The organism is Pseudomonas sp. AK181 (genome assembly GCF_051122975.1).
Lineage (GTDB): Bacteria > Pseudomonadota > Gammaproteobacteria > Pseudomonadales > Pseudomonadaceae > Aquipseudomonas > Aquipseudomonas lactis.
Map to the genome: position 1 here is coordinate 4,745,324 of NZ_CP146348.1, position 112,141 is coordinate 4,857,464.

108 protein-coding genes, 6 tRNA genes, 2 rRNA genes, 5 pseudogenes and 1 riboswitch (2 of these 122 cut by a window edge) are annotated in these 112,141 nt (G+C 57.6%); of the genes and pseudogenes, 52 read left to right on the forward strand and 69 right to left on the reverse strand.

Annotation, left to right across the window (positions count from 1 at the left end):
* The 4 genes from V8689_RS21650 to V8689_RS21665 all read right to left on the reverse strand — a co-directional run.
* Positions 1-692, reverse strand: a 23S ribosomal RNA gene (locus tag V8689_RS21650); it reaches 2,200 nt to the left of the window's first position.
* Positions 693-939: 247 nt separating this feature from the next.
* A tRNA-Ala gene (locus tag V8689_RS21655) sits at positions 940-1,015 on the reverse strand.
* A 30-nt stretch (positions 1,016-1,045) separates the two neighbouring features.
* Positions 1,046-1,122: transfer RNA gene (locus V8689_RS21660), tRNA-Ile, on the reverse strand.
* Between the two features lie 82 nt (positions 1,123-1,204).
* Positions 1,205-2,741: ribosomal RNA gene (locus V8689_RS21665) — 16S ribosomal RNA — on the reverse strand.
* Together the 16S and 23S rRNA genes with 2 tRNA genes alongside form the textbook arrangement of a ribosomal RNA operon.
* Before the next feature lie 736 nt (positions 2,742-3,477).
* Between V8689_RS21665 and V8689_RS21670 the strand changes: the two genes are divergently transcribed.
* Positions 3,478-4,689, forward strand: coding sequence for a phage integrase (locus V8689_RS21670; RefSeq protein WP_434520617.1), 1,212 nt, complete (start codon positions 3,478-3,480; stop codon positions 4,687-4,689).
* On the opposite strand, the gene V8689_RS21675 is transcribed toward V8689_RS21670, so the two are convergent.
* On the reverse strand, positions 4,686-5,318 hold the full coding sequence (locus V8689_RS21675; protein WP_434520618.1) for a hypothetical protein: 633 nt from the start codon (positions 5,316-5,318) through the stop codon (positions 4,686-4,688). The two genes, V8689_RS21670 and V8689_RS21675, sit on opposite strands and share 4 nt — an antisense overlap.
* 28 nt (positions 5,319-5,346) lie before the next feature.
* On the opposite strand from V8689_RS21675, the gene V8689_RS21680 reads away from it, so the two are divergent.
* The 3 genes from V8689_RS21680 to V8689_RS21690 all read left to right on the forward strand — a co-directional run bounded on the left by V8689_RS21680 (position 5,347) and on the right by V8689_RS21690 (position 6,373).
* On the forward strand, positions 5,347-5,550 hold the full coding sequence (locus tag V8689_RS21680; RefSeq protein WP_043050372.1) for a helix-turn-helix domain-containing protein: 204 nt from the start codon (positions 5,347-5,349) through the stop codon (positions 5,548-5,550).
* Between the two features lie 157 nt (positions 5,551-5,707).
* The gene (locus V8689_RS21685; RefSeq protein WP_231501131.1) at positions 5,708-5,905 is read left to right on the forward strand and encodes a helix-turn-helix domain-containing protein; all 198 of its coding nucleotides are present in this window, start codon (positions 5,708-5,710) and stop codon (positions 5,903-5,905) included.
* Between the two features lie 63 nt (positions 5,906-5,968).
* On the forward strand, positions 5,969-6,373 hold the full coding sequence (locus V8689_RS21690; RefSeq protein ID WP_248092430.1) for a hypothetical protein: 405 nt from the start codon (positions 5,969-5,971) through the stop codon (positions 6,371-6,373).
* A gap of 468 nt (positions 6,374-6,841) precedes the next feature.
* Here V8689_RS21690 and V8689_RS21695 read toward each other — a convergent pair whose 3' ends face one another.
* The 5 genes from V8689_RS21695 to V8689_RS21715 all read right to left on the reverse strand — a co-directional run bounded on the left by V8689_RS21695 (position 6,842) and on the right by V8689_RS21715 (position 8,483).
* Entirely contained in the window at positions 6,842-7,306 is a 465-nt protein-coding gene (locus V8689_RS21695) for a hypothetical protein (RefSeq protein WP_434520619.1), read from the reverse strand.
* Positions 7,303-7,566, reverse strand: a complete 264-nt coding sequence (locus tag V8689_RS21700; RefSeq protein WP_416362756.1) for a hypothetical protein — start codon at positions 7,564-7,566, stop codon at positions 7,303-7,305. Before V8689_RS21700 ends, V8689_RS21695 begins: the two co-directional genes overlap by 4 nt.
* Positions 7,563-7,748, reverse strand: coding sequence for a hypothetical protein (locus V8689_RS21705; RefSeq protein WP_434520620.1), 186 nt, complete (start codon positions 7,746-7,748; stop codon positions 7,563-7,565). The genes V8689_RS21700 and V8689_RS21705 overlap by 4 nt, the downstream gene beginning before the upstream one ends.
* Positions 7,749-7,869: 121 nt before the next feature.
* Entirely contained in the window at positions 7,870-8,313 is a 444-nt protein-coding gene (locus V8689_RS21710) for a Rha family transcriptional regulator (protein WP_434520621.1), read from the reverse strand.
* Complete coding sequence (locus V8689_RS21715; protein ID WP_434520622.1) at positions 8,313-8,483, reverse strand: hypothetical protein; 171 nt, start codon at positions 8,481-8,483, stop codon at positions 8,313-8,315. The genes V8689_RS21710 and V8689_RS21715 overlap by 1 nt, the downstream gene beginning before the upstream one ends.
* Positions 8,484-8,771: 288 nt before the next feature.
* Here V8689_RS21715 and V8689_RS21720 point away from each other — a divergent pair, with 288 nt between their 5' ends.
* The 8 genes from V8689_RS21720 (at position 8,772) to V8689_RS21755 (ending at position 15,224) form a co-directional block, all read left to right on the forward strand.
* Entirely contained in the window at positions 8,772-9,434 is a 663-nt protein-coding gene (locus V8689_RS21720) for a DUF4145 domain-containing protein (protein ID WP_434520623.1), read from the forward strand.
* Positions 9,435-9,477: 43 nt separating this feature from the next.
* Entirely contained in the window at positions 9,478-11,253 is a 1,776-nt protein-coding gene (locus V8689_RS21725) for an anti-phage dCTP deaminase (RefSeq protein WP_434520624.1), read from the forward strand.
* Between the two features lie 1,073 nt (positions 11,254-12,326).
* Positions 12,327-12,743: a DUF5681 domain-containing protein gene (locus V8689_RS21730; protein WP_017138405.1), complete on the forward strand. Its 417-nt coding sequence runs from the start codon at positions 12,327-12,329 to the stop codon at positions 12,741-12,743.
* Positions 12,740-13,171: a hypothetical protein gene (locus V8689_RS21735; RefSeq protein WP_434520625.1), complete on the forward strand. Its 432-nt coding sequence runs from the start codon at positions 12,740-12,742 to the stop codon at positions 13,169-13,171. Before V8689_RS21730 ends, V8689_RS21735 begins: the two co-directional genes overlap by 4 nt.
* Positions 13,158-13,376, forward strand: coding sequence for a hypothetical protein (locus V8689_RS21740; protein ID WP_322214304.1), 219 nt, complete (start codon positions 13,158-13,160; stop codon positions 13,374-13,376). The genes V8689_RS21735 and V8689_RS21740 overlap by 14 nt, the downstream gene beginning before the upstream one ends.
* Positions 13,373-14,206 carry a hypothetical protein gene (locus tag V8689_RS21745; RefSeq protein WP_084379470.1) on the forward strand — a complete coding sequence of 278 codons (834 nt, stop codon included), beginning with the start codon at positions 13,373-13,375 and terminating at the stop codon, positions 14,204-14,206. Before V8689_RS21740 ends, V8689_RS21745 begins: the two co-directional genes overlap by 4 nt.
* A gap of 68 nt (positions 14,207-14,274) precedes the next feature.
* A complete protein-coding gene (locus V8689_RS21750) occupies positions 14,275-14,619 on the forward strand; it encodes a hypothetical protein (RefSeq protein WP_084379471.1) in 345 nt (114 codons plus the stop codon).
* 8 nt (positions 14,620-14,627) lie between these two features.
* The gene (locus V8689_RS21755; RefSeq protein ID WP_434520626.1) at positions 14,628-15,224 is read left to right on the forward strand and encodes a tail assembly protein; all 597 of its coding nucleotides are present in this window, start codon (positions 14,628-14,630) and stop codon (positions 15,222-15,224) included.
* 39 nt (positions 15,225-15,263) lie between these two features.
* On the opposite strand, the gene V8689_RS21760 is transcribed toward V8689_RS21755, so the two are convergent.
* On the reverse strand, positions 15,264-16,697 hold the full coding sequence (locus V8689_RS21760; RefSeq protein ID WP_434520627.1) for a hypothetical protein: 1,434 nt from the start codon (positions 16,695-16,697) through the stop codon (positions 15,264-15,266).
* A gap of 218 nt (positions 16,698-16,915) precedes the next feature.
* Between V8689_RS21760 and V8689_RS21765 the strand changes: the two genes are divergently transcribed.
* A complete protein-coding gene (locus V8689_RS21765; RefSeq protein WP_434520628.1) occupies positions 16,916-17,533 on the forward strand; it encodes a recombinase family protein in 618 nt (205 codons plus the stop codon).
* Here the strand turns inward: V8689_RS21765 and V8689_RS21770 are convergent.
* Positions 17,511-18,332 carry a hypothetical protein gene (locus V8689_RS21770; protein WP_434520629.1) on the reverse strand — a complete coding sequence of 274 codons (822 nt, stop codon included), beginning with the start codon at positions 18,330-18,332 and terminating at the stop codon, positions 17,511-17,513. The two genes, V8689_RS21765 and V8689_RS21770, sit on opposite strands and share 23 nt — an antisense overlap.
* 137 nt (positions 18,333-18,469) lie before the next feature.
* Positions 18,470-18,546 (reverse strand) — tRNA-Arg (locus V8689_RS21775).
* Positions 18,547-18,868: 322 nt separating this feature from the next.
* On the opposite strand from V8689_RS21775, the gene V8689_RS21780 reads away from it, so the two are divergent.
* The 3 genes from V8689_RS21780 to V8689_RS21790 all read left to right on the forward strand — a co-directional run bounded on the left by V8689_RS21780 (position 18,869) and on the right by V8689_RS21790 (position 20,009).
* Positions 18,869-19,096 (forward strand): hypothetical protein, encoded by a 228-nt coding sequence (locus V8689_RS21780; RefSeq protein WP_056787798.1) that lies wholly within the window; start codon positions 18,869-18,871, stop codon positions 19,094-19,096.
* An 11-nt stretch (positions 19,097-19,107) separates the two neighbouring features.
* Positions 19,108-19,287 carry a PA3371 family protein gene (locus V8689_RS21785; RefSeq protein WP_081089417.1) on the forward strand — a complete coding sequence of 60 codons (180 nt, stop codon included), beginning with the start codon at positions 19,108-19,110 and terminating at the stop codon, positions 19,285-19,287.
* A 395-nt stretch (positions 19,288-19,682) separates the two neighbouring features.
* Positions 19,683-20,009, forward strand: coding sequence for an Arc family DNA-binding protein (locus tag V8689_RS21790; protein WP_003193592.1), 327 nt, complete (start codon positions 19,683-19,685; stop codon positions 20,007-20,009).
* Between the two features lie 101 nt (positions 20,010-20,110).
* On the opposite strand, the gene mgtE is transcribed toward V8689_RS21790, so the two are convergent.
* From mgtE to ltaE, 8 genes are all read right to left on the reverse strand, one after another.
* On the reverse strand, positions 20,111-21,553 hold the full coding sequence (gene mgtE, locus V8689_RS21795; RefSeq protein ID WP_003193593.1) for a magnesium transporter: 1,443 nt from the start codon (positions 21,551-21,553) through the stop codon (positions 20,111-20,113).
* Between the two features lie 349 nt (positions 21,554-21,902).
* Positions 21,903-21,979 (reverse strand) — tRNA-Arg (locus V8689_RS21800).
* Between the two features lie 72 nt (positions 21,980-22,051).
* A tRNA-Arg gene (locus V8689_RS21805) sits at positions 22,052-22,128 on the reverse strand.
* 108 nt (positions 22,129-22,236) lie between these two features.
* Positions 22,237-22,327: transfer RNA gene (locus V8689_RS21810), tRNA-Ser, on the reverse strand.
* Between the two features lie 62 nt (positions 22,328-22,389).
* A complete protein-coding gene (csrA, locus tag V8689_RS21815; RefSeq protein WP_003175645.1) occupies positions 22,390-22,578 on the reverse strand; it encodes a carbon storage regulator CsrA in 189 nt (62 codons plus the stop codon).
* A 174-nt stretch (positions 22,579-22,752) separates the two neighbouring features.
* A complete protein-coding gene (locus tag V8689_RS21820; RefSeq protein ID WP_003193595.1) occupies positions 22,753-23,994 on the reverse strand; it encodes an aspartate kinase in 1,242 nt (413 codons plus the stop codon).
* Positions 23,995-24,088: 94 nt separating this feature from the next.
* A complete protein-coding gene (gene alaS / locus V8689_RS21825) occupies positions 24,089-26,707 on the reverse strand; it encodes an alanine--tRNA ligase (RefSeq protein WP_056787739.1) in 2,619 nt (872 codons plus the stop codon).
* A 146-nt stretch (positions 26,708-26,853) separates the two neighbouring features.
* Entirely contained in the window at positions 26,854-27,858 is a 1,005-nt protein-coding gene (gene ltaE / locus V8689_RS21830) for a low-specificity L-threonine aldolase (RefSeq protein WP_056787737.1), read from the reverse strand.
* Between the two features lie 190 nt (positions 27,859-28,048).
* A riboswitch (FMN riboswitch) is annotated at positions 28,049-28,218 on the forward strand.
* Positions 28,219-28,315: 97 nt separating this feature from the next.
* Here ltaE and V8689_RS21835 point away from each other — a divergent pair.
* Positions 28,316-28,825: a 6,7-dimethyl-8-ribityllumazine synthase gene (locus tag V8689_RS21835; RefSeq protein WP_003193604.1), complete on the forward strand. Its 510-nt coding sequence runs from the start codon at positions 28,316-28,318 to the stop codon at positions 28,823-28,825.
* Positions 28,826-28,965: 140 nt separating this feature from the next.
* Here V8689_RS21835 and astE read toward each other — a convergent pair whose 3' ends face one another.
* The 7 genes from astE to V8689_RS21870 all read right to left on the reverse strand — a co-directional run bounded on the left by astE (position 28,966) and on the right by V8689_RS21870 (position 36,794).
* Positions 28,966-29,970 carry a succinylglutamate desuccinylase gene (gene astE / locus V8689_RS21840; protein WP_044267671.1) on the reverse strand — a complete coding sequence of 335 codons (1,005 nt, stop codon included), beginning with the start codon at positions 29,968-29,970 and terminating at the stop codon, positions 28,966-28,968.
* An 11-nt stretch (positions 29,971-29,981) separates the two neighbouring features.
* Positions 29,982-30,269 (reverse strand): hypothetical protein, encoded by a 288-nt coding sequence (locus V8689_RS21845; RefSeq protein ID WP_003175651.1) that lies wholly within the window; start codon positions 30,267-30,269, stop codon positions 29,982-29,984.
* A gap of 26 nt (positions 30,270-30,295) precedes the next feature.
* Entirely contained in the window at positions 30,296-31,642 is a 1,347-nt protein-coding gene (gene astB, locus V8689_RS21850; protein ID WP_056787733.1) for an N-succinylarginine dihydrolase, read from the reverse strand.
* Between the two features lie 156 nt (positions 31,643-31,798).
* The gene (astD, locus tag V8689_RS21855; RefSeq protein ID WP_162259484.1) at positions 31,799-33,268 is read right to left on the reverse strand and encodes a succinylglutamate-semialdehyde dehydrogenase; all 1,470 of its coding nucleotides are present in this window, start codon (positions 33,266-33,268) and stop codon (positions 31,799-31,801) included.
* Complete coding sequence (gene astA / locus V8689_RS21860) at positions 33,265-34,290, reverse strand: arginine N-succinyltransferase (RefSeq protein WP_003193612.1); 1,026 nt, start codon at positions 34,288-34,290, stop codon at positions 33,265-33,267. The genes astD and astA overlap by 4 nt, the downstream gene beginning before the upstream one ends.
* Before the next feature lie 51 nt (positions 34,291-34,341).
* Entirely contained in the window at positions 34,342-35,361 is a 1,020-nt protein-coding gene (aruF, locus tag V8689_RS21865) for an arginine/ornithine succinyltransferase subunit alpha (RefSeq protein ID WP_003175655.1), read from the reverse strand.
* A 212-nt stretch (positions 35,362-35,573) separates the two neighbouring features.
* Entirely contained in the window at positions 35,574-36,794 is a 1,221-nt protein-coding gene (locus tag V8689_RS21870) for an aspartate aminotransferase family protein (protein ID WP_056787727.1), read from the reverse strand.
* Between the two features lie 301 nt (positions 36,795-37,095).
* Here V8689_RS21870 and V8689_RS21875 point away from each other — a divergent pair, with 301 nt between their 5' ends.
* Positions 37,096-42,135, forward strand: coding sequence for a leucine-rich repeat domain-containing protein (locus V8689_RS21875; protein WP_223816952.1), 5,040 nt, complete (start codon positions 37,096-37,098; stop codon positions 42,133-42,135).
* A 7-nt stretch (positions 42,136-42,142) separates the two neighbouring features.
* Here V8689_RS21875 and argR read toward each other — a convergent pair whose 3' ends face one another.
* From argR to acs, 7 genes are all read right to left on the reverse strand, one after another.
* Positions 42,143-43,123 carry a transcriptional regulator ArgR gene (argR, locus tag V8689_RS21880; protein ID WP_014719597.1) on the reverse strand — a complete coding sequence of 327 codons (981 nt, stop codon included), beginning with the start codon at positions 43,121-43,123 and terminating at the stop codon, positions 42,143-42,145.
* A 218-nt stretch (positions 43,124-43,341) separates the two neighbouring features.
* Positions 43,342-44,106: an ABC transporter ATP-binding protein gene (locus tag V8689_RS21885; protein ID WP_003193620.1), complete on the reverse strand. Its 765-nt coding sequence runs from the start codon at positions 44,104-44,106 to the stop codon at positions 43,342-43,344.
* A 27-nt stretch (positions 44,107-44,133) separates the two neighbouring features.
* Positions 44,134-45,246 carry a succinylglutamate desuccinylase/aspartoacylase family protein gene (locus V8689_RS21890; protein ID WP_056787722.1) on the reverse strand — a complete coding sequence of 371 codons (1,113 nt, stop codon included), beginning with the start codon at positions 45,244-45,246 and terminating at the stop codon, positions 44,134-44,136.
* A gap of 1 nt (position 45,247) precedes the next feature.
* Positions 45,248-45,946, reverse strand: coding sequence for an ABC transporter permease (locus V8689_RS21895; RefSeq protein ID WP_005790641.1), 699 nt, complete (start codon positions 45,944-45,946; stop codon positions 45,248-45,250).
* On the reverse strand, positions 45,943-46,632 hold the full coding sequence (locus tag V8689_RS21900) for an ABC transporter permease (protein WP_003193627.1): 690 nt from the start codon (positions 46,630-46,632) through the stop codon (positions 45,943-45,945). The genes V8689_RS21895 and V8689_RS21900 overlap by 4 nt, the downstream gene beginning before the upstream one ends.
* A 91-nt stretch (positions 46,633-46,723) precedes the next feature.
* Positions 46,724-47,509: an ABC transporter substrate-binding protein gene (locus tag V8689_RS21905; RefSeq protein ID WP_034128472.1), complete on the reverse strand. Its 786-nt coding sequence runs from the start codon at positions 47,507-47,509 to the stop codon at positions 46,724-46,726.
* 696 nt (positions 47,510-48,205) lie between these two features.
* On the reverse strand, positions 48,206-50,161 hold the full coding sequence (acs, locus tag V8689_RS21910) for an acetate--CoA ligase (RefSeq protein ID WP_005790645.1): 1,956 nt from the start codon (positions 50,159-50,161) through the stop codon (positions 48,206-48,208).
* Positions 50,162-50,558: 397 nt separating this feature from the next.
* Between acs and V8689_RS21915 the strand changes: the two genes are divergently transcribed.
* The 6 genes and pseudogenes from V8689_RS21915 to V8689_RS21940 all read left to right on the forward strand — a co-directional run bounded on the left by V8689_RS21915 (position 50,559) and on the right by V8689_RS21940 (position 56,857).
* Positions 50,559-50,828: a DUF2790 domain-containing protein gene (locus V8689_RS21915; protein ID WP_003193635.1), complete on the forward strand. Its 270-nt coding sequence runs from the start codon at positions 50,559-50,561 to the stop codon at positions 50,826-50,828.
* Between the two features lie 100 nt (positions 50,829-50,928).
* Positions 50,929-51,120: pseudogene (locus tag V8689_RS21920) on the forward strand (helix-turn-helix domain-containing protein); the annotation flags it as partial.
* Positions 51,121-51,327: 207 nt separating this feature from the next.
* Positions 51,328-51,717 carry a hypothetical protein gene (locus tag V8689_RS21925; protein WP_056787717.1) on the forward strand — a complete coding sequence of 130 codons (390 nt, stop codon included), beginning with the start codon at positions 51,328-51,330 and terminating at the stop codon, positions 51,715-51,717.
* Between the two features lie 499 nt (positions 51,718-52,216).
* Entirely contained in the window at positions 52,217-53,467 is a 1,251-nt protein-coding gene (locus V8689_RS21930) for a ribonucleotide-diphosphate reductase subunit beta (RefSeq protein WP_314693640.1), read from the forward strand.
* A 138-nt stretch (positions 53,468-53,605) separates the two neighbouring features.
* Complete coding sequence (locus V8689_RS21935; RefSeq protein ID WP_056787714.1) at positions 53,606-55,804, forward strand: sensor histidine kinase; 2,199 nt, start codon at positions 53,606-53,608, stop codon at positions 55,802-55,804.
* 21 nt (positions 55,805-55,825) lie between these two features.
* Positions 55,826-56,857: a response regulator gene (locus V8689_RS21940; RefSeq protein ID WP_434520630.1), complete on the forward strand. Its 1,032-nt coding sequence runs from the start codon at positions 55,826-55,828 to the stop codon at positions 56,855-56,857.
* 26 nt (positions 56,858-56,883) lie between these two features.
* On the opposite strand, the gene V8689_RS21945 is transcribed toward V8689_RS21940, so the two are convergent.
* Positions 56,884-57,927, reverse strand: a complete 1,044-nt coding sequence (locus V8689_RS21945) for a DNA cytosine methyltransferase (RefSeq protein ID WP_230962035.1) — start codon at positions 57,925-57,927, stop codon at positions 56,884-56,886.
* Between the two features lie 12 nt (positions 57,928-57,939).
* Here V8689_RS21945 and V8689_RS21950 point away from each other — a divergent pair, with 12 nt between their 5' ends.
* The 3 genes from V8689_RS21950 (at position 57,940) to V8689_RS21960 (ending at position 60,460) form a co-directional block, all read left to right on the forward strand.
* Positions 57,940-59,127 carry a restriction endonuclease gene (locus tag V8689_RS21950; RefSeq protein ID WP_056787712.1) on the forward strand — a complete coding sequence of 396 codons (1,188 nt, stop codon included), beginning with the start codon at positions 57,940-57,942 and terminating at the stop codon, positions 59,125-59,127.
* Positions 59,128-59,577 carry a very short patch repair endonuclease gene (locus tag V8689_RS21955; RefSeq protein WP_056787709.1) on the forward strand — a complete coding sequence of 150 codons (450 nt, stop codon included), beginning with the start codon at positions 59,128-59,130 and terminating at the stop codon, positions 59,575-59,577.
* A 358-nt stretch (positions 59,578-59,935) separates the two neighbouring features.
* The gene (locus tag V8689_RS21960) at positions 59,936-60,460 is read left to right on the forward strand and encodes a BRO-N domain-containing protein (protein ID WP_081089423.1); all 525 of its coding nucleotides are present in this window, start codon (positions 59,936-59,938) and stop codon (positions 60,458-60,460) included.
* Positions 60,461-60,504: 44 nt separating this feature from the next.
* On the opposite strand, the gene V8689_RS21965 is transcribed toward V8689_RS21960, so the two are convergent.
* The 3 genes and pseudogenes from V8689_RS21965 to V8689_RS21975 all read right to left on the reverse strand — a co-directional run bounded on the left by V8689_RS21965 (position 60,505) and on the right by V8689_RS21975 (position 62,016).
* Entirely contained in the window at positions 60,505-60,825 is a 321-nt protein-coding gene (locus V8689_RS21965; RefSeq protein ID WP_056791622.1) for a hypothetical protein, read from the reverse strand.
* Positions 60,822-61,535, reverse strand: coding sequence for a DUF4225 domain-containing protein (locus tag V8689_RS21970; protein ID WP_056791620.1), 714 nt, complete (start codon positions 61,533-61,535; stop codon positions 60,822-60,824). Before V8689_RS21970 ends, V8689_RS21965 begins: the two co-directional genes overlap by 4 nt.
* Positions 61,532-62,016: pseudogene (locus V8689_RS21975) on the reverse strand (Hcp family type VI secretion system effector). Before V8689_RS21975 ends, V8689_RS21970 begins: the two are co-directional and overlap by 4 nt.
* A gap of 379 nt (positions 62,017-62,395) precedes the next feature.
* On the opposite strand from V8689_RS21975, the gene V8689_RS21980 reads away from it, so the two are divergent.
* On the forward strand, positions 62,396-63,040 hold the full coding sequence (locus tag V8689_RS21980; protein ID WP_060766097.1) for an HAD-IB family hydrolase: 645 nt from the start codon (positions 62,396-62,398) through the stop codon (positions 63,038-63,040).
* A gap of 92 nt (positions 63,041-63,132) precedes the next feature.
* On the opposite strand, the pseudogene V8689_RS21985 reads toward V8689_RS21980, so the two are convergent.
* Positions 63,133-63,462 (reverse strand): annotated as a pseudogene (locus V8689_RS21985) (LysR substrate-binding domain-containing protein); the annotation flags it as partial.
* A 7-nt stretch (positions 63,463-63,469) separates the two neighbouring features.
* Between V8689_RS21985 and V8689_RS21990 the strand changes: the two are divergent.
* The 3 genes and pseudogenes from V8689_RS21990 to V8689_RS22000 form a co-directional block, all read left to right on the forward strand.
* Positions 63,470-64,555: pseudogene (locus tag V8689_RS21990) on the forward strand (MFS transporter); the annotation flags it as partial.
* A 54-nt stretch (positions 64,556-64,609) separates the two neighbouring features.
* Positions 64,610-65,560, forward strand: a complete 951-nt coding sequence (locus V8689_RS21995) for a hypothetical protein (RefSeq protein ID WP_056791612.1) — start codon at positions 64,610-64,612, stop codon at positions 65,558-65,560.
* 89 nt (positions 65,561-65,649) lie between these two features.
* Positions 65,650-66,006, forward strand: coding sequence for a helix-turn-helix domain-containing protein (locus tag V8689_RS22000; RefSeq protein WP_056791609.1), 357 nt, complete (start codon positions 65,650-65,652; stop codon positions 66,004-66,006).
* Positions 66,007-66,013: 7 nt separating this feature from the next.
* Here the strand turns inward: V8689_RS22000 and V8689_RS22005 are convergent, their stop codons facing one another.
* From V8689_RS22005 to V8689_RS22015, 3 genes are all read right to left on the reverse strand, one after another.
* A complete protein-coding gene (locus V8689_RS22005; protein WP_056791655.1) occupies positions 66,014-67,459 on the reverse strand; it encodes an amidase family protein in 1,446 nt (481 codons plus the stop codon).
* Positions 67,460-67,693: 234 nt separating this feature from the next.
* Positions 67,694-68,356: a hypothetical protein gene (locus tag V8689_RS22010; protein WP_223816916.1), complete on the reverse strand. Its 663-nt coding sequence runs from the start codon at positions 68,354-68,356 to the stop codon at positions 67,694-67,696.
* 140 nt (positions 68,357-68,496) lie between these two features.
* Positions 68,497-69,555: an MBL fold metallo-hydrolase gene (locus V8689_RS22015; protein ID WP_056791602.1), complete on the reverse strand. Its 1,059-nt coding sequence runs from the start codon at positions 69,553-69,555 to the stop codon at positions 68,497-68,499.
* Between the two features lie 122 nt (positions 69,556-69,677).
* Here V8689_RS22015 and V8689_RS22020 point away from each other — a divergent pair, with 122 nt between their 5' ends.
* From V8689_RS22020 to V8689_RS22030, 3 genes are all read left to right on the forward strand, one after another.
* A complete protein-coding gene (locus tag V8689_RS22020) occupies positions 69,678-70,307 on the forward strand; it encodes a TetR/AcrR family transcriptional regulator (RefSeq protein ID WP_056791598.1) in 630 nt (209 codons plus the stop codon).
* A 186-nt stretch (positions 70,308-70,493) separates the two neighbouring features.
* Complete coding sequence (locus V8689_RS22025; protein WP_056791595.1) at positions 70,494-71,552, forward strand: diguanylate cyclase; 1,059 nt, start codon at positions 70,494-70,496, stop codon at positions 71,550-71,552.
* 263 nt (positions 71,553-71,815) lie between these two features.
* A complete protein-coding gene (locus tag V8689_RS22030; RefSeq protein WP_056791652.1) occupies positions 71,816-73,135 on the forward strand; it encodes a methyl-accepting chemotaxis protein in 1,320 nt (439 codons plus the stop codon).
* Between the two features lie 25 nt (positions 73,136-73,160).
* On the opposite strand, the gene V8689_RS22035 is transcribed toward V8689_RS22030, so the two are convergent.
* On the reverse strand, positions 73,161-74,045 hold the full coding sequence (locus V8689_RS22035; RefSeq protein WP_056791592.1) for a LysR family transcriptional regulator: 885 nt from the start codon (positions 74,043-74,045) through the stop codon (positions 73,161-73,163).
* 80 nt (positions 74,046-74,125) lie between these two features.
* Between V8689_RS22035 and V8689_RS22040 the strand changes: the two genes are divergently transcribed.
* Together V8689_RS22040 and V8689_RS22045 are read left to right on the forward strand one after the other, a co-directional pair.
* Positions 74,126-74,833, forward strand: coding sequence for a CTP synthase C-terminal region-related (seleno)protein (locus V8689_RS22040; protein ID WP_056791588.1), 708 nt, complete (start codon positions 74,126-74,128; stop codon positions 74,831-74,833).
* On the forward strand, positions 74,830-75,150 hold the full coding sequence (locus V8689_RS22045) for an antibiotic biosynthesis monooxygenase family protein (RefSeq protein WP_056791585.1): 321 nt from the start codon (positions 74,830-74,832) through the stop codon (positions 75,148-75,150). Before V8689_RS22040 ends, V8689_RS22045 begins: the two co-directional genes overlap by 4 nt.
* A 556-nt stretch (positions 75,151-75,706) precedes the next feature.
* Here V8689_RS22045 and V8689_RS22050 read toward each other — a convergent pair.
* Positions 75,707-76,030, reverse strand: a complete 324-nt coding sequence (locus V8689_RS22050) for a DUF2025 family protein (RefSeq protein ID WP_032895610.1) — start codon at positions 76,028-76,030, stop codon at positions 75,707-75,709.
* A gap of 232 nt (positions 76,031-76,262) precedes the next feature.
* Here V8689_RS22050 and V8689_RS22055 point away from each other — a divergent pair, with 232 nt between their 5' ends.
* From V8689_RS22055 to V8689_RS22065, 3 genes are all read left to right on the forward strand, one after another.
* Positions 76,263-77,390 carry a glycerophosphodiester phosphodiesterase family protein gene (locus V8689_RS22055; RefSeq protein ID WP_056791580.1) on the forward strand — a complete coding sequence of 376 codons (1,128 nt, stop codon included), beginning with the start codon at positions 76,263-76,265 and terminating at the stop codon, positions 77,388-77,390.
* Between the two features lie 94 nt (positions 77,391-77,484).
* Entirely contained in the window at positions 77,485-77,793 is a 309-nt protein-coding gene (locus tag V8689_RS22060; protein WP_056791577.1) for a PepSY domain-containing protein, read from the forward strand.
* A 146-nt stretch (positions 77,794-77,939) separates the two neighbouring features.
* Complete coding sequence (locus V8689_RS22065; RefSeq protein WP_056791574.1) at positions 77,940-78,962, forward strand: transporter; 1,023 nt, start codon at positions 77,940-77,942, stop codon at positions 78,960-78,962.
* Positions 78,963-79,049: 87 nt separating this feature from the next.
* Here the strand turns inward: V8689_RS22065 and V8689_RS22070 are convergent, their stop codons facing one another.
* Genes V8689_RS22070 through V8689_RS22085 form a run of 4 tightly spaced genes read right to left on the reverse strand, consistent with a single transcriptional unit; the run spans position 79,050 to position 82,156 of the window.
* On the reverse strand, positions 79,050-79,382 hold the full coding sequence (locus V8689_RS22070; RefSeq protein WP_056791571.1) for a hypothetical protein: 333 nt from the start codon (positions 79,380-79,382) through the stop codon (positions 79,050-79,052).
* A gap of 55 nt (positions 79,383-79,437) precedes the next feature.
* Positions 79,438-80,466: a biotin-dependent carboxyltransferase family protein gene (locus V8689_RS22075; protein WP_056791568.1), complete on the reverse strand. Its 1,029-nt coding sequence runs from the start codon at positions 80,464-80,466 to the stop codon at positions 79,438-79,440.
* Positions 80,463-81,341, reverse strand: a complete 879-nt coding sequence (locus V8689_RS22080) for a 5-oxoprolinase subunit B family protein (RefSeq protein ID WP_056791564.1) — start codon at positions 81,339-81,341, stop codon at positions 80,463-80,465. Before V8689_RS22080 ends, V8689_RS22075 begins: the two co-directional genes overlap by 4 nt.
* 56 nt (positions 81,342-81,397) lie before the next feature.
* Positions 81,398-82,156, reverse strand: a complete 759-nt coding sequence (locus V8689_RS22085; protein ID WP_056791561.1) for a 5-oxoprolinase subunit PxpA — start codon at positions 82,154-82,156, stop codon at positions 81,398-81,400.
* A 232-nt stretch (positions 82,157-82,388) separates the two neighbouring features.
* Between V8689_RS22085 and V8689_RS22090 the strand changes: the two genes are divergently transcribed.
* A complete protein-coding gene (locus V8689_RS22090) occupies positions 82,389-83,306 on the forward strand; it encodes a LysR family transcriptional regulator (protein ID WP_056791556.1) in 918 nt (305 codons plus the stop codon).
* Here V8689_RS22090 and V8689_RS22095 read toward each other — a convergent pair.
* Positions 83,303-84,199, reverse strand: coding sequence for a LysR family transcriptional regulator (locus V8689_RS22095; RefSeq protein WP_056791553.1), 897 nt, complete (start codon positions 84,197-84,199; stop codon positions 83,303-83,305). The two genes, V8689_RS22090 and V8689_RS22095, sit on opposite strands and share 4 nt — an antisense overlap.
* A gap of 104 nt (positions 84,200-84,303) precedes the next feature.
* Here V8689_RS22095 and V8689_RS22100 point away from each other — a divergent pair, with 104 nt between their 5' ends.
* Complete coding sequence (locus V8689_RS22100) at positions 84,304-85,062, forward strand: SDR family NAD(P)-dependent oxidoreductase (RefSeq protein WP_056791551.1); 759 nt, start codon at positions 84,304-84,306, stop codon at positions 85,060-85,062.
* Positions 85,063-85,170: 108 nt separating this feature from the next.
* Here V8689_RS22100 and V8689_RS22105 read toward each other — a convergent pair whose 3' ends face one another.
* Positions 85,171-85,608: a multidrug/biocide efflux PACE transporter gene (locus V8689_RS22105; protein WP_056791546.1), complete on the reverse strand. Its 438-nt coding sequence runs from the start codon at positions 85,606-85,608 to the stop codon at positions 85,171-85,173.
* A gap of 88 nt (positions 85,609-85,696) precedes the next feature.
* On the opposite strand from V8689_RS22105, the gene V8689_RS22110 reads away from it, so the two are divergent.
* Entirely contained in the window at positions 85,697-86,551 is an 855-nt protein-coding gene (locus tag V8689_RS22110; protein WP_056791543.1) for a LysR family transcriptional regulator, read from the forward strand.
* A 112-nt stretch (positions 86,552-86,663) separates the two neighbouring features.
* Here the strand turns inward: V8689_RS22110 and V8689_RS22115 are convergent, their stop codons facing one another.
* The 4 genes from V8689_RS22115 to V8689_RS22130 are packed head-to-tail and all read right to left on the reverse strand — an operon-like array spanning position 86,664 to position 89,201.
* Entirely contained in the window at positions 86,664-87,887 is a 1,224-nt protein-coding gene (locus V8689_RS22115; protein ID WP_056791540.1) for an RNA polymerase sigma factor, read from the reverse strand.
* The gene (locus tag V8689_RS22120; protein WP_056791537.1) at positions 87,884-88,360 is read right to left on the reverse strand and encodes an SRPBCC family protein; all 477 of its coding nucleotides are present in this window, start codon (positions 88,358-88,360) and stop codon (positions 87,884-87,886) included. Before V8689_RS22120 ends, V8689_RS22115 begins: the two co-directional genes overlap by 4 nt.
* A 25-nt stretch (positions 88,361-88,385) precedes the next feature.
* Positions 88,386-88,739, reverse strand: a complete 354-nt coding sequence (locus V8689_RS22125; RefSeq protein ID WP_056791533.1) for a YciI family protein — start codon at positions 88,737-88,739, stop codon at positions 88,386-88,388.
* Positions 88,740-88,781: 42 nt separating this feature from the next.
* A complete protein-coding gene (locus V8689_RS22130) occupies positions 88,782-89,201 on the reverse strand; it encodes a YybH family protein (protein ID WP_056791531.1) in 420 nt (139 codons plus the stop codon).
* Positions 89,202-89,346: 145 nt separating this feature from the next.
* On the opposite strand from V8689_RS22130, the gene V8689_RS22135 reads away from it, so the two are divergent.
* Entirely contained in the window at positions 89,347-89,838 is a 492-nt protein-coding gene (locus tag V8689_RS22135; protein WP_056791527.1) for a GNAT family N-acetyltransferase, read from the forward strand.
* A gap of 66 nt (positions 89,839-89,904) precedes the next feature.
* Here the strand turns inward: V8689_RS22135 and V8689_RS22140 are convergent, their stop codons facing one another.
* Positions 89,905-90,387: a GyrI-like domain-containing protein gene (locus tag V8689_RS22140; RefSeq protein WP_056791524.1), complete on the reverse strand. Its 483-nt coding sequence runs from the start codon at positions 90,385-90,387 to the stop codon at positions 89,905-89,907.
* Between the two features lie 195 nt (positions 90,388-90,582).
* Here V8689_RS22140 and alaC point away from each other — a divergent pair, with 195 nt between their 5' ends.
* Complete coding sequence (gene alaC, locus V8689_RS22145) at positions 90,583-91,794, forward strand: alanine transaminase (RefSeq protein ID WP_032895593.1); 1,212 nt, start codon at positions 90,583-90,585, stop codon at positions 91,792-91,794.
* A 135-nt stretch (positions 91,795-91,929) separates the two neighbouring features.
* On the opposite strand, the gene V8689_RS22150 is transcribed toward alaC, so the two are convergent.
* Together V8689_RS22150 and V8689_RS22155 are read right to left on the reverse strand one after the other, a co-directional pair.
* Positions 91,930-93,282 carry a GntP family permease gene (locus V8689_RS22150; protein ID WP_032895592.1) on the reverse strand — a complete coding sequence of 451 codons (1,353 nt, stop codon included), beginning with the start codon at positions 93,280-93,282 and terminating at the stop codon, positions 91,930-91,932.
* Positions 93,283-93,366: 84 nt separating this feature from the next.
* Positions 93,367-93,900, reverse strand: a complete 534-nt coding sequence (locus V8689_RS22155) for a gluconokinase (protein WP_056791521.1) — start codon at positions 93,898-93,900, stop codon at positions 93,367-93,369.
* Positions 93,901-94,112: 212 nt separating this feature from the next.
* On the opposite strand from V8689_RS22155, the gene V8689_RS22160 reads away from it, so the two are divergent.
* The 5 genes from V8689_RS22160 to V8689_RS22180 all read left to right on the forward strand — a co-directional run bounded on the left by V8689_RS22160 (position 94,113) and on the right by V8689_RS22180 (position 99,238).
* Positions 94,113-95,144 (forward strand): LacI family DNA-binding transcriptional regulator, encoded by a 1,032-nt coding sequence (locus V8689_RS22160; RefSeq protein WP_161793224.1) that lies wholly within the window; start codon positions 94,113-94,115, stop codon positions 95,142-95,144.
* Between the two features lie 520 nt (positions 95,145-95,664).
* Positions 95,665-95,898, forward strand: a complete 234-nt coding sequence (locus tag V8689_RS22165; RefSeq protein ID WP_032895589.1) for a DUF6124 family protein — start codon at positions 95,665-95,667, stop codon at positions 95,896-95,898.
* A gap of 618 nt (positions 95,899-96,516) precedes the next feature.
* Complete coding sequence (locus V8689_RS22170) at positions 96,517-97,149, forward strand: glutathione S-transferase family protein (protein WP_056791515.1); 633 nt, start codon at positions 96,517-96,519, stop codon at positions 97,147-97,149.
* Positions 97,150-97,237: 88 nt separating this feature from the next.
* On the forward strand, positions 97,238-98,644 hold the full coding sequence (locus V8689_RS22175; protein WP_056791512.1) for an MFS transporter: 1,407 nt from the start codon (positions 97,238-97,240) through the stop codon (positions 98,642-98,644).
* Positions 98,645-98,776: 132 nt separating this feature from the next.
* The gene (locus V8689_RS22180; protein ID WP_056791509.1) at positions 98,777-99,238 is read left to right on the forward strand and encodes a hypothetical protein; all 462 of its coding nucleotides are present in this window, start codon (positions 98,777-98,779) and stop codon (positions 99,236-99,238) included.
* A gap of 146 nt (positions 99,239-99,384) precedes the next feature.
* Here V8689_RS22180 and V8689_RS22185 read toward each other — a convergent pair whose 3' ends face one another.
* The 6 genes and pseudogenes from V8689_RS22185 to V8689_RS22210 all read right to left on the reverse strand — a co-directional run bounded on the left by V8689_RS22185 (position 99,385) and on the right by V8689_RS22210 (position 104,311).
* Positions 99,385-99,810, reverse strand: coding sequence for a methyl-accepting chemotaxis protein (locus V8689_RS22185; RefSeq protein WP_371321886.1), 426 nt, complete (start codon positions 99,808-99,810; stop codon positions 99,385-99,387).
* Between the two features lie 168 nt (positions 99,811-99,978).
* Positions 99,979-100,704: pseudogene (locus tag V8689_RS22190) on the reverse strand (PAS domain-containing protein); the annotation flags it as partial.
* A 185-nt stretch (positions 100,705-100,889) separates the two neighbouring features.
* Positions 100,890-101,840 carry an aliphatic sulfonate ABC transporter substrate-binding protein gene (locus V8689_RS22195; protein ID WP_056791503.1) on the reverse strand — a complete coding sequence of 317 codons (951 nt, stop codon included), beginning with the start codon at positions 101,838-101,840 and terminating at the stop codon, positions 100,890-100,892.
* Positions 101,841-101,950: 110 nt separating this feature from the next.
* Positions 101,951-102,472 (reverse strand): sigma-70 family RNA polymerase sigma factor, encoded by a 522-nt coding sequence (locus V8689_RS22200; RefSeq protein ID WP_056791500.1) that lies wholly within the window; start codon positions 102,470-102,472, stop codon positions 101,951-101,953.
* Positions 102,473-102,580: 108 nt separating this feature from the next.
* The gene (locus tag V8689_RS22205; RefSeq protein WP_056791496.1) at positions 102,581-103,372 is read right to left on the reverse strand and encodes a phosphate/phosphite/phosphonate ABC transporter substrate-binding protein; all 792 of its coding nucleotides are present in this window, start codon (positions 103,370-103,372) and stop codon (positions 102,581-102,583) included.
* Between the two features lie 9 nt (positions 103,373-103,381).
* A complete protein-coding gene (locus V8689_RS22210) occupies positions 103,382-104,311 on the reverse strand; it encodes a fatty acid desaturase (RefSeq protein WP_056791493.1) in 930 nt (309 codons plus the stop codon).
* A gap of 302 nt (positions 104,312-104,613) precedes the next feature.
* Here V8689_RS22210 and V8689_RS22215 point away from each other — a divergent pair, with 302 nt between their 5' ends.
* Positions 104,614-105,042, forward strand: coding sequence for a GNAT family N-acetyltransferase (locus V8689_RS22215; protein WP_056791489.1), 429 nt, complete (start codon positions 104,614-104,616; stop codon positions 105,040-105,042).
* Between the two features lie 121 nt (positions 105,043-105,163).
* Here V8689_RS22215 and def read toward each other — a convergent pair whose 3' ends face one another.
* The 3 genes from def to V8689_RS22230 form a co-directional block, all read right to left on the reverse strand.
* A complete protein-coding gene (gene def / locus V8689_RS22220; RefSeq protein ID WP_056791487.1) occupies positions 105,164-105,703 on the reverse strand; it encodes a peptide deformylase in 540 nt (179 codons plus the stop codon).
* Positions 105,700-106,653, reverse strand: a complete 954-nt coding sequence (locus tag V8689_RS22225; RefSeq protein WP_032895581.1) for a YihY/virulence factor BrkB family protein — start codon at positions 106,651-106,653, stop codon at positions 105,700-105,702. The genes def and V8689_RS22225 overlap by 4 nt, the downstream gene beginning before the upstream one ends.
* 180 nt (positions 106,654-106,833) lie before the next feature.
* Positions 106,834-107,019 carry a CsbD family protein gene (locus V8689_RS22230; RefSeq protein WP_003193737.1) on the reverse strand — a complete coding sequence of 62 codons (186 nt, stop codon included), beginning with the start codon at positions 107,017-107,019 and terminating at the stop codon, positions 106,834-106,836.
* Between the two features lie 201 nt (positions 107,020-107,220).
* Between V8689_RS22230 and V8689_RS22235 the strand changes: the two genes are divergently transcribed.
* A complete protein-coding gene (locus V8689_RS22235) occupies positions 107,221-107,598 on the forward strand; it encodes a hypothetical protein (RefSeq protein WP_003193739.1) in 378 nt (125 codons plus the stop codon).
* Between the two features lie 187 nt (positions 107,599-107,785).
* Here V8689_RS22235 and fadD1 read toward each other — a convergent pair whose 3' ends face one another.
* Both fadD1 and fadD2 read right to left on the reverse strand, forming a co-directional pair.
* Entirely contained in the window at positions 107,786-109,477 is a 1,692-nt protein-coding gene (gene fadD1, locus V8689_RS22240) for a long-chain-fatty-acid--CoA ligase FadD1 (RefSeq protein ID WP_032895580.1), read from the reverse strand.
* A gap of 322 nt (positions 109,478-109,799) precedes the next feature.
* Positions 109,800-111,488, reverse strand: a complete 1,689-nt coding sequence (fadD2, locus tag V8689_RS22245; protein ID WP_003193743.1) for a long-chain-fatty-acid--CoA ligase FadD2 — start codon at positions 111,486-111,488, stop codon at positions 109,800-109,802.
* A gap of 219 nt (positions 111,489-111,707) precedes the next feature.
* Here fadD2 and V8689_RS22250 point away from each other — a divergent pair, with 219 nt between their 5' ends.
* A protein-coding gene (locus tag V8689_RS22250; RefSeq protein WP_056791484.1) for an alpha/beta hydrolase crosses the window boundary here: on the forward strand, positions 111,708-112,141 show its 5' portion. The gene runs 511 nt beyond the window's last position; the window shows 434 of its 945 coding nt (coding positions 1-434); the start codon lies at positions 111,708-111,710; the stop codon falls past the right edge of the window.

Below are 112,141 nucleotides of genomic sequence, written 5' to 3' on the forward strand. Positions count from 1 at the left end.
CCTGCCCATGGATAGATCGCCCGGTTTCGGGTCTATTCCCAGCGACTAGACGCCCTATTAAGACTCGCTTTCGCTACGCCTCCCCTATTCGGTTAAGCTCGCCACTGAAAATAAGTCGCTGACCCATTATACAAAAGGTACGCAGTCACCCAACAAAGTGGGCTCCCACTGCTTGTACGCATACGGTTTCAGGATCTATTTCACTCCCCTCTCCGGGGTTCTTTTCGCCTTTCCCTCACGGTACTAGTTCACTATCGGTCAGTCAGTAGTATTTAGCCTTGGAGGATGGTCCCCCCATATTCAGACAAAGTTTCTCGTGCTCCGTCCTACTCGATTTCATGACTAAGAGATTTTCGCGTACAGGGCTATCACCCACTATGGCCGCACTTTCCAGAGCGTTCCGCTAATCTCAAAGCCACTTAAGGGCTAGTCCCCGTTCGCTCGCCACTACTAAGGGAATCTCGGTTGATTTCTTTTCCTCAGGGTACTTAGATGTTTCAGTTCCCCTGGTTCGCTTCTTGCACCTATGTATTCAGTACAAGATAACCATCTTATGATGGCTGGGTTCCCCCATTCAGACATCTCCGGATCAAAGTCTGTTTGCCGACTCCCCGAAGCTTTTCGCAGGCTACCACGTCTTTCATCGCCTCTGACTGCCAAGGCATCCACCGTATGCGCTTCTTCACTTGACCATATAACCCCAAGCAATCTGGTTATACTGTGAAGACGACATTCGCCGAAAATTCGAATTTCTCAGTTAAGAGAACTCACAAATTTTACCTTAGCCTGATCCGTTACCAGTGAAAGTAACGTTCAGTCTATCTTTCTATCACATACCCAAATTTTTAAAGAACGAACTAGTCAAAGACTAGAAATCAACATTCACCATCACAACGATGGAATGCTCATTTCTAAGCTTTATACAAACAGAAGCAGTAGTGGTGGAGCCAAACGGGATCGAACCGTTGACCTCCTGCGTGCAAGGCAGGCGCTCTCCCAGCTGAGCTATGGCCCCGTATTTCTACAGGCGTTTCCCACACAAAATTGGTGGGTCTGGGCAGATTCGAACTGCCGACCTCACCCTTATCAGGGGTGCGCTCTAACCAACTGAGCTACAGACCCAATTTCGGGCTGCTTCTTTTCGTCTTCTTCAATGAATCAAGCAATTCGTGTGGGAACTTATGGAGCAGCTGATGTCGTCGATTAAGGAGGTGATCCAGCCGCAGGTTCCCCTACGGCTACCTTGTTACGACTTCACCCCAGTCATGAATCACACCGTGGTAACCGTCCTCCCGAAGGTTAGACTAGCTACTTCTGGTGCAACCCACTCCCATGGTGTGACGGGCGGTGTGTACAAGGCCCGGGAACGTATTCACCGCGACATTCTGATTTGCGATTACTAGCGATTCCGACTTCACGCAGTCGAGTTGCAGACTGCGATCCGGACTACGATCGGTTTTATGGGATTAGCTCCACCTCGCGGCTTGGCAACCCTCTGTACCGACCATTGTAGCACGTGTGTAGCCCAGGCCGTAAGGGCCATGATGACTTGACGTCATCCCCACCTTCCTCCGGTTTGTCACCGGCAGTCTCCTTAGAGTGCCCACCATTACGTGCTGGTAACTAAGGACAAGGGTTGCGCTCGTTACGGGACTTAACCCAACATCTCACGACACGAGCTGACGACAGCCATGCAGCACCTGTCTCAATGTTCCCGAAGGCACCAATCTATCTCTAGAAAGTTCATTGGATGTCAAGGCCTGGTAAGGTTCTTCGCGTTGCTTCGAATTAAACCACATGCTCCACCGCTTGTGCGGGCCCCCGTCAATTCATTTGAGTTTTAACCTTGCGGCCGTACTCCCCAGGCGGTCAACTTAATGCGTTAGCTGCGCCACTAAAAGCTCAAGGCTTCCAACGGCTAGTTGACATCGTTTACGGCGTGGACTACCAGGGTATCTAATCCTGTTTGCTCCCCACGCTTTCGCACCTCAGTGTCAGTATTAGTCCAGGTGGTCGCCTTCGCCACTGGTGTTCCTTCCTATATCTACGCATTTCACCGCTACACAGGAAATTCCACCACCCTCTACCATACTCTAGTCAGTCAGTTTTGAATGCAGTTCCCAGGTTGAGCCCGGGGATTTCACATCCAACTTAACAAACCACCTACGCGCGCTTTACGCCCAGTAATTCCGATTAACGCTTGCACCCTCTGTATTACCGCGGCTGCTGGCACAGAGTTAGCCGGTGCTTATTCTGTCGGTAACGTCAAAATTGCAGAGTATTAATCTACAACCCTTCCTCCCAACTTAAAGTGCTTTACAATCCGAAGACCTTCTTCACACACGCGGCATGGCTGGATCAGGCTTTCGCCCATTGTCCAATATTCCCCACTGCTGCCTCCCGTAGGAGTCTGGACCGTGTCTCAGTTCCAGTGTGACTGATCATCCTCTCAGACCAGTTACGGATCGTCGCCTTGGTGAGCCATTACCTCACCAACTAGCTAATCCGACCTAGGCTCATCTGATAGCGCAAGGCCCGAAGGTCCCCTGCTTTCTCCCGTAGGACGTATGCGGTATTAGCGTCCGTTTCCGAACGTTATCCCCCACTACCAGGCAGATTCCTAGGCATTACTCACCCGTCCGCCGCTCTCAAGAGAAGCAAGCTTCTCTCTACCGCTCGACTTGCATGTGTTAGGCCTGCCGCCAGCGTTCAATCTGAGCCATGATCAAACTCTTCAGTTCAAACATCTTTGGGTTTTTAAGAAACCCTAAACTTGGCTCAGCAATCGTTGGTTACATCTTTGATTTCTCGCGGAGTAACTTGTGATGCTGATAATCTTGTTGACTATCAGTCTGACTCCACAAGCACCCACACGAATTGCTTGATTCAGTTGTTAAAGAGCGGTTGGTTAAGATCTTTCGTCTCAACCGAGGCGCGCATTCTACAGCAGCCTCATTTGCTGTCAAGTGGTTATTTTCAGAAGTTTTCGAAGAATTCTTCAACAACTTCAACCACTTGCGCTTGCGATCTCTCGTAAGCGGGAGGCGAATTCTACAGGGATCGCCATGGACGTCAACCCCTTATCTTAAAAAAAGCGAAACACTTACTCGCCTCTAAAAATCAGGGTGCCCCACCGCCTCTTCTATATAGAAGGAGCGCGCAACCTAGGGACGTGCATTATCCCCACCCACACAAATGCATCTGGATCTCAACCGAAAGAAGCGTGGCTGGATCCCGCACAAGCGAGGAACGAGGATGACTGTTGTTGAGACCGGCGAATACCAGGAGGGGAAAGCTTTACGGAGATGGTGTCCCAGGGCCGGTTCGAACGGCCAACCTTCCCCTTAGGAGGGTCAATTTCGACCCAACAGGCACAGCCACAAGGCCAGTATTACTGGGCCTTTTAGTCCCATTGAGTACGTGAACATCGAGCGGTATAGTGCGTTTTGCTGCCACCCTGCTGTCACGGACGAACCCTTGAAATCCAAAATCACTCAGAAGCTAATTGGCAGCCTAGCCGCCGAGGCGAAAGCATACCGTGTGCATGACACAGTGCAACCCGGCTTCTTCATTCGCGTGCTGCCCAGCGGTCACAAGTCCTACATGGTCACTTGGGGCCGAAACAAGAACGCCACCCTCGGGCGTGTCGGCGTGCTTACTCTTGACCAAGCCCGAACCGAGGCCGCCCAGTACTTAGCCGATGCGCACGCCCATGGCGAGCCCCTGGCCATCGCCCAGGGCCGCAAGGGGTCAGCCCTGCCCTCTCTGCGCGACTTCATCGACGACACCTATATGCCGTGGTTCAAGGCTCATCACAAAGGCCACGAGAAGACGCAGCACACCCTCAGTAATAACTTCGACCCAATCATGGCCCAGCGCCTGGACGCGATCACCGGACGAGACCTGGAGCAGATCCGCACAGGATGGATGCAGGCCGGCAACAAGCCCTCCACAGTCAACCGGAAAATGGGCTCTATCAGCGGAGTATTCAGCCGGGCGGTCGAGTGGGATTACATCGATGAGCACCCTATGGCCAAACTGAAACAGCTCAAAGTCGATTCAAAGGGGGTGATTCGCTACCTGGCTGCCGACGAGACCAAGCGTCTACGCGCTGCCCTGGACGCTCGACAGGATGAAATGAGGGCCGATCGCGAGAGTGCAAACGCCTGGCGGACGGATCGCCACAGAGAGCCGATGCCCAGCCTGCTGGAACTGGCCTTCACCGATCACCTGAAGCCAATGGTGTTGGTATCGTTGAATACAGGCATGAGACGCGGAGAGCTATTTGACTTGAAATGGTCAGCGGTGAGCTTCGACACCAAGACAATCACAGTCGCCGGGGCCACCACCAAGACAAGCGATACGCGCCACATCCCGATGAACAAGGAGACTATAGCTGTGCTGGAAGCCTGGAAGAAGCAGGCGAGCAAGTCGCCGTATGTCTTCCCAGGTCAGGGCGGCGGTCGCTTTGAGGACGTCAAAAGCGCCTGGCTCAAGTTGCTTGAGCGGGCACAAATCGACGGATTCCGCTGGCACGATATGCGGCACGACTTCGCGTCACGGCTGGTGATGGCTGGCGTGCCCCTGAACACGGTCAGGGACCTGCTGGGGCACGCCGATATCAAAATGACGCTTCGCTACGCGCATTTGGCACCGGGCACGAAGGCTGCAGCAGTCGAACTAATTTAGAATGGCGGCTCGAACGGAACGATAGTTCGACTATCCTTGTGCTCGTCTACGTGTTCGAGAAGATAAGTCCACCAAATACGCACGCTTGAGCGGTCAATGCGGCCAATCCCCTCTATTTCCCAAAAGGTTTCCATAACGGTTGCGTCTGTAGCCAAGAAAACTTTAGATGCCTTGATGGTTTCCCAGATTCGCTGCTCTTCGTAAGTGAGCAGCGTAGGCAGGTGATAGCACATATTGATAAATCGTTCGCTTTCATCGGTTGACCATACTTCCGTGATGGCACTGGAAAGCGACCAATTGTTTGTCTCATTTTTGTAGAAAAAAGGCGCATCCAAATCGAAGGCAATTTCCTCAATTGCCGCTTCAACAACTCCCGTAATGGACTGGCGACGAATACGCGAGATCATCTCGATCATCATCTTAACCTTCGGGTCAAGACGTAACGTCAAGGTCTCTGTCTTGCGTGCACCCTGGCTGGGCTTGTTCTTCGCCATCTCTTCCACACCTATCAATTTACGCTTAAATCGAATCCTACCTTTTGCGTCCAGCGAAGTCCATGCGTTCACAATGATCCAGTGATTGCAGTTGACGTACAGCAAATACAGCAATAGGATTTCATTGTCGCCCATCATTCTCGATGAGCGTTTGGAGATATCTATGGAACAAGCACAGCAACAAATGGCGCCACTGTCGCTGAGTGTCGAAGAATCTGCCCGAATTCTGGGCATCTCGCGGTCGGCCACCTACGAGCTAATTGCTCAAGGCGAAATTAAGACTTTCAAAATCGGCCGCCGGCGCCTGGCGCTCGCGTCCGAGCTGAAGGCTTTCATCGAACGCGCAGCGAAGGTCGGCGCACGGTGAAGTACGAAAAGAATGAGGAGTGGGGGTTGCGCAAGGTTGCGCGGGAGATTGCTAAGGCGGTGTTGGAGCACCGCCTTAGCGAAAACACACTGGGTAGCACCAACGTGAAGGGCAAACTATGACACGCCATTCTTCAACTGAGCAAGACCGCAAGATGATGGAGGCTCTGCGAAATGGGCCGGTATCGACCATCGAAGCCGCCAAGGACCTGGACATCGTCCAGCCGCCAAATACCATTCGCCGACTTAGGAAAAAGGGTCACGAAATCCGGACCTACTGGACGCACCAGTCCACTGAGCCTGGCCGCCCCCCTCACCGCGTCGCCAAGTACATCCTCATGCGCGAAGCGTCGTAATCCAGAGAAGCAGGGGTGTCCTCAGTTTTGAGGATACCTCCGCGCCTGCCTGTGAGCCGCTGAATGGCCAGAAAGACTAAATACAAGGTCGACTTCGGCGGTGGTCGAGTGCTTGCCTTGCCCTATCGACTGCTGATCAGTGACGCCTTCGACAATCTGTCGACAAAAGCCGTGACCGTGCTGATCAAGCTGGCCAGGAACTACAACGGCCGCAACAACGGCGATCTGTCGTGCACAGCCTCAATGATGGCCAAGGGGAAGCCTATGGACGCCAAGACGCTGGCGTCTGCTCTGGCCGAGCTCATGGACGCCGGTTTGATCATCCGCACCAGGGAAAACCGTAAGGGTGGCAGGGAACAGGGAATGGCCCGTTGCGCTCTGTACGCGATCACCTGGGCAGCGATAGACGACTGCCCTGGCAAGGATCTGGAAATAGGCCCAGGCCCGCCACGCTTCAAGTTCGTGTAATTCGAGTTTTTCGGTGGGAATTTTTCCGTCGAGTAGTGGGATTTTTTCCCAGTCATCGACCTGTAACTGTCCCGTTGCGTCCCGTTAGTTTTCTTGAGTGGTGGGGTACTGGGATTTTTTCCCACTACCTTTCAATAAAACCGGGGCCTCCAGCGGTGTAGCTGGAAGGAAAATATCCCACCCTTATTAAATTACCACCACCAGGGGTTAATAAGATGGGAGCACAGACGTACCAACAGGCCCGATGCACCCATGGGTATGCAGGGAAATGTAAGCGTATCGGAGGCTTTACTTTCCTTGTTATTGACTGGTTGCCTTGGACAAAGATCGGAATGTGCAGACCGTGTGCCGAGGAAGTGAGGAAGGACCTTATCTACCTCGCTGAGAAGGCGCCCACCGCCAACAAATGAAAAAGGGCACCACCCTGTGACGGGGTAGTGCCCTCGATACCGCGAAAGTTTCGTTGTTTCAGGCTTGGTCCAAAGGAATGGGCCTGTAGTGCTGATCGCCGCCCAGGTCGCCCGAGCCGAACAGGGCCTGATTGACGGCCTTCCGGCTCCCCAGCATCTGGTCGTGTTCATCATGCGTGCCGATGCCCGCCGCTACCCACTCCGGCAGCTCCTTGCGGCGTCGCATCTCGCTCAAGTGCGTCCACCACCGAGTAGCGTGTGTGCGCTCGACAGAAATCGCCCGGGCCGCCACTTCGTTCGCATCATCCATCTCGTTTTCCATGCACCCGCACCACTGATAAATTTTCGTGGACCAGTCATTCGACTCGAGGGTGCCGAGTTGCGCGAAAGCGTTGCCGGTACTGTCTTCGGGGAAGTGCTGGAGCATCAGCGTGAAGATCGCGTGCATGTTGTCGAGCGCTGCCTGCGCTTCGTACAGGTCACTAATGGCGGTCTCGGCGATTGCCTTGTAGGAGCGGCTCATTGATCACCCCCGGCGCCCAGTGCAGCACACCCGACCAGCGCGGCGGCGATTTGCTCGCGGTTGCAGTCGGCGGTATTGGCTCCGTCAGCGGCTAGGTTCCACGCAACGTCTACCAGGTTGCGGACGTGTTGACTGGTGCCCTTGTCTGCCAGAGCGGCATAGAGAACCGCCTCAACCTTGCGCAGGGCGATCTGGGCGCTTTCGAGATCCTCAAGCGCATCATGGGCGACTTCTTGGATGGTGCGGGCCTGGGCGCTCATACGATACCCCCTAAGCAGATCCCACGCGAAGGGGCGGCGCCTGGCAGAACCTTGAAGCTGATGTCGCCCAGGATCTTCAAAGGGGCCAGCTCGGTGAGCTTGATGTTGGCCGGCAGCGCCATGGTGGCGATGATCTGGCCGCGCGCATCCAGAATTTGGATGGTATTCTGTTTGAATTGCATGACGATTACCTTTGAAGTTGCGTCGTGTGATAGCCAGGCCGCTGTTGACGCAGCGGCTTGGCACCTCTTTAAGATGGCCCAAATCTGGACCATCGACCTGGTTGGCGGAATAAATCGCCGGTTATACCTCTATCCGTATAAACCTGCAGCCCAACTCTTTCTCAATCACGGCCTGCCTGATGGCGTCTTGCTCCGTTCTGTAACGATGATCGGGACCATCTATCTCGTAGGCCACCAGATTCGCCTCGTCATAACCATCGATGCGGTAGCGCCCGACACGGAACTGGCGGGTGATGGTCACTCCAAGTAGCTGCTCTATCGTGGTCAGCGCAACACTCTCTTGGAGAGTTAGGGGTATGCGAGCCAGTCCCCCATACCGGTCCATAAGAAGTTGCGCGGCCTGATCGTCTAGAAGCTTTTCAAACTGAGGCCTATTCCTCGCATCGACGTATGTCCGCGTCTCATGCTTGAAGTCGCGAACGGTTTTCTCAAGTTTGCGGATGTCGGCCAGTACGTTTTTGTGTGACTTGCCGAAGCTCTCAGCGATCTGGCGTGACGTAATCATCAATCTTTCCTTTTCTCCTTGACTTCAAGCCCGGCCAGTACAAGCGCCCGTAGTGCTGCAGTCCTGTTTACCTCAACTCCGGTCTCCATCTGGATGCGTGCCGCGTAGGCATCGACGCGGGCAAGTACATCCTCAGAAAGCCTAAGCGTGGTGATCGGTGTTTTTGCCATCGGTGCCTTCCCCTCTGTGTGTGATGCTAGTGTATGCTCACAGCATACACACAGCAAGAGGAGGGATGCAAAATAATTGCAGCCCCCAAATCTGGGGTGAGTGCACGGCCGAGATAACACGGGTTTGCGTGGCCTCTACTGAAATCCCGGTAGTTTTGCGAGGGCGTCGTAAAAGGGTTCCGTTCCCACAATCAACACCAGCTAGGAAATTCAGTGCTATTGCTAATACACAGGAAGGCAAGCGAGTATCGATGCAGAAAAATCGCCAAAACGGAAAGGGAATTGAACATGACGAGGCTTTTGGAAAAACGGTTCGGCGAACTTGAGGTGCAACTCGAAGCTATCGAGGCAACCAAGCGGATGGAGCAAGGCGCTCTGAGCGGATCCCCATACCCGCACATTAACGCCGACCTAATTCTCAACTGGACTGTCAAAGCGAAGTCGCTTTTATCAAATGCGTGTGGCGAAAAATCGTATCATTTGTCCGCTTTCGTCGAAGCAGAGAAGCCGCGCCCCTACTCAAACAATTTCGAAACGCTTCAGCGCGTTAAGGCCGTCTTTCTGGCAGCCAAAGAAGATTATGAAGGTGGCTACCTCAACAGCGTTCGTAACCTGGTGCAGGCAGAAGTGTTCACCAGCGAACTGGAGCAAGCCGAAGAGCTGCTCAAATCTGGGTATGCAACAGCTGCAGCGGTCATTGCAGGAGTTGTGCTTGAGACGACCCTGCGCGATCTGTGTTCAGCCCATGATCTAGAGCAGGCCAGCCTCAATAAAATGAACGATGACCTGGCTAAGGCCGGCGCATACAATGCCAGTCAGAAAAAGCGAATCACCGCATTGGCTGCCATCCGCAACAGTGCCGCCCATGGTAAGCCAGAGGAGTTCACGGCCGCGGATGTGAGGGGCATGATTGATGACGTGGAGCGCTTTCTCACTACAACGCTTCAGTGATCAATACTCCCCCAACACCTACTCCTGAAGGAACAGAGACTAAATGAAATTAATATTTCCAGAAAGCTTTGATGACCTTAAAGCCAAATTGACAAATGTGGGTGGTGAATGGGACGAAACACAACCAGGAAAAAAGGTGCTTCGTTTGGATGGCGGAGTGATGAACTGGTTTGAAAGCACTGGCACTGTTCAGTTCCAAGGAAAGCTAGACAAGAAGGAAATTCTAGAGCGCCTTGTTACTGGCGCGTTAGCTCCAGAAAAAGATCTTCCTCCAGCCATTGAATCTCCTCCAGCAGCCATCATTGAACCTAAACCTGACCCTTCGGATGACGTAGCATCTCAGCATCTAAAAGGAGTGTTCACGGAGTCCGAAATAATAATAGGTATTGTTAGTGCAGTGGGCACAGAATCAAGCCGTGTAATAAGCCCCCTAAAGGATAGAATTTCGCAATTTGGTTATCATGTTGAAGAGATAAAGATCTCATCTTTACTCACACCTCCCAGCACAAACACGTCAGGAACATCTGAATACTCCCGTATAAAAGGTTTAATGGGTGTTGGCGACAAGCTTAGGGAAACCACAAAAAACAATGCAATTCTGTCATACGGGGCAGCCAAGAGCATAAGAGAGAAACGAGACCCGCGAAACACCAAAAGAGCTTACATTATAAACTCCTTGAAACACCCAGAAGAAGTTGACTTACTACGAAAAGTCTACGGCCAAGGATTCTACCTATTCGGCATTCACTCTGACCCCAAAAGGCGGCTTCATTACCTCATCAACGACAAAGGCTTGACTCAATCAGAAGCGGTTGAACTCACAAAAATTGACGAAGATGAAAACATCACTCATGGGCAAAGAACAAGAGACACTTACCATCTAGCTGATTTTTTTATAAACCTAGGAAAAAATGATGACCAGGTTAAGAATACACTCCAACGCTTCCTAGAGTTGATACTTTCACACCCCTATAAAAATCCGACATTTGATGAGTTCGCTATGTTTATGGCGTTCTCTAGCTCGGTTCGTTCGGGCGATCTATCCCGACAGGTGGGAGCGGTCATAACCAAGGATCGCCAGATAATTGCAACAGGCGCCAATGACTCTCCTAAGTTTGGTGGAGGACTTTATTGGGCTGAGACCGATGAAAATAGCGGTACCGTATCCGATACACCTCAAGGCAAAGATTACACCCGAGGGGAAGATTCCAACAAATCGGAACAGACAGAAATAATAAATGAGATCCTGTCTGAAATAGGCCACCTTAAAAACGACCAAGAAGTATCAGATAACTCTTACAAAGAAATACAATTTATTCTTGAGAAGAGCCGAATCAGAGACCTTACCGAGTTCGGCAGGGTGGTTCACGCGGAAATGGAGGCACTTCTTTCTTGCAGTAGATCTGACATAAGCAGCGCCGCGTCCGATTTATATTGCACAACATTCCCTTGCCACAATTGCGCCAAGCACATTATCGCAGCTGGGGTAAAACGCGTCATATATGTAGAGCCATACCCGAAAAGCAAAGCACTCGAGTTTCATTCAGATTCAGTGGAATTGAATACAACACTTGAGGCATCTAAGACTTCACTCAATGTTATATTCGAGCCATTTACGGGCGTGGGCGCAAGAAGATTCCTTGATTTCTTCTCTATGAATCTTGGCTCTGGAAGCAAACTAAAAAGAAAAAACAAGGATGGAACAGTTATCGACTGGGACAAAAGCAAAGCAAAAACCCGAGTTCCATTACTCCCAATATCATATTTAGATGTCGAAGCCAAAGCTGCTGTTTTTTTTAAATCAGAGACAAGCTCTTAGAAATGCATCCACTCCGCTTTGGAGAGGCCTCTCTCCAAAGCGAAACCCTCTTGCAAATGACTTAAAACACCTAAAAATTTCGTCAACCAAAATCATCTCACCGTCCCATTTACTACGGAAAGATCCTCACCAGTCACAATGCAGGGAGCTCCGATAACTCAATCCGGATGACCAGACTAATTTGCAACTCTGCGGTGAAGGACTTTTACCTGAAGCTTCCAAACGGCTTCTGTCGAGACAAGGGCATCACCAACGATTCTGAAGGCCGTATTGTGATGTTCTTCGGGACAATCACCAGGAGCGGCATTGGCTTAGCAGCGACAAACCTTGCCTGGGGCGAAATTGCGTTGGTGCCCAAGAAGTACAACGAACTACTCATGCCTGAGTAAACCCCGTTAGCGCAGCCTGACAGCAGGCCGGAACAGGCACGCGACACGGTGATCCACCAATGGTGGAAGATGCGTCCAAAGCTGGACGCATCAAATCCGCGCCACGTTTTCACATCTCGCAAAACGTGGCGCGGAACCTGGCATACCAAAATGGGAGGCCAGGTTGTTGTCCGGAAATCGGACTTCAAAGCAGCCACTTCCCCGCTACTCACTCCCACCTTTTACGACCTCCTCGTAAAACCCACCCTCCTCCGACGCGCTCCAGTAATTACGCGATGCCAGGCTGAGGGTTATCAACTGAGCTGAAAACTCAGCCCTGTATCACTTAGCCTACCTCCGACTTACTGCAACGAAAATCCCCTTCTCGATTCGCTGCAAACCAACTATTTCAGTCCCATTTAATCCGGTTGCGTGTATCACCTAGAGTGCACCTAAAAAGCACTGGATAAATGATCAGATCATGCCTAATGTGAGTTTTTGAGCCACTCAAAACCCATTCGAGGCAGCACCTATGAACACAGCTAAGCCCGCCCGAGGACGCCAGCACAAACCTACTCGCTCCGAAGTTGCTGCCGCCTGGGGCCGCCTTCGCGAAGCCGCAGCAGACGGAAGCGTTCAAGCATCCGCCCTGCTGATAGCGCTCGCTGAAAACAAACCGGTCATCGCTATGGAATCGCCCACCGCATGACTGATCGCGATAAAGCCGGCAAATGGAAGCCGGGGCAGTCAGGTAATCCCGGTGGTCGCTCTGGCCAAACGCAGGAGCTGCGCGCCCGGCTCGCAGAAGGTGCGGACGCCGTGACAAAAAAGGTTCTGACAGCAGCCAAGAAGGGCGATATGCAGGCTTGCCGACTGATCCTTGAACGCCTGGTGCCGCCAATCAAGCCAACTGCCGAGACAGTGTGCTTCGAGCTCGACGATACCGACCTACCCAGCGCAGCCAAATCAATCCTCCGCGCAGTTGCCGCCGGCGAGCTACCGCCCGACCAGGGCAAAGCATTAATCGAAGGGCTGGGCGCTGTTGCCCGGGTTATCGAAGTTGCAGAGCTACAGAAGGCCGTCGAAGAACTCCGCGAACAGATGGAGGGAATGCGGCAATGAGCATTAAGTGGATGCGGGCCGAGCTCAAGCGAATTGCAGAGAAGATCGGCACCGAAGACGAAGAGACAGTGCTCGTTATGTTGACGGTGGTGGACTGCAGGGTTGACGCGGTTGAGGAGGAGATGGACTACCCCAAGACAGTGGGCCATTCGTTCAACTATCCCGTCTTGGGCGTACAGACGGTGATGCACTTCCCACTGTGCACCATTAACAGCAATGACGCGGCCAATCTGGCAGAGGCGTTCATTCTCCACGTCCGCGCAATTGAAAGCCTCCGCCGTCCCGCTCCGGTAGGTGTGATGGATATGCGGCCATTCCCAAGTCCTGGTGCCTGGATCTTCCCGCCACTGGCTGCTGGGCAAGACATCAAAGATCACGTCGCAAAACAGTATCAACTGATCATCGAGGCCCGCCATGAACATACGTAGCCAGGTGGCCAAGTTGCGCCAGCAATCCGGTCTCACCCAGTTCAATCGCGACGTGCGAGAGATCAGCGCCCTTATGGACGAGTTGCACGTCGCAGCAACCGGCGGCGGCCCCCAAGAGAGCGTGTCCCTATTCGAGATCCTGAGCGAAGCCTCAGACCAACAAACGGCCGAACCAAGGCCAGACAATCAAAAGGTAACCCAATGAAAATCGGCAAACGATCCGTCCTCAAAGTTGGCTTGGCCAACCTCCACTACTCCGAATACGAGCACTCCCAGGTAGAGGCAAGAACCTTCAATATTCAGCGCCCCGATGGCACCAAAGGAACCTGGCAGGCCGGTGGCTTGCTGAAGTCCGTTCGCCATTTGCAGGGATTGTCGCTGGAGGCGTTCAAGGACCTCGGAGAAGAAATTCTCTCGATTCGCGAGAACAAGGACCTCAACGCCGCTGCCATTGAGCGCAAGGGCAAAGAGCAGATTGATGGAATCATCCCCGCTCTGATGCCGGCGATGGAGAAGGCGGCAAAAGATATGCTCACGCTGGCCCAAACAGTGGCCAGCGGGTTTGCAGCGGTCACGCCTCGCGCTAGCTCGGACGTTGTTGGTTTCCTGGCTGATCAGGAGCTGCGAGCCATCGTGCGAGGCCTCAAACCGGAGGAGCGTCAGCGGCTAGTAGCTGAAGCGCGCGCTGGTAGTCACCCCGACGTTGTAGAGGCCGTGCTCAGGGCAAACCCAATGCTCTCCGGGCTATCGCCAGAGGCGGCTGACAGCCTTTCGCGCGCAGGCATTGCCGCGTCGCGCGCCGAAGACATTGAAGGGCTCAAGCAGATGCTAGCAATCTACGATGACGTGCTGGCCACGGCCTCCAATGCCGGTGTCGCACTGAGTGGCATGGTTGCCAATTCGAATGGGTACACCGGCCGGTTTGAGAAGTGGAGATCGGGCTGCGAAGGCTCCGAAGCGCTTCGCGAATGGCTGGCGAAAATGCCCACTCGCACCACCGCAAAAGCGTCTCCTGATCAATCCGAAGCGGCCTAACTGCCCCTCCGTGCGCTACGCAAGTATTGGTAGCGCCGATCAACGGCAGACTCTGTGAGTGTGAAGACATGACCTTTCAAGAGCGTTTTACCGAAGCGTGCAAAACGCAGAAATTCAAACCCTACGAACTGATCCAGGGGCCGGACGCCGGCTACACGGTGTGGGAGGTCCAGCACGTCAGTGGTGGCCAACAAGTGACAGTCGACGGCCCCTTCTTCACTGAGGAAGAGGCCAGGGTTTCCGCCGACCTGCTGAGGGGGACATTCCGAGGCGCCCGGGCCAGCGATGCGATCTACAACCGGGTGTGGAACTACGATCCGCGCCAGGAGCAATTGACCATCGATCAGGCGCATATGTCGCGCGCTGTGCTCGCCATTCGCCTTGGGCTTCCAGCCCCGTCCACCAAACCATAGGAGGCCCCATGGCCGCTACAGCAATTGAATACGCCCCACTCACCACCATCAAGCTGTGCGGGCAGCTACGGCAGTTCGGTAAGTCCTACCAGTTCTCCGTCCGCACGCCGGCCGAGGCCATCAAAGCACTGTCAGTGCAGATCCCAGGGTTTGAACGGTTTCTGTCTAACGCAAAGTCTCGCGGGCTTGTGTTCGCGGTCTTTCGAGGCAAGAAAAATATCGGTGAGGGTGAGCTTGGATTTCAAGGCAAAGGCGACATCATCATTGCCCCTGTGATCGTAGGCAGCAAACGCTCTGGAGTTCTGCAAACCGTCATCGGCGCAGTGCTGATCGCAGCCTCATTCTTCACGTTCTGGGCGCCTCCAGTATCAGCCGGTCTATTTGCGTCTGGCGTGGGTATGGTCGCCGGCGGCGTAATCCAAATGCTCAGTCCCCAGGCCGGCGGCCTCAAGACCAGCGCGGCACCTGAGAACACCCCGGGGTATGCCTTCGGCAGCGCCAAGAACACCACGGCTTCCGGCAACCCGGTGCCGCTCTGCTACGGCAAGCGGCGGGTAGGCGGGGCAATCATCAGCGCCGCGATTTATGCAGAAGACAAAACGTAAACTTGATATACCAACCCATAGCGACTGAGCGCTTACTTCTCACGTTTCCTTAAAGCGCGCAAGAAGTCGCTTAGAGTATTCTACATCTAAACCAGCGGTCTCAGCTTTTAGCTTCCTAACCAGTTCATTAACTTGATCTTCGTCACAAGCCTCCATATTTTTGTATAACTCAATTGTTCGGAGAACGGCATCCTCAGTTCTGCGCTCTTCCTCTTGACGAAACTCCTCAAGAATTAGAGCGCTTCGTTGATGGCCCGCTCTACGAGAAGCGGCCGAAATCTGTTTTGAGAGCAGTTCAACCTCCGTTCTTTCAATCCCTGCCACACAGTCAAAATATTCCGTAGCACCGAAATTAACAATCCTCACTTGAGGCGCAAGATGAAGTAAAAAAGACGGAATATCTCTTAGGCTAGGATTTACAATCTCTACAGACCGATCCGACGAAAACTCCAACCACTCCTTCAGCACCTCATTAACGTGATGATCGCCGAATCCGTATCCTATGCACACTAACTTACTAATAAAATTTATGTTTGCTTTGAAATGTTTGAGCATTGACTTAGGTAAAACTTGTGTAGCGTGCTCATGAAACTTACGAGCGCCGGAAAGTAAGCTTCGACGTAGGAACTGCATTTCCCCATCCGAATCAGCATAAGCGATTTCATTCAAAGCCTTTACTTTCCCACCAGGCATTCCGGGCGCCAGGTACACAAGCTCTTCATTCGCAGCCCTTAAAACTGACACTACGGCCTCCGGTGTTTCTCCATCAGGCAACAGCTTCATTAAATCATGGCCTTCATTAAACGTGAAGACGTCAAGAGCCCCATGAAGCTTCAGTAAATATATTCCTTTTTTTGCAGGGTTTGGAAAGTTCATCGCACCATGATCGAGTGTCTTTTGATCAATGGTTTCTACAGCTATATGACCAACAACATTCCCCGCCATATCTCTACGAGGCAGCTTAATATCGCTGGCAAAAAGACCAGAAAACAATGGAATGGAAAATTTTTGTGCGACCATTTCAATGATAGAATCGTGATTTAGAGAAAAAACCCACAGAGGTTCGTTTTCTTCATACAGGCGGACAATACCTTTGTACCACTCCAAGTGCCTTACAATAAATTCAGCACCATGTATGTGCCTAAAGTAAAGTTTGTAATAAATGATCTCGACAAGCCAAGTATATAGCCTGTGATACTCTGAAGCTTTAGATGACAGTCTTCTGGCTTGCACATCCAAATAACCTAGCACGCTTTCGTAGTGCAGATCTTCCCTTGCCAATACAGATAGAAAATCCTCTATGACCTCATCCGAGTGTCCCTCACCCTGCTGCCTCCAACCGACATTGAAAAGCTTCAACTTTTCAGCGGTTAACCAATTCTTTAGTTCAGATGTGAGCTCCCAAACGAGAGGCATACTGACGTCATAGGAAGCACCGGCCCCAAGAAACAATCCTGTTAAGCTGCGATCCATAACTCCTCCCTTGGTACCCCTGGTCATAGCCACCTCCCCCAGAGTAGGGATAGGGCATATGTAGTATCCCGAATTGTGGCCCAGGTGCCGAGCATCGTTTTTGCGTATGCCTATCCAGATACAGGCTTATTTTGCTTTTTCCGGGCATCCCGCTTGATAAGTAACACCCAAAGTGCAACAGTATTAGTAGAACGCCCTAACTGATACAGGCACCCTTAATGTTCATCCGCGCATACCTCCGAGCCTCCACTGAAGAACAAGACGCCGGCCGTGCCCGGGTTTCGCTCGAGCAGTTCGCCAGCGACCATAACAAGGTCATCGCCAGCGTCTACATGGAGAATGCCAGCGGCGCCACCGCCGACCGGCCAGAGTTGTTGCGCCTGCTGAAAGATGCGCGCAAGGGCGACGTCCTGCTGGTGGAATCGATAGACCGTCTCTCCCGCTTGCCGGTGGAGGACTGGCAAAAGCTCAAGGCTGCGATCGACTCCAAGGGGCTGCGCATCGTCGCGCTCGACCTTCCGACCAGCCACCAGGGAATGCAGGACACCAAGGGCGACGAGTTCACCGGCCGGATGCTCGGTGCAATCAACTCAATGCTCGTGGAAATGATGGCAGCTATCGCCCGCAAGGATTACGAGCAGCGCCGCGACCGGCAGGCCCAGGGCATCGAGAAGGCCAAGGCCGCCGGCAAGTATCAGGGGCGCCCGGTGGACGCCGATCTGCACAGGCGCGTGACCGAGCTGCTCGGTGCCGGCCTGGGCATTCGCGCGACCGCCAGGCACGCCAACTGCTCCACCACCACCGTGCTACGAATCAAAGATTTGGCGCGGCTTTAGATGCTGCAGTGAGCGCTGACTCGGCGTGTTTCAACGCTGCCTCACCAAACTCGCGTCCGCTTAGCAATTGATCAAGGGCCTTAAATAGTTCCCTATCAAACTGACCCCTTAGCCATTGAAGGCGTGAGTGTCTGAGCGCCCTAAACTCCTGCAATAAAGGGTCACCCAGCAGAGCGGCGACCATTCGCTGTATGTTTTCGTCCTCGTACCAAATGAGCTTTTCAGGATCATTTTTACCCTCTCTGAAGAGGTAAATTATGCGCGCCAGCATTCCGTGGAAGGTAGCGAATTGCGCCCATATGACCTCGCCCAAAAAAGGCCGATGATCCCGCACTTTAGCGAAGAATTTGGTGATGATTCCAAATTCAACCGCACGAAGCTCTGACCCTAGCGGGCCGCTGTAAGCTCCGAGTAGCTCAGATCTCGTTAGCACATCTGAAGTCACTATTGGCGCCGGCATCAGCGCCTGCCCCTCCAATACCGCAAGCCATAGAGCGTCCACCGCTTGTATTTTCCGACCAATCACTGCCTTTTGGACTTCGGAAAAGGAAGCTGAGGATATACGAAGCTTATCAGCTTGCCTGTCGACCTCAGACTTCAGCTCGGCAAGATTGGAATCACCTTCACGCTTCAATTCTGCCTTGAGAATCTCCAGCCGCTCGTCATATTCATGCTTGATGCTGGCTCTCAGCCGTTCTCCTATCCATGTCCGCAGCAGCCAACCAAGAACAGCAAGTAAAGCGGCGCTCACGCCCGCTGTGGCAAGGACGTTCAATGCGAAATTCGTCAGCGTATCCATACCTTTCCCTGATATCAGTTACAAAAAAACCCCATCAGGAAACCTGAACGGGGTTAATTATCCAAGGCCTTGCTGCCACCCTGCTGTCACGGGAGAATCAAGCATTCCTCAGAAAAGGCTGAAAGCCTTTAAATGTATGGTGTCCCAGGGCCGGTTCGAACGGCCAACCTTCCCCTTAGGAGGGGGATGCTCTATCCAATTGAGCTACTGGGACAAATGCCACGCTTACCCTGAAGGGCTAGCGACAGACGGCGTGCATCTTAACGGCCGAGGCTGGTTTTGTCATGTCGTCCGTTGGCATTTCGACTGTAGGCCAATCCTTGCGCGTACGCTCATAGCCTCATCCAGCATGCCAAGACTTTCACCGCCATCGTGCAAATTGCACTGCGCCAATATGCCATCATTGCAAACTGCAACCCAGCGCCCTAAAAAAACAAACTTAACTCGTTGTTTTTATTGGAATAATAGATTGGCACGACATCTGCAAAGTCATAAGCACAAAACCAATCGTTCCAGGCACCGTGGAGACTATGATGATGAACAGCGCCCTTCTACTAGCACTGAACGCTGTGGCACTGGCTACGGTGGTGACGTTTCATTTTCAGCCGACCAATACTGAAGACGGCGCGCAAATCAGCCAAGCCATTCCCCACCATCTGCAACAGCGCCCTCAGTTGGCACTGATGACTGCAAACCCCCAGTCTCCCATCCGCCTGACCCAAGATACACAATCAGCGCCAGCGGCTGAGCATTGGGTTTTCTGAGAACACTATTCATGTCGAAATCTGCTTGGTTGTTTCTGTGCCTGACGCTCCTATCTGTTGCGCTAGGCCTGGGAGCTACATCACAACAAACTCAAACCATAGCCTTCGTCGCCAGCGCCGTGCTGGGCAGCCTACTGGTACTGACGCTCATCAAGGGTCGCCGAATCAAATTCGATCCGCTCCTGCGCTAACCCCCCTTCCCCATCTCCCTCCCCTACCTTATGTCGCCTGACACTCGTAAATAGGCGAACAGCTACTAACCTTAAGCTTGAGGGCAAAAGGCCATATCGCTATAGAACGGGCGCCCCTCAACCCAGATGCCGTGCAGGCTTGGACGAAGATTGACGAGCTTCGCTGCAGTCTCAGGATTTTTTCTAACCAGTCCGCAAAAACGCAAATCAGTACTGGCATAAAGCCTGTAGGCGGTTCAATATTTGTCACAGAATTGACGCCAATGAAATGTCAAATCTGAGGCATGATGCGGCCTCTTTGCAATTCGGGTTGAACTTTGGTCGTGAGCCTTGTCTTAACACTCATCTTGCGGCCAATTCCAGAAACCGCTCCCCTGAACTAACCGGTTAAATATATGCGCCCATTGAAACAGGCAATTTATTCCAGCCGTACGGCTGACAAATTCGTCGTACGTCTGCCAGACGGAATGCGGGAACGCATTGCCGAGGTGGCTCGCAATCATCACCGCAGCATGAACTCCGAAATCATCGCACGCCTGGAACAAAGCCTTATTCAGGAAGGTGCCTTGGGTGAAGAGTTGAGCATGCGCCTGGACAGCCCCGAGCTGTCACTGCACGAACGCGAACTGCTGCAGCGTTTTCGTCAGCTTTCCCACCGCCAGCAAAATGCTCTCGTCTCGCTTATCGCGCATGACGTGGAGGCGGCCGCAGAAGCCAATTGATTGACACCTGAAAGCCGAAGCCAGCCATGTGCTGGCTTTTTTTTGCCTGGAGTTTGGGAATAAGAAGCAAAGCGAGGGCAGGTTTGCCCCCGCTGGAAGGGTCAGAGCAGAAAGATCGTTGCCAGGCCCAGGAAGATGAAGAAACCACCACTGTCAGTCATGGCCGTGATCATCACACTGGCACCCATGGCGGGATCGCGACCTAGACGCGCCAAGGTCATCGGGATCAATACCCCCATCAAGGCCGCCAGCAACAGGTTAAGGGTCATGGCCGCAGTCATTACCACGCCCAGGGACCAACTGCCGTAGAGCAAGTAAGCCACCACGCCAATCACACCGCCCCACACCAATCCGTTTATGAGGCCTACCGCCAGCTCCTTGCGCAGCAACCGTGAGGAATTGGCGGTACTGACCTGGTCCAGCGCCATGGCGCGCACGATCATGGTGATGGTCTGGTTCCCGGAGTTACCGCCAATGCCCGCCACAATCGGCATCAACGCCGCCAAGGCCACCAGTTTCTCGATGGAGCCTTCAAACAACCCGATCACGCGAGATGCGATAAACGCGGTAATCAGATTGATAGCCAGCCAGGCCCAGCGGTTATGCAGTGAACGCCAGACCGACGCGAAAATATCTTCCTCTTCACGCAAACCTGCCATGTTGAGGACTTCGGTTTCACTTTCCTCACGAATCAAGTCGACAATTTCATCGATGGTCAGACGACCGATCAACTTGCCGTTCTTATCCACCACCGGAGCCGAGATCAAGTCGTAACGCTCGAATGCCTGGGCCGCGTCGTAGGCATCTTCGTCCGGATGGAAGCTCACGGTATCGCTGGCCATCAGGTCAGCAACTTTCTTCTCCGGATCATTGACCAGCAGGCGCTTGATCGGCAAAACGCCCTTGAGGATCCCCTCATAGTCGACCACAAACAGTTTGTCGGTGTGGCCGGGCAATTCTTTGAGACGGCGAAGGTAACGCAACACCACTTCCAAGCTGACGTCTTCGCGGATGGTGACCATCTCGAAGTCCATCAGTGCGCCGACCTGGTCCTCGTCGTACGACAGCGCGGAACGCACACGCTCACGCTGCTGCGTATCGAGCGCCTCCATCAGCTCATGGACAACATCACGGGGCAGCTCAGGGGCCAGGTCAGCCAGTTCGTCCGCGTCCATCTCCTTGGCGGCAGCCAGGAGCTCGTGGTCATCCATGTCGGCGATGAGCGTCTCACGCACCGAGTCCGACACTTCCAGCAGGATGTCACCGTCGCGATCAGCCTTGACTAACTGCCACAGGGTCAGTCGGTCATCCAGCGGCAAAGCTTCAAGAATATAGGCGACGTCGGCGGAGTGCAGGTCATCGAGCTTGCGTTGCAACTCGACGAGGTTTTGCCGGTGAACCAGGTTTTCGACGCGGTCGTGGTTCGGACCTTCCTGGCGGTGCGTGAGGTCTTCGACCACGCGCTGGCGCTGCAGCAGCTCGATAACTTGAGCCAGACGATCCTGCAGGCTTTCTTGTGTTTTCTTTACTTCTACTTCGGTCATAGGCGAACTCCACTCCCAGCAGCGGGGCACGCCGGAAGGATCAATCAGTCAATTCATGATTGGTAAAACGGGGTACTGAGTAACTACTGGGTAAGTCCATGGAGGTATTCCACAAGCCCCGGCGGGGCTGACGGGCGCATGATACACCGCCCGGACGTTTTAAACGTTAAAAAACTGGAAAGAACAAGCGCTTGCACGCCAAAGCTCAGTATTGGCTGCATCTATGAACTGCGACGACGCAGGCGCGGGGGAAAACACATGAGGAGGGGAGAAAAAGGAGAACGCCAGATAAAACCTACACAAACCCCAGACGGCAAAAAGCCCGCACTAGGCGGGCTTTTTGTTTGTATGGTGCACTCGACAGGATTCGAACCTGTGACCGCTCGGTTCGTAGCCGAGTACTCTATCCAGCTGAGCTACGAGTGCAGATTGTGTTTTTAGACCAGATCACAACTGGTTGAAGCCAAGCTACCTGCATCGCTGCAACTAACTCTTAAATGGTGCACTCGACAGGATTCGAACCTGTGACCGCTCGGTTCGTAGCCGAGTACTCTATCCAGCTGAGCTACGAGTGCATTTGTTGCCGCGCATTATAGGCCGTTCAATCTCTATGTAAAGCTATTTTTTCGAGTATTTTCAACAACTTACCGAAAAAACCAGATTGCAACGTACTAAGCAAATAATGGCGGAGAACGGGGGATTCGAACCCCCGACACCCTTTTGAGGTGTACTCCCTTAGCAGGGGAGCGCCTTCGGCCACTCGGCCAGCTCTCCGCAACACGGGGCGTATATTAACCACGTTCCTCCCCGTTTGCAAACATAAAAAACGATAAAAATTAAAGGCTTGGTTCTTCGTCCTTCTCTTTCTTGATCCGCAGGTAGATTTCCTCGCGGTGGACCGCCACCTCTTTCGGAGCATTAACCCCAATACGTACTTGATTGCCTTTGACGCCGAGCACGGTCACGGTGATTTCGCCATCACCGATAATCAGGCTTTCTGCGCAACGACGAGTCAGAATCAGCATACCTTTCACCTCACGCATTTCAGTTCAGGAACAACAGTCTGCAAAAAAAAAGCATTCAACCTACAACCAAAAGGTCGTAGCCCTACTCGCTAAGTATTGTCGAGCCCATGCAAAAGACCATGTACCCCACAAAAAAATGAAAGGCGCGGTAAACCGCGCCTTCCTGGCAACGCATCACTCGCCCTGTCGGGCCGGAGCATCCAGCTCAAAAGCGGTATGCAGCGCGCGTACAGCCAGTTCCAGGTACTTCTCTTCGAGCACTACCGAGACTTTGATTTCCGAGGTGGAAATCATCTGGATGTTGATACCTTCCTTGGCAAGGGCCCCAAACATACGGCTGGCAACGCCAGCATGGGAACGCATGCCCACCCCTACGATCGACACCTTGGCAATCTTGGTATCGCCGACCACTTCGCGGGCGCCAATCTCGCTCGCCGTGTTCTGCAGGATTTTCAATGCGGCATCGTATTCGTTGCGGTGCACAGTGAAGGTGAAATCGGTGGTGTTATCGTGCGAAACGTTCTGCACGATCATGTCGACTTCAACATTCGCATCGCTGACAGGGCCCAGAATCTTGAAAGCCACGCCCGGGGTGTCTGGCACGCCACGGATCGTCAGCTTGGCTTCATCGCGATTGAAAGCGATGCCGGAAATGATCGGCTGTTCCATGGATTCCTCTTCATCAATAGTAATGAGGGTGCCCGGACCCTCCTTGAAGCTGTGCAATACGCGCAGCGGAACGTTGTACTTGCCGGCGAACTCCACCGCGCGAATCTGCAACACCTTGGAACCAAGGCTGGCCATTTCCAGCATTTCTTCAAAGGTGATCTTGTCCAGGCGCTGGGCCACTGGCACCACGCGTGGGTCAGTGGTGTAGACGCCATCCACATCGGTATAGATCTGGCATTCGTCAGCCTTGAGCGCTGCTGCCAGGGCCACACCGGTGGTGTCCGAACCGCCACGACCGAGCGTGGTGATGTTGCCGTGTTCATCCACGCCCTGGAAACCCGCTACAACTACCACGCGCCCTGCTTTCAGATCAGTACGAATTTTCTGATCATCAATTTGCAGGATCCGCGCCTTGGTATGTGCGCTGTCTGTAAGAATGCGCACCTGGCTACCCGTGTAGGACACCGCTGGCACGCCACGCTTGTTCAGCGCCATGGCCAACAGCGCAATGGTCACCTGCTCGCCCGTGGAGACGATCACATCCAGCTCACGCGGCAGCGGCTGTTGATCACCACTGATGGCCTTGGCCAGATCGATCAGGCGATTGGTCTCGCCACTCATGGCCGACAGCACCACTACCAGGTCATCACCGGCATCGCGGAACTTCTTAACCTTGTCGGCGACCTGCTCGATTCTTTCGACAGAACCGACCGAGGTGCCTCCAAATTTCTGTACGATCAAAGCCATTTCCAAGCCGCCTCAGCCCGTAAAGGGGCGCCTAATATCAATCCACCTGCACTGAACAAGCCCGTGACTAGACCACGGGCCAATTAACAGTGCCTTAAATACCTGCCTCGACAAATGGCACGGTCAAGGCCAGCGCCGCGTCCAGGGCTGCGGCATCGACACCACCGCCTTGCGCCATGTCCGGACGACCACCGCCCTTGCCGCCCACTGTCGCAGCGGCCTGCTTCATCAAATCACCGGCTTTGAGTTGGCCAGTCAGGTCCTTGGTTACACCAGCAACCAGAACGACCTTATCCTCATGGACACTGCCGAGCAGGATCACTGCGCGGCCGAGCTTGTTCTTCAACTGATCGACCAAGGCCAACAGCGCCTTGCCATCCTGGCCGTCCAGGCGCGCCGCCAGGACTTTTACGTCCTTGACGTCAACCGCCGCTGCCGACAGGTCATCACCCGCAGCGCTGGCCGCCTTGGCCTGCAACTGCTCCAGCTGTTTCTCCAGCGCACGGTTGCGCTCCAGCACGGCGGACAACTTGTCGATCAGGTTGTCGCGGCTGCCCTTGACCAGGCCGGCCGCTTCCTTGAGTTGTTCTTCGGCTGCATTGAGGTAAGCCAGGGCCGCAGCACCGGTCACCGCTTCAATACGACGCACACCCGAGGCCACACCGCCTTCGCTGATGATCTTCAGCAGGCCGATATCGCCGGTGCGGTTGGCGTGGATGCCACCACACAGCTCTACCGAAAAGCTGCCGCCCATGCTCAGTACCCGCACTTCGTCGCCGTACTTCTCGCCAAACAGCGCCATGGCGCCTTTGTTCCTGGCGGTCTCGATATCGGTTTCTTCGGTTTCAACCGGGGTGTTCTTGCGAATCTCGGCGTTGACGATGTCTTCCAGGGCCTTGATCTGCTCAGGCTTGATCGCTTCAAAGTGGCTGAAGTCAAAACGCAGGCGCTGGCTGTCCACCAACGAACCTTTTTGCTGCACGTGCTCGCCCAGTACCTGGCGCAGCGCGGCATGCAGCAAGTGAGTGGCCGAGTGATTCAACGCAGTGGCATGCCGCACGTCGGCATCGACCTGGGTGTCTACCGGCGCGCCCACGGTCAAGTTGCCCAGCACCAGCACACCGTGATGCAGGAACGCGCCGCCGGTCTTGGTGGTGTCGCGCACGTCAAAACGACCGGATGTCGAGCTCAGGAAACCGCAATCGCCAATCTGGCCACCCGACTCGGCATAGAACGGCGTCTGGTCCAGCACCACAACCGCCTCTTCACCTTCGCTCAACACGTCGACCGACTTGCCTTCTTTATAGATAGCGACGATCTTGGCCGAGCCCGCAGTGGACTTGTAGCCGGTGAACTCGGTCGGTACGTCAACCTTGACCAGGGTGTTGTAGTCCAGGCCAAAGGAGCTGGCCGAACGTGCACGCACGCGCTGTGCTTCCATTTCACGCTCAAAACCTTCTTCGTCGACGGTCAGCTCGCGCTCGCGGGCGATGTCGGCAGTCAGGTCCATCGGGAAACCATAGGTGTCGTACAGCTTGAACACCACATCACCCGGCACCACGGAGCCTTTGAGCTCAGCCAGGTCCTGTTCGAGAATCTTCAGGCCGTGCTCCAGGGTCTTGGAGAACTGCTCTTCTTCAGCCTTGAGCACCCGCTCGATGTTGCTTTGCTGTTGCTTGAGTTCCGGGAAGGCATCGCCCATCTCGGCAACCAGTGCGGCCACGATCTTGTAGAAGAAGCTGCCGGTAGCGCCCAGCTTGTTACCGTGACGGCAGGCGCGACGGATGATGCGACGCAGCACATAGCCACGACCTTCGTTGGACGGCAGCACGCCATCGGCGATCAGGAAACCGCAGGAGCGGATGTGGTCCGACACCACCTTGAGCGAAGACTGGCCTTCATTGGCGCAACCAATGGCCGCCGCCGAAGCGCTCAGCAGATTGGTGAACAGGTCGATCTCGTAGTTGGAGTGAACGTGCTGCATCACCGCACTGATCCGCTCCAAGCCCATGCCGGTGTCCACCGACGGTGCCGGCAGCGGATGCAACACGCCGTCGGCGGTGCGGTTGAACTGCATGAACACGTTGTTCCAGATTTCGATGTAACGGTCGCCGTCTTCTTCTGGCGAGCCTGGCGGGCCACCCCAAATATCGTCGCCGTGATCGTAGAAAATCTCGGTGCACGGGCCGCACGGGCCGGTATCGCCCATGGTCCAGAAGTTATCGGACGCGTAAGGCGCACCTTTGTTGTCGCCGATACGGATCATGCGCTCGGCAGGCACACCGATTTGCTGGGTCCAGATGTCATACGCTTCGTCGTCCGTCGCGTACACGGTGACCCAGAGTTTTTCCTTGGGCAGCTTCAGCACGCCGGTGAGGAAGGTCCAGGCGAAGGTGATCGCGTCTTTCTTGAAATAGTCGCCGAAGCTGAAGTTACCCAGCATCTCGAAAAAGGTGTGGTGACGGGCGGTATAGCCGACGTTTTCCAGGTCGCTGTTCTTGCCGCCGGCGCGTACGCACTTCTGGCTGCTGGTGGCGCGGGTGTAGGCGCGCTTTTCCTGGCCCAGGAAGCAGTCCTTGAACTGGTTCATCCCCGCGTTAGTGAACAGCAGGGTTGGGTCATTGCCTGGGATCAAGGAGCTGGAGGCTACACGGGTGTGACCTTGCTCTTCGAAGAAGCGAAGGAAGGCTTCACGGATTTCTGCGCTTTTCATTAGGTTCTTCCACGGAGGCTGCGGCCAAAGGCCAGTGCGCAACATCATCAGACGGAGCGACGGCAAAGGGCCGCATTATATCGGCCCTTTGCCGGTGGTACAGCGTGTTTATGTGATAGAAACAGTCAATTAGACGGCCTGCACTGTCATTTCTGCGAAAACGCGACGAATGTCTGCACCACTTGCTCGATCTGCGCCCGGCTCACATCCAGATGGGTGACCATGCGCAGGCGCGGCGCGGCGCTCAACTTGACCCCACGCTCGGCAGCAAAAGCCTTCAGCGCCTGCGCCTGATCGCCTACCTGCACATACACCATATTGGTCTGCACCGGCTCGACGCTGTAGCCGGCCTTGCGTAACTCATCGCCCAGCCATTGGGCGTTGGCATGGTCGTCAGCCAGGCGCTGCACCTGATGATCCAGCGCATACAGCCCCGCTGCCGCCAGGGAGCCGGCCTGGCGCATGCCGCCGCCGACCATCTTGCGCAAGCGCCGAGCCTTGGCGATCAGCGCCGCCGAGCCACACAGCACCGAGCCGACCGGCGCGCCGAGGCCCTTGGACAGGCACACCGACACCGAATCGAAATGCTGGGCGATTTCTCGCGCATCCACGCCCAGCTTGACTGCCGCGTTGTAGAGGCGTGCGCCATCCAGGTGCAGGGCCAGGCCATGCTCGTGGGTAAATTCACGGGCCTTGGCCAGGTAATCCAGCGGCAGCACTTTGCCCTGCATGGTGTTTTCCAGCGCCAGCAGGCGTGTGCGGGCGAAGTGGAAGTCGTCGGGCTTGATGGCTTCAAGCACCTGGTTCAGATCAAGGGAGCCATCGGCTTGGACTTCCAAGGGCTGCGGCTGGATCGACCCCAGCACCGCCGCGCCGCCGCCTTCGTATTTGTAGGTGTGGGCCTGCTGGCCGACGATGTATTCCTCGCCGCGTTCACAGTGAGCCATCAACGCCAGCAGGTTGCTCATGGTGCCGGTGGGTACGAACAGCGCCGCGGCAAAGCCCAGGCGCTGGGCCAGTTCGGCCTCCAGGCGATTGACGCTGGGGTCTTCGCCGTAAACATCATCGCCACTGACGGCGCTGGCCATCGCGTCGAGCATGCCGGGGGTGGGTTGGGTCACGGTGTCGCTGCGCAGGTCGATCACGGTCATCAAGGGGGCCTCTAACGGAGTGGATAAGTCCTTTTGTGTGTGATTACTGCGGGCAACGCCGCGGAATATCAAGCCCCGATTGCATTCATTCGAATACCAACCAAACAAACCGATATAAGTTATCGAGACGGCAACCGTGCAGTTTTTGAAAAACCATGTTAAAAACTCTGCGCCGCCAGGGTTCTGGCGGCAACGTTCTCAGGGCGGGGTGCAATTCCCCACCGGCGGTAATTGCACGCAATGTGCATAGCCCGCGAGCGCTTGGCGCCTCGAACTGCTCAGGCAGGACGGCGACAAGGTCAGCAGACCCGGTGTGATCCCGGGGCCGACGGTCATAGTCCGGATGAAGAGAGAACGGGATTGGCACCTAAGGGCCGCGCGCCTGTTTGCGCATGCGTACCCTTAAATCCCATTCGATTCATAACGCCCTGTTTTTTTCTTAAACAGGAGTCAGAACATGCAACCCACCGCAATCGACAGCAAAAGCAAAAACCATCACGGCGAGCGCGTCGCGTTTATCCAGGCCTGCTGGCACAAGGATATTGTCGACCAATCGCGCAAAGGCTTCCTCGCCGAAATGATCGCCCAGGGTTATCAGGAATCGGACATCGACTTCTTCGAAGTCGGCGGCGCCTTTGAAATGCCCCTGCACGCCAAGCTGCTGGCCAAGACCGGCCGTTACGCCGGTATCGTCGCTGCCGCGCTGGTGGTGGACGGTGGCATCTACCGCCACGAATTCGTCGCGCAATCAGTGGTCAGCGGCCTGATGCAGGTGCAGCTGGAAACTGAAGTGCCGGTGTTCTCGGTGTCCCTGACGCCGCATCACTTCCATGCCGGCAGCGAGCACACCACGTTCTTCTACGAGCACTTCGTGCACAAGGGCCAGGAAGCGGCGCGCACCTGCGCCGATACGCTGCACAAGGTGCGCGCGATCCGTCGTAGCGAGCCGCGTGCGGTAGCGGTCTAAGCAAGACCTACTGATGGTTCCCACGCTCTGCGTGGGAAGCATCTTGTGACGCTCTGCGTCACGTTTGTGGACGCGTAGCGTCCAGGGCTGCATTCCCACGCAGAGCGTGGGAACGATCAACGATCAATCTGCCTCGGCTCTCAGGCCAGGCCGGCATCCGTGGTGGGCACGATCAATATCCCGGCGCGCAAGCCGTTCTTCACCTTAGGGTTGGGGAAGATGATGCGGGCGCCCTCCTCCTCGATCACCCAGCGGGTCTTGGCCACGTCTTCGGCCAGCAGGTAGCCCTTTTCCAATTCCGAAAAGTTTTCCACATCTGCGGGCAGGTGCATGAGGAAGGCGTCGCTGTGCTTGATCACTTCTCGCGCAACGGCGAAGAGTTGCAGGCCGTCGAGGCTATCGGTCTCAGGCTCGTTGCCCTCAATGATCTGCTTCAAGCGCGCTTCCAGGCGCGACACGTCCACACCGTCGTTCTGCCCGAACGGCCGCGCCTTGCCCAACTCCAGGGTGAACGCCTCGGCGCCGAGTTGCTCGTAGGTAAACGCGGTGAAGGTAATCGAGGTCTTGTTCTGCAACAGCACCGCCTGCATGCCAGCAGCGTTCAGGCGCTCCAGCTCACGGCGCGAGTGCTGTCGGTCTTCCTTCCACGGGTACAACGCGAACTGCTCGATTTTCGAACCACGAATCGCGGTATGCAGGTCGTAATGCAGGCGCGAGCGGCCAGGCTGGCTGAAAAAGCTGCGGGCCAATTGCTCAAGCTCGGCGGCGCGCATGGCTTCGGGGCCGATGTTTTGTTCATGACGGCCGTTGAACAGCCGGTTGACGTCCAGTTCGAGGTAACGCTCACCGCGGCGCATGGCCTCGGTATTCCCGAACAGGAACAGAATACGGGTGCGGGGTTTGATCTCCCCGCGGGCAATGCCATGCAACAGGCGGTCGAGCAGTTCGATCGGCGCGGTTTCGTTGCCATGGATGCCGGACGACAACAGCAGGTCGCTGCCGTTGTCCAAAGCTTCAGGAGGACGCACTTCAAGCGCGCCTTCGCTGAGCCAGCGCATCTGCACGCCGTCGACAGTCAGTTGAATTTTTTGCGCCGGTTCACGACCGGCGAGGGTCAGTTCAAGCAGTTTGCCGAGGGCGAGCATAAGCAGCTTCCTTAGTGGTTGCAGCCTGGGCCGTGGACGTGATCGTCGTCGTCACCTTCAACGTCGGCCGGTTCCATTTCCAGTTGCAGGCTCATCAGGTTGGTGGCCAATGGGCGCATCAACAGGTTGGCGTACTCGGCGTCGCCTTCTTCTACGTCCACGCCAATCAGCAGTTGGCCGCGGCCATCGTGCTGGATCCAGATCTCCTTGCCCTGCCAGACCACGGCGACGCGGGTGCAGGAGGTTTCCAGCTGGGTGCCGTCAGTGTCTTCAAGGATGAGTTTCAGGGTGTCGGTCATAAATAAAATATCTCAGCCGTGTGGCATTAATTGATCTGGAAAGGATAAACCGAGCCCAGTTTAAGGATTTGCGTCAGTTCATCCAGTGCCGTCCGGCACTCAAGCAGTAACTGCGGGTCAGCCAGGTCGGTTTCGCGCAGGCTGTCACGGTAGTGCTTGCCCACCCATTGGGTCAGGGTTTCGTACAACGGCGCGGTCATGATAACCCCTGGGTTCACGGCCGCCAGCTCGGTTTCGTTCAACGCCACACGCAGGCGCAGGCACGCCGGCCCACCGCCATTCTGCATGCTTTGCTTGAGGTCGAAGACCTTGACCTCGCGAATCAGCCCGCCGGAAGCGGTCAGGCCTTGCAGGTACTGCCACACGCGCTCATTGGCGCGGCACTCTTCCGGCACGATCAGCAGCATCGAGCCGTCAGGACGAGTCAGCAACTGGCTGTTGAACAGGTAGGAACGCACCGCGTCCTCGACACTGACCAACGCGCGAGGCACACACACCGACTGGAAGTTGCCGCCCAACTTGCCCAACTTGCCGTGCAGCTCGGCAAGCATCTGTTCGGTATTGAGGAACGCATCCTCGTGATAGAACAGCACTTCGCCGTTGCCCACTGCGATCACATCGTTGTGGAACACACCCGCGTCGATCACCGCCGGGTTCTGCTGGGCGTAGACGACACCGTGCTCCTTCAAGCCATGCAGGCGCGCAACGGCCTGGGAGGCTTCGAGGGTCTGGCGCGCCGGGTACTTCTGCGGGGCCGGGTAACGGGGGTCGAAAGCACTGCGGCCGAACACGAAAAACTCGACGCCCGCCTCACCGTATTCACGGCAGAAACGCGTGTGGTTGGCCGCGCCTTCATCGCCAAACTGTGCCACGGCCGGCAAGGCGGCGTGGTGAGCGAAGTGCTTGCCATCGGCGAACATCGCCCCCAGCACGCGGCTGGTGGTGGGGTGTTCGATGCTGCGGTGGTATTTGCAATTGAGGTTGGCGGCAGTGAAATGCACGCGGCCGTCTGCGGTGTCGGCGCTTGGGCTGACGGTGGCGGCGTTGGCTACCCACATGCTGGAAGCCGAGCAGCTCGCTACCAGCAACGGCATGGCCTGCCTGGCAGCCTGCTCAATCACCTGGGCGTCGGTGCCGCTGAAACCCAAGCTGCGCAAGGCGGTCACATCCGGGCGTTCCTGGGGCGCCAACACACCTTGCACAAAGCCCATGTCCATCAAGGCTTTCATTTTCTGCAGGCCCTGCAACGCCGCTTCCTTCGGGTTGGAAGACTGCTGGCTGTTGCTTTGGGACGCGACGTTGCCGAAGGACAAACCGCCGTAGTTATGGGTCGGCCCCACTAGACCGTCAAAATTGACTTCACAGGATTTCATCGGCGAGGCTCCACGAACATCTGTTTTTATAGGCATCAAATCACTTGAATACACCACAGATCCATTGTGGGAGCGGGCTTGCTCGCGAAAGCGGTGGTTCAGTCACTTCAAATGTTGAATGAAACACCGCATTCGCGAGCAAGCCCGCTCCCACATTTAGATCAGCGTTATACCTGGCGTGAGCGTTGCCGGGACTATCAGGCTTGGCGTTTCCAACGACGCCACCGGGTACGCGCAATAATCCGCCGCGTAATAGGCGCTGGCGCGATGATTGCCCGACGCCCCGACACCACCGAACGGCGCGGTACTGGCGGCGCCGGTCAACTGTTTGTTCCAGTTGACGATACCGGCGCGGCTTTCCAGCCAGAACTGCTGGTAACGCGCTTCGGAATCCGACAACAGGCCAGCGGCCAGACCGTATTGGGTGTTGTTGGCCTCAGCGATGGCACCGGCAAAATCCGCGTAGCGGATCACCTGCAGCAGCGGGCCAAACAGCTCTTCGTCTTCACGTTCCATCACAGCGGTCACGTCGATGATGCCAGGGGTCAGCAACGCGGCCTGAGCCTGAGGCTGGGTCATCTCCAGCAGCGCCACGGCGCCATTGGCCAACATCAGTTCCTGGGCTTGCATCAGCGCTTTGGCCGCAGCAAGGGAGATCACCGAGCCCATGAACGGCGCCGGTTGCTGGTCGAAAGCACCTACTTCAATGCTCGCACTCACCGCCACCAGGCGCGCCAGCAAGGCATCGCCCCAGGCACCTTCAGGCACCAGCAAGCGGCGAGCACAAGTGCAACGCTGGCCTGCCGAGATAAACGCTGACTGGATGATGGTGTACACCGCCGCATCCACGTCGGCGACTTCGTCCACGACCAGCGGGTTATTACCGCCCATTTCCAGGGCCAGGATCTTGTCCGGGCGCCCTGAAAATTGCTGGTGCAAGTGGTTGCCGGTGCGGCTGGAACCGGTGAAGAACAGGCCGTCGATGCCTGGGTTGGCCGCCAGGGCGATGCCGGTTTCCCGCGCGCCTTGCAGCAGGTTCAGCACGCCCGCCGGCAAACCGGCTTCGATCCAGCACTGTACGGTCAGCTCGGCGACCTTGGGGGTCAGCTCGCTCGGCTTGAACAGCACGGTATTACCCGCCAGCAACGCCGGAACGATGTGCCCATTGGGCAAGTGCCCAGGGAAATTGTAAGGGCCGAACACCGCCACCACACCGTGGGGTTTGTGGCGCAACACAGCGGTGGCGTCGCCCAGGGGGCCGCTCTTCTCGCCGGTACGTTCGCGGTAGCTTTGCACCGAGATCGCGATCTTATTGGCCATGCTGGTGACTTCAGTGGCCGACTCCCACAGGGGCTTGCCGGTTTCTTCGCCAATGCAGCGGGCGATTTCATCGGCACGGCTTTTAAGCGCGGCGGCGAAGGTTTCCAGCACGCTGATGCGTTCTTCTAGCGGGCGCTTGGCCCACGCCGGGAATGCCTGGCGCGCAGCCTGCACGGCGGATTCGACCTGTTCGGCGCTGGCGCCATTGCCGGCCCACAGCACTTGCTGGGTCACCGGGTTGCGCGATTCAAACAGTTCACCCTGGCCGGCCAGCCAGCTACCTGCGATATACAGCGAATTCATTATTTCGACTCCCGAGCAGCAGACAACGCAACAGCACGCACTTGATCACCCACCACCAATTGCAGGCGCTTGGCGGTCTGCGGATCGACCACCAGAGTGCCTGCCGCCAGTCGGGCCGGAGCGGCGGTGATACGGCACTCCTCGCGCTTGCGGTTATGAATCAGGAACGGCGTGGCGTCGTCCCCCGGTGTGCCGATGGCCAACACCAGTGACTGGCTGTCGCGCACCGCACGGATCTTGCTGGTTTCACATTCCACCGCAGGGCCTGCGTCGAAAATATCCACATAGCCCTGGTAGCTGAAGCCTTCACTCTTGAGCATGCTCAGGGCCGGCTCGGTGTCCGGGTGGACCTTGCCGATCACATTGCGTGCGTCTTCGGAGAGAAAGCAGCTATACAGCGGAAACTTGGGCATCAGCTCAGCGATAAACGCCTTGTTGCCCACGCCCGTGAGGTAGTCGGCCTGGCTGAACTCCATCTTGAAGAAGTGCCGGCCCAGGCTTTCCCAGAACGGCGAACGCCCGGCGTCGTTGGACACACCGCGCATCTCGGCAATGATCTTGTTGCCGAACAGTTGCGGGAACTCGGCGATAAACAACATGCGCGCCTTGGCCAACATGCGACCGTTAAGGCCGTTGCGGTAATCGGCGTGGAGGAACAACGAGCACAATTCGGAATTACCAGTGAGGTCGTTAGCCAGGAACAGCGTCGGAATCTCACGGTAGATATTCAGTTCCTGGGAAGCGCTGACGGTCAGCCCAACCCGGAAGTTGTACCACGGCTCGCGCAGGCCAACGGCGCCAGCGATGGCGGAGATTCCCACCACGCGGCCTTCGTCGTTTTCCAGCACGAACAGGTAGTCGGCATCGCCGCGCCCGGCTTCGCCGCGAAAGGTTTTTTCCGCCCAGCCAACCCGGTGGGTCAGGCGCTCTTCGTTGGCCGGCAAGGTGGTGAGGCCGGTGCCGGTGCTGCGCGCCAGATCAATCAAGGCCGGTAAATCGCTGCTGCGTACGGGACGAACGATCATGCTATCTCCTCGAACGGGCCGCTGTTGTCAGCCACCCGCGAAACTCTGTTTTTATACCGCAACCAAACGCACGCTCGCGCCTTCGCCAACGCCCAGGGCTTCGGCGGCCGCCAGGTCCAGGGTCACTGGCTTGCCGGGCGCGTAGTCCAGCTCCAGCATCACCGCACGGTAATCCTGCAACTGCGCGTTGCTCACCAGGTACTGACGACCGACGCCCTTGACCATCTCGCCGATCTTCACCGGCACCACGCGGCTCTGGGCAATCGAGCGAATGCCCGACACCCGTGCGTGCAGCGTCGGGCCACCGTCGAAGATGTCGATGTAATGGTCAGTCTCAAAGCCTTCACGCATCAGGATGTCGAAGGTGATTTGCGCACGCGGGTGCACCTGGCCCATGGCCTCTTGCGCTTCGTCCGGCAACAGCGGCACGTAGATCGGATAGTGCGGCATCAGCTCAGCGAGGAAGGTACGGCTTTTCAGCCCACACAGGCGCTCGGCAGCGGCGTAGTTGAGGTCGAAAAAGTTGCGACCGATGGCATCCCAGAACGGCGAGTCACCGTTCTCGTCGCTGTAGCCGACAATCTCGGTCACCACCGAGTCGGCAAAGCGCTCGGGATGGCTGGCAACAAACAGCAGGCGGCCACGGGAATTGAGTTCGGACCACGGCGAACCGACCAGCTCAGGCACCACATAGAAGCTGGTGAGCAGGCTGTTGCCGGTAAGGTCGTGGCACTGGGAAAGCACGTGGATCTTGTTGTGGATCTTCAGCTCGCGGGAGGCGTGCACGAAGGTTTCGTTACGAAAGCTATAGAACGGCTCGGAGTAACCGGCCGAGGCGACGATGGCCGAGCAGCCGGCGAGCTTGCCGGTCTCGGTGTCTTCCAGCACGAAGAAGTAGCTCTCTTCGCCGTTGAAACTCACCTCGGCGGCGAAGGACGCTTCACTGGCCGCGATCTTGTCGCTCAGGCGTTCCACATCATCCGGCAAGGAGGTGACACCAATCGGGCTGTCCGCAGCCAGACGCTGTACCTCGCCCAGATCAGCCATTTGCGCGGGGCGCATCACCAGCATGGTGTCACTCCTTAACTCGAAAACTCACAGAGGAAAAAATACCGGACACGGGCCCCGGATACACATCGGTCTCAATGTGTAAGCAGATCCATGTGGGAGCTGGCTTGCCTGCGATACAGACAACTCGGTCTATCAACGGCACCGAGGTGATGCTATCGCAGGCAAGCCAGCTCCCACATTTGTTCAGGTCCGGCCAATAAAATGTGTCGCTATCAGGCTTGCGTCAACGTCTTCACAGCACGCTCAAAACGATCCAGGCCTTCATTGATGTCCGCCTCTTCCACCACCAGGCTCGGCGCAAAACGCACCACGTCGGGGCCGGCTTGCAGGATCATCAAGTTCTCTTTTTCGGCCGCGTTGAACACGTCCTTGGCCTTGCCTTTGAAGGCATCACTGAGTACGCAACCGATCAACAAGCCCATGCCACGCACTTGGGTGAAGATGCCGTACTGCTTGCCGATCTGCTCCAGGCGCGCCTTGAACTGGTCGTGCTTGGCATTCACACCCGCCAACACTTCTGGGGTGTTGATCACGTCGATCACCGCTTCCGCTACCGCGCACGCCAGCGGGTTGCCGCCGTAGGTGGTGCCGTGGGTGCCGACCACCAAGTGCTTGGCCAGGTCTTCACGGGTGAGCATCGCCGCAATCGGGAAGCCGCCGCCCAGGCTCTTGGCGCTGGTGAGGATGTCGGGCGTCACGCCGTAATGCTGGTAGGCAAACAGGTGGCCGGTGCGGCCCATGCCGGTTTGCACTTCGTCAAATACCAGCAGTGCGTCGTGAGCGTCGCACAGCTCGCGAGCGCCTTGCAGGTAAGCCAGCTCGGCCGGCAGTACACCGCCTTCGCCCTGGATCGGTTCCAGCACCACGGCGCAGGTCTTATCGGTCACCGCCGCTTTCAGCGCAGCCAGGTCGTTATAAGGAACGTGGGTGATGCCGGTGATTTTAGGCCCGAAACCATCGGAGTACTTCGACTGGCCACCGACGTTGACGGTGAACAGGGTACGGCCGTGGAAGCTGTTCAGCGCGGCGATGATCTCGTACTTCTCGCTGCCAAAACGGTCGAACGCCACGCGACGGGCCAGCTTGAAGGCGGCCTCGTTGGCTTCGGCGCCGGAGTTGCAGAAGAACACGCGCTCGGCAAAGGTGGCATCGATCAGCTTGTGGGCCAGGCGCAAGGCCGGCTCGTTGGTGAACACGTTCGAGACATGCCACAGCGTGTTGGCCTGTTCGGTCAGTGCACCGACCAGCGCCGGGTGCGCATGGCCCAATACGTTGACCGCGATGCCGCCGGCAAAGTCGATCAGCTCGCGACCGGCCTGGTCCCAAACGCGCGAACCTGCGCCACGTACGGGGATAAAGGCAGCAGGTGCGTAGTTGGGCACCATCACTTGGTCGAAATCGGCACGTTGCACCGGGGCTTGCTCAACGGACATCGGAGTCTCCTGAAGAGGAACGCCTGCCTGGAACTGGCGGGCGATGCAGGGATTGTAAGGACAGTTTTCAGCGCCACCTTGTCGCCAAGCGACAACTTCTTATAGCGCCAACCCCGGTTTTACGCGGGTTTACGGCAATGCGACATATTGCGTCGCAATGGCGCAGTGTAAACGCTGCGTTCGGTGAGAGGCAGAGGCACGGCCCGCTGATTTTCGCCTGATGCCTTAACTATCTGCTGCCCGTGAACCCATCAAGCTTGCTGTGATGACAGTGACTCACCCCCACTGAAGGATCAGCCCCGTGCCCACGACAATCAGCCAACGCCTCGCAGTCGCCGCCACCCAAGTGCCTGCTGGGTTTCACACACGCCTGCCGGCCTGGCTGGCAAACGCCTCGGATGACAAGCGCCAAGCGTTGAAAACTGCGCCACTGGATGTCGCCGACTGGCAGGCCGACGCCAGCCGCCAGCAACACGCGCCTCTCAAGCAGGCGATGGAGCAGAGTTGGACCGCGCAAAGCAAAGTAGACGCGGCACTGGCCGACCTCAAGACACCCCAGGCCTTCGCCGCACCGCTTTTGCAACAGGCGCTCAAGACCCGCTGGGGCGTGGACATCGATGTCAGCACCACCCATCTGCGCCTGTATGCGCCCCTGACGATCCCACTGTTCCCCATAGAAACCGGCGGCGTCAAAGCCTGGACCGTGTCGCTGGTGGACGCCGCGCTGCACAACTTTGATGCAGCAGAAAGCAAGAAAGCTGCCTACACCGCAGACTCCAGCTTCATCACCCAACCCTCTGCCACCGGGCAATTCGACACCTTGCCCTCAGTAAATAGCAAAGTCCGCATCCAGGCCTTCATCCGGCTCTGCCGTGAACTGGACATCGGCACGCAATACCAGGCCTACCTCAAGACATTTTTCGGTTTCCAGGACGCCACCCGCAAGAGCGCGCTGCGCAGTACCGTCATCGACAGCCTGAAGGCTGAGGCACAAGCCGCCGTGCACCTGGCGCGCCTGAAAAAGGACGGCAGCGAAGCCGTACTGCGCACGCTCCAGGCCCAGCTCAAAGGCATCAGCGGCCTGACACTGGAAGGCAAGACCCTGCTCAGCCACGACCTGAGCCTGATGGACGCGCCGCTGGCCGGCATTGTGCTGTTCGCCGCCGACCTGGAACTGCATCACAGCGCAGTGCCCGTGGTGGCGTACATCCCCGGCGATCCGCAGGCACCGCTCAAGTATTACCGCGACGGCATCGCATTCATTCAAGACCTGACCCGCAAATTGCGCGACGCCGATTACCAGGCGTTCTTCAGCCGCTTTATCAGCCACGAACACCGCGCCTACTTCTTTGCCAACCTGAATAACCGCTTGTCCCAGATAACCTGGCACGCCCCCATCCCCGGCGACCCCAGGCCGACCTGGCGCGCTGAACCGGTGGCCAACCCCAAGCTGCAATTGCACGCGACCAAAATCACGGGCGATCTGTACGAGCACCTCTACGAAAGCAAACTCAACAGGCTGCTCAATGACGCGCGCAATATTGCCGTGTCCACCGCCGACGCCGACAGCAAGGCACGCTGGCAACGTTGGGACGTCGTGGCAAAAATCGGCAAAACCCTGCTCGAAATCGTCGCCTTTATCGCCACGCCGTTCATTCCCCCCCTGGGCTTGCTGATGCTTGGCTACACCGCCTATCAACTGCTCGACGACGTGTTCGAAGGCATCGTCGACTGGGCCGAAGGCCTCAAGCGCCAGGCGTTCGGGCACCTGATGTCGATCCTGGAGCAAATGGTGCAATTGGGTATGTTCGCGGTCGGCGCACCGATTGCCGAAGGGCTGCTACGCCAGGCACTGCCTCGGGAGGTCTGGGCGTTTTTCGAGCGCCTGCACCCGGTCACCTCGCACGACGGCAAAACGCGCCTGTGGAACCCGGACCTGAGCCCCTACGCCCACGACCTTCAGTTGCCCGCCGCTTCACGCCCCAAGGCCGATGGATTGCATGCCTACGGGGACAAACAGATCCTGCCCCTCGATGGGCAACACTTCGCCGTCAAGCAACAAGCGGACAACACCGTGCTGGTGCACCCAAGCCACATGCATGCCTACCAACCGCCCATTATCGGTAATGGCAAGGGTGCCTGGTTGACCCCACTGGATCGCCCGCTGACCTGGGACCGCAGCACCTTGCTGCGCCGCCTCGGCCCGCCCGCCGAGAGCCTCAGCGAAACCGGCCTGGAACAGGCACAGCGCATCAGCAGCACCGACGAGGGCGCCCTGCGCAAACTCTACATGGACCGCCAGCCGCCCCCGCCGTTACTGGCCGACAGCCTCAAGCGCATTCACATCGACCAGCAACTGCAAGACTTCATCGACCAGATGAACAGCGACGACCCGCAGGTTTATCAAAAAGCCGACACGCAGACCCAACTCTGGCTGCTCAGCCAGACCGGCCTGTGGCCCGAAACCAAGACCCTGCGCTTTCTAAACGCCAAAGGCGAAACGGTATGGGAACACCCAGGCCGGGAAAATGCGGCAGTGGCGCAAATCCATGAAGCGCAGATGAACAACGGCGACCTGCTCAAGACCCTGCTGGAAACCCTCGACGAGCCAGAACGCAAGACTTTGCTGGAAGAAGACTTCGGCACCCCCACCACTCAATTGCATGTGCGCGCCGCCAAGCTGCGCAAACAGCTGGCACGCAAAGCCGAGGATAAACGCGCTTCGATGTTCGACTCACGCTATCGAGGCCTGGAGCTGACCACCGATGCGCGTGTTCAGAAGGTCATCGACAGCACGCCCGGCCTGCCGGTCAGCGCGGCCGAAGAAGTGCTGCGCGGTGCCAGCGGCCAGGATCTGCTCGACATCGACCAGGGCACACTGCCTTCGCACCTGGTCGAACGTGCACGCTGGGCAGCCCATCAGGTCAGAATCAGCCGGGCGTATGAAGGCTTGTACATGAGCGCGCTGGAGAGCGGCGACACCCATCGACTCGCCCTGCACTCCCTGGAAAAACTGCCGGGCTGGTCGCCCCAGGTGCGCCTGGAAGTCCGCGATTTCAAGCGCACCGGCCAGCTACACGACGCCATCGGCCCTGCCCAGGCGCCCATCCGACGCCTGTTGGTGCGCACCATCGACGGCGGCTACATTCCCGAAGACAGCAAGGGCACCCTGCTTGGCGAAACCGACTTCTACACCGCCGTGCTCCAGGCGCTGCCCGATGCGCAGCGCGACGCGCTGAATATGCACATCGGCCAAGGCCCGCACCTGCGAGAAACCCTGCGCCAACATGCGCTGGCACGTGACGAGCTTGGCCCTCTGCTGGCCGAAGTACCGCTGCTCAAACCCTCCTACGACCCCACCCTGATGCGCCTGCCCGGCGGCATGGAAGGTTACGACGCCAGCCCATCCACTGCCGGTAGCAGCAACGACGCTGTCTCGCTCGAGGCGCGGCTGCACGAGTTGTACCCGCAACTGAGCCCAAACGAGCTGACCGCCGTACTCGCTGCCATGCACAACGACCCCGGTACGCCATTGGGTACCCTTCAATTTTTGAAGAACGAGTTCTCGCAGTTGGACGCCAGCCTCAGAGCCTGGCAGCAGAACGTGCCACAAACCCTTGTGGGCACTGACCTACCCCTGAGCCGCTGGCGAATTGCTTCTGAACAGCAGAATCGTCGGCTCTGGGCGCAACGGCTGATCAGCGCCTGGCGCCACGACACACCCCGGGACGCCGCGTTTGATAACGGGCATCTGTTGCAACTCAACCAGCCCATTTACGGCGAACTGCCGACACTGGAGGCCAGCTTCGGGCACATCACCAGCCTGGAGTTGCTGGGCTACCTGACCACCCGTGGCACGCCGGCCTTCCTGGGGCACTTTCCCGGGCTACGCCGGCTGGCTATCAGCGACATCGCCCTCAGAACACTGCCCGAGGAGGTCAGCGCATTAACTCGCCTCAATGCACTGGTATTGCGCAATTGCGAACTCAACCTCACCACCCCAAGCCGTACAGCCCTGGCCAACCTGGCCGAGCTGCACACCCTGGACCTGTCCAACAACCCGCTGGCGCTGGCGCCCAATCTGGAAAACATGGCCAACCTGCGTACGCTCAACCTTGCGCGCTGCGGGATTTCCGTCTTCCCCTCCGGCCTGCTCAATCGGCCTCGGCTGGTCAGCGCCAATCTCAGCAACAACCTCCTGCGCAGACTGCCCGACGCCCTGTTTTCCCTGCCCGCCGACGCCGCCAGGGCCTTCGACCTTTCCGGCAACCCACTCTCACGCACGACGCTTGAACGGATAAAAACCTACTGCCAGAACACCGGGCAACACTTTGGCGCCGACGCCAACCCAGCCGAGGTGCGCCTGGTCCAAGCGCTTTACCCGACCTACAGTACCTACGAGGCCAATCAATTTATCTTCAGGTTGCCAGGTGGGCTGGACGATTCAATGGCGATACTGGTGCGCCTAAAGGCCGACTACGAACGCCTGCAGGCCGACCTGCAAGAATGGGTGGCGGATGTGCCCGCGCGCTACCCGTTCACGGACCTGCCCATGGATGAACAGGTTCGCGCACAGCAGCAGCTCATGCGCGGGGAAATAAGAGGCCTGCTGGAGCAAGTCTGGCGACGTGAGACCGACCTGGACTTCAGTCATGACACGCTGGCCCAAACCCATCAAATGGTCCTGACGTTGCCACTGTTGGGCGACCTGCCGAAACTGAATGTGGATTTCAAGCACGTTTCCAAGCTGGAACTGAGAGCGCAAGAAACCACCTCGATACCCGAAGGCTTTCTGGAACGCTTCCCCAACCTGGAGAGCCTGCTGATTGACCGCTATGCCCTGAAAGACATTCCCGCTGCCGTGTTCAAGCTGCCCAAGCTCAATACACTCAGCCTGACGCAATGCCAACTGCGGCTGACCCCCGAAAGTGTCGCAGCGTTGAGCGACCTGCACGACCTGAACTACCTGGACCTGAGCGATAACCCACTGGGGCTGACCCCCGATGTCAGCAACATGTCCGGCCTGGCGACCTTGATGATGGAAAACGCCGGGCTTACTGAAGTGCCGCGCGGCGCGTTCAACCTGACATCGCTCACCCAACTGAACCTGAGCGATAACCGTATCACCGAGTTGCCCACCGACCTGATTGAAGTGGACCCGGACGCAGCGGCAGGTTTTGATCTGAGCGACAACCCCTTCTCACCCGAGGCGCTTGCCATCCTGCGTCGCTATTACAACCGCACGGCGGTGGATTTCGACGTGGCGCAAGCCAGGCAACCGGCGCCAGACGACTCTGGCTCAAGCTCCCCGACTTCATCCGAAACAGACAACGAACCCTGAGCGCCGCTCAACCGCGCTCGGAGGGTACCGACGACAACTCGAACGGGCTGCTGCTGCGGCGCTGGTTACGATCTTCGCGAGGGGTGGCGCCGAAGAAATTGCGGTAGGCGCTGGAGAAGTGCGGCCCCGAGGAGAAGCCGCACGACAGGCCGATCTGGATGATCGACTTGCTGGTTTGCATCAACATCTGGCGCGCCTTGTTCAGGCGCAATTCCAGGTAGTACTGGCTGGGGACGCGGTTGAGGTATTGCTTGAAGATCCGTTCAAGCTGTCGTCGTGACACGCACACGTGCTGGGCGATTTCGTCGGTGGTCAGCGGTTCTTCGATATTGGCCTCCATCAACAAAACCGCCTGGGTCAGCTTCGGATGGCTGGAACCCAGGCGATTTTGCAATGGAATACGCTGGCGCTCGCCGCCTTCGCGGATGCGCTCCACTACCAACTCTTCGGACACCGCACCGGCCAGTTCGGCACCGTGGTCACGGGCCAATACCGCCAGCAACAGGTCGAGTACCGACATGCCGCCGCAGGCGGTAAGGCGATCGCGGTCCCAGTCAAATAGATGGCTGGTGGCGATGACCTTGGGGAACCGCTCAGCGAAATCGTCCTGCCAGCGCCAGTGCACGGCGGCGCGGTAGCCATCGAGCAGACCCAGCTGGGCCAGTGGGTACACACCCGCCGACAAGCCGCCGATTACACACCCCGCCCGAACAAGCTGCTTGAGCGCCGAACTCAGTGGCGAAGCGATGACCGTCGGCGGTTCGTCAGCCAACAGGAACAGCTTCTGAAAGCCCTCCAGCTTACCGGCCCACGGCTCACCCGGCAGTTGCCAGGCACCTTCGACGGCGGGCTCGGCGAGCAAAAACGACAGCTCGTAGATCACATCCGGATGCACCCGCTGGGCAACGCGCAAGGCCTCCTCAGCCAGCGCAAGCGTAAGGGCTTTTGTGCTGGGCCAAATCAGGAAACCAATTTTGTGGGCGGTCATGGAGTGCTATCCAAAGCGAAAACAGTGAAAGAAGCTGTGGGCCAATGCTAGCCCGTAAACCAACACAAATCTCAAAAACAATGAAGACCTGCTTCCCTGTAGGAGCGAGCTTGCTCGCGAAAAACCTGAGAACGACACGGGGTATCAAGCTTGGCGCGTTATCGTTGACGACCTTCGCGAGCAAGCTCGCTCCTACAGGGGGTGGGTGGCAGTCTTGATTATTTCAAGCTGCCAGAGAGGAACTGCTGCAAACGCTCCGACTGCGGGTTCACCAGCACTTCCCGAGGGTTGCCACGCTCTTCAACCACGCCCTTGTGCAAAAACACCAACTGGTTCGAGACTTCACGGGCAAAGCCCATTTCGTGGGTCACCACCACCATGGTGCGGCCTTCCTGGGCCAGGTCCTGCATCACCTTGAGCACTTCGCCTACCAGCTCAGGGTCGAGTGCCGAGGTCGGTTCGTCGAACAGCATCACCTCTGGCTCCATCGCCAGGGCGCGGGCAATCGCCACGCGCTGCTGCTCACCGCCGGACATATGGCCGGGGAACGCATCCTTACGATGGCCCACGCCGACCTTGGCCAGATAGTGCTCGGCCTTTTCACGGGCTTCTTTCTTCGATACGCCCAGCACGTGCACCGGCGCTTCCATCACGTTTTCAAGCGCGGTCATGTGCGACCACAGGTTGAAATGCTGAAACACCATGGACAGGCGCGAACGCATGCGCTGCAACTGCTTGGGGTCGGCGGCCTTCATGGCGCCGTCTTTGTTGGCGACCAGTTTGAGCTCTTCGTTATTGAGCAGAATCTTGCCGGCGTGGGGTTGCTCGAGCAGGTTGATGCAGCGCAAAAAGGTACTTTTGCCCGAACCACTGGAGCCGATGATGCTGATCACATCACCGGCGGCGGCGGCCAGGGACACGCCTTTGAGCACTTCATGACTGCCATAGCGTTTATGCAGGTCTTGGACTTCAAGCTTGTACATGCGGTCGGTTCTCACAAAAACAGGTGGTCAGTCGTTGAGCAAGCGCCCGCAGCGCAGCGCTTCGCGCCCCGCCACCTTGGCCAGCCAGAAACCCGCTTGGGCATAACGTAGCCGTTCAACGGCAAACAACACCCCCGAGGTGCCCGCGCAAATGGTGCTTACACGGTCGGTGAGGGGGTCAATCACTTCAAAAATCTCGTCGCCGGTTTCTACCCAGTCGCCAGCTTTACGCAGGTAACTGATCACCCCGGCGTGGGGCGCGAACAACAACTCGGTGCCTTCGAATGGCACGCCTTCGCACGGCTCAAACTGCGGCGCCGGCCATTGGCCTTTGATCAGGCCCTGCTCGGCGAGAAAGGCCAGGATGCCTTCGGCGTGAAAGATCGCTTCATCACGGCCGGTATCAGCCTGGCCGCCCAGTTCCAAGGTCGTCGCCAGGCACGCCAGCGGAATCTGCGCATCCGGGAATGTGCGTGACAAACGCAGCCACGGCAGCGAACAGGCCTCATCAAACGAACTGCCACCGGAGTCTTCCGCCAGCAGGCCGACCTTCACATTCAAATGTGCCGACAACGAACGCCACTGAGGCCAATGCTGGGGCAGCGCGTACATATGCAGCGCGGCTTCAGCGTCGCAATGCAGGTCGAGCACCACATCGGCGGTGCAGGCGTGGCTCAGCAGGATGCGTTGCATACCTTGCAGCTGGCTGCTCGGTTCGGGCAAGGCATTGAGCGCATCGCTCATGGCCTGGCGGATCAGGCGCACATTGGCGTGCGGGTCGTCCCCCAGCTTGCCTTGCAGCAACTCGGCCACCGGCTCGCTCAGTTCGACAAAATCGCGGTTGAAATTCTTGCCGCTGCCGACTTCGAAACGCCCCTGGTGGCTGCCCTGCAACAACTGGCCGAGGCCCATCGGGTTGGCGACCGGCACCAACTCGATCACGCCATTGAGCGCGCCTTGCTGTTCCAGCGCCACAAGGCGTTTTTTCAGTTCCCAGGCGGCACGCATGCCAGGCAATTCATCGGCGTGCAGGCTGGCCTGGATGTAGGCCTTGCGCTCGCCACTGCCGAAGCGAAACACGCTCAGCTGGCGCTCGCAGCCCAGGTGCCCCCAGGGCAGCAGATGATCGATACGTTCCATATCAGTGCTTCCGTGGAGCCAGGTAGCTCAGCCAGCGGCGCTCGGCCAACTTGAACAGGCGCACCAGGATGAAGGTCAGGCACAGGTAGAACACGCCGGCGGTGATATAGGCTTCGAACGGCAGGTAGTACTGAGCGTTGACGGTACGCGCGGCACCGGTGATGTCGATCAGCGTGACGATGGAGGCCAGGCTGGTGGTCTGCAGCATCATGATCACTTCGTTGCTGTACTGCGGCAGCGCACGGCGCAGTGCCGACGGCAACAGGATGCGGCGGTACAGCTTGTAGCGCGACATGCCCATGGCCTTGGCCGCTTCGATCTCACCGTTAGGCGTGGCCTTGAGGCTGCCGGCGATGATTTCGGCGGTGTAGGCGCTGGTGTTGATGGCAAACGCCAGGCACGCACAGAACGTGGCACTGGACAGCAACGGCCACAGGAAGCTCTCGCGCACCACTTCGAACTGCGCCAGGCCGTAGTAGATCAAAAACAACTGCACCAGCATCGGCGTGCCGCGAATCACATAGGTATAGAGCCAGGCCACGCCGTTGACGACAGGCTGCTTGGACACCCGCATCAAGCCCAGGGGCAAGGCGGCGAGCAGGCCGAAGAACAGCGAGATGGCGAGCAGTTTCAGGGTGGTCAGCAAGCCGCCAAGGTACAGCGGCATGGCCTCCCAGATGACGTTGTAGTCGAAGATCATAGATCAGCCGCCCTTACGCCTACCGAGTAGCGCTTCTCAAGGTAACGCAAGGCCAGCAACGACACGCTGGTGATCACCAGGTACATCGCCGCCACTGCGAGGAAGAAGGTAAAAGGCTCGCGGGTGGCGTCTGCCGCCTGCTTGGCCTTGAACATCATGTCTTGCAGACCTACCACCGAAATCAGCGCGGTGGCCTTGGTCAATACCAGCCAGTTGTTGGTAAAACCAGGGATCGCCAGCCGAATCATCTGCGGCACCATCACCCGGAAAAACACCTGGAAACTGCTCATGCCATACGCCAGGCCGGCTTCGGCCTGGCCTTTGGGAATGGCCATGAAGGCGCCACGGAAGGTTTCCGAGAGGTAGGCGCCAAAGATGAAACCCAGGGTGCCGATACCGGCGGCCAAGGGGTTCAAGTCGATATAGTCGTCAAAGCCCAGCAAGGGCGCGACGCGGTTGAGCAGGTCCTGGCCGCCGTAGAAAATCAGCAGGATCAGCACCAGGTCGGGGATCCCGCGGATCACCGTGGAGTACAGGTCGCCCAGCCAAGCCAGCCAGCGTACCGGCGACAGGCGTAGCGCGACCCCGATCAGACCCAGAACGATGGCCAAGGCCATGGACGACAAGGCGAGCTGAAGCGTCAACCAAGCGCCATCGAGGATAACGGCCCCGTAGCCTTTCAACATGATTCAGGTCCTCGAAAAGGGGGATGAAAAAATGGCGCAAACTTCAGGATGACTGTTGCTTGCGCCATTTCGGACAGACAGCTGCGATGAATTACTTGGCGTCAGCGCCGTAAATATCGAAGTCGAAGTACTTGTCCTGGATTTTCTTGTATTCGCCGTTGGCACGGATGGCAGCGATGGCCGCGTTGATGCGCTCAAGGTTTTCCTTGTCGCCTTTGCGTACTGCGATGCCGATACCGTCGCCGAAGTATTTGGCTTCGGTGAACGATGGGCCTACAAACGCGTAGCCTTTGCCGGCGTCGGTTTTCAGGAAACCGTCTTGCAGCAGGGTGGCGTCAGCCACGGTACCGTCGAGACGACCGGCAGCCACGTCCAGGTAGATTTCGTTCTGGGTGCTGTAACCCTTGATATCCGCACCTTTTGGCGCCAGGACTTCACGGGCGAAACGATCGTGGATCGAACCGCGCTGCACACCGATCTTCTTGCCTTTGAGTTCATCCAGGCTGTCGCTGACGGTGGTGCCTTCCTTCATCACCAGGCGCGCTGGGGACAGGTAGTAGCGGGTGGTGAAGTCCACGGATTTCTTGCGGTCTTCCGTGATGGACATGGACGACAGGATCGCGTCGATCTTGCGCACTTTCAGCGCCGGGATCAGGCCATCGAATTCCTGCTCGACCCAGGTGCACTTGACGTCCATCTGCTTGCACAGGGCGTTGCCGATGTCGTAGTCAAAACCGACGATGCTGCCATCCGGCGCCTTCGAGGCAAACGGAGGGTAAGCCGCTTCGATACCAATTTTCAGCGGCTTGCCTTCGGCGAAAGCCTGCATGGACAGCACGGACAGCGCCAGGGCGCCCAACAGCACGAGTTTCTTCATCTTGGGACTCCATCGGTATAGGGCAAAAACAGCAGTATGAGCCATGGCCCACGATGCGGCGAAGGTGTAACCGAATAGCGGTGCTGCGTCCTGCGCGGGCGACACCTGCGACGACGAGCGAGTGATCGGCATTCTAACGACAGGCCGGAAGCCGATATTTCCTCAATGCGACAACAATTTACAGAAGCACTGAGAAAGCGGTTCCAGCTCATTGACAGCCTCTGAATTTTATGCAGAGACAAAAGATATTAAACCTGATGATGCTGCAAATTGCGGGCCTATTATTCGCAAACCCTTCTAGCACGGCAAGTCTGGCGTTTAATCTTATTTTTCAGGGTGTCTAGAACGCGGTTTTTCGGGGCGCAGGCGTGGTCCATTGCCCCAGGTTTGTGCGGGCGGTTACACATTTGAGCGGGCCGGTAACATTCAGAAACGTCCTACGATGAAAACCGATATTTATTGGTTTGGTGGATATGCAGGTGTGTCAGACCGCCATCCATACCCCCTTATGAAATGCGATCTGAACTGTGGGAGCTGGCTTGCCTGCGATAGCGGTGTGCCAGCCAGCCAACCTTTGCCTGACACGACCTCATCGCAGGCAAGCCAGCTCCCACACTGAACCTCGGTGTTTCATGAGTACCAAAAAAAGCCCCACCCAGCTTGCACCGAATGGGGCCCTTGTCCCACCTACCCCGCTTACGCGACGTTCATGGTCTTGTGCGTTTCAATCAAATGCGCCACCACGCTCGGATCTGCCAGGGTAGAGATATCCCCCAACCCATCGTATTCAGCCGTGGCGATCTTGCGCAAAATGCGCCGCATGATTTTCCCCGAGCGCGTTTTCGGCAACCCTGGCGCCCACTGGATGACATCCGGCGAAGCAATCGGCCCGATTTCCTTGCGCACCCAGTTCTTCAGCTCCAGGCGCAGCGCTTCATTGGGCTCCTCACCATTTTTCAGGGTGACGTACACATAAATGCCCTGCCCCTTGATGTCATGGGGCACGCCCACCACCGCTGCCTCGGCGACTTTAGGGTGAGCAACCATGGCGCTCTCGATCTCGGCGGTGCCCATGCGGTGGCCGGACACGTTCAGCACGTCATCCACACGGCCAGTGATCCACCAGTAACCGTCCTCATCGCGACGTGCGCCGTCACCGGTGAAGTACATGCCGCGGAAGGTCTTGAAGTAGGTGTCGACAAAACGGTCATGGTCGCCGTACAGGGTACGCGCCTGGCCTGGCCAGGAATCCAGAATCACCAGGTTGCCCTCGGCGGCGCCTTCGATGATGTTGCCCAGGTTGTCCACCAGCGCCGGCACCACACCGAAGAACGGCCGTGCCGCCGAACCCGGCTTCAGCGCATGGGCGCCTGGCAGCGGGCTCATCAGCGTGGCGCCGGTTTCGGTCTGCCACCAGGTGTCGACGATCGGGCAACGGGATTGGCCGACGTTCTTGTAGTACCAGTCCCAGGCTTCCGGGTTGATCGGCTCGCCCACCGAACCCAGCAGGCGCAGGCTGCTGCCGTCGGCGCCTTCGCAGGCCGCGGTACCGGAAGCCATCATGGCGCGGATCGCGGTCGGTGCGGTGTAGAGGATGTTGACCTTGTGCTTGTCGACGATCTTCGCCACGCGGGTGATGTCCGGGTAGTTCGGCACGCCTTCGAACAGCAGCGTGGTCGCGCCATTGGCCAGCGGGCCGTAGACGATGTAGGTGTGGCCGGTGACCCAGCCAACGTCGGCGGTGCACCAGTAGATTTCGCCCGGGCGATAGTCGAATACGCGCTCGTGGGTCAGGGCCGCATAGAGCAAGTAGCCACCGGTGGTGTGCTGCACGCCCTTAGGCTTGCCGGTGGAACCAGAGGTATAAAGGATGAACAGTGCTTCTTCGGCGCCCATCTCTTTTGGCGCGCAGACAGTGCCCGCCACTTTCATCAGGTCTTCGTACCAGATGTCGCGATGCTGGTTCCACTTGATCGCGCCATTGGTGCGCTTGCACACGATCACCTTCTGGATGCTGCTGGTTTCCGGGTTGGTCAGCGCGTCGTCGACGTTAGCTTTCAGCGGAATCTTCTTACCGGCACGGATGCCTTCGTCAGCGGTAATCACCACTTTCGACTTACAGTCGATGATGCGACCGGCCAGGGCTTCCGGGGAGAAACCGCCAAACACCACCGAATGGATCGCGCCAATGCGGGTACAGGCCAGCATGGCGACCACGGCTTCGGGGATCATCGGCATATAGATAGTCACCACGTCGCCGCGATGCACATCCTGGCCGCGCAGGGCGTTGGCGAACTTGCAGACTTCTTCATGCAACTCGCGGTAGGTGATGTTGCGGCTCTCGGCAGGGTCATCGCCCTCCCAGATGATTGCGATCTGGTCGCCGCGCTCGGCGAGGTGACGGTCCAGGCAATTGTAGGAAACGTTCAGGGTGCCATCGGCAAACCATTTGATGTCCACATGGTGGTCGTCGAAAGAGGTCTGCTTGACCGCGGTGAAAGGCTTGACCCAGTCAAGGCGCTTGGCTTGCTCACGCCAGAAGCCATCGGGGTTGACCACCGACTGCTGGTACATGGCCTTGTAGGTCGCCTCGTCGGTCAGCGTGTTGGCTGCTACTTCGGGGCGAACGGGGTACAGGGAAGCCGCACTCATCTTTCTTACCTCGGTGACATAGTTGTTGTTGTATGGCCCCTGTTGTAGCCGGGGTGGGCCTATAGAACCATTCGACGATGGTAGTAACAAGACCCTACAAATTGCCCTGCTATGCCGTTTCACCGCTCTGGCCCGCGTGCTGCGGCGCTTGGCAGGTTTCTGAAAAAATCTTGATCGAGGGATTGTTACAAAAACCGCCAAAAGTGTTTATCAAAACCACGGGTATATGAATATAACCGAGACGCCTAAAATCAACTCCGCCAACAAGGCACTCTGATTAACAACGCAACAGCCCCCACGAAGGCAACGTTAATCCGAACTTCCCAACTTTTAAGTGACACACGCGGCCTCACAAGGGCCCCGTGCCCCCTTTCGCCCTGAAGAAGGTAATGAAGCAATGAAAGCGTTATTAGTGATGGCCCTGAGCAGCCTGTGCGCCACTGCCGCCCTGGCTGACGAAGCCCCGACTGAACTGGCCGGCCAGAACGCCCCGATCGTTGAGGACTACACCTACAGCACACACTTGGATGTGGCCAAAGTCTTGTCCATGAGCAGCATTCCAGAAGTCTGCGAAGTTGTACCGGCGAAGATGGAATATGAAGATTCTCAAGGCCAGCGCCATATTCTTAACTATCAAGTGATGGGCAATGGTTGCTCTAACGGCTAACAACTTCTGAAGTTGGATTCTTAATTGCCGCAAGAAATCGTTCTTGCGGCCAAGAACCCGCCTCCTCGCTTGACTCGAATGATACGATCATCGCGCCCCCCCCGAATACGAACTGACCCTGACCCTCAACAGCCGCGGGCATCGCTATATCAGCAACGATGTGGCGCGCTATGACGATGGCGACCTGGTGCTGCTCGGCCCAAATGTGCCCCATAGCTGGTCTTCCGCCGAGCGCATCGACCCGGCCCAACCGCACGTCGCGTTGGTTGTCTGGTTCTCGCAAGCCTGGGCGGCCGAACCATTGCTCCTTTGCGCCTATACGTTTTCGCTTTTTAAAAAAAAATTGTAATTCCAATTCTATACTTAAAACCTGTCAATACTGACAGTTACCTCAGACTTGATTGAGTGCTTGAATGTGATTTCGAATTTGTCATACCTGAAGCGTCAAGAAGGTGTGGCAAGAGCAACCATTACACACAACGTTTGAGGAGCACCACCTATGAAATTTATAAACAAAGCCCCCCGCGATCTCGCTCAAGCGACAGGAACCGGGAGTGCGACAATCAACTTCCAACAAATCGGTGGAGAAGTTGACCAACTAGCCGCTTATTTGTCTTTTTTGCCCAAGGCGTCAAGCTACGACAGCTACATTCAAATTAACATCTCGCGCGACAAATTCAACCAAGGCCTCATCTCCTTACCCTCGTCCGATGTAGACACCTATATCAAGCTGGGCGCCTCTGGTTGGAGCGCCGATGCCGGTCATATTGAATGCCGATGGAACGAAGAGTTACGTCATATCACAGGCTCCTTTAACCTAATCAACTCGGACACCCAAGAAGAAATATCCGCAGGTGTTTTTGATGTGACCTTCCCGACTCAAAAGTGACTCGCTATCGCGGGGGCAGTAAAAGCGATAGGCCAACGCGCCTGCCCCCGCGCCTAATTAAGCCTGAACAACGTTAACGGGTATCACGAGCGTCGATAGATCGGGAAAGCCTCTGCACGTCAGCTAAAATTCCTCCAAGCGCCTCCACCCGTAAACCGGTGCTTTGGCTGGATAAACCTACATTTTGGCCCTCCCGTTCGGCCATCCCCCCCAACACAAACCCAATTTTTTCCCTATAATGCGCGGGTAAATCGGGCCTGCAATATCCCTTTACACAGGGATGAAGAGCCAGACCTTGAGCCTGCGCTGCAGCAAGCACGCATCGCTGCGCCCCTCAAGCCTCATGCAGCACCCGCAACCTGATTCCGTTTATTTGCCTGCGCGAGCTGTTGCAACAAACGATTCCTTAAGATCCACCGCGGCCCAAGGGCCGTGTGAACACCCAACCATCCGGTTTCACACGGGCACCTTTGAGCCCTCACGCAGGAGACGACACGTCATGCTGAGCTGGGACGAATTCGACAAAGAAGAAGAAGGCGAAGTAGCCACCAAAGGCGCCAACGCCGGCCACGCCGCCGAAGCCAACATGGACCGCCTCGACGGTGCCGGCGCTGCTGCCGCCGTGGAAGCCCGCGCCGTCACCGCCAACGACTCCGCCGCCATCGTCCGCGCCAAGGCCGCCCTGGACAAACTCGACGTCGCCGAAGGCCTCGCCGAGCTGGAAGGCGCCTCTGCCCGCGTCGCCGTTGACGAAAAGCGCATGATCAACTGCCGCGCCGACCTCAACCAGCTTGTGCCCTTCAAGTACGATTGGGCCTGGCAGAAGTACCTCGACGGCTGCGCCAACCACTGGATGCCGCAAGAGGTCAACATGACCGCCGACATCGCCCTGTGGAAAAACCCCGAAGGCCTGACCGACGACGAGCGCCGCATCGTCATGCGCAACCTGGGCTTCTTCTCCACAGCCGACTCCCTGGTGGCCAACAACCTGGTGCTGGCCGTATACCGCCTGATCACCAACCCAGAGTGCCGCCAGTACATCCTGCGCCAAGCCTTCGAAGAAGCGATCCACACCCACGCCTACCAGTACTGCATCGAATCGCTGGCCATGGATGAAGGCGAGATCTTCAACATGTACCACGAGATTCCATCGGTCGCTAAAAAAGCCGCCTGGGGCCTGAAATACACCCGCTCGATCTCCGATCCGAAGTTCGAAACCGGCACCGTCGACACCGACAAAGAACTGCTGCGCAACCTGGTCGCCTACTACTGCGTGCTGGAAGGCATCTTCTTCTACTGCGGCTTCACCCAGATCCTGTCCATGGGCCGCCGCAACAAAATGACCGGCGTGGCCGAGCAGTTCCAGTACATCCTGCGCGATGAGTCGATGCACCTGAACTTCGGTATCGACGTGATCAACCAGATCAAAATCGAAAACCCACACCTGTGGGATGCCGAGATGAAAGAAGAAGCGACCCAGATGATTCTGCAGGGTACGCAGCTGGAGATCGAATACGCTCGCGACACCATGCCTCGTGGGGTGTTGGGCATGAATGCGGCGATGATGGAAGACTATTTGAAATTCATCGCTAACCGTCGTTTGACGCAGATTGGCCTTAAAGAAGAATACCCTGGCACCACCAACCCGTTCCCGTGGATGAGTGAAATCATGGACTTGAAGAAAGAGAAGAATTTCTTTGAGACTCGGGTGATTGAGTACCAGACTGGCGGCGCGTTGAGCTGGGATTGATGATGACCTAATGCCATGATATAAGTGCTTACCTATAAAATTAGGGGCAACTAAAAACCCTGCTTGTCAGGGTTTTTTTTCGCCTAAGCACATTCAAATACAACTCAGACTGAGCTAACACTTTGAAAGGAAATTAAGGTGCTTTCATATAAGTTTAAACCAAGAGCTAGATTAATCAGAACTATTGGAGACAAGCTAGTAAGCGGTCCGGTAGCGGCGATAGTTGAATTAGTAAAGAACGCCCATGACGCAGACTCCGAAAATTCCGTAATACAATTGAAGTCTAGCGGGAGACTCCCTCTCGAAGTCATTGAAATTTCCGACCGAGGAGAGGGCATGATATTTGAAACAGTCATAAACTCTTGGATGGAGCCAGCGACCGAAAGCAAAGTCAACCGAACTTTTTCAAATAATGGTAGAAGACTTCTTGGATCGAAAGGCATAGGTCGTTTTGCTGCTTCACGACTGGGTGAGCTGATGACCCTATCCACATCAGCAATTAGCATAGATAAAAAACACGTAGAGATTACAACGCTTAGAATTGACTGGAAGAAATTTGATGGGGAGCGCTACCTTGATCAAGTCCCCATTCAGATCAAACGTAGCATTAGAGATCTCGACTATCCAACAGGCACTTGCATCAGGATAAGGGAGCTTCGCGACAAGTGGGTTTCCAATGAGATACTAGAGCTATATAGAGAGCTCCGAAGATTAATCTCACCTATTCAAAAAAACACAACCAATCCTGCCAATGAAAACGCTAACAACCTATTAAGCTTTGACATTTTTCTAGACTTATGCAGCCTCGATAAAAAACTACTTCCCACCTCAATTTTTAACGAATCGGAGAATGGACCTTTAAAAATCTTACCCGCCCCAATTCTTGACAGTGCAGATTATGAAGTTACGGGAAGATTTGATAAATTCGGAAAGTTCACCGGAGAAATGAAATTCAACGCTTTAGGGGAGCCATTCTCTGAACCTATTGAAGACTTTTTCTCTCTTGAGGATGAGGAAGGTTTAGCCGCATGTGGAGAATTAGAAATACGCTTACTCATTTTTGACAGAGAGGCAGCTTCTATAGACGCCCTTATCTCTCGAGCAGGTCTCGAAGGATATGGCAAAAGAGCAGCTCGTCAAATATTGGATGATATGGCGGGCGTTGGAATTTACCGTGACAACTTTAGAATTAGACCATATGGGGACAAAGATCAAGACTGGTTGGGCCTAAGCAGACGCCGAGTTGACAATCCTTCAATAAGGCTAAGCCCAAACCAAATTGCTGGTTTCATATCAATTGCAGAAGAAGAAGATAGCGGCTTAATTGAACGCAGTAGCCGAGAGGGATTGGAAGCTAACGGCAGCTATAAACGCCTTCAACAACTAATAACCAGTTTACTCGGCAGCAGCGTCGAACCAATGAGACGTAAAGTGCGTGAGGGTACAGGAAAGGGCAAACGAAAACCACGACATGATTCATTCATCGAGGCCGCAGAGTTTACGTGGAAGGAGAAAATCCTTTCTGAGATCCCCGCGTCAAAACGGGATGATGCTCGAGTAATAATCGAATCTGCACAAGAGGAGCTTAAGAGGCGCATCATAGAACAAATTGAGCACGAGCGCTTTTTGGAGGCTCGAGCTACTCTCGGGAAAATCATTGCAGAAGTTCTACATGAATTAAGAAGCCCTTTAAAATCGATAAGTGGCCTATTGAGGCACCTGTCATTCGACTGGAAAAAGATAGCCACACCTACAACTGAAGAACCTGAATTAAAAGCCAAGTATTCCACTCGAATTATAGAAAACACAAAACAAGCTAAACGGATGGAAAAACTACTCCTCCAACTGGACCCTCTTGCGACGAAGCGGTCTGGACCAATGACTGTTCACGATGCATATGACGCCATTATTTCCTCTATTGAAGTTCTAAAATTCAAAGCCACAGAAAGCGGAATTAATCTTATCTTTGAGGCAGAAAAGGGATATAACTATATTGGTCATGGTGACGAACTACAAACCTCAATTATAAATTTAATTGACAACTCGCTCTTCTGGCTGACGAAAAGCAAATCCATATCACCGATAGTTAAAATATCATTATACCGAAACGGTCAAAATATAATTATCAGAGCAGAGGACAACGGACCTGGAATAAAAGACAGCTATAAACAATCAATTTTTGAGGCGGGCTTCACCACTAAGGTATCTGAAGGACAAGGGCTTGGCTTAGCCATCTCTAAAGAGTCGCTAGCCAGAATTGGTGGAACCATAGAATTAAAAAATACGGAATCCGGCTGCACATTCGAAATAACAATCAAGGAAGTAAAAAATGTCTAAATTGGAAGTTTTTTATTATTTGTGGAAGATGAAGAACAACTCAGAGAAAATCTAAAAAAAGAAGCAGAGATGTTCAACGAGGCAGATAAAAACATCCACATTGTCCCTACTGTCGTTTCATCAATTGCAGAAGCAAAAGAAGCACTTAGAACATTACGTTTTGACCTTATCGTAACAGATTTAAAAATAGAACCCGGAACTCCGGAAAAAGATGCAGTTACTATCGGAAACGAATTCATTAGGGACTTAAAGAAAATATCACCCTGCCCAATTGCAATTTTAACCGGAAAGCCATCAGATGTTGATGCTGCGTCGCTGGATCCTAGCTCAATGGCTAACTTCATTAAGGACTCTGACGCTGAGGCCAAAATATTCACCTGGATGAAATCCAAACTACCTCTCATAGAACTAATGCGCAGCTCCTACTCGCTATTGAATACAGAGCTTGCCCCCTTATTTCATGGTGGAGTTGCGAGTCGAATCTGTTCAGAAAATTCGGTTATCCCCCCAGACTCTGCTTTAAGAATCATCCTGGAAAATGTTGCCGATAGTATTTTGACAGTAAACAGCACAACAAAATGCCACCCACAGGAAAGCTATATATTTCCAGTAATTAGAGATAGAGTGATGACTGGAGATCTTTTAGGCCATACCGGCGAAACCTGGGTAGTTTTGACACCAGCATGCGACATAGTACGATGCAGTAATGATTATAAAATACTACTCGCCAAGTGTCGTGGGAACGATCGGTACGAAAAATATCTGGAAAAAGCAAAAAATGCAGACTTTGGACCGCTCACATCACTCATAAACCAAGGAAATAGCCCAAAGAATCATTTCCTTCCACCACTTAACAAGGGCGCAGCGCCTTATATGGTAGACTTCGAAGACTTATTGACAGTCCGCTATTCAGATTTGGACCCGAGAGCAATTGTCGCCGCTGTATCGCCAAAATTCCTACCAAACCTGATCCACAGATTTGCAGCATATTTGGGAAGACCAGGAGCGCCCGACATAGACGCTCAGCACTGTCTAAATCATTCTCAGCAATAACGAAAAAGCTCCGACTGGAGCTTTTTTCATGCTGCTGTATGTATTTTCTTACTTAGTACGAGTGAGGCAACAATCGCTTCCATTACTGGAGAGCAAACTGCATTCCCCATAAGTTTAACTTTTTCTCTTCTTGTAACATCGGGAAATTTATAAGTTTCAGGAAACCCCATGGCCCTACGTAACTCAACAGGCTGGAGCATACGCATCATATGCCCTTCCGAAGTAGGTTGAACGTATGCAAACCGATCAACAGTAGTAATTGTTCTAAGAGGCGCGTCCATCCGCTGCCATCCCCCGCCGCCATCCGAACCGTAATAAACAATCAAAAATGACTTATCACTTCCTAGCTCAGATATAGCACGCTCAGCACGGGCCAAAGTCTCTTTAGCTCGATTGGGCTTCCGTAACGGCGACATTTTATGAGTGCCGGGAGCATCTAATATATCCCATACATTTTTATAATAACTACGCAGCGGGGTCACAACACTAGGCATTTCTAGTAGATCTGCAATCATAAAAAGCCGCCGCCTACGTTGAGCGACACCGAAACCGGAAGCATCAATTACTTGCTCACGAACGTTATACTTCAATCTGAGTAGCTCATCCATTAATTCGTTGTACCTACCCCACGGTTTCATATGCACCACGTTTTCTAGTGTAATCCAGCGTGGTTGCATAGCCTCTGCGTATCTAATCACTTGAAATGCGGTATCTTTACTTTCATCGGATCGCGGCTTGCTGCCCCTTGCACATGTGTGATGTGTACACTCCGGCGACGAAATAAGCAGATCTATCGGACCTGTTTTTTCCATAACTTTTTCTGGCGTAAGAATACGCAAATCTTCTTTAAAAACATGAGATTCAGGAAAATTCAGTTTGAAAGATTCTACAGCTGGCGCCCATAGATCTACCCCCCCCACAATCTTAGCTCCGCCATCTCGAGCCCCTAGGCTGCTGCCTCCTGCCCCGCAGAACATGTCGAACGTACGAATCTGATCCATTTCACAGCCTTTAATTTTATCTTCTAGCCAGGTTACCAGGTTCCCGGCACCATTCAACCTTAATGGCATAAGGACACCACCATGAGCGAGAACCTGGTTTACACAGTTGACGAGCTATCAAGCTCAAATCTGGTGATCGATGCGCGCTACTCAGGTAGCCGAAACGGCAATTCGAGTGACGACCCTCTGACGAAGCTTCTTAGCCTCAGCAATCAAGGCGGCTTTCGAATCAGAGGAAAGCGCAACGACCCGCGTCTCATCGCACTGCTGTCGAGCATGGAGGATCTTGACTGGCCCGATGAACTGGACCTCTCCACAGGCGTGTTTACCTATTATGGCGATAACAAGAAGCCGGGGCGTAAATTGGACGAAACCAACCGGTATGGCAACAATCTTTTAGAGCTAATTTTCGAACGGCAACACTCCGGCTTACGGGCGGATATTCCACCAATTTTCGTCTTCACCAAGGCAGGTATCTATCGCGACATGATTTTCAGGGGGCTGGCAGTGCCCGGCAGAATTGGAAGTACTCACAATGATGATTTGGTAGCTGTCTGGCACGCGAGCAACGGTCAGCGATTTCAGAATTACAGAGCCACCTTCACCATTCTCGACCTTCCAGAGATACCCAGGGCGTGGCTTACGGATATTATTTCGGGTGTACGAGCGAACGAAAGCGAGAATGCTCCGGCTGGATGGCTTAAATGGGTGAAAACGGGCCAATACACCCCTCTGATCGCCAAACGCTCACAACCTATCAGATCAAAGAAAGACCAGCTCCCGACCCTAAAAGATGATGTCAAGACGTTGGCCATCCTACATAAACACTTCGAGTCAGACCCTTACGCATTCGAGGAGTGTGCAGCCCACTTGGTTAGGGTGTGCTTGCCTGACACTGTAGAGCTTGACCTGACACGTCGATATCGAGACGGTGGGCGGGATGGTATTGGCAGACTTCGGATCGGGAGACCTGATACGTCAGTGCTTGTAGACTTTGCAATTGAAGCCAAGTGTTACGGTACGAATAGTTCTGTAGGTGTCAGGGAGGTTTCAAGACTGATCTCTCGCCTTCGGCACCGTCAATTTGGCGTAATCGTCACGACATCATGGCTGCATGATCAAGCCTATAAGGAAATCGTAGAAGACGGTCACCCGGTAATGATTCTTGCCGGAAAAGACCTTGTGGAGCTTCTGAGAGAAACAGGCCTACAGGACAGTGCCGCTGTACTGACGTGGTTGAAAACAAGTTTTCCATTAGGTGAAACCTAAATGAGTGCCGACGTAGTCACCCCAGAGCAGCGGTCTAGGAACATGTCCAAAATCAAGGGCAAAAACACGAAGCCCGAAATGATTGTTCGCTCGGCGTGCCATGAGCTGGGGCTTCGCTATCGTCTGCACCGGAAGGACCTACCGGGAACACCAGACTTGGTATTTCCGAAGTACCGATTATGTTTGTTCGTTCACGGCTGCTTCTGGCATAGACACCCAGGATGTAAATACGCGTACACGCCTAAAAGCAGGTTAGATTTTTGGCTACCTAAGCTCGCAAAAAACGTCGAAAGAGACATCAATGCTCAGCGAGCACTTGAAGTATCAGGCTGGCGCGTATCGATTATCTGGGAGTGCCAGACGAAAAACACAGACACTTTGCGGACTGAAATCCAAAAAATGATTAACCCTGAAGTCGGTGGTCAGCACATCGCAACTGAAATGGAATGACGATTCTGAGAGCTTGACGACCTCCACCCGCCCACCTACCCTCTCAACTCGGCGCCTAAGAAACGCCTCAACCAGAGCGGTCCTCCGCACCCGACAGCCATGCGGCTTTTTTTCGCCAGCGGTTTCTCTACGCCTGTGAAAAAATCCCCGTTATGTCGGGAGTGGGCGAATACAAGACCCGAAAGGGGAATATGTCCGGCCCGTCTCTGGTGGGTTTCTTAGCTCCCGACACCCATAACGCCTGCCCTAAGAAAGCAACCAGAGGTAACGGAAATGCCTGGATACTTTGCATCCCCTGCGAAGGACGTTCGCAGCACCTGCACCATTTCTAAAACACGCCCCGGCCCGGAGGTGTGTCATGCATGAACCTACCATCTTCACTCGCCACAACCTGCATCTGCACGCACTGCTCCTTGAAAATCAGCCTTGGTTCTGTGCCCGCGATCTTGGGCGCCTGACTGGTCTCTACCTGGACGAGCGCAAGGTTAGCAAGCTCGATGAAGATCAAAGACAAAAGCTGGAAATTCGCTATCACGGGCAGCCTGAAAACACGCTGATGATCAGCGAATCCGGTGTGTATGCGTTGCTGGTGTATCACTACGCGCCTGGGCATCGCCTACTGCGGGAGTGGTTGACCCATCAGGTCGTACCGACTTTACGAGATGGGCAACAATCAAGATCCAACGACCGCCCAATGCTGAGCTTGCTGGATTGGCCAGAGATGTCGCTTAGCCTTCTGCATTGGCAGGATGAAGGCTGGATTCGATTGCGGGATATGCCCTATCTGTTGCTCAACAGGACTCGTCGCAGGGCACCGCCGACCAGAAGCTGGCTGCGCAGGGTAGCGGAATATTTCCGGTCTTCAGGTCATTCGGCGGGCTGAACTTTTGTGTTTGGTTCGCCCGAGCTAAGCTCGGACGAACCATCTCATCGGTCTTCCTCTTTTTCTCGCTCGACACCATCGCCTGCCTTCCATTTCACCGGAAGTGCAAATCCGTGAGCCAATATGCCAAAAAAGGCAATCCACTCAATGATTGGATATTGAACAATAAAATCAGTCCTAATCCCAAAAAACGGAAACTCACCATACTTAATCACCTCGATGTAGGACACGACAAAAAAACCGTTAAATATCACACATAAAAATAACTTTATGGTATTAAGATCTTCCCCCGAAAGCTTAGCCCTTAAGGCATACGCACCGACCACGCCAAAAACCACAAATACCAAAGCATAGAACACAATCAATCTACCACCCCCTTATACACCTGCTTCCCTGTCTCATAATCGATATACATCTCAACACCTAATGGAAACTTCCCCATTTTTTTGTAAGCCCTTTCTTTATCTGATCGTATATATCTGAACAACCGCCAAGCATCCGGCTTCAATACAAGTCTACGCAGACTGTAAAAAGACATAATCATATCTGTGCCACCGTAGACTAAGTCACCTTCACTTTCGCTATACCCTAGGGACTCTGCAGTGCCGCGATATCCCTCTCTGACCGGCCCAACTGTATCGGAATGCCCCTCGATCAGATTCCTACCATTTTCGTACATGTTATTAGCGCCGTGTGCCATGATCGGAATGCCCGCCAGCAAACACAGCGTACCGACTGAGGCGTAGCAAATTCCCGCTCCCGTCGCAAACTGGAGCGCGCCCGCGATAACCCCAATGCCTTTCCTCCCCACCTCCAGAGATTGGTTTATGAGGCTTTCTTGTTCTTGCTTTATTTCTCTCAATCCCTGATCAATAGTTTTCCTGCCTTCCTCAACATCCCTAACAATACTCCGCGCGTAATAAGCTACCTCCCGATTGAACTGTAACCGCACAACCCCATCATTAATGTTCCGAGCACTTATGGTGCAAGCTTGGTTAGTCAGATACGCCGCAGCCTGACTAACCACCCAGAGGTCTTGAAAGGTAGGTTTCCGTTCTTCATCTTTTGTGGTCACCGGCCTGTCTCCCAAGTACTGAAGCCACTTGTCCCCGCCTGATGGTGAGTCCAGATTATTTCGCGATATTTGAGCGCGACATGCTCTTGTGCCTCGGCATCAATATGCAAAACAGAATGGGGACGTCGACGGTGAGGTCGGTGATGATGCAGCCGCGAATATCGACGCTGTAGTATTTTTCTTGCCTGCCCGATGGGGAGATACGGTAAAAATTAATCACACAGTTGAGCTCTTCTCTATTGGAAAGCGCTACTGCCAGTAAGGGAGACGATTTGTCGATGTTTTTGGTGATTGCAATAGGCCCATGACTCGAAGCCCAGATATTGCCTCTATTGGCCATGTTGTGTTGAAAGGACAGCACCATTATCTCGTCGCGATGCCCGTCTTGCCACTTGTTGCCTATAGAGTCCTGAGTTGAGCAGTTTGCGGAAATGAGACCTTGGGATTTGCCGTTGATGGTCATGTAGCCGTGGTTTGCCATGGGGTTAACGCCTTGTTGTTTTTGGCATTTACCATACGAAAAATTGCAAATAGGAAATATCGGAAAGTTCGCTTTAAGTGGTACGAGCGGCATGTAGGAAATCTTACCCACACTCCGATCAGTCAGCCAAAACACTTGTAAGAACTAACTGCACTCGCTCTTGAGTGAGCGTGCCGGAACCTCAGAAGCCCCACTCCTGGCTCAGGGGTAGTAAACTCGTATCGCCATAAACGCATGGCCCGTCGCACGCACACAGAAGAGCGCAGAGGCTGACCCGCAGCGACCAGGCTGAACCGTCAACCTGAACCCCGACAGGCAAGCGCCAGTCACAACGCTATGAAACCGCCCTACCTGATAAGGACCACCCGTGAACCCAGACATGCTCGAAGCCGGCCCCGCAGACGCCAAAGTACTTTCCGTCTTTGACTTCGACGGCACCCTCACCCACCACGACAGTTTCGTGCCCTTCCTCAAGTTTGCCTTTGGCACCGGTGAGTTTTATGGCCGGATGGTCAAGCTGGCGGTGCCGGGGCTGCGGTTTTTGGTGCGGCAGATCAGCCGGGATGAGTTGAAGGCGCAGTTGATTCGCACCTTCATGACCGGGGTGGAGAAGGCTTGGGTTGAGCAGCAAGCGCAGGAATATTGCCAGGCGCGCTGGAGCAAGTTGATGCGCCCGAGCGGTTTGCAGTCGGTGGCGGATGAGGTGAAGTCCGGGGCGGTGGTGACGCTGTGTTCAGCGTCGCCGGCGTTGGTGTTGCAGCCGTTTGCCGACCGGCTTGGCATTCGTTTGATCGGCACTGAGCTTGAGGTGGTGGATGGGGTGCTGACCGGCAAGCTCACCGGGAATAATTGCCGTTGTGAGAACAAGGTACTGCGGCTTGAGGCGGTGTATGGAGACCTGGGGGATTATCGGCTCAGGGCCTGGGGCGATACTCGTGGAGATCGGGAGTTGCTGGCGGCGGCGCAGGATGCGCATTTTCGGCATTTCCATTCGAAGAAGAAGCGCGCCAAGTTGCAGCGGTGATGCGGGTGGGTGGGGTCAGCAGGTGGACCGAGGCGATCCCTTCGCTGCCTCGCTGGGGCTCGACAGCTCCCACATTGGAGCTTTGTTGAGGCTTAGGCCGGCGTCTTCAGGTCTACACCCAGCGCTGTGGCGAAGGCTTTTACCATCGGGCTTCTCGGCGCGTTGTGGCGCAGGATCAGGTTGAACGCGGTGCTCAGGTGAATCTGCTCCGGGCACAGTGCGCGCAGGCGTCCTTCCCTTACCAGTGGCGCGGCGTAGTGTTCTGGCAGAAAGCCCAGGAAGCGGCCGGTGAGGATCAGGATGGCGACGACTTCCACTTGTGAGGCCGAGGCGGACTGGCTGTCGTGGTTGACGAAGTCGGCCTTGTCGCGATGGATCGCATACCGATGGTTCACCACTTCATATTGACGAAGGGCATCGGGGTGTTGTCTGGCCCTCTGGCTGAGCACACGCCTGGGCCTCAACCAGCAGGACATCGGCCTGCTGATGGGGATCGCGGTGTTCATCGCCACGCTCCTGGGGTTGTACGGCGGCTACATCATCGACCGCCTGGAAAAGCGCAAGCTGCTGATCCTGGCCATGCTCTCCAGCTCCATCGGTTTTTTGTTGCTGACCTTTGCCAGCAACCTCTACCTCACCACCCTGACCCTGGTCATCACTGAAGCCGCGTCGGCGTTGTTCCTGATCGGCTCCAAGGCGATCATCAGCGAGAACCTGCCGGTGGGTGAGCGCGCCAAAGTGTTTTCACTGCGCTACACCCTGACCAATGTGGGCTATGCGACCGGCCCGATGTTGGGCGTATTGATTGCCGGCCAACTGCCGTGGGCGCCGTTCCTGATTGCCAGTGCCATTGCCTTTGGCAGCCTGTTCCTGATGATCGGTATTGCGCCGACTCAACGGGACGACAGTCATAAACCCCAGAGTTTTCTCAGCACCCTGCGCACCTTGCGCAACGACCGCACGTTGATCCTGTTCACCAGCGGCAGCCTGTTGAGCACCATCGTCCACGGGCGTTACACCCTGTATCTGTCGCAGTTTTTGCTAGTGGCCTACACACCCGACCAGGCACTGAAAATTCTGTCGGCGGTGCTGGCCTGTAACGCGATCACCGTGATTTTGATGCAGTACCAAATCGGTCGATTCCTCAAGCGCGAGCAACTGCGCCATTGGATCGTGCTGGGCACCTTATTGTTTATTGCCGGGCTGGTCGGCTTCAGCCAGGCGAACAGTCTGCTGAGCTGGTGCCTGGCGATGTTCGTGTTCACCTTGGGCGAGATGATCATTTACCCCTCGGAATTTCTGTTTATCGACACCATTGCGCCGGATGCACTACGGGGCAGTTACTACGGTGCCCAGAACCTGGCCGCGTTTGGCGGGGCCATGAGTCCGGTGATTTGTGGCTACCTGCTGATCAACGCGGCACCCACCAGCATGTTCTTTGCCCTGGCCGCACTTACTGCCATAGGCGGCACGCTGTGTTTCTTGAGCGGGCGACGCGTGGCAGGTTCTTGCTGATATTTATGCAATATCCGGCTATTAATAGCCAAACCTCTGACGGACCCGAGCCCCATGAAATTCGACACGGCCTACAGCCTGAGTCTCGACGACAAGGTGTCGATCTATGACGTGCGAGACCTGAATTTCGACGAAACCACCGTCTTCGATTCCGACAAGGACAGCTTCCTGTGCCCCAACGACGCCTGCCGCTCGGCCTTCGATAGCACCAATGCGTTGAGCACTTTCAACGCCAAGAACGTCAACTACCAGCGCACGCCGCACTTCAAGAACAAACCCGGCACGCGGCATATCGATGGCTGCCGCTATGCCGGCAGCCATAAATCGGCGACGGGTGAAAGTGATGACGAACGTGAGGAAAATTTCCCATCGGAGTTTGTGCTGACGCGGCGACTGTACGCGCCTAAAACGCCGTTAGTCGGCAACGACTCAAGCGCCCTGCAGGAACCGACAAAAGTGCCTGCAAACCGCGCTACGACATCCTCCGGCAGTAATGACACAACCCCGGACAAAACCAGCGTGTTCGCACACCCGGTGGAGTGCTACGTGTCCAACATCGATGACAAGGACAAGCTCAAGGCCATGCCCTTGAAGATCGGTGAGCACACGGCGACCTACTGGGCATTCTTCAAGAAGATCGAATACCTGCAAGACAACCAGGGTTTGATTTACTGGGGCAAGATCAAGGCTATCAAGGACTACACCAGCAGCTTTCGCATCGACTTCGAGAAGAAGGTGTGGCTCGACAAAAAGCCTTATTCGGTGAACGTCTATCTGAGCAAAAAGCTCATCGAAAACTACCGCAAGCGCACGGCATTCCTGGAGCAGATCAAGGCGGCGGCCAGCAGTGAACGGCCGCTGTATTGCTTTTTCTATGGGGTCACACCGCAGCTTATGCAGGTGCCCAGTAAGAAAAACCCCGAGCAAACGTTCGGGGTATTCAGCGCCAGGATCGAGAACCTGGACCACCTGATTATGCGCGAGGCGCCAGGGCTGGAATCATAAGCGGTGCAACGCCAGTGGATGAGCGGTATAAACAACTGTACAAAAACACAGTATAGTTGCACCTCCCCTGTCGAACCTGGAGAAACCCCATGTCCTCTCTGGCAATGAGTTCTTTCGTAGAACAACAGATCGTCCTGCATCAATTCACCGCCAAACACTGCGCGCAGGCGCGCGTCATGCTCGGCTGGAGCCGCGAAGAGCTGGCTCGCCAGGCTGGCGTGGCGGTGCAAGCAATTGAGCAATTGGAAGGCCACGGCGACGTGGACGATGAAACCCGTTTGATCCTGGCGTTTCGCCTGGAGGCCGAAGGGCTGGTGTTTTTCCCGGGGTTCGCACCGGGGTGGGGAATGAGTGCGCGCCGGTTTGATACCCCGGCGGCGCAACCTTCGGTGCAAGGCCTCATTTCTCAATTGATGGGTTCAACAGTGGCAACCAGCAGAGGCTGACTCAAATTCAGCCGTTGGTGGCCTCAACCGTTTTATCTGGACTGGCTGGTGTTTGCGTAGAAGGAATACCCGGGAGAAAAGCCGGTTTTTGGATGGCTTTCGAGGCTTGTTCATAACCATAGGCGACTGCCAGCAAAGTGGCTTCACTGTTACTGGAGCCATACAAGTAAAGTGCCGTGGGCATGCCTTCCTCGTCCATGCCTGACGGAACGGATATACCTGGGTACCCGGCCGCCGCACTGTAAAAATAGTTATGGGACAGAAAGTTCGACACCATGGCGTCGAGCTTGTGCTCCTTCATGGGGTCATCAATGGTTTTCTGAAATGCAGGAAGGATGGTTTTCCACAACGCCTCGCGTTTTTCCGGGGTGGTCTCCAGGTCATTGATCATTTCCAACAGTTTCTGGTCTGGCTCACCCGCTTTGTGCGTGCGTTTGATAAAAGCAATCAGCTCAGAAAGTGATTTGACCGGCAAGCCCTCCCGCCCGGCCAGATAGTCGTCCAGTTGCTGCTTGACCTCGGAGAAAAGCGCTTCGTTATATTCTTCAAAAGCTTCATCGGACACGCTATCTTCCAGCTCCTCCACTGGCACCAGGATCGCACCCTGGGCTTTCAAGACCTCCAGCGCCTGCTCATAGTGCTTGCGGTCTGCTCGCTTGGCTGGGTCCTTGGCCTCCTCAGCAGACAGCTCAGGTAAAGGGGTATAGCCAATTCGCTTACCCTTCAAGGCGTCGGAACGCAGGCCTTTGGTGTAGACAGTGGTCTCGGTCATTGCATTAAGCGCTTCTGCCGCATCGCAGATATTGCGGGTGAAAGTCCCCACCGCATCCATGCGGGTGCTGGTCATGACGCCTTCGGTGCTGACCAGGCCCGTGGTGGTTTTCAGGCCAAACACACCGTTGTGGGCTGCCGGGCTGATGATCGAACCGTTGGTTTCCAGCCCTAACGCCACAGGCACATGCCCTTGCGCTACAGCTACTGCCGAGCCAGAACTGGAGCCTGCTACCGGCCCGCCAAGTCGATGCGGGTTCAACGTCTGGCCACCTCGGGAACTCCAGCCATCGGCAGGTGATAGTGAGCGAAAGTTGGACAGCTCACTCATATTGGTTTTGCCTACAATCACCACGCCGGCTTTCAGCAAATTGTCGACGACCTTGGCATTTTTAGTGGCCGGCGCGCCCACCAAAGCCTTTGAGCCTGCGCTGGTCTGCATGCGGTCGTTGGTTTCAAAGACATCCTTCAGCGCTATCGGCACACCATGCAAATGCCCGCGAACACGGCCATCGGCACGTTCCTGATCGCGGGCTTTCGCCTCTCGCATGGCATCCGGGTTGGTTTCTAAAAATGCATTGCCGCCCTGTAGTCCACGATCAATATTGGCAATTTGCTTGAGCGAGTCCTTCAACAGTGACTCTGAGGTGACACCGCCTCCTTGGGCCATCTCTACTGACATCTGGCAGGCACTTTTGAAACCTTGCACAGGGTTTGAAAGCTCCTGAAGCAGGCCTGTCGCCCATCCAACTGCCGAAACTGGTCCGATCATGAAGTGCCCCTCTGTTTGACTGAGTGTGAGCGCTATCGGTTGATAACACCGCACCAGTCTAAGAGCCGACACCCCACCACTATTTCAGGCGAATCTTGTCACCGCGTCCTACCCTTCCCAGCCCGGTGTAGGCATCTATACCGCCTATGGCCGCAGCACGCGGTAAGCGCGCACCAGTGCCGCCAAACGATCACCTGCCCAGCGCGCACCGTAAAACCAGACTCGGGAGCCATCCTCCAGGGTTTCACACGCCGTGGGGTATCCGCTTCTGGAGGCGTGATGGAAGGCGGCTTCCGGGTCTTCCGACACCAGGGCATCCAGGCGAAGACCTGCCACCAGCTCATCGATTTCACGACAGGCCTGCTGACTGTCGCCACTGCGCTGCATGTCCACCGCTACCCATTGCACACCGGCGTGACGCAGAGTGTCGAAGACCCGATGCAAAGCCGCGCTGCGCTCAACCGGCTCAACCTGATTGCCTTGCACATAGCGCTCGGCATAGCCGATCCGATAGCCCGTCAACGCCTGCGTGGCGGTGAAGGTGGTGTTATTCAATACTAGCGGTACTTCGACCATTACCGGTTCGGTAGGGTCCACGCCGCTGATGGCGACAAGTGATAGCGCGGGGTCACGTACTGGCCGTATATGGGGCGCCAGGGCGTTGTACCCAGGGACGAGCGTGGCGCCCGCAGCCTGTTCGGCGCCAAAGACAATAGAAGAGGGTGCTGCATGGGGTGGTGAAGCGGGCACGTCGGCGGCGTTTATTGGCGCGGGCAGCGGCTGGGCTGGGGCACAAGGCAACCCCATTCTCCAAAGCTTCTTACAGTGGCTGTCCATCGAAACGTCCTCCCGGAGATAAAATTCCTGCGGGATCATCGCACTCTCATTCGGCGTTTGTCGCAGAGCTGAAATCCGCTGAAAAACTCTTTTCCAAGCGGGTTTTCGGCTCAGCCTGCTGCGTGTTCGTTAACCGGTTGAGGCTCCACTTCCAGCCACCAGGCATGCCCACGCTCGGGCTGGTTCAAGCGAAATACCTGGCCCATTGCCGGGGTGGTGATCGAGACATTGCGCTCCCAGGCCAGGGCCATGATGCGGTCGAACGGTTCGTGCCAGGCGTGGAAGGCCAGATCGAAGGTGCCATTGTGAATCGGCAACAGCCAGCGCCCTTTCAGATCGATATGCGCCTGCAGTGTTTGCTCCGGCTGCATGTGCACATGAGGCCACTCGACATTGTAAGCGCCGGTTTCCATCAGGGTCAGGTCAAACGGCCCGTATTGCTCGCCGATGCGTTTGAAACCGTCGAAATAGCCGGTGTCGCCACTGAAAAAGATACGTCGCGTGTCGTCGATCATCACCCAGGAGCACCACAGGGTCTGGTTGCCATCAAACAGGCCGCGCCCGGAAAAGTGCTGGGCCGGCGTGCAGACAAAACGAACGCCATCGACTTCGGTGCCCTGCCACCACCCCAACTGGCGGACTTTGCTGGCGTCTACGCCCCATTTGACCAGCGTGTCACCCACGCCCAGGGGCGCCAGGAAGTAGCGGGTCTTTTCGGCCAATTGGACCACCGCTTTGCGGTCGAGATGGTCGTAATGATTGTGGGAAAGGATCACCGCCTCCAGCGCTGGCAGCTCTTCAAGGCTGATCGGCGGCTGATGAAAACGCTTGGGGCCGGCCCAACGCAATGGCGAGGCGCGCTCGGCAAACACCGGGTCGGTGAGCCAGAATTTGCCGCGCATTTTCAGCAGCACGGTTGAATGGCCCAGGCGATACACGCTGTGATCAGGTGCGGCCAATAACTGCTCGCGAGTCAGTGGCTGTACCGGAATCTGCCCCACCGGCCGGGTGGTGCGCGGTTTGTTGAACAGCATGTTCCAGAAAATACGCAGCGTCTTGCCCAAACCACCGTGTTGCACCGGTGCGTCGTTGCTGAAGTGCCCCAGCCCCTGCTCGGCAGGCTTGGGCGCCGAGGGCGCAGGGTCGAGACGGGTTGAAATAGTGGCCATGACGAAGTGACTCCTGCGGTCCGCTCAAGTATTACACTGCACAGTGTAGTTTCTAGATTGCAACAAAATCCGGAGCAAGTAAACTGCCCGGTGTAATTTCATTGTTGAGTCGAATGCCTTCCATGACTGCCCCCAAACGCCTCACCGAGCGTAAACGCGAAGCCATCGTGGCGGCGGCGATTGCCGAATTTCGCGAGAACGGCTTCGAGGTCACCAGCATGGACAAAATTGCCGCCACTGCGGGCGTTTCCAAGCGCACGGTGTACAACCATTTCCCCAGCAAGGAAGAACTGTTCGCCGAGATCCTTCACCAGTTGTGGGCCAGCAGCGTTGCGCAACTGGACGTGATCTACACCAGCGACCGCCCCCTGCGCGACCAACTGCGCACGTTGCTGGAAGCGAAAATGCAGATGATGTCGGACGCCAACTTCCTCGACCTGGCACGCGTGGCCATTGCTGCCACCATCCATTCGCCGGAGCGCGCGCAAGACATGGTCAACCGCCTCAGTGCGCGGGAAGAAGGCTTTACCCAATGGGTACGCGCCGCTCAGGAAGACGGCCGCCTCACCTGCACCGACCCGGCGTTCGCCGCCCACCAGATCCAAAGCCTGCTCAAGGCCTTTGCGTTCTGGCCGCAGATTACCCTCGGCCAGCCCACTCTCGACCTTGCCGCCCAGGCCAACGTCATCGAATCAGCCATCGACCTGTTCCTCGCCGGATACGAAGCCAGCACGCAGCGCCCGCCCCAGTAAGCCCTGTTGCAGGCGCGACATTTAAGGTCGTTTCTGGCGCTTTTACCCGCTGTTTTGCGCAAATGGCCTGGAAGGACACTGATTATTCCCACGGGAATAATCGACAATTCACCTTTCTTATCCACCACCGGCTCTGCCCGTTGATGCGTGCTGTTGCACCCGCAAAAAAAGTTGACCCAGGACACTATGGAAAACAGACGAGGCAAAGGGCTTTCATTTGCCAGGCGTATCTATACGCCAAGGATTATCGGCCTGGGTATCGGTAGCATCAGCGTGATCGGCGCGTTGTATCCCTTGTCGATGCCCGCTTGGGTCTGGGCGTTGCTGCTGTTCAACGGCATTGCCTGGCCGCACGTGGCATACCTGATTTCCACCCACTCGCCGTTTCCCTACCAGGCCGAACAACGCAACCTGCTGTATGACTCGGTGCTGGGCGGTTTCTGGGCCGCCGCTGCCCAGTTTTCACCACTGACAGCGGTGACCATTCTGTCGATGATGGCCATGAACAACGTCGCAGCCGGTGGCAAACGCCTGTTCCTGCGCGGGTTGCTGGCACAGACGGCCGGTATCGCGGTGGCCTGGGGCCTGTTCGGCGTCAAGTTCGACCCCAGCGTCAGCCTCACCGAGGTCTACACCTGCCTGCCGATGCTGACGCTCTACCCGATGGCCATCGGCATGGTCTGTTACCAGTTGGCGATCAAACTGTCGGAACACAAACGCGCCCTCAGCGCCCTGAGCCGCGTCGACAGCCTTACCGGCCTGCTCAACCATGGTTCGTGGAAAGACCTGCTCAACCTCAAGTTTCACAAGTGCCAGCAGCAACAAGGCCAAGCGACCATTGCCTTGATCGATATCGACCACTTCAAGCACATCAATGACGTGCATGGCCATACCGTCGGTGACGCGGTTCTGCGCCAGTTGAGCCAGGCGCTGCGCGAACACTTGCGCGAAGAAGACCTGGCCGGCCGCTACGGCGGCGATGAGTTCTGTGTGATTCTGCCGAAAATGCCCCTGCACGCCGCTGCGCAGGTGATGGAACATCTACGCGAAACCTTCAGCGGCTATCGTCATGCGCAGATCCCCGACCTGCGCGTCAGCCTGAGCATTGGGTTGGCGGATTTTCACCCGTCGTTCAAGGACGCGGTCATGTGGCTCGATGCGGCGGATCGCGCGTTGTATACCGCCAAAAACAACGGCCGCAACCGCGTCAAGGTCAGCGAGTGCGGAGTCGTTCAGTCAGCCTGAGTTGTCTGATGACACCTCGTCCGAATCTTGCTCCGCCCACCTGCTGCAATAGCATAATGCCGCCATTGGTCGCCTGGCCAAAATAGTCCTGCCTGATGGGCGAACTTCCAGGCCGATTGATCACTCTGAGACCGTTGTTCCACCCCCCTCTGTCAGCATCAGGAAGCTGGCAATGAGCAAGTCAACCGTAAGGCCAGGGGCCCTACGGGGTCAGGCGCAAATACATGGACCCCGCATACGCTTGCATGCCCGAGCCCTCCACCATGCTATTTCACACTCACAAGAAAACCATCAGTACCCTGCAACACAGCCTTGCCCAACAGACCAGCCTGCTGGACGCCATTGAGCGCTCCATGGCGGTGATCGAATTCGACCTGCAAGGCACCGTGCTGCGCGCCAATGACAACTTCTTCAAGACCATGGGCTACCGCGCCGAACAGATCCTGGGCCAGCCCCACCGGATGTTCTGTACCCCGGCGTTCGCCCGCAGCGCGGACTACAACCAGCTGTGGACGCACCTGCGCAACGGCCAATTCCAGTCGGGCACCTTTGAACGAGTGGGTGCCAACGGCGCCTCGGTGTGGTTGGAAGCCAGCTATAACCCGGTACGGGATGAAGCGGGGACTGTGATCAAAGTGGTGAAATACGCCATGGACGTCACCCCCCGCCTGCAGGCCGAAAGTGAAGCAAACGCCAAGCTCGAAGCCATCGACCGCGCCATGGCGATGATCGAGTTCAACCTCGACGGCACCATCATCACTGCCAACAGCAATTTCCTGCAGCGCATGGGCTACAGCCTGGCGCAGATCCAGGGCAAGCATCATCGCCTGTTTTGCACGCCCGAGCTGGCCAACAGTGCGGCCTACAGCGAGTTCTGGAAGCGTTTGAACCAGGGCGAGCTGTTCAATGGCCAGTTCGAGCGGGTGGATAAACACGGCCAGGTGGTGTGGCTGGAAGCCAACTACAACCCGGTGTACGACGCCAGCGGGCGCCTGTGCAAAGTGGTGAAGTTCGCCTCGGACGTCACCGCCCGCGTGCTACAGCATGCCGCCGACGCACAGAGCGCCGCCCAGGCTTATCACCTGTCGTTGAACACCCAGGAGATGGCGGAAAAAGGCGCCGAGGTGATTCAGAAAACCGCCACCGGCATGCGCGAAATTGCTCTGGATATCGACACCTCTTCGCAACTGATCGCCAAGCTGGGCGAGCGCTCGCAACAGATCACCGCCATCGTCAACACCATTCGCGGCATTGCCGACCAGACCAACCTGCTGGCCCTCAACGCTGCCATCGAAGCCGCCCGCGCCGGCGAGCAGGGCCGAGGCTTTGCCGTGGTGGCCGATGAAGTGCGGCAACTGGCGGCGCGCACCAGCGGCTCCACTGCCGAAATCTCCGGCATGATCGCCATGATCCAAGACGAAACCCGCCAAGCCATCGACAGCATGGACGCCACCCGCGACCGCGCCGCCCAAGGTGTGGAACTGGCCAACCAGGCCGGCACGGTGATCCTGCAGATTCGTGAAGGCACCGGCGAGGCGGTACAGGCGGTGAGCGCGTTTGCCAATGAGAGGGGCAATCGCTGAGCCATTGGCGCTGGCTGTCTGGAGGTTAACTTCGCAGCCAGCGCACATGCCGCCCCAGCTCATCAAACAGCGTCACCACCGAGCGCAATGCCCGGCAATCAGGCCGCGTCAACAACCACAGCGCCGTATCGTGCCCTGCCAGCGCAGGGCCCAGCGGTTGCAGGCCATCGCCCATCAGAAAATCCGGCAGCGCCGCCACGCCCAACCCCGCGCGCACTAATTCGGTCACCGACTGCATGCTGTTGCACCGATAACGGGGACGCACGCCCGGCAAATGTTCACGACGCCAGATGACGGTGGGGTGATCGGGTAAAAAGTCATCTGGCGCGATCCAGGCCAGGTCGGCCCAGTCATCGCCTGGGTGCTGGCGTGCATAGTCGGCACTGGCACACACCTGATAGGTCACCGCCCCCAGGCAGCGTCCGACAAGATGCGCTGGCGGTGCCTTCGTCAGGCGCAGGGCGATATCCGCATCGCGGCGGCTGAGGTTGGCGAAGTCATTGAAGGTGCTCAGTTCCAGGGTCAACGCCGGGTAGGCCGGCATGAACTGCGCGAGGGCCGGCAACAGCAAGCCTTGCAACACCGAGTCGGTGCAGGTCAGGCGCACGGTGCCGCTGATCACTTCACCACCCTGCTCCACGCCAATGCGCGCCGCCTCCAGGGCCTGCTCGGCACGCTCGGCCTGTTGCGCCAGGTTGCTCGCCAGGCTGGTGGGCAAATAACCGGCACGGCTTTTTTCAAACAGGGTCTGGCCCAGCGCCGCCTCCAGCCGCCGCACCGCACGGAACACCGTGGACACATCCACCCGCAGCAACGCCGCCGCCCGCGCCAGGGTACCGCCGCGCACCAAGGCCAGGATCAATGACAGGTCGGCGTAGTCGATTTGATAGTGCGTGGCTGCATTGAGCATGTGGGAAAATGCCAATATTGATTGCGTGAGCGCAAATCTATAGTGGGTATCAACCCACCACAAGCCATGGGACGTACACGATGCCAACCCCCGCGCTGCACCTTGCCCTGATCGGTGACTACAACCACGATGTGACCGCCCACCAGGCGATTCCCGTGGCCCTGCAACAGGCCGCCGACGCTCTGGGCCTGAGCGTCAAAGTGCAATGGCTGGCCACCGACACCCTCACCAGCACTTCTGCCCTGTACGACTTTGACGGCTTCTGGTGCGTGCCCGGCAGCCCCTATCGCGATATCGACGGCGCCCTGCGGGCGATCCGTTTTGCCCGCGAACAAGGTCGCCCTTTCCTCGGCACCTGCGGCGGTTTTCAACATGCCGTGCTGGAATATGCCCGCAACGTGCTCGGTTGGGCCGATGCCCAGCACGGCGAATTAGTACCGGATGCTGAGCGCGCCGTCATCACGCCGCTGGACTGCTCCCTGGTGGAAGTGAGCGACACCGTGCGCCTGGCTCCGTACACACGCATCGCCCAGGCCTACGGCAGCCTGGATATCCACGAAGGATACCGCTGCCGATACGGCATCAACCCCACCTTCGCCGACGCCCTGCTGCAAGCCAACCTGATCCCCACCGGCCACGACTCGGCGGGCGACCTGCGCGCGGTGGAACTGCTCGACCACCCGTTCTTCGTCGCCACCCTGTTCCAGCCCGAACGCGCCGCGCTCAAAGGCATCACGCCGCCGCTGGCGATTGCGCTGCTCAAGGCCTGCCAGGAGGTATCGGCATGATCGCCAAGACACCCGCCCCACCGTATTACGCGGTGATTTTCAGCTCACTGCGCACCGACGCCGACCTGGGTTATGGCGAGGCCGCCACACGCATGCTGGAACTGGCCAGGCAACAACCGGGGTTTCTGGGGGTGGAATCGGCGCGGGAGGATGGGCTGGGGATCACCGTGTCCTACTGGGCCAGCGAGGCGGCGATCCTGGCCTGGAAACAGCAGGCCGAGCATCGGCAGGTGCGTGAGCAAGGGCGGGCCACCTGGTATGCAGCGTTTCACACGCGGGTATGCAAGGTAGAGCGGGCCTACACCTTCCCCACTTGAAATATTGCCCCTTGTGGGAGCTGGCTTGCCTGCGATGACGGCCTGCCAGCCGACACTTCTCTACCTGACACCCCACAATCCAACTGTGGGAGCGGGCTTGCTCGCGAAGGCGGCTTGGCAGTCAACACAGTTGGATTGGGTACATATCCATTCCTGCGGTAACGGCCACTTAGGGTTCCGCTCTGACAGCGGGTCACTTTTGGAAGGACCCAAAAGTAACCAAAAGGTCCTCGCCCCACCACTCGGCACCTCGCTTGGGCTCGGTGTGCCCGTAATCCGCCAGTGATTTGGGGGGCCGCCGCCACGCGCCATCCATGGCGCGGGGCGGCTAAACCGGCATCCCTGCCGGTTTACCCCCCAAATCACTGGCGAATTCCGGCCAGCGTGGTTTAACGGGGCGCCTGAGATCAAGATCAAAAGCAGATCAAGAGCTACTCGCTTCGCATCGTGGTTACCGTCTGCTGCTACAGCCCCCAAAGTCGTGTAGATACCTATGGCCATCACAGGCAAGCCAGCTCCCACATTTGCTCGTCATCGCTTGCAAAATGACGGACGACTAACTCACCAAACTACGCAACGCGCTGATCTGCGGGATCTCTACCCGGCGCATATACACGCGCAGCGGCTCGGTAATGTTGATGCGGTCATCGATATTCTGGTCGAGCAACAACTGCAGGCGCGCTCGGCACAGGGTCATGGTGTGGTCGGCGGCCGGCAGCCAGACGAACTCGGCCGTGGGGATGATGCCGTCATCGGCCACGTCCATGCCGAATGAGTCTTCGCTGAAACGCACGATGTACTGGCCGGTCTTGCGGTTGAGGCCAACGAAACCCTGGAGTTGGTCGGCGGCCTGGCAGATAAGCTCGGAAGTGATGCGCATGGTAAACCTCACTGAAAAGTCCCACAGGGACTGGAAAGATGGTTTACACGCGTGGCAGAAAATACCGCCCTCTGACGGGGCAGCTACCTGTAAGAATACTGCAACGCCCTGCAAAAAAGTCCACAAAATTGGCCGGTGCGCACGTTAATGTCGGTTTGGTGATAGCGCCGTTCGCAATCAATTGTTAAAAAGGACACCTTCTCAAAGTTACCTCCACGAAAGGACTTCGCATATGCCTGTCACGTTTTCCAAAAGCGCCTTGCTGCTGGCGTTGATGCTCGGCCTTGGCCAGGCACAGGCTGCCGAGCCGGTCAGCCCGGCCGAATTGGCGACAAACGAAGGCATCCCCTACCCTGCCGTGATCGCTCACCGTGGCGCTTCCTACGACGCCCCTGAATCCACCGCCGCCGCCTACAAGGTTGCACGCGACCTGGGCGCCGACTACCTGGAACTGGACCTGCAACGCAGCAAAGACGGCGTGCTGTTCGCCCTGCACGACAACAACCTGCAACGCACCACTGACGTCGCCACCAAGTTCCCCGAGCGCAAAGACGCGCCCGCCAACGAGTTCACCTGGAAAGAACTGCAAACCCTAGACGCCGGCAGCTGGTTCAACGCCGCCTACCCGGACCGAGCGCGCCCTGGTTTCGTTGGCCTGAAAATCCTGAGCCTGGACGACATCATCAAAATCGCCGAAGGCAACCCACAGCACAAACCCGGCCTGTACATCGAGACCAAGGAGCCCAAGCAGTTTCCAGGTATCGAAGCCGACCTGAAAAACAAGCTGCTGGACAAAGGCTGGCTGAGCTCCGCCGGTTCCAAGCTGGGCAAGAGCAACACCGGTGTCGGCCAGGGCAAAGGCCGCGTGGTGCTGCAAACCTTCGAAACCGCCAGCCTCAAAGAGCTGCAGAAGGAAATGCCCAATACCCCGAAAATCCTGCTGTTGTGGGTGGGTGAAGGCAGCATCGAGCCCAAATCCAAAGTGACCTTCGCAGAGTCCGGCGAACCCACCAAGGCCGCCTACTACGCCAAGCAAGAGCCCAAAGACGCCGCCGAATTCGAAAAGTGGGTCGATGAAGCCAAAAGCCTTGGCGCCATCGGCACCGGCCCCTCGGCAGAGTTGACCGACCACGGCGACCAGAGCTACACCGACCTGGTGAAGCCTGAAATGAACAAGCTGACCCACGACAAAGGCCTGCTGGTGCATGTGTATACCGTGGATGAGCCGGTGGACTTCGAGAAGGTGATGAAGGCCGGCGTCGATGGCATCTTCACCAACCGCGCCGCCGAGCTGCTGAAGTTCTACAAGCGCTGGCCGTCATCCAGCGTGCAAGACCTGCTCAACGACCATAAGTACTAAAAGCGTTGGTGTCAGTGAGCCATTAAGGATGAGTTAAGTTGCGCCGGTTAATCTGGCGCCACTTAAACAGCTCAACCTAAGAAGGACACACACTATGAAGACCTTGACTGCCCTGTTCGCTGCTACTGCCCTGACCTTGACCGCCGGCCTGGCCCAGGCTGATGTTCGTCCGGATCAGATTGACGGCTTGCTCAAATCCGGCGCAGTGATGCCATTTGAAAAACTGAACGCTGCGGCCATCGCCAAACATGCCGGCGCCACCATCAACGATACCGAGCTGGACCACAACAACAGCGGCGTACTCGTCTATGAAGTTGACCTTACCGACACCGCTGGCAAGAAATGGGATGTGAAGCTCGACGCCAAAACTGGCGCGGTGCTCGAAGACAAGCTCGACACTTGAGTCGAATCTCCAAAAAACGCGCCACCTTCGGGTGGCGCGTTTTTTTATGCCTGCCTTAAACAGTCACATAACCGTCATCACGCCTTGCAATGATTCGCGCAAGGAGCCTGTGAAATGTCCTACAGGCCCTTTCTCTGCGAGTCGCCATGAACCACAGCATCGACCACGCCCACCAAGATTCCGATCTGTTTGGCCTGCTTTACGGTTTTCGTTTTCGCCCTGGCGAGAAAGGCCAGCAAATTGATTCCGCCACCGCCCTTGCCGCCTTGCAGCAACCGCCAGACCCGGAAGAATTCCTGTGGCTGCACCTGAACCTGGCCCACGCCGCCTGCGAGCGCTGGATGCAGGCGCATTTGTCGCTGCCGGAAGAGTTTTTTGAAGCCCTGCACGAGGGCTCGCGCTCCACACGCATCGAGCATGTGGACTCGGCCTTGCTGGCCGTGGTCAACGATGTGGTGTTCAACTTCAGCAGCATGGTGTCGTCGGATATTTCCACGCTGTGGGTATGCGCGCGCAGCCGCTTGCTGGTGAGCGCACGCCTGCAGCCGTTGCACTCGGTGGATAAATTGCGCTCGTCGGTGAAGGCCGGCGAACACTTTCGCTCGCCGTTGGAACTGCTGGTGCATCTGCTGCGTGACCAGGGCGAAGTGCTGACACAGATCGTGCGCAAGACCAGTATCAGCGTTGACCATATCGAGGATCAGTTGCTGTCTTCGCGCCTGTCCACCAACCGCGCCGAACTGGGCGCCGCCCGCCGCGTGCTGGTGCGCCTGCAACGCCTGCTGGCGCTGGAGCCGGGTTCGCTGCTGCGCCTGCTCAATCGCCCGCCGCAATGGTTGCAAAAGGAAGACGTGAAGGAGTTACGCAAATCCACCGAGGAATTTGCGCTGATCATCAACGACCTGACCGCCCTGGGCGAACGCATCAAACTGTTGCAGGAAGAGATCGCCGCCAACCTCAATGAACAGAGCAACCGCACATTGTTTACCCTCACGGTGGTGACGGTGCTGGCGCTGCCGATCAACATCATTGCCGGCTTTTTTGGCATGAATGTGGGTGGGGTGCCCCTGTCTCAAGACCCGGAAGGCTTCTGGATATTGGTGGCACTGGTTGCCACCTTCACCTTGATCGCCGGGCGCTGGGCCTTCAGAAAGCGAAAAGATTACTGACTCAAGCCGATCATCATTGCGCTCCACGTGTAGTGTGCACCTGTCCCGTAGACAACTGGCACAGGTGCAATGTTCGCCACTTTCAGATCAATGTTTTTTAAGTAAATTCAAGGGCGCTGACTCTTCCAAATTCCCGATGTGGGTATACACCTCGTAGCGGACGCTCTGCCAGCAGCACTTCAAATGAGGTGGATCAAGATCTACCGTCAACGGCACCTCATTACCGTTTGCCAGAGTGTGCGTCCAGACCACTTTGTCATCGATCATTAACTTCAGCTCATCCCTTGGATAGGGATCGGGGTAATTGATGATTAACCTCAAACTGGTCAGGTCATCCAGTATTTTGGTACGGCCCCACGCATTCACCGTAGAACCTGGGACCTCAACTTCCGGCAATAAAAGGCTATCTTTGCGGGTCATGACGCTCTCCTTGGAAAAGGTGCGGTCCTCGTGACAGCACAGAACGTATCAGACCCTAGTTAGCGGCTGGGATGCTACTGTCAGAATTGACAGGGCCATGCGTCAGTGGTCGGTTATTAAAGAGCCTCGTCATCGCGTTCAAGCGTTTCTTGTACACCCGCCGCGCCTCCAAAGCTTCCTCCAGACTCACCGCCACAAACCCCGCCCGCTGGTTGGGCTGCATCTGCCCGATCAAGTCCAGGTCGGCGCTGATCACCGTGCCAATCATCGCGTAGCCACCGCCCGACACCGCATCGCGATGCAGCACAATCGGCTCCAGCCCCGCCGGTACTTGAATCGAGCCAATCGGGTAGCAACTGTCGACGATGTTGGACGGATCGGAGCCCGCGCCAAACGGCTGCTCCCGCGGCTGGAAGCTCAACGCGCTGCCGCCCTTGAAGCGGTAGCCGATGCGATCGGCCTCGGAGCCCACCGTCCACGGTTCGGCAAAAAAGCTGCTTTTGGCCTCGTCCGTCAAGCGCTCGTAATACAGCCCCGGCACCACCCGCAACGTCACATCGCCACCGACCGAACGCCGCAACGCCATCGGCAAGCTGTTGCCCGCACGCCCCGTACCGCTGGCGGTACCGATCGGTAATTGATCGCCCTCCTGCAAGCGCCGGCCATTAAACCCGCCGAGGGCGCCGAGGGTGTAGGTGGAGCGGCTGCCGAGCACCAACGGCACGTCGATACCGCCGGCGACGGCGAGGTAGGTACGAGCGCCGGCCTTGGGAAACTCGAACCGCAGCACCTGCCCGGCGTGCACGGCAAAGGCGGTGTCCTGGTGCACCACTTCACCGTCCAGGCGCGGCGACATCAGGGCGCCGCTCAAGGCCACCAGCGCGTCCTGCTGGAACTCCAGCTCCGGCCCGATCAGCGTGCATTCCAGGCCCGCCGCGCCCATGGGATTGCCCACCAGGTGGTTGGCCGCACTCAACGCGTATTGGTCCAGCGCCCCCGACGGAGGGATGCCCAAGTGGTAATAACCTTCGCGGCCCAGGTCCTGCACGGAGGTGGCGAGGCCGGGTTTGAGGACCTTGATCATGCCAGCGCCTCCTGCAGGGTTTTCGGGTAGCCGATGGGGTCGGCGAGAAAGGCATCCAGGGAAAATTCCACCGGGCGAATGCGTAAATCGAAACGCCCGGCGTCCACCTCGGCGACGGCCCGGTCATAAGCATCGCGGTCTATCGGCTTGAACTGCACGATATCGCCGGGGCGGAAGAACACCATGTGCGCCTTGAGGTACGCCAACTGCTGCGCCGGGTCGTAGATCGGTGCCGGGGTGACGCCGAACATCTGGTAACCGCCCGCCCCGCGCACCGAGTAGATACAGCCAAAGCAACCGCCATGGCCGAGGGTCAGTTTCGGCGTGTCGGTGCGTGGCCGCAGGTATTTGGGTACCTGCAATTGCCGCTCGCGTTCGACCATCTGGAACATGAACGGCAAGCCCGCGACAAAGCCGACCATCGACACAAACCACGGCGCGCCACTGTGGGCGGCGATGAACGCGTTTACGTCGGCCAGGCCATTGATGCGTGCGGCGTATTCCAGGTCTGTGCCGCTGGGGTCTTGGTGGCGGTCACGAAAGCGCATCAGGGTTTCGTGGGTCCAGGGGTCGTTATAGAGCACCGGGATTTCGATGATGCGCGTGCGCAAGGTGCGTTCGGCTACGGCCTGGGCTTCGGCGCTTTGCACGGCGTCGAGCAGCACATGGGGCGCGATGCGGTCAGGGTCGAAACGAATCTGGAACGATGCGTTGGCCAGGCAGACATCCAGCACGCCTTCCAGCGCCAGGCGCTCCACGGCGCGAGTCACCGCCATGCCCTTGAAAAAAGCCTCCAGGGACATGCTGTCGCTGACCTCGGCAAACAGGTGTTCATCACCGCCGAAGCTGTAGCGGATGGGGGACGTTTCAGCCATGTCTGTTCCTCTTGGAATCATTGTAGAAAGGCAGGCAAAAAAGTAAGGGGTGGATCTTATTGGGGTGTTCTGACGTCGATGCCCGCCTGGTCCAGGGCTGCACGGGTGGCCTCCACCAGGTCCAGGGCGCCGGGGGTGTCGCTGTGCAGGCAGATGGAATCGAATTCGATGGCCAGGTCTTCGCCTTCGACGGTACGCACCAGGCCGGTCTGACACGCACGCAAGACCCGCGCTGCAACCGTGGCAGGGTCCAGCGCCCGCACATTGCGAGTAAACACGATGGAGCCGCTCAGGTCGTATTCACGGTCGGCGTAGAACTCGCGCACTACCGGCTGCCCCAGTTCCTTGGCAATGCGCCAGATCACCGAGTTGGGCATGCAGTACAGCAACAATGTGGGCTCGATGATTTGCAGGTTTTGCACCAACAGCCGCGCAGCTTCTTCATCGCGGGCCAGGTGCATATAGAGCGCGCCGTGAGGCTTGATGTGTTGCAGGGTCACGCCCTGAGCACGGGCCATTTCGCGCAAGGCACCGAGCTGGTAGAGCATGTCGTCCACCAGTTCCTGGGCCGATGCGTTGATATGCCGGCGACCAAAACCCACCAGATCACGAAAACCTGGGTGCGCGCCGATGGCCACCCCCAGTTGCTTGGCGCGCTCGACGGTGCGGCGCATGGTGCCGGGGTCGCCGGCGTGAAAGCCGGTGGCGATATTGGCCGAGCTGATGTAGGCCATCAGCTCTGCGTCGACGCCGTCGCCGATAGTCCAGGGGCCAAAGCCTTCGCCCATGTCTGAATTGAAATCCACTGCCTGCATCGAGGTCGCTCCGCCAAAGGTGATGCCCGCAAAGTAGGCTGGGGCTTGACCCCTTGGGAAGATCTATTATCAGATGGCCCATCTTCTGAAAATCAGATATCACTCATGTAGCTCGTTCCCACGCTCTGCGTGGGAACGCCTCGTGTGACGCTCCGCGTCACGGTTTAAGTGCGGACGCAAAGCGTCCATGACTGCATTCCCACGCAGAGCGTGGGAACGATCGGGGTGTGATATGTCGTTGACCTTGCGCCAGGTTCGTTATTTTGTCGCCACCGCCGAGATCGGCCAGATTTCCCAGGCGGCGATTCACTTGAATATTTCCCAATCGGCGGTGACCACGGCGATCAAGGAGCTGGAAGCCATGCTCGGCGTGCAGTTGTTCGTGCGCTCGGCCCAGGGCATGAACCTCACCGACGCCGGGCGGCATTTTCTCAACCGTGCCTACGTGATTGTGCGCAGCGTGGAGGACGCCCTCAACAGCCCGTTGCCGGACTACCGCGCCAGCGGCGTGCTGCGGGTGGCGGCCAGTTACACCGTGCTGGGTTATTTCCTGCCGCACCATTTACAGCGCATGGAGCATTGGCATCCGGACGTAACCATCGAGGTGTTCGAACAGGAGCGCCAGGCCATCGAACAGGGCCTGCTCGACGGCCAGTTCGACATGGCCGTGGTGCTGACCGCCAACCTCACCCACGCGGATATCGTCTCGGAAATTCTGTTCAACTCCGAACGCCGCCTGTGGTTGCCCAGCCATCACCCGTTGTGCGAACGCGGTGCCGTGAGCCTGGCGGACGTGGCCCAAGAGCCCTACATCTTGCTCACCGTCGATGAAGCCGAACACAGCGCCATGCGCTACTGGGAACAGGCCGGGCAAACCCCCAAGGTGCGGCTGCGCACCAGTTCGGTGGAGGCGGTGCGCAGCATGGTTGCCAACGGCAGCGGCGTGGCGATCCTGTCAGACCTGGTGCACCGCCCCTGGTCCCTGGAAGGCAAGCGCATCGAAACCCTGACCGTCACCGACCCGGTCACGCCCATGAGCGTCGGCCTGGCCTGGCACCGCGAGCGCGACTTTACCCCGGCTATGCAAGCGTTCCGGGACTACTTCCACGACGCGTTCCTGGCACCCCAGCAGTTGTCAGCGCGCCGCTAGAGATGGGCTTGCAGGGTGGCGGCCAACCAGTCCATGAACACCCGCACTCGCAATGGCAAATGCCGCTGGCCGGCGTACAGCAACGACACATCCAGGGGCGGCGCCTGGTAGTCGGGCAACACTGCCACCAACTCGCCGCTGACCAACAAATCATGTATGCCGAGTTGCGGCACCTGGGTGAGGCCAAACCCGCCCAGGCACGCCGACTGATAGGCGTCGGTGCTGTTGACCGTCACCCGGCCGGCCATCGGTAACCGTTGCACCTTGTTGCCCACCAGGTATTCGAACCCGGCCGAGCGTGCGCCCAGCGGTCGCACGTAATGCACCAACTGGTGATGCGCCAGGTCTGCCAGGGTTTCGGGCACGCCATACCGTTGCAGGTATGCCGCGCTCGCGCAGTTGACCATCGGCATGCTGCACACCCGCCGCGCTACCACGGTTTGATCGGGCTGGGCGCCGACGCGCACCACGCAGTCGAACCCTTCGGCAATCAGGTCCACCTGGCGGTCCGAACAACTGATCTCCATGTCGATCAGTGGGTGGCGCGTCATGAAGGTGGGCAGGTTCGGCAAGATCACGCTGCGTGCCATGACATTGGGCATGTCCACCCGAATGCGCCCAGCGAGCTGGGTTTCATCCTGGCGAAACAAACCTTCCAGCTCCTCCATGTGTGCCAGCAGGTCCTTGCTGCGTTCGTACAGCACACGACCATCCTGGGTCGCCTGCACCTTGCGTGTGGTGCGTTGCAACAGCCGCGCACCCAGCAGTTCTTCCAGCGCCTGCACATGCTCGGACACAGTGGAGCGCGGCAGGCCGAGGCTTTCACCGGCCTTTGTGAAACTCGACAATTCCGTCACCCGCACAAAGGTACGCAGCAGCTCTAGCTTGTTCATGGATTGTTCGCCTTATCCGGCCAGTGATTCCGCAATAGCGCTGTTTATCACGTTATGGGCGGACAAATACACTCATCCCACTGACCCCCCATGAGGACTGCACCATGACCCGCAAAATAGCACTCATCACCGGCGCCAGCCGTGGCCTGGGCAAAAGCGCTGCCCTGCACCTGGCTGCGCAAGGCATCGACATCATCGGCACCTACCACAGCGCAGCGGCCGAAGCCCAAGCCGTGGTTGCCCAGGTAGAGGCCATGGGCGGACGCGCCGCCATGCTGCAACTGGATGTAAGCCAGAGCGCGACCTTCGATGCATTCGTTGGCCAGGTCGGTACGTTGCTCAAGGATGTGTTCGCCGTGGATCGCTTCGATTTCCTGATCAACAACGCCGGAGTCGGCATCCACGCAAGCTTTGTCGAGACCACCGAAGCCCAGTTTGACCAGTTGGTGGCGATCCATGTGAAGGCGCCGTTTTTTCTTACGCAAAAACTGCTGCCGTTGATCAACGACGGCGGGCGCATCATCAATATTTCCAGCGGCCTGGCACGCTTCAGCCTGCCGGGTTATGCGGCCTACGCGTCCATGAAAGGCGCGGTGGAAGTGTTGTCGCGCTACCAGGCTAAAGAGCTCGGCCCACGGGGGATTACCGTGAACACCCTGGCACCGGGTGCGATTGCCACCGACTTCGGCGGCGGCGCGGTACGCGATAACACCGACGTGAATGCGATGGTGGCCAACAACACCGCCCTGGGCCGCGCTGGCTTGCCGGACGACATTGGCGGGGCGATTTCGATCTTGCTGGCCGATGGCAGCCATTGGATCACCGGCCAGCGGATTGAGGCGTCGGGCGGGATGTTCCTCTAAACAAATGCTTCTCTGTAGGAGCGAGCTTGCTCGCGAAAAACTCAAGAGCGCCGCTTGTTTCCAGAGGCCCCGCGTTATCGTTAGCGATCTTCGCGAGCAAGCTCGCTCCTACAGGGTGACTGGGGTTTTACCGGCGAATTTCTCGCGCAACACGTCGTAACCCCAGTGGTACACGTAGGTGTACGGCAGGAAGAACAACAACACGCCAATGTCGAGGATGAAGGCTTCCAACAGGCTGATCTTCATCAAGGCGGCAATCAACGGCACCGCCAAGAGGATCAGGCCACCTTCAAACAGCAGCGCATGCAGCACACGGGTCCAACCGCCGTTGGCCAGTTGCAGGCGGGCTTTAAGGCGGTCGAACAGGCTGTTGAACACCACATTCCAGCTCAGTGCCAACAGGCTGATGCCCAAGGTTACTGCGCCCATCTCCAGCGCCGGCCGGCCAGTGATCCACACCAGCAGCGGCGTGCAGATCAACAAGGCCAGCCCTTCGAAACCCAGGGCTTGAAAAACGCGTTCAGTAAAGGATTTGGTAGGGGTCATGACCCGGCTCCGTGAGTGACGATGGTTGCCATGATCAGGCTTTGTCTCGATACTTCATAACCAATAACCATCGATCAAGGCGATAGTCATGGCCTCCCATGAAGTGCTTCAGGCGTTTGTCCAGGCGGCCACCCAAGGCTCGTTTTCCGCGGCGGCGCGCAAGCTGGGCAAGAGCCAGTCCACCGTGAGCGCGGCGGTGGCGAGCCTTGAGATCGACCTGGATGTGGTGCTGTTTGACCGCAGCAGCCGCAAACCGACCCTCACGCCTGCGGGGCATGTTTTGCTGCAACGGGCTGAGCAAGTGCTGGAAGCCAGTAGCCGCCTGGAGCTGGCGGCCAGTCAGTTATCGCAAGGCCTGGAGCCGAAGCTGAGTATCGCCATGTCCGATACTTACCAGTCTGATCGATTCGAGGTCGCCCTCACCGCCTTCGAACAACGCTACCCAGACCTTGAGCTGGAATGCCTGATCGCGGAATGCGAAGACCTGATCGCGCTGGTGCAAAGTGGCCGGGCGCAGATCGCGTTTATCGAGAAACAAGAAGCCTACCCGCCGGACCTTTCCTTCTCCACCGTGGAGGAGCGCACGGAGATCGCCCTGTTCGTCTCGCCTGGACACCCATTGGCGAACCTGGACAAGGTTGCCCCGCACACCCTGCAACAACACCGGGAGTTGCGCTTGGCGAGCATCATCAGCCCCAATGAAAACCGCGGCACGCAGCGAGTATGGTCGGCGCCGAGTTACCTGATGCTGATGGAAATGGCACAGCTGGGGTTTGGCTGGGCACCGATTCCACGCTGGCTGGTGGAGCGCTTTGGCGGCAACCAGTTGGTTGAACTCAAGGTGCGCAGTTGGCCGCGTTCGGTGGCGGTGGATGCGCTGTGGTCCCGGCACCAGCCGCCGGGGCCTGCGGGGAGCTGGTTGCTGGGCAAGATGCTGGAATGAGCCTGTAGGAGCGAGCTTGCTCGCGAAGAACGTCAACGATAACGCGTGCTTCCTGAAGAAACGCGGCGTCTGTGAGTTTTTCGCGAGCAAGCTCGCTCCTACATTTGGATCGTCACTGTCTGGGAGAATTGAGTTCGGCGAGGCGTCGCGTGATGAAGCGCTTTTCTGGCGCCTGTTGCGTCAGCGACAGCGCTTTTTCGTAGGCGCTGCGGGCTTCGTCAAACCGCCCCAACTGCCGGCAAAACTCCCCACGCGCCGAATGCGCCAAGTGGTAATCCTGCAACTCACCGCGTTGCAAAAGATTGTCCACCAGCACCAGCCCCGCCAACGGCCCCTGCTCCATCGCCACCGCTACCGCACGGTTCAACTCGATCACCGGCGACGGCACAGACCTGAGCAATACATCGTAGAGCCCGACAATCTGCCGCCAATCGGTTTCCCCTGCGCTGGGCGCCTCGGCGTGCACGGCGGCAATCGCAGCCTGCAAGCAATACGGCCCGAAGCGTGGCGTCATCAGCGCCTGCTCCACCAATGCGCAGCCTTCAGCGATCAAGGCCCTGTCCCAAAGCGTACGATCCTGAGCGTCCAACAGCACCAGTTCGCCTGTGGCAGAAGTGCGGGCAGGCCGACGCGACTCGTGCAGCAACATTAACGCCAGCAAGCCCATGACTTCCGGCTCGGGCAGCAACTCCAGCAGCAAACGCCCCAGGCGAATGGCCTCCAAGGTCAGGTCCTCACGGGTGAGGTCGGCACCCGCTGACGCCGAATAGCCCTCGTTGAACACCAGGTAAATCACCCGCAGCACACTGTCCAATCGTTCGGGCAATTCGGCGCGGGACGGCACTTGATAGGGAATTTTCGCCTCACGGATCTTGCCCTTGGCGCGCACGATGCGTTGGGCAATGGTGGTGGGCGTGGCAAGAAAAGCGTGAGCGATGGCCTCGGTGCTCAGGTCGCAGATCTCGCGCAGGGTCAGCGCAACCTGGGCATCGGCTGCCAACGCAGGGTGACAACAAGTGAATACCAGGCGCAGGCGATCGTCTTCCACATCTTCATCTCTCCACGGCGCGGCCTCCAGCGCGTCGGCCTGCTCCTCGAATAACGGGGTAAACCGCGACTGACGCCGCAGGCGGTCGATGGCCTTGAAGCGGCCGGTGGACACCAGCCACGCCCGTGGATTATCCGGCACGCCATCTTGGGGCCAACGCTGCACCGCGACAAAAAATGCTTCGTGCAGCGCCTCCTCGGCCAGGTCGAAATCCCCCAGCACGCGAATCAACGTCGCGAGCACGCGGCGTGATTCGCTGCGGTAGATGGCATCGATCTGCGCGGTCAATCGACCATGTCCTCGGTCACCAGCTTCACCAGGCGGTCCAGGCTCTGGCCCCAGCCGTCATGAAAGCCCATGGCTTCGTGGGCCTGCTTGTCCTCGACACTCCAGTGCATGGCGCGCGCGGTGTAGAGGGTCTTGCCGCCGACATCTTCAAAGGTGACTTCGGCGCTCATGAACGGCTTGCCCGAAGGTACCCAGCCCGGCATGAACGCGTCGGTAAACACCAGGCGGTTGGGCGCGTCGATCTCCAGGAATACGCCCTGGGTCGGGTATTCGCTGCCATCCGGCGCGCGCATCAAGGTGCGGAACAAGCCACCGACCCACAGGTTCATCTCGCATTCAGGGGTGGTCATGCCATGGGGCCCCCACCATTGTTGCAGCAGGGTTGGCTCGGTCCAGGCGCGAAACACCCGGCGGCGCGGTGCGTCGATCAAGCGGCTGATGGACAGTTCAAATTCAGCGGGTTGAGTGTTCACGGGGAAACCTCCTCAAGTCTTTTGATTATTGTGTTGAGAGATTCAATTGGCGCACGGGGCGCACTTCCACGCTGCCGACGCGGGCCGCCGGAATGCCGCCCGCCACCTGGAGCGCTTCATTGAGGTCCTTGGCGTCGATCAGGTAGAACCCGGCGAGCTGCTCCTTGGTTTCGGCAAACGGCCCGTCGGTGATCGACAGCTTGCCGTTGCGCATGCGCACGGTGGTGGCGGTGGTCACCGACTCCAGCGGCTCGGCGGCGAGCATGCGCCCGCTGGCCTGAATGGCCTCGGCGTAGGCCAGACATTCCGAGTCGTGAGGGCTGTCGGGCGAGGTGTGCAACACCTGTTCATCGCTGTAGATCAGGCACAGGTATTTCATGGCGTTCTCCGTTTTCGGACTACTGACTATAGTTCGCGGTGCTCAAGGTTTCAGGTCGAACAACGCCGTGCCGCTTTGCATATCAAACGGCGCCGACCAGTGCTCATGCACCACCTTCCATTGGCCATCGATGCGCTGGTAGCCGGCGGTGACGCGCATCCAGCAAGCCTTCACCTCACCGTCCGGCCCGGCACCGCCGCAGTGAGCCAGCCAGTGGGCGAATGCGCTGTCTGGCGCCTCGACGACGCGCAGCTCATGAAACTCGAAGATACCGGGGCCGGGGCAGTGCTCCATACACGCTTCCCAATGCGCGCGGTAGGCCGCCTTGCCTTTGAATTGCAGGGCGGTTACGGCGTCGAACGAGACGATATCGTCGGCGTAAAAGCTGACAATCTGGTCGATATCACGGCTGACGACGGCGTGTTTCCATTGCTCGATCAGGCTGTTGATTGCAGTGCTCATGGGGATGACTCCTCGGGGTGGACAATCACAGAAGACACCCTTAGTCGAATGGCCCGAAGGGAAATCGACATCCCCCTGAAAAATAATTTCTCGTGGCCCAAACCCGATAAACTGCCAGTTCCCTTGCAGCCGTTCGGACAGCCCCATGCAAACCCGCCTCGTGGCCTACGAGGCGCTGAACGCTGTGCAACAACAGCAGGTCGGCGCCATCGAAGTTCACCCTGAACAACTGCCGTTTTGCGGTGATATGTATTGCGCGCTCAACACTCTGCTCGCCAAGCCAAGCCCTGGGGTCAAGGGCTTTGCGCTGTTGGCCGATGGCCTTCCCGTGGCGTTCCTGCTGCTCAAGCGCCCCCCGTGCCTGCCGCATTGGGCCGATGAACACAGCGCCACTCTCCACGCCTTGCAGGTAGACCGGCATCAGCAGGGGCGTGGTTACGGCAAAGCGTGTTTGCAGGCGTTGCCCGCCGTGGCGCGCGAGGCATGGCCGCAGATCAAGGGGTTGGAGTTGTCGGTGGATGCCCACAACGTGGCGGCGATGGGGTTGTATCTGGGGGCGGGATGGGTGGATCGCGGTGAGGCGTACAAGGGCCGCGTAGGGTATGAACGCCGGTTGAGTTTCAGGTTTGATCCATAGCGGCAATGTCACGTAAACATGACTTTTAAGCGTGCATGTCGTGTTTACGTGACATCAGGTGCAGTGTCAGCCCCGCTCCCCGATCGGCAGCCAGATTTCCACCGTCCCCGTGCCCTTCCTGGCATCGAAATCCGCGCTGTAGCGCTCGAAATCCGCGCCCATGACCTTGTAGCCCGAGTGCGGCAACCATTCGAACATGATGCGTTCGTAGGTTTGCGCAAGCGCCTGCACCGGCCCGTAGTGGGGGAACACGGCATAGTTGAGTGGCGGGATTTCGATGAATTTGAAGTTGCTCGGCACGTCTCCCTTTGCCGGCACTTGAACCCCTGCCAGGTAATCGAATTCGCCGTGGTGCAGGTTATGGCACACCCCGTAGGTCACACCACCAACGCGCTTCTTGAGGTCTTTGATGCAGCTATCGAACAACTCCCACAGCCGTGGGATATCGCCCACGGTGGCCTTCGAATATCGCCCTTGCACCCCGGCGATCACCAAAGCTTTGCCGGCTTCCAAGCGTAACTCCAACGGTTTTTTTGTCTGCTGATCCATACGAACAGTCTCCTTCTTATGAGGGAACAAACCCGCATCGAGTATAGGGGCATATCCGCGTTGCACTCCATGTAGAAAAATTTCCTAAGCATCTGGACAACTGGCCATCATCGCCCGTATTGTCTGCCCCGCAGGCCACCGCAGTGGCCGACGTCGCTCGGACGGTTCCGGGCGCTTACGTACCTCGAGGCAACAATGGCAGACCAAGGTTCGCCGCGCCGCTTTGCGCGCATAGATCGACTCCCCCCCTATGTTTTCAATATCACTGCCGAGCTGAAGATGGCTGCGCGTCGGCGCGGCGAAGACATCATCGACTTGAGCATGGGTAACCCTGACGGCGCCACGCCTCCTCATATCGTGGAGAAAATGGTCACCGTCGCCCAGCGTGAAGACACCCACGGCTACTCCACCTCCAAAGGTATTCCACGCCTGCGCCGGGCGATTTCGCGCTGGTACAAGGACCGTTACGCGGTGGATATCGACCCGGAGTCCGAAGCCATCGTGACCATCGGTTCCAAGGAAGGCCTGGCGCACTTGATGCTGGCCACCCTGGACCAGGGCGATACCGTGCTGGTGCCCAACCCCAGCTACCCGATTCATATCTACGGCGCAGTGATTGCTGGCGCCCAGGTGCGTTCGGTGCCGCTGATACCCGGTGTGGATTTCTTCGCTGAGCTGGAGCGCGCGATTCGCGGCTCGATCCCCAAGCCGAAGATGATGATCCTCGGCTTCCCGTCCAACCCCACCGCTCAGTGCGTGGAACTGGACTTCTTCGAACGGGTGATCGCCCTGGCCAAGCAGTACGACGTACTGGTGGTGCACGACCTGGCCTACGCCGACATCGTCTACGACGGCTGGAAAGCCCCCTCGATCATGCAAGTGCCCGGCGCCAAGGATATTGCGGTGGAGTTTTTCACCCTGTCCAAGAGCTACAACATGGCCGGCTGGCGCATCGGCTTCATGGTGGGCAACCCGGAACTGGTCAACGCCCTGGCGCGCATCAAGAGCTACCACGACTACGGCACCTTCACCCCGCTGCAAGTGGCGGCAATTGCGGCGCTGGAAGGCGACCAACAGTGCGTCAAAGACATCGCCGAGCAGTACCGCCAGCGCCGCAATGTGCTGGTCAAGGGCCTGCATGAGCTGGGCTGGATGGTGGAGAACCCGAAGGCGTCGATGTACGTCTGGGCCAAGATTCCCGAGCAGTACGCGGCCATGGGCTCGCTGGAATTTGCCAAGAAACTGCTATTGGAAGCGAAGGTGTGTGTGTCGCCGGGGATCGGCTTTGGTGAGTATGGCGACGATCATGTGCGCTTTGCGCTGATCGAAAACCAGGACCGGATTCGCCAGGCCGTGCGCGGGATTCGCGGGATGTTCAGGGCGGATGGGTTGGTCAGCAAAGCCTGACCTGATCCACCTGAAAAAACCCAATCAATGTGGGAGCTGGCTTGCCTGCGATGGCAGTGTTGGATTCACTACCGCTATCGCAGGCAAGCCAGCTCCCACATTTGATCAGTTCCCACCCTTGCTTTGGGGTGTGGCTTACACCACCAACGACAGCAACATGATGAAGATCAGCGCCACGATCGACAGAATGGTCTCCATCGCCGTCCAGGTCTTAAACGTCTCGGCCACGGTCATGTTGAAGTACTGCTTGACCAGCCAGAACCCCGCATCGTTGACGTGAGACAGGATCAACGAACCCGCGCCCGTCGCCAGCACCAGCAACTCGCGGTTAACCCCAGGGATCATGCCGACCACTGGCACCACAATGCCCGCACCGGTAATGGTCGCAACCGTCGCTGAACCGGTAGCAATCCGAATCACCGCCGCCACCAGCCACGCCAGCAGGATCGGGTTGATCTGCGCGTTCACCGCCATATGGCCGATCACGTCGCCCACGCCACTGGTCACCAGCATCTGCTTGAAGCCACCACCGGCACCGATGATCAGGATGATCGCGGCGGTCGGCGCAAGGCTGGCGTCGAGCAACTTGAGGATCTGCTTGGAGTGGATGCCCTGGCGATGACCAAAGGTGTACAGCGACAACAGCAACGCCAGCAACAGCGCGGTGATCGGGTGGCCGATCATGTCCATCCAGTTGCGCACCACGTTGCCTTCGGCAAACGCGATGTCGGCAAAGGTTTTGAGCAGCATCAGGAACACCGGCAGCAGCACGGTGATCAAGGTGATGCTAAAGCTTGGCAGCGACTTGTTATCGGTCTCGCGGGCCAGTTGGTCCACCAGTTCCTGGGAAGGGTTGCCCGGGATGTACTTGGCGATGAACGTACCGAAGATCGGGCCGGCGATGATGGCGGTCGGCAGGGCGACGATCAGGCCGTACAGGATGGTCTTGCCGATATCGGCACCGAACACGCCGATGGCCAGCAGCGGGCCTGGGTGCGGTGGCACCAGGCCGTGCACCGCCGAGAGGCCAGCGAGCAGCGGAATACCGATCTTGATCAAAGACACACCGGTACGCCGGGCGACGATGAACACCAGCGGGATCAGCAACACAAAGCCGATCTCGAAGAACAGCGGGATGCCCACCAGGAACGCGGCGAACATCATCGCCCACTGGACCTTTTCCTTGCCGAAGGCGCGGATCAGGGTCTGGGCGATCTGATCGGCACCGCCGGACTCGGCCATCATCTTGCCGAGCATCGTGCCCAGCGCGAGGATGATGCCGACAAAGCCGAGCACCCCGCCGAAACCGTCCTGGAACGCCTTGATGATCTTGTCCACGGGCATGCCCGAGGTCAGGCCGAGGAAACCGGCCGCGATGATCAGTGCAATGAACGGGTGCACCTTGAACTTGGTGATCAGTACGATCAACCCGATGATAGTGACTACTGCATCTAGCAGCAGGTAAGACTCGTGGGACATGCCAAACATGGGGGGTCTCTCCTGTTTGTTGTTGTTATTAAAGCGGGTGTTGAACTTCCTGCCGGGGATAGCGCTATCTTTTCCGGCAAAAAATTAATGAGTAGGTTCAAAGCCGTGCTTGCGCCACCAGGTATTGGTCTGCGCGGCCAGCTCCTCGACGCTGTCTTCACTGGCGTTGAGGGCCAGGGTCAGCGGCTCGCCCTTGGGCGATTCGAGGGTGGCGAACTGGCTGTCGATCAGGCTGGCCGGCATGAAATGACCGGGGCGGTGAGACACGCGGTCGGCAGCGACTTCGCGGGTCAGCTCCAGGAAGACAAAACCCAGGCCCGGCGCGGCTTCGCGCAGGTGGTCGCGGTATTTTTTCTTCAGGGCCGAACAGGTCAGTACCGGATGCTCGCCGGCTTGCAACGCGCGGCGCAGTTCATCGCACAGGATGTCGAGCCAGCCGGCGCGGTCGTCGTCGTTGAGGGGGTGGCCGGCGCTCATCTTTTCGATGTTCGCGGCAGGGTGAAAGCTGTCGCCTTCAATGGCAATGGCGCCGTTGAGGGCGCACAGGGCTTGGCTGACGCTGGACTTGCCACAGCCGGAAACACCCATGATGACCAGGGCGGTAACAGGTTGACTCATGAAACACCTCAGGACGCAGATAGCGCTACCTTTGCATAGCGTAAGGCTAGTGCAAAAACAGGCTTTTCCCGCGCCGACTTGTCATTTTTATGGAGTGACGCGTGCATCCGCTCCAATCATTCGAACCGGATCAGGCAACCCTAGGTTCAATAATTTGCAGCCATTTGGAGACAGCGCTACCTTAGTGCCTCGATTTTTGTTTGGCAAGCCGCCTGATGACCTCCAAGAACGATAAAAATACCCGCACGACGGGCCGCCCTACCCTCAATGAAGTGGCGCGCCTGGCTGGCGTCAGCCCGATCACCGCCTCCCGCGCCCTGCGCGGCATCAGCACGGTGGCCACCGAACTGGTGGAAAAAGTGCAACAGGCCGCCGCCGAACTGAGCTACGTGGTCAACCCCGCCGCCCGCGCCCTGGCCTCGGCGCAGAGCCATTCGGTGGTGGTACTGGTGCCGTCACTCTCCAACCTGCTGTTTATCGAAACCCTGGAAGCTATCCATCAGGTACTGCGGCCCAAGGGCTTTGAAGTACTGATCGGCAACTCCCATTATTCACGCGATGAAGAAGAAGACCTGCTGCGCAACTACATGGCCTACCAGCCGCGAGGTTTGTTGCTGACCGGCTTTGACCGCACCGAAAGCGCGCGACGAATGGTCGAGGCCAGCAACGTGCCCTGCGTGTACATGATGGATCTGGACCCCAATGCCGGGGTGAACTGCGTGGGCTTCTCGCAACTGGCCGCCGGCGAGACCGCAGCGGCGCACTTGCTGTCCCGGGGGCGCAAGCGCCTGGCCTATATCGGCGCACAACTGGACCAACGCACATTGTTGCGTGGCGAAGGCTTTCGTCGCGCCTTGCAGCAAGCAGGCATGTACGACCCGGCGCTGGAGCTGCTGACACCACGCCCGTCCTCCGTGGGCCTGGGTGGCGAACTGTTTTTGCAACTGCTGGCCGCCCACCCGGATGTGGACGCGATCTTCTTCGGCAACGACGACCTGGCCCAGGGCGCCCTGCTCGAAGCCCTGCGCCACGGCATCAAGGTGCCGGAACGTGTAGCCGTGCTGGGTTTCAACGACCTGCCCGCCTCGTCCTTCATGGTGCCGCGCCTGAGCAGCATCAGCACGCCACGGGAAGCCATCGGGCGCCGAGCGGCGGAGCATCTGCTGACGATCATGGCGGGCAACAAGGTGGCCAAGCCGGTGGTGGATATGGGGTTTGAGTTGCAGGTGCGCGAGAGCACCTGAGCGTCGAGCCGAACGCAATCAATGTGGGGCTTGTCTGCACCCACATTGGCCATGCAGTGTCCACAGAATCAGCGGCTGGCACAGATCCCCTGTGGGAGCGGGCTTGCTCGCGAAGGCGGTGGGTCAGTCAATCAATCTCTAACTGAGCCACCTGAAACTCAGAATTCCCACGTAATCATGTAAGAGCAGTCAGAGCGCTGTGGGACGCCTGTAGGAACTGCCTGACATTGCAGTAAGCGCCTTGCTCCCCTGCCTACGCTTACGTCAGAATCCGCCGGCTTGTGCGCCTCGGTGGCGGTCTCTAAGGTTTGACGGTCGCTGAATTTCTCGGTGATCGGGTTTAGTAGCCTGAGCTTCCTCACACAAGATGCATGAGCCTATCGATGCTTGATGGTGGCTGTGCGCAGGGCGCCTTCGGGTGCGCCGGGTTTGTGTGGGATACCGGTCTACTAACCTGCGTACAGCTGCCACCCTTCGTTTAGTAGCGATGAGGTATCAGCCCAAAACAGGTATTTCAACAATGCAAAGCATCCATCCCACGCATACGCTTTTCACAGTCATCCCTGATACTTCTCTCGAATCTTTACTGACCAACAGCTACGAAACCGTCTGCTCCGTCAGCACCCTGCTACTCGACCTGTCCGATGACCTCACCGGCAAACACCGTGATGTGGCCCTGGCCATTCATCAATTGAGCGAGCTGAGCGTATTGTTGGTGGGCAAGGCCATGGACCAACACACACCACGCTGCTGAAGCAATACACGATCCCTGTGGGAGCTGGCTTGCCTGCGATAGCCATAGGTATCTACACAACTTTGCGGGTTGTAACAGCAGACGGTAACCACGATGCGAAGCGAGTCGCTCTTGCTCTTGATCTGCTGTTGATCTTGATCTCAGGCGCCCCGTTAAACCACGCTGGCCGGAATTCGACAGGGATTTGGGGGGTAAACCGGCAGGGATGCCGGTTTAGCCGCCCCGCGCCATGGATGGCGCGTGGCGGCGGCCCCCCAAATCACTGGCGGATTACGGGCACACCGAGCCTAGGCGAGGTGCCGAGTGGTGGGGCCAAGAGCCCTTTGGTTACTTTGGGGCTCTTTTCCAAAGTGACCCGCCGTCAGGCGGAACCCTAAGTGGCCGTTACTGCAGAAATGGATATGTACACAATCCAACTGTGTCGCCTGTAAGGCCGCCTTCGCGAGCAAGCCCGCTCCCACAGTTGGATCGTGGGGTGTCAGGTAGATCAGTGTCGGCTGGCAGGCCGTCATCGCAGGCAAGCCAGCTCCCACATTTTCGACCGTGCCCGCTTCACACTCTCGCCGCCGTGCCCGGCCCCTGTTAGATTGGTCGTTCTCCAAATGCCAGGGAAGCACCATGGGCCATTCACTGAAAATCTTGGGCCGTACCTCCTCCATCAACGTGCGCAAAGTACTCTGGACTTGCCAAGAGCTGGGCATCGACTATGTGCGCGAAGATTGGGGCATCGGTTTCAAGCCTACCCAATCCCCCGATTTCCTCGCCTTGAACCCCAACGCCCAGGTGCCGGTGCTGATCGACGACCATGGCGTGCTGTGGGAGTCCAATACCATCTGTCGCTACCTGGTTGGCCTCTATCAGCGCCATGACTTGCTACCCGTTGAGCCTGCCTTGCGTGCACGGGTCGAACAGTGGATGGACTGGCAAGCTACCGAACTCAACCCTTCGTGGGGCTATGCGTTCCACGCACTGGTGCGTCAAAACCCGGACTATCAGGACCCGCAACGCATCCAGGCGGGTGTGCAGGCCTGGAATGACAAGATGGCCTTGCTAGAACAACAGTTGATCAAAACCGGCGCCTACGTCGCCGGCGAAGAGTTCACCCTCGCTGACATCTTGCTAGGCCTGTCGGTGCATCGGTGGCAGATGACACCCATGGAGCGCCCCCCCTACCCCGCCATCGCGGCGTATTACCAACGCCTCAGCCAGCACGCCGGCTTCAAGACCTTCGCTCTCGACGGCCATAATTAGAAAAGCAGTTGCGCGCTTTAAGCGCCAAGCCCAATAGCGGTTTGGCTTAAAGCTCGAAGCTTCCAACTCGCCTAACTCAAGGTTATTCATGCCCACACTCGCCGCCTGCGTCTCAGACCCCACCCGTGCCGCCCACATCAGCGCCCGCATCGACCGCCTCCCCGCAGTCGCGACTATTTGGCGCCTGGTGGCATTGCTCTCCATCGGCGGCTTTTTCGAACTGTATGACCTGTTCCAAACCGCCTATATCAGCCCTGGCCTGATCAGCGACGGGATTTTTCATACCGGCAGCGAAGGTGTGTTTGGCTTCTCGGACCAGGCCGCGTTCGCCTCGGCCACATTCCTGGGCCTGTTCCTCGGGGCCAGCCTGCTCAGCCCCATCGCCGACCGCTTCGGGCGCCGCGCGATTTTCACCTTTGCGTTGGTCTGGTACACCGTGGCCACGGTGTTGATGGGTATTCAAACCTCGGCCGTGGGCATCATTTGCATGCGCTTTCTGGTGGGCATTGGCCTGGGTATCGAACTGGTGACCATCGACGCCTACCTTTCGGAACTGGTGCCCAAGCGCATGCGCAGTTCGGCGTTTGCCTTTGCGTTTTTTATCCAGTTTCTGTCGGTGCCGGCCGTGGCGTTGATGTCGTGGTGGCTGGTGCCACAGGCGCCGCTCGGTATCGCGGGCTGGCGCTGGGTGGTGCTCTCAAGTGCGGTGTTTGCGCTGTTTATCTGGCAACTGCGCAAGCGCCTGCCGGAGTCACCGCGCTGGCTTGCACAACAGGGGCGGTTCGAAGAAGCCGACACGATCCTGAACAACCTGGAGGCACGCTGCCAAAAGGATCACGGCAAGCCGCTGGACGAGCCGGAACCCGAAGCGATCAGCGTGCAGGGCAATGGCCGTTTCGCCGATATCTGGCAGCCGCCCTACCGTCGCCGCGCCTTGATGCTGATCGTGTTCCATGTGTTCCAGGCCATCGGCTTCTTCGGCTTTGGCAACTGGCTGCCAGCCCTGCTGTCGGGCCAGGGGGTCAGCGTGACCCACAGCCTGCTCTACGCCTTCATCATTACCCTCGCCTACCCGCTGGGCCCGCTGTTGTTCGTCAAGGTGGCCAACCGCTTTGAGAACAAATGGCAAATTGTCGGCTCGGCCATGGGTGCAGTGATCTTCGGCAGCCTGTTTGCCCTGCAAACCACGGCGCTAGGGCTGATTTTCTGCGGGGTGATGATCACCTTCTGCAACGCCTGGCTGAGCTTCAGTTATCACTCCTACCAGAGCGAATTGTTCCCCACCAATATCCGTGCACGGGCGGTGGGGTTCTGTTATTCGTTCAGCCGTTTATCCACGGTGTTCAGCAGCTTGTTGATCGGTTTTATCCTTGAACACCTGGGCACGCCGGGCGTGTTGGCGTTTATTGCCAGCAGTATGTTGATCGTGATGATTACCATCAGTTGGTTTGGGCCGCGCACGCGAAATCTGGCGCTGGAGAACATCGCTCACTGACGGCAACGATTGGCCGCACAAGGAGAAGGCTTGCCGCGCCGACGACTCCCGCCCCAGTAAACACTGGGGTCCGGCACCCGGCACAGTATTTGCTCCAGCTGTCGCACCGTCTGTTTTCATAGGTGACCGATCATGCTGGTTAACAACTCTCAAGCGGCGTCGAACGTGCAACAGATCACGCGACCCGACATGGACCCCGCCAACGCCGCCGCCAGTGCGCTGTACAGCGGCGCTTTACAGGCTGCGCAACACAGCGTCACAGTGCCGGCCGCGCAGAGGGAATTGGACAAGGCCAGCGATCGCATCGACGAAGCCTTCGCCAAGACTCGCGTGCAGTTACAGGCCACAACTAACGGGGCGCGTACCGAATTCACCGAATACATGAACAAATCCCCGGCCGAACGTATTCGTGAACAGTTGCTCAAGGAACAAGGGCTGACCGAAGAGCAAGTGCAGGCGCTGCCCCAGGAAAAACAAGACGCCATCGCCAAACAAGTGGCCGAGCGCTTGAAAGAGCAGCAACAGCAGCAGGTAGCGGCGAAGGCCACTGCTTCGCCAGCCCAGACACTCAAAGAAACGCTGGCCGCAATCTGAGCCCCACAGCAGAGCAACTGTGGGAGCGGGCTTGCTCGCGAAAGCAGAGTGTCAGTCACTGATAAGTTGGCTGAAGCACCGCATTCGCGAGCAAGCCCGCTCCCACACTTGGACCTTTTTTTACATGGGATCAGCTCAGTGTTCAGTTATTGCAATTGCAGCGTCGAATTGAACTGACTGATCGCATCCACCACATGCCGTGAGCCTTCCTGGATCTCTAGGATCACCTGCCCCGCCTCGTTCGCCAACTCCACGCCCAGGCCCGTGCGGCTCAAACTCGACTGCATGCTCGACACTGCGCTCAACGACAGGTCGTGGTTCTTGCGTACCACGTCCACGATCTCAACGGTGGCCTGGCTGGTGCGTGCGGCGAGGCTGCGCACTTCATCGGCCACCACCGCAAACCCGCGCCCGTGCTCGCCCGCGCGCGCGGCTTCAATTGCCGCATTCAGGGCCAGCATGTTGGTTTGTTCGGCAATGCTGCGGATGGTTTGCACGATGGCACCGATGATGTCCGACTGCTTGCTCACCGCATCAATGCTCTGCGCCGCCTGGTTAAGGTCGTGGGACATGGCTTCAATGATCTGCACCGTTTGCTGCACCACCTGCGAGCCCTTGCGGGCGCAGGCATCGTTTTGTACCGAAGTGGCGTGGGCCGAGTCGGCGGCCGTGCGCAGGGTACTGACTTGCTCGGTGATATCGCTGGCGAACTTCACCACTTTGTACAAGCGCCCATGCGTATCGAAAATGGGGTTGTAGGAGGCTTCCAGAAACAGGGTCTTGCCGTATTTGTTTTTACGTTCGAAGCGGTGGGAGTGAAACTCACCGCGATTGAGTGAGGCCCAAAACGCCTTATACGCCGGGGACTCCACTTCGCTGCGGTGGCAAAACATGCTGTGATGCTGGCCGATGATTTCTTCGCGCGTGTACTGCACCGTGCGCAGGAAGTTTTCGTTGGCATTGAGGATCTGGCCCTGTGGCGTGAATTCGATCACCGCCATGGAACGGCTGATGGCGTCGATCAGACTTTGGTTTTCGTGTTCGTGATGGACCCGTGCGGAAATATCCGCCGCCACCTTGATCACACTGCGTACCTGATGGTCGCTGTCCAGCACTGGCAAGTAGCTGGCTTGCAGCCACACTTGCTCACCGCGCTTGTTAAGGCGCATGAAGGTGCCGCTGAGCGCCTCGCCTCGCGCCAGGTCGCGCCACAACTGGTGGTAGGCATCGGTGTGGGTATACGCCTCCTCGCAAAACAGACGGTGATGTTTGCCACAGATCTCCTCGACGCCGTAGCCCATGGTTTGGCAAAAACGTTCGTTGGCATTCAGGATCACTCCCGTGCGGTCGAACTCGATCATCGCCATGGAGCGGCTGATAGCGGCAAGCTTGGCGTTGGCTTCGGTGAGGGCACAGGAAAAACGCTGGATTTCTTGCAGGTCGGATTTGTGCTGGCGGTTGAACATGGTCAGATCACCCTAGATTCCCGGCGCCTGGAGGGCGCATTCCATTCATACGTTGGATATTTCTGGTACACCTGCATGGGGAAATAACCATTGGAAACGCTTTATCGGCCAAGCGTCGTTAACGGTTCTGGGTGAGCATAGACAGGCCTTGGCACTCTGCAAGGCCACTAATCCGCCAGCATTGCTTAGGGATGACCAAGGGCCTTAAAGACAGCCTGCTGCACATCGACTTTTTTCGGGATCAGGCCGTTGGCAAAAAACAGGTCGGCGGTGCGTTGCTGGTTGGCAATGTCGATGGCCTCCAAGGGGCGGATCGGTTCAGGGGAGCGATGTTCGAAGTAGCTTTTGACCACCGCCGGTTGCAGCCCCAAAGTGCCGGCCATCAGCGCGATGCTCGCGTCGGGCTGATCCAGCGACAGGCGCTGGGCCTTGCCTAGTGTCTGGATAATCGTGGCGATGGCCTCGGGGTGCTGCTTGGCAAACGGATGGTTGACCACGAAGAAACTGCCCGCAGGGTTCAACCCTTGCCCATCCCCCAGCACGCGTGCCGAGCCGTCGATCACGGCGGCCGAGTAGTACGGGTCCCACACCACCCAAGCGTCCACCTTGCCTTGTTCGAACGCGGCACGGCCGTCGGAAGGCGACAGGTACACCACGTTCACATCCTTCCACTGCAACCCGGCGCGCAGCAGGCTCTTGAGAAACAGGTTGTGCGCACTGGAGCCCTTGAGCAACGCCACGCGTTTGCCCTTGAGTTCGGCCACGGTCTGCACCGTACTGGCCGTGGGCACCAGCACCGCTTCGGTCTTGCCCTCGTTAGGCTCGACGGCGAAGTATTGCAAGTCGATCCCGGCCGCCTGGGCGAAGATCGGCGGGATGTCACCAATATTGCCGATGTCCAGGCTGCCGGCGTTAAGCGCTTCGATCAGCGGCGGGCCGCCGAGAAATTCGGTCCACTGCACCTGGGTGCCGGGCAGCGCCGCTTCAAAAAGCTTGTGCTCACGGGCGAGCACCATGCTGACCGAGCTTTTCTGGTAGCCAATGCGCAACGTGGAAGGTTCGGCCGCTGAGGTGGGCTGCGCCAATACCGCCAATGCCAGCAGCGAACTGCCCAGCAGGTGTTTGATTGCTTTCATAAGTTGCCTCTTGGTGGTTCGATCAGATTCAAAGTGAGCACAGTAAGCGTGGAAGCTGGCATGCCTGCGATGGCGGCCTGTCAGGGTCAGAGGTGTTGGCTGGCTCACCGCTATCGCAGGCAAGCCAGCTCCCACATTTGATCGGTGTGGGATTCAAGGCCGGTAACAGCGCGGGCCATATAGTCACTGACCGAGCGCTGGGAAATCCCCAGTTCGGCGGCGATCTGGGGGTACGTCAGGCCGTTGACGCGGGACAACAGGAACGTCGTTCTGACCTTGGCCGGCAAGCGCTCGAGCAATAGATCGATGGCTTGCAGGGCTTCGAGTACCTGGGCGCGGTCCTCGGCGCAGGCTGCATCGTCATCCAGCGCAGCGAGGTAGGTACGCTCCAGATCACGCCGACGCCACACCTGGTACACCAGGCGCTGGGCAATGGTGGTAAGCAATGCGCGGGGCTGTCGTATCGGCGCTACCTGAGGTGCACTCAGAAGCTGGACAAACGCGTCGACGGCGATGTCTTCGGCGTGGGCACGGGAGTTGAGGTAGCGGTGCAAGCGGCTGCACAGCCAAGGGTAATGAATGCGAAACAGTGAGCCCACGTAATCGCTGTGAGCACTATCGGCGCCGGACATAGTGGCTCCTTCTGAGTAGGTTGCGCGGTATGTCCGGTGTTCCGGTGGAGCCATCCTAGCAAGGCTGCTTATGCTTTAATAATATTTAAAATGCATTTTTATATAACTCTATTGAAGTTTCGGGTAGCCGGCGCTGACGGCCTGCCGTTGGTAATCCAACACCACCTGATAGTCGTCTTCGCTGGCAGGGAGCACGGTTTGCACACCCAAGGTTTGCGTCACCTGCGGCAGGTCCTGCAACGCCAGGTTCATCGCCTCACGAATCTGCGCCACCTGCACGTCGCTCAAGCCCAGCGCGCCTATGTAGGGCAAAGTCGGGCTCGGCGCGCTGCGGGTGATGACGCGCAGGCCCGCGACCTCTTCGGGGGCGAATCGGGCGAGGTAGTCGTAGGTGACGCTGTCGATGGCGGCGAGGTCGGCGCGGTCTTCACGCAGCCAGCGCAAGCTCTCGCGGTGGGCGCCGCTGATGCCGACGCTGGCGAAGAACCGCCCGTCGCGCTGCAACGGCGCCACGCAGTGACGCAGCAGGCTCATGCCGCTGTTGGAGTCGTGACCGTTGATCACGCCGCGGCTCTGGTAGAACTGCGCCAGGCGGTTACGCGGGTTGTCAACGCGGGTCAACAGCAGGCTGCAATGTTCGCCGTGGCTGCTGTGGACCAACTCGTAACGGGGGCGCCCAATGATGCGTACCTGGCCGCGCAATTGGGTCATCAGCGGGTAGCCGCAGGTTTGGCTGACGAGCAATTGCGGCGAAAGCCACAGGCCGGGCAAGTCGAGGTGGTCGGCGTCAAGACGATGCAGCTTCAAGCGCTCAAGGATGCGCGCCAGCCAGCGTTGATTGGCCTGCTGGATGGGCTGGGGCGCAACGTACATGCGCAGGTCGGCGTAATGCTCACTCATGGTCGCCTCTCAGGCAAACGGGTGCCGGGGACTGTCGATGGCCTTGAGTCCGTGACGGCTGATCAACTGGCCGTAGCCCTGCACCAGGAAACCACCGCTGCGCGCCAACCACTGCTCGCGCCGGGCACGGTACACCCTGGGCAGCAGGTACCACGGCAACTTTGGCAGATCGTGGTGTACCAGGTGCAGATTGTTGTTGAGAAACAGCCAGGCCCAGGGCCAGGACGCTTCGTTGAGCACTGTGCGCTGTTCCGGCCGGGGATGGGGGCGGTGCTCATAGTAGGAACGGACCGAGGCCAGGGACAATGCTGGCACGCTGACCAGCAGCAGGTAATGCCACACCGCAAGCGCGCTGTAGTAGGCGATGAAACTCAGCATCAACACAGTGACGGCACCGTGGGCCAGCCACATCGGCCATACCTGGGGCAGGCGTTGAAATTCGTGACGTGCCAACCGGCCAATCGCCAACGGCGCTGCCAGCAGGAAGCGGCCAAGCACGGTCTTGGTCAGCCAATGCAGGCCACGTTCGAACAGCGAACTGTTGTTCCATTGCTGCTGATTGAGGTAGCGGCTTTCCGGGTCGATGCCCGGTAGAGTCAGGTCGTGGTCGTTATGGTGCAACAGGTGGCTGTCGCGGTACAGCGTGTAGGGATACCACACCGCGAACGGGGCATAGCCGAGGAGTTTATTCAGCCATAACGAACGAGTCGGGTGGCCGTGGAGCAATTCGTGCTGCACCGATAGCCACAGGGTCACCAGCGGAATCAGCAGCAACATGCTCAGCCACAGGCCCAGCCACCAGCTGCCAAGGATCACCGCGAACCAGCCGGCATATACGCCGATCAACAGCAGCCAGGTCGGCCACTCGGTTCTTGCCACAAAGGTCGTCGCCAGGGCTTCGATTTCCCGGCGCTGGGTCGGATCAAGGTAATTGGCCATCGGCAGCTCAGAGCAGGTGTTTCCTGCTCTGTGCAATGAGGCGGGAAAATCTTGCAGATCGTTTGGTTCTAAACTTGTAACTCAGTGACCGAACAGGCCTGCTTCGGATTTTTTGGTCTTCTTGTCCGCGCGTTTTTCATCCGCGGTCTTTGCCGGTTTTTTCTTCGCGGCTTTCTTTGAATCCATACCTTTGGCCATGATGCATGCTCCACTAACAGGGGATGTAGCACTGGGTATACCACCTATTGCCCAACAGAAGGCGCTTATAATCCCCAGCCCTGGATAACACTTGTCTGAACCCCATGCCCCCATTGCACATCGAACCGCTGGCCGAGCCTCTGTGGCCATTGCTGAACAAGTTTTACCGCAGCCACAATTCATCGATGAAGGCGCTCAAGGGCGGCCGTTTGTGGGTAGTGCGAGATGGCGAGATCGTGGCCGGCTTGTGCTTGAGCCCGGTGGTGGGTGGGCAGTGGCTCACGGGGGTGTTTGTGGCGCCGAGTTATCGTGGCCAGCGGCTAGCGGCGCAACTGATTGGCGAGGCCGTGGCGGGTTGTGAGGGGACGGTTTGGTTGCTGTGCCATCCGGACCTGGAACGGTTGTATCAACGCATGGGGTTCAGCCAGGACACAGTTTTGCCGCAATCGCTGAGTGAACGGCTGGTGCGTTACAAGCGCAATAAGCCGATGATTGCGATGGGGCTCAATACCTCAGTCCTGAATAAACACTGATCCCAATGTGGGAGCTGGCTTGCCTGCGATAGCGGTGGACCAGCCACCTTATTTGTAGCTGATACACCGCCATCGCAGGCAAGCCAGCTCCCACAGTTGAACTGTAGGTGTGCCAGTAACGTTATACGTCAGCCGTCGGGTCCAGCTCCGGGAACATCACTTCAATAAACCCGAATTTGCTGAAGTCGGTGATCCGCGACGGGTACAGTCGGCCGATCAAATGGTCGCACTCATGTTGCACCACCCGCGCATGGAAGCCGTCGGCAAAGCGTACGATCGGCTCGCCTTTGGGGTCGAACCCTTCGTAGCGGATCTGCTGGTAACGGTTCACGGCGCCGCGCAGGCCGGGCACCGACAGGCAACCTTCATAGCCCTCTTCCAGCACCGGGCTGAGCGGTGTGATCAGCGGGTTGATCAGGATGGTCTGCGGCACCGGTGGCGCGTCCGGGTAGCGTTCGCTGGCTTCGAAACCGAAGATCACCAGTTGCAGGTCCACGCCAATCTGCGGCGCGGCCAGGCCAACGCCGCCCACGTGCTCCATGGTCTGGAACATATCGTCGATCAGTTGCCACAATTCCGGGCTGTCGAACATTTCCGGCGGCACCGGCGGGGCGATACGCAGCAGGCGCTCGTCGCCCATTTTCAGGATTTCACGGATCATTGCTCAGGCTCGGTCATGGGCTTGGAGTGGTCCCGGCCTAGGCCAGAGACGTGTTGTTTTTCATCGGTGTGGCCCGGCTCGCCTATTTCCTTCTCACCGGGGTCTTTGCCTTCGGCGGACATGTGTTCGATCACGGCGTTCATCTCCGCGCCCAGCAGCAGTACGGCGGCAGAGATGTAGAAATACAGGAGCAAAACAATGATCGCGCCGATGCTGCCATACATGGCGTTGTAGTCCGCGAAGGTCTTGACGTAGTACCCAAAGCCCAGGGAGGCGACGATCCATACCACCACGGCCAAGACGGAGCCGGGAGTGATAAAGCGAAATTCCTGCTCCACGTCCGGCATCACGTAGTACATGAGGGCCACGGCGAACATCAGCAAGATCACAATCAGCGGCCAGCGCAGGATGGTCCACAGCGTGACCACGAACTCCTGCATGCCGATCTGCCCGGCCAGCCACTCCATCACCTGCGGGCCCAGCACCATCAGCGCGGCGGCGGCCAGCAGCATGCCGGCGATGCCCACGGTGTAGAAGATCGACAGCGGGAAACGTTTCCAGATCGGCCGGCCTTCAACCACGTCGTAGGCGGCGTTCATGGCGCTCATCATCAGGCGCACGCCCGCAGAGGCCGTCCACAGCGCGATGACGATACCCACCGAGAGCAAGCCACCCTTGGACTGCTGCAACTGATCGATCACCGGGTTGACCTGTTCCAGCGCCTGGGGAGGCAACACCAGCTCCGATTGCAGGCGCAGCCAACTGAAGAAGTCCGGCAGGTGCAGGAAGCCGATCAGGGCAATGAGGAACAGCAGGAACGGAAACAACGAGAACAGCATCTGGTAGGCCAGTGCCGAGGCGTAGGTAGGCATCTCGTCATCGACGAATTCCTTGATGGTGCGTACCAGCACCTTGTGCAGCTTGAGACCATCGAGTACCGGAAAAAGCATAGCGTCTCCTTTCGCCGCAAAGAGGTTGAGTTCGTGGGCGACTCAGGGGCCGTTTTCTACATCAAAGTAGCCCATTTGGCGACTTTGAAACAATTTCGAAAGTTTAGTTGCACGCTCAGATACAAAAACGGCCATCCGTGGATGGCCGTCGGGCTGCTGGGGGCTGCCCGCCAGGACGTATTACTCAGTGGCTTTTTTCACTGCGTCCTTGGTCTTGCCCACTGCTTGCTGCGCTTCGCCTTTTTTCTCTTGGATCACGCCTTCAGCACGCAGTTTGTCGTTGTCTGTGACTTTACCGACGCCTTGCTTGATGTTACCCACAGCTTCGTTCGCCAAGCCCTTTACCTTATCGGAAGTGCTGCTCATGGTATTACTCCTGATAACAATCAAATGGTTTTTGGTCACTACGTAGCGGTTGACCTGAAGCGCAGCGGCAGAGTTTCAATTATTTTTGCGCAAGCATTTCATCGAAAGCGGCAGGTTTGGCTTTATGTTTTGCAGCCAACCCACGAGAATGCCCGGCACATTCAGGCTACAACGCTGAATAACAGATCCCGTAGGAAGGTTATGAAACTCAATAAAGCACAGGCCATTGCCCGCAGAAACCAGGAACTGGGCGGTGCCGTACTCGGCGTCAACAACTGCCACTTCACCGACCTGGACCGCAAACGCAACATCTGGTGGTTCGACCTGCCGGTGGGGCGCATTGCCGTGGGCCAGTACGAGTGGATCCACCTGTTGATGCACAACGCCGACACCGACCAGTTGCTGCACCTGAAGGTGCCGACCGTGTTCCTGCGTGAAAAACTCGAAGGGCTGGTGGTGCGCAATGCGGGCAAGCGCAAGCCGGAGATTACCCTGGAGTTGAGTGCCGACAAGGATTCGTTCTTGAAGGACGTACGCCCCGCCGGTGCGGGTGTGAGCTTCGCGCAGTTCGCCCTGTAAAAACAGTGCGGGCTGCCCTGACAGGCTCTTTGTAGGAGCGAGCTTGCTCGCGAAAAACTCACAGGCACCGCGTTTATCCAGCAAGCACGCGTTACCGTTGACGTTTTTCGCGAGCAAGCTCGCTCCTACAGCAGGTGATAACCGCGCCCCCCATAAAAAAACCCGCATCAGCGGGTTTTTTTATGGGTTACTTTTTGAGCCCGAGTTTCTTCAGCTCTTCATCACGCAATTCACGCCGCAGGATCTTGCCCACGTTGGTGGTCGGCAACGCATCACGGAACTCCACGGCCTTGGGCACCTTGTAGCCGGTGACGTTGGCGCGCATGTGTTCCATCACCTGGTCCTTGGTGAGCGTAGCTCCTGGCTTGACCACGATGAACAGCTTGATGTGCTCGCCGGATTTTTCATCCGGTACGCCGATGGCCGCACACTGCAGCACGCCCGGCAGGCCCGCGAGCACGTCTTCCAGCTCGTTGGGGTAGACGTTGAAACCGGAGACCAGAATCATGTCCTTCTTGCGGTCGACGATACGCATGTAGCCGTCTGGCTGGATGATCGCGATGTCGCCGGTCTTCAGCCAGCCCTCGCTGTCGAGCATCTCGTCGGTGGCGTCCTGGCGCTGCCAGTAGCCCTTCATCACTTGCGGACCTTTCACACACAGCTCGCCGGTTTCACCCAGTGCAAGCTCGGTGCCGTCGTCGGCGATGACTTTACACGCGGTGGAAGGCACCGGAATGCCAATGGTGCCGATCTGGATATGCTGGATCGGGTTGACCGTGGCCACCGGGCTGGTTTCGGTCATGCCGTAGCCTTCGCAGATCGCGCAGCCGGTCACCGCCTTCCAACGCTCCGCCGCTGCCAGTTGCAACGCCATGCCCCCCGACAGCGTGACCTTCAGCGCAGAGAAGTCCAGCTTGCGGAAACCTTCGTTGTTGCACAGCGCCACGAACAGGGTGTTAAGGCCGACAAAGCCGCTGAACTTCCACTTCGACAGTTCCTTGACCATCGCCGGCAGGTCGCGCGGGTTGCTGATCAGGATGTTGTGGTTGCCGATCAGCATCATCGCCATGCAATGAAAGGTGAAGGCGTAGATGTGGTACAGCGGCAGCGGCGTGATCAGGATCTCGCAGCCTTCGTTGAGGTTAGAGCCCATCAGTGCCTTGCATTGCAGCATGTTGGCGACGAGGTTGCGGTGGGTCAGCATCGCGCCCTTGGCAACGCCAGTGGTACCGCCGGTGTATTGCAACACGGCCACATCGCCGCTGGCCGGGCTGGCATCGTTGACCGGCTGGCCATGGCCCTTGGCGAGTACATCGTTGAACTTGATGGCCTGAGGCAAGTGATAGGCCGGGACCATTTTCTTCACGTACTTGATCACGCTGTTGATCAGCACGCGCTTGAACGGCGAGAGCAGGTCGGCAACTTCGGTGACGATCACGTGCTTGACGGCGGTCTTGGGCACGACTTTTTCAGCCAGGTGCGCCATGTTGGCCAGGCAAACCAGGGCCTTGGCCCCCGAATCATTGAATTGGTGTTCCATCTCCCGCGCGGTGTACAGCGGGTTGGTGTTGACCACGATCAGGCCGGCGCGGATCGCACCGAATACGGCGACCGGGTATTGCAGAACGTTGGGCAGTTGCACGGCGATTCGATCGCCAGGCTTCAAGTCGGTATGCTGTTGCAGATAGGCGGCGAATGCGCCGGACAATTCGTACAGTTCACCGTAGGTGATGGTCTTGCCCAGGTTGCTGAAAGCCGGTTTGTTAGCGAAGCGCTGGCAGGACTGCTTCAGTACCGCCTGAATATTCGGATACTCGTCTGGATTGATCTGTGCAGCAATCCCGGCGGGGTACTTATCCTTCCAAAAGTCTTCATTCATGGAAGCCCACTCCTCAGCGACGCGAATTCATCATCGCATTTGATGCGATTATTATTGGTGTATGTTTTTAGGTGAGTCTGGCGCTTTCAAGCAGGCCTAGAAGTCACAAAGCGCGCCGAGAGTAGCAGCTTTGCCAAGGGCCGCCTAGAGCCAAAAGAGGGCCCTACAGTCATAAACATGACTCAAGAATATCCAATGGTCACTTTTAGAGCAAAAATTCTATAACACTAGGAATGGCTCTAGAACAAGCTCTCAAGGGTGCAGAATGACAATGTGGGAGCTGGCTTGCCAGCTCCCACATTTTTTTGTACCCGGTTTCAACTCAAGCGATGTCGCGCAGCTCGCGGCGCAGAATTTTCCCCACCGGGGTCATCGGCAACGACTCCCTCAACACAATATGCTTGGGCACCTTGTACCCGGTGAAGTTGGCCTTGCAGTACGCCTTCAGTTCCTCAAGGCTCACCCCCTGGGCCCGTGCCACCACGAACAGCTTCACCGCCTCCCCCGTGCGCTCGTCCGGCACGCCGATCACGGCGCAGTTGGCCACGGCCGGGTGGGCCATGATCACGTCTTCGATTTCGTTGGGGTACACGTTGAAACCCGAGACGATGATCAAATCCTTCTTGCGATCCACAATGCTGATGTAGCCATCGGTGTCGATCACCGCAATGTCACCGGTCTTCAACCAGCCATCGGCGTCCAGGGTTTCGGCGGTGGCGGCCGGTTGCTGCCAGTAGCCCTTCATCACTTGCGGGCCCTGGATGCACAGCTCGCCACGCTCGCCCAACGGCAGTTCTTGCCCCAGGTCATCCACGACTTTCATCGCCGTACCCGGCACCGGGATGCCCACGGTACCCAGGCGCGACAGGCCGCCGTAGGGGTTGGTGCTGGCCACTGGTGAGGTTTCGGTAAGGCCATAGCCTTCGCCGATGGCGCAGCCGGTCAATGCCTTCCAGCGTTCCGCCGTGGCCTTGACCAGGGCGGTGCCGCCGGAGTTGGTGATCTTCAGGTGGGAGAAATCCAGGGTCTTGAAATCCGGGTGGTCCATCAGCGCCACAAACAGCGTGTTCAGCCCCAACAGGCCGGAGAACTGCCACTGCTTGAGCTCCTTGATAAACCCGCCGATGTCCCGTGGGTTGGTGATCAGCACGTTGTGGTTACCGGAGACCATCATGCACATGCAATTGGCCGTGAATGCATAGATGTGGTACAGCGGCAGCGGTGCAATCATCACCTCCTGCCCTTCCTTGATCAGCGGATGGCCGTCGTCGCCCAGTTGCGACATGCACGCCCGCACCTGTTGCATATTCGCCACCAGGTTGCCGTGGGTGAGCATCGCGCCCTTGGCCAGGCCGGTGGTGCCGCCGGTGTATTGCAGCACGGCGACGTCGTCCAGGGTCACCGGATGGCGCGTCACCCCAAGGCCCGCGCCCATGCGCAGGGCGCGCTTGAACGACACTGCTCGCGGCAGGTGGTAGGCCGGAACCATCTTCTTCACCTTGTCGACCACGGTGTTGACCAGCCAGCCTTTGGCGGCGGGCATGAAATCGCCCATCCTGGCTTCGATCAGGTAGTCGATCTCGGTGTCGGTGCATACCTCCTGCACCCGCGAACCGAACAGGTTGAGGTAGACCAGCGCGCGCACACCGGCGTCCTTGAACTGGTGGCGCATCTCGCGCGGGGTATACAGCGGGTTGGTGTTGACCACGATCAGCCCGGCGCGCAGTGCGCCGAACACCGCCACCGGGTAATGCAGCACGTTGGGCAGCTGCACCGCGATGCGCTCGCCGGGCTTGAGGTCGGTGTGCTGCTGCAGGTAACCGGCAAACGCCGCACTCTGGCGTTCAAGTTCTGCGTAGGTGAGGGTAATGCCCATGCTGCTGAATGCCGGACGGTCGGCAAAGGTCTTGCAGGAACGCTCGAAAACCTCGATCACCGACTTGTAGGTGCTGAGGTCGATGGCATTGGGGACTCCCGCCGCGCGTTTGTCATTCCAGAAATCAGGTTGCATTATTCTTGTCCTCTTTACCTGAGTGTGTCCGGCCGCTGCCATGCAGATGTGCAGCAATAAGAAGCGGAGCTTTGGGGAAGTTAGCAGCTATGGCCAAACAGGCAAGACGCTGAACTGTGTCATTGATTGTATGAATCTTGTACCTAAGGCGTAGGCAGATACCCCGCCCAGCGGCGGATGAGCTATACAATGCAACCACCCTGAGCAAAGGAAGCCGCCATGAACCACAGCACCTTCTGGCTGACCGCGAACGACCACACCCGTCTGTACGTCAACCAATGGCTGCCCGACGGCCCACCCAAGGCCGTGGTGATGATCTCCCATGGCATGGCCGAGCATGGCGGCCGCTATGCGCGCCTGGCGCAGGCATTGTGTGCAGCAGGCCTGGGTGTGTATGCGCTGGACCAGCGCGGGCATGGCCGCACTGCAGAGGCCGGCACCGTTGGGCTATACGCAGAGACCGATGGCTGGAACAAAGTGGTGGGCGATCTGGCCAGCCTCAATCAGCATATCGGCCAACAGCATCCGGGACTGCCGATCATCCTGCTGGGCCACAGCATGGGCAGCTATATCTCCCAGGCGTATTTGCTGCATCACAGCGCCAGCTTGCATGGCGCGATACTCAGCGGTTCGAATTTCCAGCCGGTGGCCCT

What these genes read in the sequence shown, in the direction of transcription:
- V8689_RS22125 (WP_056791533.1), bottom strand. Translation starts at nt 88,739, where the DNA reads ATGAAATACCTGTGCCTGATCTACAGCGATGAACAGGTGTTGCACACC.
- V8689_RS22035 (WP_056791592.1), bottom strand. Translation starts at nt 74,045, where the DNA reads ATGCTCAATGCAGCCACGCACTATCAAATCGACTACGCCGACCTGTCA.
- V8689_RS21820 (WP_003193595.1), bottom strand. Translation starts at nt 23,994, where the DNA reads ATGGCTTTGATCGTACAGAAATTTGGAGGCACCTCGGTCGGTTCTGTC.
- V8689_RS22000 (WP_056791609.1), top strand. Translation starts at nt 65,650, where the DNA reads ATGTCCTCTCTGGCAATGAGTTCTTTCGTAGAACAACAGATCGTCCTG.
- alaS (WP_056787739.1), bottom strand. Translation starts at nt 26,707, where the DNA reads ATGAAAAGCGCAGAAATCCGTGAAGCCTTCCTTCGCTTCTTCGAAGAG.
- V8689_RS22195 (WP_056791503.1), bottom strand. Translation starts at nt 101,840, where the DNA reads ATGAAAGCAATCAAACACCTGCTGGGCAGTTCGCTGCTGGCATTGGCG.
- V8689_RS22040 (WP_056791588.1), top strand. Translation starts at nt 74,126, where the DNA reads ATGCCAACCCCCGCGCTGCACCTTGCCCTGATCGGTGACTACAACCAC.
- V8689_RS21725 (WP_434520624.1), top strand. Translation starts at nt 9,478, where the DNA reads ATGAAATTAATATTTCCAGAAAGCTTTGATGACCTTAAAGCCAAATTG.
- V8689_RS22205 (WP_056791496.1), bottom strand. Translation starts at nt 103,372, where the DNA reads ATGAGTGAGCATTACGCCGACCTGCGCATGTACGTTGCGCCCCAGCCC.
- V8689_RS21755 (WP_434520626.1), top strand. Translation starts at nt 14,628, where the DNA reads ATGGCCGCTACAGCAATTGAATACGCCCCACTCACCACCATCAAGCTG.
- V8689_RS21680 (WP_043050372.1), top strand. Translation starts at nt 5,347, where the DNA reads ATGGAACAAGCACAGCAACAAATGGCGCCACTGTCGCTGAGTGTCGAA.
- V8689_RS22060 (WP_056791577.1), top strand. Translation starts at nt 77,485, where the DNA reads ATGAAGACCTTGACTGCCCTGTTCGCTGCTACTGCCCTGACCTTGACC.
- V8689_RS21945 (WP_230962035.1), bottom strand. Translation starts at nt 57,927, where the DNA reads ATGCCATTAAGGTTGAATGGTGCCGGGAACCTGGTAACCTGGCTAGAA.
- V8689_RS21835 (WP_003193604.1), top strand. Translation starts at nt 28,316, where the DNA reads ATGCAACCCACCGCAATCGACAGCAAAAGCAAAAACCATCACGGCGAG.
- V8689_RS21740 (WP_322214304.1), top strand. Translation starts at nt 13,158, where the DNA reads ATGAACATACGTAGCCAGGTGGCCAAGTTGCGCCAGCAATCCGGTCTC.
- V8689_RS22065 (WP_056791574.1), top strand. Translation starts at nt 77,940, where the DNA reads ATGAACCACAGCATCGACCACGCCCACCAAGATTCCGATCTGTTTGGC.
- V8689_RS21715 (WP_434520622.1), bottom strand. Translation starts at nt 8,483, where the DNA reads ATGGCAAAAACACCGATCACCACGCTTAGGCTTTCTGAGGATGTACTT.
- V8689_RS21710 (WP_434520621.1), bottom strand. Translation starts at nt 8,313, where the DNA reads ATGATTACGTCACGCCAGATCGCTGAGAGCTTCGGCAAGTCACACAAA.
- V8689_RS21890 (WP_056787722.1), bottom strand. Translation starts at nt 45,246, where the DNA reads ATGGAACGTATCGATCATCTGCTGCCCTGGGGGCACCTGGGCTGCGAG.
- V8689_RS22030 (WP_056791652.1), top strand. Translation starts at nt 71,816, where the DNA reads ATGCTATTTCACACTCACAAGAAAACCATCAGTACCCTGCAACACAGC.
- V8689_RS21980 (WP_060766097.1), top strand. Translation starts at nt 62,396, where the DNA reads ATGCTCGAAGCCGGCCCCGCAGACGCCAAAGTACTTTCCGTCTTTGAC.
- def (WP_056791487.1), bottom strand. Translation starts at nt 105,703, where the DNA reads ATGATCCGTGAAATCCTGAAAATGGGCGACGAGCGCCTGCTGCGTATC.
- mgtE (WP_003193593.1), bottom strand. Translation starts at nt 21,553, where the DNA reads ATGACCGAAGTAGAAGTAAAGAAAACACAAGAAAGCCTGCAGGATCGT.
- V8689_RS21870 (WP_056787727.1), bottom strand. Translation starts at nt 36,794, where the DNA reads ATGTCCGTTGAGCAAGCCCCGGTGCAACGTGCCGATTTCGACCAAGTG.
- alaC (WP_032895593.1), top strand. Translation starts at nt 90,583, where the DNA reads ATGGCAGACCAAGGTTCGCCGCGCCGCTTTGCGCGCATAGATCGACTC.
- V8689_RS21950 (WP_056787712.1), top strand. Translation starts at nt 57,940, where the DNA reads ATGAGCGAGAACCTGGTTTACACAGTTGACGAGCTATCAAGCTCAAAT.
- V8689_RS22225 (WP_032895581.1), bottom strand. Translation starts at nt 106,653, where the DNA reads ATGCTTTTTCCGGTACTCGATGGTCTCAAGCTGCACAAGGTGCTGGTA.
- V8689_RS22135 (WP_056791527.1), top strand. Translation starts at nt 89,347, where the DNA reads ATGCAAACCCGCCTCGTGGCCTACGAGGCGCTGAACGCTGTGCAACAA.
- V8689_RS21900 (WP_003193627.1), bottom strand. Translation starts at nt 46,632, where the DNA reads ATGTTGAAAGGCTACGGGGCCGTTATCCTCGATGGCGCTTGGTTGACG.
- astE (WP_044267671.1), bottom strand. Translation starts at nt 29,970, where the DNA reads ATGCTCGCCCTCGGCAAACTGCTTGAACTGACCCTCGCCGGTCGTGAA.
- ltaE (WP_056787737.1), bottom strand. Translation starts at nt 27,858, where the DNA reads ATGACCGTGATCGACCTGCGCAGCGACACCGTGACCCAACCCACCCCC.
- V8689_RS21695 (WP_434520619.1), bottom strand. Translation starts at nt 7,306, where the DNA reads ATGAGCCGCTCCTACAAGGCAATCGCCGAGACCGCCATTAGTGACCTG.
- V8689_RS22090 (WP_056791556.1), top strand. Translation starts at nt 82,389, where the DNA reads ATGTCGTTGACCTTGCGCCAGGTTCGTTATTTTGTCGCCACCGCCGAG.
- V8689_RS22100 (WP_056791551.1), top strand. Translation starts at nt 84,304, where the DNA reads ATGACCCGCAAAATAGCACTCATCACCGGCGCCAGCCGTGGCCTGGGC.
- V8689_RS22175 (WP_056791512.1), top strand. Translation starts at nt 97,238, where the DNA reads ATGCCCACACTCGCCGCCTGCGTCTCAGACCCCACCCGTGCCGCCCAC.
- V8689_RS21995 (WP_056791612.1), top strand. Translation starts at nt 64,610, where the DNA reads ATGAAATTCGACACGGCCTACAGCCTGAGTCTCGACGACAAGGTGTCG.
- V8689_RS21960 (WP_081089423.1), top strand. Translation starts at nt 59,936, where the DNA reads ATGCATGAACCTACCATCTTCACTCGCCACAACCTGCATCTGCACGCA.
- V8689_RS21780 (WP_056787798.1), top strand. Translation starts at nt 18,869, where the DNA reads ATGAACAGCGCCCTTCTACTAGCACTGAACGCTGTGGCACTGGCTACG.
- V8689_RS21705 (WP_434520620.1), bottom strand. Translation starts at nt 7,748, where the DNA reads ATGCAATTCAAACAGAATACCATCCAAATTCTGGATGCGCGCGGCCAG.
- acs (WP_005790645.1), bottom strand. Translation starts at nt 50,161, where the DNA reads ATGAGTGCGGCTTCCCTGTACCCCGTTCGCCCCGAAGTAGCAGCCAAC.
- V8689_RS22200 (WP_056791500.1), bottom strand. Translation starts at nt 102,472, where the DNA reads ATGTCCGGCGCCGATAGTGCTCACAGCGATTACGTGGGCTCACTGTTT.
- V8689_RS21760 (WP_434520627.1), bottom strand. Translation starts at nt 16,697, where the DNA reads ATGGATCGCAGCTTAACAGGATTGTTTCTTGGGGCCGGTGCTTCCTAT.
- V8689_RS22110 (WP_056791543.1), top strand. Translation starts at nt 85,697, where the DNA reads ATGGCCTCCCATGAAGTGCTTCAGGCGTTTGTCCAGGCGGCCACCCAA.
- V8689_RS22085 (WP_056791561.1), bottom strand. Translation starts at nt 82,156, where the DNA reads ATGCAGGCAGTGGATTTCAATTCAGACATGGGCGAAGGCTTTGGCCCC.
- V8689_RS22050 (WP_032895610.1), bottom strand. Translation starts at nt 76,030, where the DNA reads ATGCGCATCACTTCCGAGCTTATCTGCCAGGCCGCCGACCAACTCCAG.
- V8689_RS22015 (WP_056791602.1), bottom strand. Translation starts at nt 69,555, where the DNA reads ATGGCCACTATTTCAACCCGTCTCGACCCTGCGCCCTCGGCGCCCAAG.
- V8689_RS22020 (WP_056791598.1), top strand. Translation starts at nt 69,678, where the DNA reads ATGACTGCCCCCAAACGCCTCACCGAGCGTAAACGCGAAGCCATCGTG.
- V8689_RS21720 (WP_434520623.1), top strand. Translation starts at nt 8,772, where the DNA reads ATGACGAGGCTTTTGGAAAAACGGTTCGGCGAACTTGAGGTGCAACTC.
- csrA (WP_003175645.1), bottom strand. Translation starts at nt 22,578, where the DNA reads ATGCTGATTCTGACTCGTCGTTGCGCAGAAAGCCTGATTATCGGTGAT.
- V8689_RS22215 (WP_056791489.1), top strand. Translation starts at nt 104,614, where the DNA reads ATGCCCCCATTGCACATCGAACCGCTGGCCGAGCCTCTGTGGCCATTG.
- V8689_RS22150 (WP_032895592.1), bottom strand. Translation starts at nt 93,282, where the DNA reads ATGTTTGGCATGTCCCACGAGTCTTACCTGCTGCTAGATGCAGTAGTC.
- V8689_RS21750 (WP_084379471.1), top strand. Translation starts at nt 14,275, where the DNA reads ATGACCTTTCAAGAGCGTTTTACCGAAGCGTGCAAAACGCAGAAATTC.
- V8689_RS22210 (WP_056791493.1), bottom strand. Translation starts at nt 104,311, where the DNA reads ATGGCCAATTACCTTGATCCGACCCAGCGCCGGGAAATCGAAGCCCTG.
- fadD1 (WP_032895580.1), bottom strand. Translation starts at nt 109,477, where the DNA reads ATGAATGAAGACTTTTGGAAGGATAAGTACCCCGCCGGGATTGCTGCA.
- astA (WP_003193612.1), bottom strand. Translation starts at nt 34,290, where the DNA reads ATGATCGTTCGTCCCGTACGCAGCAGCGATTTACCGGCCTTGATTGAT.
- V8689_RS22010 (WP_223816916.1), bottom strand. Translation starts at nt 68,356, where the DNA reads ATGGGGTTGCCTTGTGCCCCAGCCCAGCCGCTGCCCGCGCCAATAAAC.
- V8689_RS21845 (WP_003175651.1), bottom strand. Translation starts at nt 30,269, where the DNA reads ATGACCGACACCCTGAAACTCATCCTTGAAGACACTGACGGCACCCAG.
- V8689_RS21955 (WP_056787709.1), top strand. Translation starts at nt 59,128, where the DNA reads ATGAGTGCCGACGTAGTCACCCCAGAGCAGCGGTCTAGGAACATGTCC.
- V8689_RS22185 (WP_371321886.1), bottom strand. Translation starts at nt 99,810, where the DNA reads ATGTCCCACGACCTTAACCAGGCGGCGCAGAGCATTGATGCGGTGAGC.
- fadD2 (WP_003193743.1), bottom strand. Translation starts at nt 111,488, where the DNA reads ATGCAACCTGATTTCTGGAATGACAAACGCGCGGCGGGAGTCCCCAAT.
- V8689_RS22070 (WP_056791571.1), bottom strand. Translation starts at nt 79,382, where the DNA reads ATGACCCGCAAAGATAGCCTTTTATTGCCGGAAGTTGAGGTCCCAGGT.
- astB (WP_056787733.1), bottom strand. Translation starts at nt 31,642, where the DNA reads ATGAAATCCTGTGAAGTCAATTTTGACGGTCTAGTGGGGCCGACCCAT.
- V8689_RS22080 (WP_056791564.1), bottom strand. Translation starts at nt 81,341, where the DNA reads ATGGCTGAAACGTCCCCCATCCGCTACAGCTTCGGCGGTGATGAACAC.
- V8689_RS21675 (WP_434520618.1), bottom strand. Translation starts at nt 5,318, where the DNA reads ATGGGCGACAATGAAATCCTATTGCTGTATTTGCTGTACGTCAACTGC.
- V8689_RS21895 (WP_005790641.1), bottom strand. Translation starts at nt 45,946, where the DNA reads ATGATCTTCGACTACAACGTCATCTGGGAGGCCATGCCGCTGTACCTT.
- V8689_RS21790 (WP_003193592.1), top strand. Translation starts at nt 19,683, where the DNA reads ATGCGCCCATTGAAACAGGCAATTTATTCCAGCCGTACGGCTGACAAA.
- V8689_RS21700 (WP_416362756.1), bottom strand. Translation starts at nt 7,566, where the DNA reads ATGAGCGCCCAGGCCCGCACCATCCAAGAAGTCGCCCATGATGCGCTT.
- V8689_RS21770 (WP_434520629.1), bottom strand. Translation starts at nt 18,332, where the DNA reads ATGGATACGCTGACGAATTTCGCATTGAACGTCCTTGCCACAGCGGGC.
- V8689_RS22025 (WP_056791595.1), top strand. Translation starts at nt 70,494, where the DNA reads ATGGAAAACAGACGAGGCAAAGGGCTTTCATTTGCCAGGCGTATCTAT.
- V8689_RS22055 (WP_056791580.1), top strand. Translation starts at nt 76,263, where the DNA reads ATGCCTGTCACGTTTTCCAAAAGCGCCTTGCTGCTGGCGTTGATGCTC.
- V8689_RS22095 (WP_056791553.1), bottom strand. Translation starts at nt 84,199, where the DNA reads ATGAACAAGCTAGAGCTGCTGCGTACCTTTGTGCGGGTGACGGAATTG.
- argR (WP_014719597.1), bottom strand. Translation starts at nt 43,123, where the DNA reads ATGACCGCCCACAAAATTGGTTTCCTGATTTGGCCCAGCACAAAAGCC.
- V8689_RS21930 (WP_314693640.1), top strand. Translation starts at nt 52,217, where the DNA reads ATGCTGAGCTGGGACGAATTCGACAAAGAAGAAGAAGGCGAAGTAGCC.
- V8689_RS22155 (WP_056791521.1), bottom strand. Translation starts at nt 93,900, where the DNA reads ATGAGTCAACCTGTTACCGCCCTGGTCATCATGGGTGTTTCCGGCTGT.
- V8689_RS22130 (WP_056791531.1), bottom strand. Translation starts at nt 89,201, where the DNA reads ATGAGCACTGCAATCAACAGCCTGATCGAGCAATGGAAACACGCCGTC.
- V8689_RS21735 (WP_434520625.1), top strand. Translation starts at nt 12,740, where the DNA reads ATGAGCATTAAGTGGATGCGGGCCGAGCTCAAGCGAATTGCAGAGAAG.
- V8689_RS22235 (WP_003193739.1), top strand. Translation starts at nt 107,221, where the DNA reads ATGAAACTCAATAAAGCACAGGCCATTGCCCGCAGAAACCAGGAACTG.
- V8689_RS22170 (WP_056791515.1), top strand. Translation starts at nt 96,517, where the DNA reads ATGGGCCATTCACTGAAAATCTTGGGCCGTACCTCCTCCATCAACGTG.
- aruF (WP_003175655.1), bottom strand. Translation starts at nt 35,361, where the DNA reads ATGCTGGTGATGCGCCCCGCGCAAATGGCTGATCTGGGCGAGGTACAG.
- V8689_RS22005 (WP_056791655.1), bottom strand. Translation starts at nt 67,459, where the DNA reads ATGTCAGTAGAGATGGCCCAAGGAGGCGGTGTCACCTCAGAGTCACTG.
- V8689_RS22105 (WP_056791546.1), bottom strand. Translation starts at nt 85,608, where the DNA reads ATGACCCCTACCAAATCCTTTACTGAACGCGTTTTTCAAGCCCTGGGT.
- V8689_RS21730 (WP_017138405.1), top strand. Translation starts at nt 12,327, where the DNA reads ATGACTGATCGCGATAAAGCCGGCAAATGGAAGCCGGGGCAGTCAGGT.
- V8689_RS21685 (WP_231501131.1), top strand. Translation starts at nt 5,708, where the DNA reads ATGGAGGCTCTGCGAAATGGGCCGGTATCGACCATCGAAGCCGCCAAG.
- V8689_RS22180 (WP_056791509.1), top strand. Translation starts at nt 98,777, where the DNA reads ATGCTGGTTAACAACTCTCAAGCGGCGTCGAACGTGCAACAGATCACG.
- V8689_RS22165 (WP_032895589.1), top strand. Translation starts at nt 95,665, where the DNA reads ATGCAAAGCATCCATCCCACGCATACGCTTTTCACAGTCATCCCTGAT.
- V8689_RS22230 (WP_003193737.1), bottom strand. Translation starts at nt 107,019, where the DNA reads ATGAGCAGCACTTCCGATAAGGTAAAGGGCTTGGCGAACGAAGCTGTG.
- V8689_RS22140 (WP_056791524.1), bottom strand. Translation starts at nt 90,387, where the DNA reads ATGGATCAGCAGACAAAAAAACCGTTGGAGTTACGCTTGGAAGCCGGC.
- V8689_RS21785 (WP_081089417.1), top strand. Translation starts at nt 19,108, where the DNA reads ATGTCGAAATCTGCTTGGTTGTTTCTGTGCCTGACGCTCCTATCTGTT.
- V8689_RS21690 (WP_248092430.1), top strand. Translation starts at nt 5,969, where the DNA reads ATGGCCAGAAAGACTAAATACAAGGTCGACTTCGGCGGTGGTCGAGTG.
- V8689_RS21925 (WP_056787717.1), top strand. Translation starts at nt 51,328, where the DNA reads ATGAAATTTATAAACAAAGCCCCCCGCGATCTCGCTCAAGCGACAGGA.
- V8689_RS22075 (WP_056791568.1), bottom strand. Translation starts at nt 80,466, where the DNA reads ATGATCAAGGTCCTCAAACCCGGCCTCGCCACCTCCGTGCAGGACCTG.
- V8689_RS21745 (WP_084379470.1), top strand. Translation starts at nt 13,373, where the DNA reads ATGAAAATCGGCAAACGATCCGTCCTCAAAGTTGGCTTGGCCAACCTC.
- V8689_RS21765 (WP_434520628.1), top strand. Translation starts at nt 16,916, where the DNA reads ATGTTCATCCGCGCATACCTCCGAGCCTCCACTGAAGAACAAGACGCC.
- V8689_RS22045 (WP_056791585.1), top strand. Translation starts at nt 74,830, where the DNA reads ATGATCGCCAAGACACCCGCCCCACCGTATTACGCGGTGATTTTCAGC.
- V8689_RS21915 (WP_003193635.1), top strand. Translation starts at nt 50,559, where the DNA reads ATGAAAGCGTTATTAGTGATGGCCCTGAGCAGCCTGTGCGCCACTGCC.
- V8689_RS21885 (WP_003193620.1), bottom strand. Translation starts at nt 44,106, where the DNA reads ATGTACAAGCTTGAAGTCCAAGACCTGCATAAACGCTATGGCAGTCAT.
- V8689_RS21905 (WP_034128472.1), bottom strand. Translation starts at nt 47,509, where the DNA reads ATGAAGAAACTCGTGCTGTTGGGCGCCCTGGCGCTGTCCGTGCTGTCC.